Here is an 83,090-nt window from a genome sequence, read left to right as displayed (position 1 = left end):
GGTGCGTTGTTTTTCTTTGTTTTTTTTCTATTTTATATTTTTTTTTTTTTCATGTTCGTGGCCTCCGGCCTGCGCCCGGGGCGCGGCGGCCCCCCCCCCCCCCCCCCACGGCCGAGGCCGACGCGCTGACCGAGCCGGACGCGCTGCAGGAGGCACAACTGACCGAGGTCCGCATCGACGCGGTGCGGGGTCGGGCGGGCCTCCTGTTCGATCTGCGCGGCGCCCTGCAGATCCAGGCCGCGAACGCTGCTCTGGTGATCGTGGCCGGGCTGAGCTCCGTCAGCTGGTCCGGGATACCCCGCGGGGACCGGACGGCCTGGAGCGTGGTCGATTGGCGTCCGGAGTCCGCCCGCGAATCCTGGCAGGCGGTCGTCGGCTTCGTGCCGGACGCCGAGCTGACGGTACTCGGCACCGGTGCGGCGTTCTACGTCGGCAACATCCCCGGCGGTGATGCTCCGCCACCGGACTACCTGACCGCTTCCGACGACGAGCTCCGCGCGGGTTCGCCGTTGTGGTCGTCCACGGTCGATCTGGTGGCGGCGATGTTCACTGAGCAAGACCTGGCCGGCAACGGTTAGCGCTCGCTACCGCTCGCGGCGGTGCCGGTCAGACGGACCAGTGGCAAGAGCGAGGACATCGACCGCTTATCCGGAAATGACATGTTCAGGACTCCCGCGGCGCTACGGATTCACTTGAGCCTGACTTCGGTCATCCTTGCCGCATTCGAAACGATGCACGGTGTTGAACTGCGAGGATGCATTTTCGGGCAGCTGAACTGAGGCACTAATGGAGTCGGAACAGCCTGTTGAACCAGTAGTCGGGATCCAGGGTGGGCGGGGCGAACCTGCCGCACTCACCAACCCGCTCCTGACCGCTCCTGGCCGCTCGCACTGAGCGTGAACCCAGCAGCCCACCCAGAGTTGGTGAGTGCCGGGGGTCCGCCCCCACTCCCCGGGGCCCTCATTCGGCACGGTGGCTTCGCTCGCCGGCCAGAGCTGGGGTCGAGGGGCCAGGTGGCAGGCTGAGTCACGCAGCCCGTTGACCTCCTGATCGTCCGCATGTTGCGGGAATGTGGCTCGAACTGCTGTCACCGACTGGCCGGCTCGAGCTCTAGCCCAAATGACCGAAGTCAGGCGTGACAGGTTGAGGACATTGTGGCTTCGGGGCGGTGGAGGGCTGGTACAAAGAAAGCCTTCCGCCGCCCCGGAGGTGTTCTGTGCTACGGATTCACTTCAGCTTTGCTGATCTCACCAAGGTGACTGTGTCGCGCGGCGCCTCGGCTGTTTGGGAGGTGCTGCTCAGTCTTCATATGTTGCAGCAGGGGGATGGGCGGGCGATTTTTGGTGACTGGCGGCGGCGGACGCAGGGGGCGGTTCGGCCTGAGGTGCTGGATCGGTTGCGGCGGTTGGCGCCGCCTCGGGGGTATTCGGCTGACTTCTTGACGCCTAGTGGTGAGGACGAGGACTTCAACACCGGGCTGGAGCGGATCCTCAGTACGCCGACGCGGCAGTTCGATGCGCAGTTGGCGATGGTGGCGAAGTACCGCCCGCCCAGTGCCTGGACGACGGCGCTCGGGTCGGGACATCCGCGAGTGGTCGAGCAGTTGGGCGAGGCATTGCGGGAATACCATGCCGCTGCGATCGCGCCGTACTGGCAGGCGATCAATGCTCGGGTTGCCGGGGGCAACGGACGGGTCGGGGACGAGATCGGGCGGATCGGGCTCGACCAGGTCTTGTCCACCTTGGGTCCCGGCATCCGCTGGAAGTCACCGACTCTGGAGATCGACTCCATGATCGGGCCCGACGTGCACCTGGAGGGGCGCGGGCTCCGCCTTCAGTACTCGGCGTTCTGCTGGCGAGCCCCGACCAAACTGCTGGAGCCCGACGCGACGCCGATCCTCGTCCTCCCGCTCCCGGCTCACGCCGGTCCGTTCATCGGGCAGGCCACACCACGACCAGGGCAGGACCCGGTGAGCGCATTGATCGGCGGCACGCGATCCGCCGTACTGGAAGCCACCGTCAACGCCTGTACGACGACCGTGGTGGCGCGCGTCTGTGCCGTTTCGCTGGGAACCGCGAGCTACCAGCTCAGCATCCTGCGCGAAGGCGGCCTGGTCCGCAGCGACCGCCGCGGCCCCTCCGTCGAACACCGCATCACACCCCTCGGCCAGCGCATCCTCTCCGCCACCGGCGAATACAGCACCCCCACCCTCACCGCCTAGCCGCAAGTCGGGTTGAGCACGCACGAAGCTCTGCTTGCCTCCCCACATCCCCAGCCCCAAGCGACCTGGGGTGCGTGAGGCTCGAGGTCTGCGCTATCCGATGGATTTTGGGTGCTCGGTGACGAAAACCCATCGGATAACGCGCGGGACAGCCCCGGCTGGCCTTGCGACCGACCCCGGGAGGCGCGGCATGGTGATCTGGATCAGCGGGCCAGGCGGTAGGCGCGGATGATCGTTGTCTCGAATTCGTTGCCAGAGGCATCGGTCAGTCGGGACCTGAGCGAGACGGATGTGGCACCGTCCGGTGTGCCGATGGTGGCGATGTAGCGGTTGTCGCCGTCGGCGCGGACCGGGGCCGGCCGCCAGGACTTGCCGTCGTCGGTGGAGGTCTCGAGCTGTGGTACGCCGGTGATCAGTGCGTCGACCACCAAGGGCAGCTCATGGATCGCTCCGGCTCGAAGTACAGCCTCTCGCGTTGCGCCAAACCGCATTCGACCAGTATCGAAAGGTCAACGTTGGTGGGGAGCTGTTCGTCCTGTGGCGCATGGACTTTCACAGTGACGGAGCAATGCGATGAGGGTACGACGAGGAGTGGTCGCCGCCCTGGTGGGGCTCGGGCTGCTGGGGCTCGGGCTGCAGGGCAGGCCGGCGGATGCCGCGCAGACGCAGGCGGTCGGGCCGGAGCAGGTGGTGACGTTGGTGACCGGGGACAAGGTGACGGTCCGGGCGGATGGCAAGACCTGGCAGGTGCGGGTCGAGCCACGGGCGGGGCGGCGGACCGGGTTCTTGCAGAACGTCGGGCCGAAGGGTGTGACGGTGATTCCCGCCGATGTGGCGCCACTGGTCCGCGACGGCAAGCTGGATCGGGCTCTCTTCGATGTGACCGGGCTGATCGCGCAGGGCCTGGCTGACGGGAAGAGTGCGTCACTTCCGTTGCTGGTGCAGACCGACGGGCGCCGGTCGGCCGGGACGCTCGGGCGGCTGACCCGGCAGCTGGCGAAGGGAAACCTCGCGGCCGTTTCAGCACCGAAGGGGACGGCACTCGATCAGTTGCCGGCCGGGATCAAGCGGGTCTGGCTGAACGGACGCGCCAAGCCCACACTGGATGTCAGTGTTCCGCAGGTCGGCGTACCGGCCGCGTGGCAGGCCGGGCACACCGGCCAGGGCGCCAAGATCGCCGTACTGGACACCGGGTACGACGCCGAGCACCCAGACCTGAAGGTTGCTGCAAGCAAGGACTTCACCGGTGAGGGAATTCAGGACGAGGTCGGCCACGGGACGCATGTCGCGTCGATCGCGGCCGGACGCGGTACGGCGTCGAAGGGCAAGTTCACCGGGGTCGCGAAGGACGCCGGGCTGCTGATCGGCAAGGTCTGCACCTGGGAGGGCTGCTCCTGGGACGCGATCATCGCCGGCATGCAGTGGGCCGCCGACAGCGGCGCCAAGGTGGTCAACCTGAGCCTCGGCGGCGATGCCTCCGACGGAACCGACCTGCTCTCCCAGGAACTCAACCGGATCTCGGCCGCTTCCGGCGTCCTGTTCGTGGTCGCTGCCGGCAACGCAGGTCCCGGCGGTCTGGTCTCGAGTCCAGCCGCCGCCGACCGCGCGCTTGCGGTGGGCAGTGTCACCAAACAGGACGAGCTGAGTGAGTTCTCATCGGTCGGACCGCGCCTCGGCGACTACGGACTCAAGCCGGATCTCACGGCGCCGGGATCGGACATCGTCGCGGCTCGGGCCAAGGGCACGCTGGGCGATGAGGCCGTCAACGAGCACTACGCACAGCTGTCCGGTACGTCGATGGCCGCACCGCACGTCGCCGGAGCGGCCGCGATCCTCGCCGCCCAGCACGCTGACTGGACGGGAGACCGTCTCAAGGCAGTGCTGATGAGCAGCGCCCAACCGCGCGACGGCATCTCGGCATTCGCCCAAGGGGCCGGTCGGCTCGACGTCGCCCGCGCCGACCGCCAGCAGGTCAGCACCGAGCCGGCCGCGCTGCAGTTCGGCCGCCTCGTCTGGCCGCACTCGGATCGTCAACCGATCGACCGCAAGGTGACCTTCCGGAACACCGGTACGGCGGCCGTCACGCTGACCACCAAGCTCGACGTACTGGACGCGACCGGTCGGCCCGCACCCGCCGGGTTCGCCCAGGTCGATGCCGCGACCTTGACGGTGCCGGCCGGCGGTCACGCCGTGGCGACCGTGACCGTGGACCCGAAGCTGGGGCCGCTGGGCACTTTCCAAGGCCGGCTGGTCGCGCGTTCGGCCGATGGTGGCGTGGTCGTCCAGACGCCGTTCGGTGTGCACAAGGAGGAAGAGTCCTTCGACTTCCAGCTGAAGGCCGTCGACCGGAACGGCGCGGTGCTGCCGACTGCCGGCTCAGACGCCCTGGCACGCATCGTCAACCTGGACCGCCCGGACATCGACTTGTTCCCGGTCGAGCCCGGTGCGAAGCTGCGCCTGCCCAAGGGGCGCTACCAGGTCACCGCCTACATCTACACCGCGAACGCCGGCTATGCGATCCCATCAGTGACCGCATACGCCCAACCGGACTTCGTCCTCGCCAAGGATCACGAGCTCTCCATCGACGCCCGGGCAGGCGTGCCGGTACGTCATCGCGTCGACCGTCCTGGCCGGACGGCAGGCACCTTCGCGATGGTCGCCGAGACCGCCGCCGGGCGGAGTTCCTACTCGTCCTGGTTCGCCGACCGCAGTTTCGCCGTACCGACGTCCGGATCGACGGCGTCCTTCGGCTTCCTGGACGGATCGTCGATCGAGGCCGACGAGGCGCTGCTCACCGACCGGCGGGGCAAGGCGATCCCGGTGGACTGGGCGGGGAACAGCGCCCGGTTCACCGGCAGCCGCAGGCTCCGGACGGTGAACGTCGGTCATGCCACCGACGCCGACCTGGCCGCGGCCGATGTCAAAGGCAAGCTCGCCATGTTCACGCTGGATTCGAGTGAGGTCGGTGACTATGCGGCCCGGGTCCAACGGCTGGCCGACCTCGGCGCGGCAGCCACGCTCAACTACCTCACCGATCTGAACGCCTGGCCGGGTGACGAGCCGATCCTGCCCAGTGTCGTCGCCGACGGTCCGGAGGTACGCAAACTCGTGGCGGACGCCGGGTCGTGGACAACGCTCACCGGACGCCCGCAGAGCCCTTATCGGTACGACGTCCTGTTCGGTCACCGGGGCGGGATCCCAGCGGCGCTCGATCGGCGGATCCGCGATCGCGATCTGATCACCGAGCAGACGGCCTATCACGGCGCTTCGGGTCAGACCGCGGCCCTGCTACCCGTCGGCTCCACGGGCGACCTGGGGCGGCTCGGAATCGTTTGGGCCGAGCACATCACCCTTCCGTTGCAGCGCACCGTGCTGAGGTCAGCGGCCCCAACGACCTGGGCGGACGAGCTGATCACCGACAGCGGCCACTACCGGAGCAATCCGCTGAACCGAGGGCCGGGCCGGATCAAGACCCACTGGCTCGCTCCCGTCACCGGCCCCGCACCGGCCGACGCGGCGACCCGCGACGGTGACGGGTTGTCGATCCGGCTGCCGCTCGTGTCCGACGGCGCCGGTCACGCGGCCTTCGCCACCAACGACGGATACGAAGGATCAACCACCCTCTGGCGAGGCGACCAGCGGCTCGCCCATTCCGACAAACCTGGGGACCCTTTGACGATCGACGTCCCGGCGGACGAGGCGACGTACCGGCTGACCGCTACCGCCCAGAGATCCGGTACGCCGACGAAGGTCAGCGCCGAGTGGACCTTCCGCTCCGGCCGTACGGCGGATGCCCAGCCACTGCCGCTGGTCACGGTCGGTCTGCAACCGCCCGTCCGCCTCGACAACACCGCACCGGGCGGAGTCCCCTTCCGGATCCCCGTCGCAGCACGACCCAGTCCGGGCGGACCGCCGGTCACGGTCCAATCGGTCGAGTACTCGACCGACAACGGCAAGACCTGGACCGGCGCCACACTCGCGAACGGCGTGGCCACCGTCAACCACCCGTCCACCGGCTGGATCTCGTTGCAGGTCACCGCCAAAGATGCCAACGGCAACAAAGTGCTCCAGACAACCCTCAGCGCCTACCAGCTGAGGTAGCACCAGTGCCCCGGACCCCTTCACGGGTCCGGGGCACTGGTACGGGTGAGGTACGGGCAGCGGGATGAAAGGCGGGGCGTCGAGGATTGGGCTCTGTCGTTTGCCTGATCTCGTGATGGAGGAACCTCCCCGATGCGTAAAACCTTCCTGGCCGCCGCCGCGGCGGCGCTCGCTGTGGCCGCGACCGGAGCCGTCGTGGTGGCCCGGCCGTCGGTGGCCGCGCTCAGCGACGTACCGAAGGACTGCCAGGTCTCGACCGCGGCGTACCGGTCCGACCTTCAGCGGTTGACCTACACGTACAACGGCGGGCTGGTCGGGACCAAGGCGTACGCCGGGGACAAGCTCGGCTGGGTGCCGTCGGCTCACCAGCAGATCGGCGCCTCGGGTGACGACACGGTGTTCCGCAGCACTGAGTTCGCCGTTCATCCGATCGACGGCTACCTCTACAAGGTGAGCCGCCGGGGCGAACTGGTCGACGGCGGGTGGAAGGTTCCCGAGGTCACCGCCACCCGGCTCAAGTCAGGCTTCGGCGGGACCCGGATCCTGGCCTACGGCTACCCGTACCTGTACCGGGTCACGGGTAGCGCGCTCTACCGCTACACGGTCGACTCGGCGACCGGCGTACCGTCCGCCGGCGTGCGACTGGCCACCACCGGGTGGAGCGCGGTCAACACGCTCGTCTACGAGCGCAACGGCGGAACGGGTGCCGGCGCGGTGGACGTGCTGATCGGCACCAACTCCGCCGGGCAGCTCAAGGAATGGAAGATCAACCGCGCTACGCCCACCCAGATCACCTCGAAGGTACTGCGATCAAGTGGCTGGGCGCCGTTCACGAGCCTCAGCACCGGCTTCTGCGCCGACCACCCGGCCGGTCGCCCGCTGCTCGCGATCACCGCGACCGGTAGGGCCTCGGTGCACTTCGACGCCAACAAGACCGACGGTCTCGGCACCGACATCAAGGGCGGTTCCCTGGGTGAGCTCGGCTGGACCGCGAAGGCCTACGGCCAATAAACCTCTTGGGAGAGAAACCTTTCATGCGTAGAAACATCCTGGCCGCCGGCATCGCCGTGGCCGTGGTCGCGACCGGACTGGTCGCGACCGGAGTCGCCGTCACCGCGCGGTCCGCGAGCGCTGCGCTCAGTGACGTTCCGGCCGACTGCAAGACGGTCACTGCCGCGTATCGCAGCGACGGACAAGCTCTTGCCTACAGGTACGCCGACAAGAAGACCCGCACGGAGGCCATGCCGGGCGACATGCTCGGCTGGGTGCCCACCGGAATTGTGACGTTCCTGGAGTCCGGCAGCGACGCCGGGGGGATGAACCACAGCCTGGCCACGCACCCGACCGACGGAAACATCTATCACATCAAACGCATCACCGACACGATCGACGGCGTCGAAAAGGTCACCACGCACACCGTTACCCGAGTCAAGACGGGCTTCGGCGGCACCCGATTCATCACGATGGCCTGGCCGTTCGTCTACCGGGCAGCCGGTACGTCGCTCTACCGGTACAAGTTCTCTTTCGTCGACGGCAAGCCCACCCTCTCGGGCCGAACGACGATCAGCAGCCACGCGTGGGACACGGTCAAGACGCTGGACCACCAACGCACGATCGGGACGGGTACCAAGGCCGTCGACGTACTGTTCGGCATCAAGTCGAACGGTCAGCTGAAGGAGTGGCGCATCAATCACGCCACCCCGGTGGCGGTCAGCTCGAAGGTGCTCAAGGAAACAGGCTGGGGAAACTTCACCAGTCTCGGCCGCGGCCACTGCACCTCCCGTCCGAACGGCCGGGCGCTGATGGGCATCACCGCCGAGGGCAGAGCCTCGGTCTACTTCGACGCCAACGAGACCGACGGCCTCGGCACCGACATCAAGGGCGGATCCCTCGGCCTGGTCGGCTGGACCGAAAAAGCCTACTGACAGTAGATCGTTCCCCCTTCTACTCCTCTCGGGAGAGCTCCTTCATGCGTAGAAACATCCTGGCCGCCGGCATCGCCGTGGCCGTGGTCGCGACCGGACTTGCCGCGACCGTCACCGCGCGGCCCGCGAGTGCGGCGCTCAGCGACGTACCGGCCGACTGCTTTGCCCTCGCGAGCGCGTATCGCTCCGACGGACAACGGCTCACCTATCGGTACGACGCCAAGAAGACGAGCACGGAGGCCCTGCCGGGCGACAAGCTCGGCTGGGTGCCCACCGGCCTTGTGACGTTCGCCGGGTCCGGCAGCGATGCCTCGTGGTCGGACCAGACCCTGGTCACCCACCCGACCGACGGAAACATCTACCTGATCAGGCGCGTCGCCGAGAATTTCGACGGCATCTGGAAGGTCACCAGGCACACCGTCACGAAGGTTGCGGCGGGCTTCGGCGGGACCCGATTCCTCATCATGGGAGACAAGCACGTCTACCGGGCTGAAGGCACCTCGCTCTACCGGTACGACTGGGCCTGGATCGACGGCAAGCCCACGCTCTCCGGCCGCAAGGCACTCAGCGGCGGCGATTGGGAAACGGTCAGGACGCTGCACTTCCGGCGCACGGTCGGGACAGGCGCCACGGCGGGCGACGTACTGATCGGCACCAAGTCGAACGGGCAACTGAAGGAGTGGCGCATCAGCCACGCCGCCCCGGCCGTGGTCACCTCGAAGGTGCTCAAGGCAAGCGGCTGGGGGAACTTCGTCACTCTCGGCAGCGGGTTCTGCGGCAACCACGCGACCGGCCGGCCCCTGCTCGGAATCACGCCCAAGGGCGTGGCAGCGATCTACTTCGATGCCAACGCGAAGGACGGCCTCGGCACCGACATCAAAGGCGGATCCCTCGGCCCGGTCGGCTGGACCGAAGAGTCCTACTGACCAAGGGTTTCGATGGTGGCGGAAACGCTTACCGCTGCGGAACTGTCGTGTGATCGTTGAGAGCCTGCCCAGCTCTCGAGGAGACAGTGATGATCCGTGCTTCCCGATCAACGTGGCGCCGCGCCGTGTCCGGGCTGCTCGCAGCAGCCCTGGGTACGGCGCTCGCCGTGGTGGCCGCGCCGACGGCCGAAGCCGCGACCGTCACGATCTCGGCCGACTACCGCAGCGATGCCGGCCCCTTCGACAAGGCGAAGATCCTGAACGCCAACGAGGGCGGCTATCTGACGCACAACAGCCTGAACTGGCTGCCCGAGGCGTATGACCCGTTCAAGGAAGCCGGGCTCCAGCTCGTCACGATCACCCACCTGCTCAACGAGAACTTCTACAACATCGTCTCGGGCACCGGCCCGAACTTCAGCTACGACTACACCAAGCTCGACCGGGTGATCCAGCCACTGCTGGACAAAGGGCTGACCCCGATGATGGGCCTGGCCTTCACCCCGGAGGTTCTCGGTGGCGCGACCAAGGCCCAGGGATTCAGCAACGCCATACCGAACAACAACGAGTACTGGAAGCTGATCGTCCAGAACCTCGTTCAGCACTACAAGGACAAGGGCCACACCGGCTGGTACTGGGAAGTGTGGAACGAACCCAACCTGGGCACCTCTTTCTGGAACGGCACCCAGGCTCAGTACAACGCGCTGTACAAGGCGACGGCCGAAGGCGTCAGAGCCGCTGATCCGAGCGCGAAGATCGGCGGACCGGCCACAGCCCAGCCCACAGGGGCCTTCATCCGGGACTTCACGAATTACCTCGGGCAGAACCCTTCGGTGCCCCTCGACTACCTCAGCTTTCACGAGTACGGCGAGTCCTTCGACCTGACCCAGGCTGAGGCGGACCTGGCCCGCAACGGGCGCGCCGGCACCCCGATCTTCATCACCGAGTGGCACGCGTCGCCGAACATGACTCAGGGACCGGGCGCGATGTCCGACACCAACGTGATGGCCACCTACGCCGCCTGGAAGATGTCGCACGCGCTGACGAAACCAGGACTGAGCAAGATCTTCCATTTCGCCCCGAAGGAAGGGCTCACCCCGACCAAGCTGTTCAACGGTGACCTTGGGCTCCTGACCGTCGACAACCACCGCAAGGCCGTCTTCAACACGTACAAACTGTTCAACAGCCTCGGTCCCACCCGGTTGTCCACGAACCTGTCAGGTGCCGGAACCGCCACCGGGCAGGTCGGCGCCATCACCACGAAGGACCCCGGCAGCAAGTCCGTCGCGCTGCTGATGTGGAACCACCAGAACACCTCCACCGACGTCTCGGTCAACCTCAGCAACCTGCCGTACGCGGCCGACGGGAAGAACATCCGGGTGACGCAGTACGTCATCGACGCGCACCACGGCAACTACTACGCCGACTTCGCCGCGGGCATCCGAGGCTGGGACGTCGGTCCGAGCGAAAACCTGCGCCCGCAGGAGAGCAAAGTCGTGCCAGGTTCGTCGACCTTCGCCCGCACCTTCGTCCCCGCCCCGAACGCCCTGGTCGCCTACGTGCTCGAACCCACCTCGGATGCCGTCACCGACGCAGCACAGGTCGGCCCGACCCCGATCGCGGTCGGCTCGCGCAACCTGGCGCAGGGCAGGCCGGTGAGCACCAGCTCCTCCATCGAGGCCTGGTCATGGTCGAAGGCTGCACTGACCGACGGACTGAACCACAGCTTCTCGAAGGTCGACGCCGCACCCGCTGCCAGCGGCTGGTCCAGCGACCCCCACACCACCTCGGCTGCGACAGAGTCGGCGTACGTCGACTTGGGCTCCTCCCTCGATGTCGACCGAGTGGTGCTCTGGCCCCGTGACGACAAGGAGTGCGAGGGCTACGGATTCCCCAAGGACTTCGCCCTCCAGGGCACCGACAATCCTGCAGGGACGTGGACCGACTTGGCCGCCCCGGTGGCGAACTACAACAACGGCCAGCCGCTCCCACCTGGAGCCGGCGCCCAAACCTTCGCCGTGACCGGGAAGTACCGCTACGTCCGGGTCATCGCGACGAGCCTGCAGCCCGCCTGTGCCGGCGACGGAGTCCCCAAGCACTTCCAGCTGGCCGAACTCCAGGTGTACGGCGGCGCGAACATGGCCGCCGGCGCCACCGTGACCGCATCCAGCGCACTGGAGGACTGGGGCTGGTCGACGCGGCATCTCACCGACGGCCAGGAGACCAGTGATGGACCTGCGTACGGCTACTCGAGCGCGTGGGGCCGCACCGACGACCCGGATGTGACGGTGCGGCTGACACTCCCCTCGACCAAGACCATCAGCAGGATCGACCTCTTCCCCCGAACCGACGCCGGCAACGAGGGCAAGGGATTCCCGATCGACTTCTCCGTCCGGGTCGCCAACGACGCCAACTGCACGACCTGGTCCACAGTCGTCGCCCGCGGCAACTACTGGAACCCCGGCCGCTTCACCCAGACCTTCGGCTTCGCTCCCCGCGCCACCCGCTGCGTCGAAATCGAGGCCACCCGCTTGTACCGCTTCACCGATTCCGGCTTCCACCTCTTCCAGCTCGGCGAGGTCAAGCTCTACAACTAGTCGTCAAGTCCGGTTTCGTCGGCGACGTCGTCCCAACTGACGAACTTGAAGTTCGTGTTGGCCCGCGGCTCGCCGTCGTCACCGATCACGTCCGGGGTGTTGGCGCCGTCCTGTACGACGAGGAGTCCGTCCGGGTACGCACTTCCGAAGGAGGCACTCGACACCATGGCACCGTCACATTCCTCGGAACCGTCGATCGTGGTCTTGGCCGCGATCCTGAAGTTGGTCACGAAGCGATTGGACCCCTCACGGTCGTAGGCGACGAAGGTGTTGTCGCCTTGGCTGGAGGCGAGCAGGTAGCCCTCACCGGCACCGTCGTCGAAGATCGTCAGGCCCTCGACGTCCGCGCTGACGTGAGTGCCGCCGTACCCAGGATCTGCCCCGGCAACGCACTCGTCGGTCTCCGAGTCATAGCTGCCGGGGATACCGAACTCGCGGACCTTGTCCACCAACGCCGACGTCCCGGTGAGGTTGGCGTTCAGCTTCCAGATGCCGACATCCTCCTGCCCCGCGTAGAGCTTGCCGGTGTGCGGGTCGACGACCATGCCTTCGACCTGAGGCGTCGACCCCGGCTCGTCGCAGGGCGCCCACCGTGTCCCGTTGGGCAGTGTGAAAGTGGCGGGCAAGCTATAGCTCCGCACGGCCGTATAGGTGATGGCCGTACCGACCACCTTCAGTTCGACAAGCTTGAGGGTGGTGTTGTTCCGACGGCTGGCGATGGCGTAGTGCTTGCCGGTCGCCCTGTCGGTGTAAGCGGCCAGGCCGTAAGCCGTGTTCTGGTCCTCGACCTCAGCCTCGGTCGCCGAGAAGACACGGGGCACCGACTGCGCCGTGATGTCAGTCAGGGGCGCTGCAGCATTCTTCGGATTGATGCGGTACGTCCGGATCCGGTCGCGTCCCCGGTCGGACACGACCGCAACATCAGCCCTGCCATCGGCGAACTGCACACCGGACAGCAGGTCGACGTTATTGAACCGGCCGCTCTCGAGCCCCGGCGCCGGCGGAGCAGGCACCGGCAAGGCCTGAACCTGGACACCGGCCAGGTTGTAGACCTTCAGACCGCCCTCTTTGGCCGTGGTGATCACCAGACTCTTCGACGGGTGCGCAGCGTTGCGCCAGATCGCCGGGTCATCCGCGTCGGCGTTCCCACCCGCGTCGTCGTCGAACTGAGCCGGTGTCTCGGTGACGGCGTGGACCGATGCGATGGTCGTCTTCGCACCGGCCGGAAGACCGATCGCCGCGGTGGCGACCAGACCGAGGCCGGCACCGAGAACCACCGGCAGCCGCAAGGAGCGTCGGGACATTGGCACGGGTACCTCCAGAGCTAGGCAGTGCAGATGAATGCGCGCTGGACCCTAGACCTCCAAAGCAGACAACAGGAGTCCTACTCTCGTCGAGGTGGTGTCAGAGGCTGCGGGCGCTGATGTCGCCGTGCGCGGTGGTCGCGTGGATGGTGAGCTCCGGCGTACCGTCGGTGTTCTTGAGCGAGTTCTCGATCCGGCCGTAGGTGGTGCCGGCGTCGAGGCTGGCAGAGACACCGTGCGCGGCCTGCACCGACAGATCCCCGGACTGCGTCTGTACGACGACGTGGCCGCGGACCGCCTCGCCGATCCGGATGTCACCCTTGCTGGTCGTGATCTCCGCGGCACCGTTGAGGCGGCCGACCGAGATGTCACCGGCGAGCGCCGTCAAGCGCACCCCGGCGGCCTCGTCGACGACGACCTCGCCGTACGCGCCGTCGAAGGTGATGTCGCCGAGGCGTCCGTCGGTCCGGAACCCGGCAGCAGCCGCCTTCGCCTCGACCGTCGAATCAACCGGAAGCTGAACGGTGACCTCGATGGACCCCGAACTGCCGAAGATCCGGTTCTTCGCGACGGCCTCGATCCGCAGTACGCCGTCGGCGTACTCGACCGTGGTCTGCTCGGCGACCTCGACATCGCGCCCCTTGGAAGCGTTCGCGGGCCGAACGTCGACGACCGTGTCGGTCCGCTCCGTGGCAACGAACCGGACCTGACCGGCCGGGATGTCAACGACGGCGGTGATCGGAGCGGAGGTGTCGAACTGGTACATGCTGGTCTCCTGAAGGTTCTTGTGCTGATGGATGCGATCGGCAACCGATCACAAGAACCACGATGACCGGGCGTACTGACACCGCGCGGACACCGACCTGACACGGCTTCCCTCGATAGCTGTCAGGGGCCCGGCGATCCTCTGATCCATAACCGGTGTGAGCAGGTACTGTCCGGCCGGTGACTCGCCGCCTGCTCGCCGTCCTGTGCCTTGCCCCCGCCGTACTGACGGGATGCACCTTCCCCTTGGCCGGGGCCGATCCGGGCCCGACGACCAGTCCGTCGCGGCCATCCGCGCCGACATCGAGCACTTCGCCGGGGACGGGCAAAGCGATCGCGGCCGCGCTGCGCCAGGTGCGCGTGCTCGGGCAGCGTCCCGAGGTGCCCGGCTATCGACGCGATCAGTTCGGCCGTGCGTGGACCGACGATCACTCCGGGCTCGGCGGACACAACGGCTGCGACACCCGCAACGACGTCCTGGCAGCACAGCTGCAGGAACCCAAGTACCGCGGCAAGTCCCGCTGCGTCGTGATCGCCGGCACCCTGCTCGCCGACCCGTACACCGGCAAACGCCTCGCGTTCCGCAAGGCGAAGGCCTCCGAGATTCAGATCGACCACATCTACCCACTGTCACGCGCCTGGGACATGGGCGCCTCCAGCTGGCCGGCGCAACGCCGCGTCGACTTCGCCAACGACGAAGCCACGAACCTGATCGCCGTCGACGGCCCAGCCAACGCATCCAAGGGCGACTCCGGCCCCGGCGAATGGCTCCCGATCAACCGCAACTACCGCTGCACCTATGCCCTGCGCTACCTACAGGTCGCCCACAAGTGGTCCCTCCCCATCACCACCGCCGACCGCAACTCCGTCAAATCCATCACCCACCTCTGCCCCTAGCACAGCCGGATCATGCAGGAACTCAGCAACCTTGGCGATGTCGGCCGGCTGCGTTGCGTCGTTAGGTTGCGGCCATGTTCAGACTCAGCGCCGTCATCGCCCTGGCGACCACCCTGCTGACCGCCTCGCTCGCAGTACCGACGCAGGCGGCCGCCGCGCCCATCCCGGTGCAGGTCCTCAGCCTCACCGACCTGCACGGCTACCTGTCCGAGACCGAGAACCTGACCATCGCCGGCCCCGCGGGTACCCTTCCCGTCGGCGGAGCGGCGTACCTGAAGGCGCATCTCGACAAGCTGCGGGCCGGGAAACCGAACAGCTTCCTGATCGGGTCCGGCGACCAGTTCAGCGGGTGGCCCGACTACACCCAGGGGTTCGCGAACGAGCCGACGATCGAGGTACTGAACGAGTTCGGGCTCGACTTCGACGTGGCCGGCAATCACGAGTTCGACCGCGAACTGCCGTTCCTGCAGCGGATGATGTCGGGAGCCTGTTACGGCAAGGCGGGCTTCGACACCTGCTTCACCGACTCCCGGGGCCGGGCGTTCCACGGCACCGACTACTCGTACCACGCGGCAAACGTCGTCGCCGCCAAAACACAGCGGCCGGTGCTCCCGCCGTACTGGATTGCGCAGGCGGGCACGGCGCGCGTCGGGTTCATCGGACTCGGGTTCCCCGGTACGCCGACCGAGACGTTGTCGATCGAGCAGTCGGGGCTGGAGTTCCAGGGGCTGGTCGACGCGGCGAACCGGGCGGCGGCCGAGCTCAAGGCACAGGGTGTGAACGCGATCGTGGTCAGCATGCACGAGGGCGGCCAGCAGGGCGGACTGTTCAACGACTGCAAGAACCCGGTCGGCCCGATCTTCGACGCCGCCCGGACGATGTCCCCCGAGATCGACGTGATCCTCGGCGGGCACTGGCACACGGCGTTCAACTGCATGGTTCCTGACCCGTACGGCGTTCCGCGGCCGGTGCTCGAGGCCTCCAATCACGGGCGGGTCCTCGGCGAGATCAAGCTGGCGCTCGATCCCGCGAGCGGCGAGGTGATCCGCTCGGCGACGACGGCCACGAATCACGCCGTCACCAAGGACGTCGTACCCGACCCTGCAGTCCAGAAGATCGTGAAGTACTGGATGGACAAGTGGGCGGTCCGGCAGCGGCAGCCGCTGGCCGAGCTCGATCGCGACCTCGACTTCTCCAGGACCGCCGAGAGTCGGACCGGCAACCTGGTCGCGGATCTCTACCGATCGGAGGCTGCTCACCCGGCGGACGGCGGCGCCGACTTCGCCTTGGTACCGGCCGATCTGGGGGTCGATGTGATCGCGGCCGGTCTCAAGGCCGGGACGGTCTCCTTCGGTGCCGCCTGGCCGGTGGCCGGGATCTCGCCGATCACGACGCTCGCACTCAAGGGATCGGTCGTGGAGCAGATCCTCGAACAGCAATGGATTCCACCGGCGTACGGATGCTCGCGGTTGTCGTCGCTCGCGGTCTCCGATCAGGTCCGCTACACCTACGATCTCGGCAAGCCGGTGGGTGATCGGGTCGATCCGGCGAAGGTGCTGATCCGCGGCAAGCGGCTGAAACTCGACAAGACCTACCGGGTGGCGACCAGTGCGGCGATGCCGTTGCACGGTGCGCAGTACGGATATCCGGGGTTCCAGCAGTTCACAGAGCTGAACCGGGCACCGCGCATGGGCCAGGAGGTCTTCCTGAACCATTTGCGGAGAAGGCAGTCGATCACAGCGCCTGCACTCGGCCGGGTGACAGCGATCCCGGGTACGCCGCCGCCCGTGGACGGGCCGTTCGGGCCGCTAAAGCTGCTGCCCCAGCAGGAGATGAAGGCAACGGCGACCAGTCAGGGGTCGGCCACCAACAATCCCGCGGCGGCACTCGACGGCAGTTGTACGACGATGTGGCACTCGAACTGGAGCCCGCACGCACCGCTACCGCAGTACATCACTCTCGATCTCGGCCGGAGCCGTTCGCTCGAGGCGCTCGTCTACACTCCGCGTCAGGACGCCTCACCGAACGGCCGGATCTTCCGGTACGACGTCCAGGTGAGTGCCGACGGCATCGACTACCAATCGGTTGCCACCGGCAACTGGGACGACACCAAGCCGGCGAAGATCGCCCGCTTCCCCGCCGGTACGACGGGTCGCTACGTCCGGCTGATCGGCCTCGAAGGTGGCGCGGACTATGCGGCGGCAACCGAGCTCAATATTGCTCTAGCTCCGGGCTCCTGACCTTGTCACGGTACTTCGTCGGCGGCAGACCGAAACGCTGACCGAACTGCCGGCTGAAGTAGTGCGGTGACTCGAACCCCACCGCACGAGCGATCTGTACGACGGACATGTCGGTCGCGCCGAGCAGTTCGGAGGCACGCTGGAGCCGGAGCCCGACGACGACGTTCATGATCGAGTCGCCCACCTGTTCCTTGAACAGGTGGGCAAGCCTCGAGACCGACACCTGCGCGAGGCCGGCGAGGCTGGTCAGCGTGTACGGGCGGGCGGGGTCGGAGGTGACCGCGTCCAGCACCAGTTGCACTCGTGGGTCGAGGTGGCGAGTGTCTCTGCGGAGGCTGCTGGTGGCGACCAGCAACACCTCCTCGATGCCGTTCATCGTCAACTGGACGGCGAGATTTTTCTCCAGCAGGTGCAGCTCGGTGTCGCCGGTGGGTGACAGGCCGGCGAGCTGGGCGTCGCGATGGAGGCGGGCGAAGGCGGACACCAGCCGGTCGGTTTCCGACGGCCGGGTCAGCCGGACGTAGGACAGGCCAGGCATTGCCTGCGGCAACGACCACCAGGCGTGCCACTCGCGGCGCGGCTGGAAATGCGCCCACCAGGTCTCCCAGTAGGTGCCGACGGTCCCGTAGTCGTGCTCGGTGCCGGGGCTGACCAGAACAAGGTCGCCGTGCCGGAGCGTCAGCTTGTCGCCGGCGATCTGGAAATGACCGGTGCCACCGGCGGTGTAGAGCAGATACCAACTGCCGACGCCGTCCGGCCGGAGCACGCGATAGTCACCGCCACTGTGGAAGTGGCCGGTCACCAGCTTGCTCGGCGGCGGGATCTCGCTGTAGAGCTCGATCAGCACCTGGGTAGCAAGATCGTGCTCTAAATCAGCAGGCTCTGTCATGGTGCTCCCTTCCTGCGGCTCCCTAGATTACTCACACAGCAGCAAGATCCTGTATCCCCAGTGAAGCGAGGATCCCCCGTGGGTTTCATCCCCGTCACCGAGCTCACCCGCGACGCCACTACCCGTGTTTTCGAACACGGCTGGCAGTCCTGGAGCCCCAGCGGCTGGTACCCGCTGGACGCGCGACCACCGCGCCCGACCGCACCCAATCACCACGTGATGGCCTACCGGCCCGGAGTGACCGCGCAGAGTTTCCAGGGCGAGGGTCTGCTGGCTGTTGCTACTGGCAACGAGGTGACTGTGTTCAGCGCCTACTCGCCGGATCAGGTGCCGTCGATCCGCTGTGAGGTGCGGGGAGATGTCGTGGCGGTGTCTGCTGACGGTGAGGTGCAGGTCAGCTCCGGCACGTACGAGAATGCGAATCAGGCTTTGGCCGACTGGGCCGACGGATTCGCTCGCGGGTCCGCACAGCACGCCGTACGGGTGTTCGGGCCGTCGTGGTGCAGTTGGTACGCGTACTGGGGCAAGGTCACCGAGCGCGATGTGATGTCCGAGGTGCGGCAGTTCGACAAGCAGGATCTCAGTGTCGACCTGGTGCTGCTCGACGAGGGCTACCAAGTGGAGATCGGCGACTGGCTGACCCCGCGTGAGGACTTCGGCTCGACCGTCCGGCTGGCCGCCGACATCCGCTCCGGCGGTCGACGAGCCGGCATCTGGGTCGCTCCGTTCCTCGTCGGCAGCAAGAGCGAGACCGCCCGCCGGCATCCCGAGTGGCTCGTCCCGGGCATCACCGCCGGTACCAATTGGGGCCAAGAGCAACTAGTGCTCGACGTCACCCACCCGGGCGCGGCCCGGCACCTGCAGGACGTGTTCACCGAACTCTGCCGCCAGGGCTACGACCACTTCAAACTCGACTTCCTGTACGCCGGTGCCATCGAAGGCGACCGTCATGAGCAGCTCGACGGCATCGCCGCCTACCGCCACGGCCTGCGTCTCCTCCGGGAAGCGGTCGGCCCCAACCGCATCCTGCACGGCTGCGGCGCCCCGATCCTGCCCAGCCTCGGTCTGGTGGACTGCATGCGAATCTCCCCTGACACCGACCCGCTGGTCGACCCGCCGTCCGGTGACATCTCCCAACCCGGCCAGCGCGGCGCCCGCTCCACCTCGATCGCCCGCGAGTTCCTGCACGGCCGGTGGTGGGCCAACGATTCCGACTGCCTGATCGTGCGACCCGACGTACAGGCTCGTGAGGAGTGGGCCGCGCACATCGAGAACGCCCCCGGGTTGCGGATGTCCAGCGACCCGATCGGCGACCTCGACCAGTGGGGCCTCGCTCGGACCCGGGAGTTGCTCACCCCGAGCTCGCCCCGGCCGCACCCGCTGCGGAATCCCGATGCTTAGGCCTGCACCCCGGCGTACCCGCCGCGTCCAGCGACAGCGGCAGACCCTGGCCGGCTATGCGTTGCTCGCGCCGAGCATGATCGGCGTCCTCGGCTTCCTGCTCGCGCCGGTACTGATCGTGATCGTGCTCAGTCTCTTCGACTGGAAGTTGCTCTCCACCCCCGAGTTCATCGGCCTCGCCAACTACCGCGAGCTGCTCAGCGATGACGACGTCTGGCACTCGTTCCTTGTCACCCTGTACTACGTCCTGATCTGCGTGCCCGGCACCACGATCCTGTCGCTGCTGCTCGCACTGCTGGTCAACCGCAAACTCCGCGGCATGAAGTACTTCCGCGCCCTCCTGGTGATCCCGTGGATGGCAACACCGGTGGCGATGGGCCTGGTCTGGACCTGGATCTTCGACCCGGGCCGCGGTGCGCTGAACCAGTTCCTCGGTCTCTTCGGAGTCGACGGCCCGGCCTGGCTGTCGTCTCCGCTGCTGGCGATGCCGAGCGTCGCGGCCGTGCACATCTGGCAGTTCGCCGGCTACAACATGCTGTTCTTCCTGGCCGGGCTGCAGAACATCCCGGCCTCGTTGCGGGAGGCATCGTCCCTGGACGGCGCGTCTCCCGTCGCGCACTTCTTCGCCGTCACCCTGCCGCTGCTCCGGCCGACCATGCTGTTCGTGCTGATCACCAACGTGATCGGCTCCTTCCAGGCCTTCGACACGATCTTCGTGATGACCGAGGGCGGCCCCGGCGACAGCACCGAGGTGGCGACGTACCTGATCTACGACGAGGCGTTCCGCAAGTTCGACTTCGGCTACGCCTCGACGATCTCCGTTCTGCTGTTCGCGGTGATCCTGGTCGTCACGATCTCCCAGTTCGTCTACTTCGAGCGTCGCACGACGTACGACTTCTCCTGAGGTGGTGCCGATGTCGAGATACCGGATCCTGCCGTACGGCGTACTGGTGGCCGGCTGTCTGTTCGCGATCTTTCCCTACTACCTGACGTTGCTGACCGCATTCAAGGGCCCTGGGCAACTATTCGGTACGGCGCCCTGGGAGCCAGGGGTGCCACCCAGTACGGCGGCCTTCGACCGGTTGTTCGCCTCGGGGTTCGGTGGGTATCTGGTCAACACCGTCGCGGTCACCGTGGGCATCACGGTCGGGCAGCTGGTGTTCGCCGTACTGGCTGCTTATGCCTTCGCCCGCTTGTCGTTCCCGGGCCGGGACGTCCTGTTCTGGGTCTACCTGTCGACTTTGATGGTGCCGCCGGTGGTGACGATGATCCCGCTCTACCTGATGATGCAGAAGCTCGGGCTGGTGGACACCTGGGCCGGGCTGATCCTGCCGACCGTGCTCGGAACGCCGTACGCGATCTTCCTGTTACGCCAGTTCTTCCGGACCATCCCGGCCGATCTGGAGGACGCCGCCCGGATCGACGGCGCGGGACGGGTACGGACCTTGCTCTCGATCGTGCTGCCGTTGTCCAAGCCGATCCTGGTCACCGTCACCACGCTGGCGGTGGTCGCCAACTGGAACAGCTTCCTCTGGCCGCTCATCATCACCAGCAGCGAGGACAAACGGCTGCTCTCGGTCGGGATCGCCTTGTTCAAGAGCGAGATCGGCGTCGACTACAACGCGGTGATGGCCGGCAGCCTGATCGCGCTGGCGCCGCTGCTGGTGCTGTTCATCTTCTTCCAGCGCTTCATCGTCCGCTCGGTCGCCGTCACCGGGCTCAAGTAGGAGGTTCCACCATGCCCAATCCTTTGTCCCGACGGACTCTTCTGCTGGGCGCTGCCGGTCTCGCCGGTCTGACCGCTTGCGGCTCATCCACCGACAAGGCAAGCAGCGGCGGCGGCAAAACCGAGCTCGTCTATCGCCTCTGGGACGAGCAGCAGGAGGTCGGCTACAAAGCGGTCTTCGCTGCCTTCACCGCCGAGAATCCGGACATCACCGTCCGGATGGAGGTGCTGCCCTGGGACCAGTACTGGACCAAGCTCACCACTGAACTGGCCGGCGGCAAGGCGCCCGACGTCTTCTGGCTGACGGTCGAGAACTTCCCCGATCTGGCCGGCAAGGGTGTGCTCGCACCACTCGACGACGTGATCGCCAAGGCCGGGCTCAAGCTCGACTCGTACCACCCGAATGTCGTCCAGTCGTACAAGTTCGAGGACAAGCAGCTCGGTCTGCCGAAGGACCTCGGGGTGGTGGGCCTGCTCTACAACAAGACGCTGGTGGCCAAGGCCGGGATCACCATGCCCGATCAGCTCACCTGGGCCCCCGACGGCTCGGGCAACTTCCTGGAGATCGCCCGCAAGCTGACCGTCGGCGACAAGCAGTGGGGCTTCTGTTCCTGGAACCACAGCCAGACCCAGTGGCTGAACTGGATCGCGTCCAACGGCGGCAAGGCGATGGACAAGCCGTACGGCACCTTCGACTTCGCCGGACCGAAGTCGGTCGAGGCCCTGCAATGGGCCCGCGACCTGATCTTCAAGTGGCGGGTCTCCCCCGACGGCACCCGGACCAACCCACCGACCGGGCAGGCCACCGAGATGTTCTACCGCGGCGAGGTGGCGATGTTCCCGGCCAACAACGCGCTGCTGCCGTTCGCGTTGCCCGAGGTGAAGTTCCCGATCGGCGTCGCTGCACTGCCGGCCGGCCCGTCCGGGCGCACAGTGGTGATCAACGGGCTGGCCGAGGTGATGTTCGCCAGAACCAAGCACCCCGAGGAGGCCGGGAAGCTGATCGCGTTCCTCGGTTCGGAGAAGGCGCAGAAGCTGATGGGCGACGCGGGGTACGTCATCCCGGCGCTCAACGACGCGGGCGCGGGCTACGCGGCGTACTGGAAGCAGAAAGGCATCGACGTGCAGCCGTTCATCGACTCCGCGGCCGGCAACACGGTGAACATGCCGATCGCCGAAGGCTGGACCGCGAAGGTTGCCGAGATCAACAAAGCGATGAACGACGTCTACCTGGACAAGGCTGCCGTGGCCGGCATCGCCACCACCCTGGACAAGATCGGAAACGAGAAATGAAAGAGCTGCTCGACTCGACTCCCGCCGCCGACGATCCTTCGGTACTGCGCGAGCGCCTGGCCGGCGACGGCTACCTGTTCTTCCGCGGTCTGTTGCCGGCCGCGGTGATCGATGACGTCCGTCGGCAGATCGCCCAGATCCTTGCTGATAGCCATTGGTTGGCTCCCGGGTCCGCGCCCGACGAACTGCGCGCTTCGGGTCGTGCGGTGGAGGAGGGGTCGGCGGGCTTCTTCGGCGCTTACACCGCGATCCAGAGCACGGAGGCGTTTCATGCGTTGGCCGTGCGGCCGGAGTTGCTGGCGCTGGCAGAGCGGTTGCTCGGGGAGCCCGCGTTTGCGCACCCAGCACACATCTGCCGCATCGCACCGCCGTCGCCCGGGGCCAATCCGACGCCGATCCATCAGGACTACCGCTTCATCCAGGGTTGCATCGACACGTTGACAACCTGGCTACCGCTGAGCGCCGCGCCACCGGAGATCGGTGGGCTCCGGGTGTTCGCGGGGTCGCCACGGCTCGGCGTACTGCCGGTGAAGGCATCCGACGGGCCGGGGATGATGCGGGCCGAGGCCGATGAGGATCACCCCGAGTGGCGGACGACGTCGTACCAGCCAGGTGACGTGCTGCTGTTCAGCAGCCTGACCGTGCACGGCGCGATGCCGAACAAGACCGACCAGCTGCGACTGTCGGCCGACTTCAGATACCAGGCAGTCAGCTCGCCGATGGCAGTAGACGCGCTCGGCACGGGCAAGCCGCACTACCACCCGGACGTCCCGGACTTCCCAACCCTGACCCGCGGCTGGACCTCAACCGCGAGCATCGAGATCCCCGCCGGCGTCACCTACGTAGACCGCTTCGATCCGCGCCTGGACGCCGTACCAACGCCCCCTTCGCGCTTCGCCTACTAGACAAGACGGCCGCGCATGGGTCCACGTCTCACCAGCAACCGTCAGGGCTGCTTGTTGCGCTCCTCGTTGATCCGGAGGGCTTCGGCCAGCTGGTCTTCCAGGATGATGATCCGGCAGGCCGCGTCCAGCGCCATCCCTTGGTCGACCAGTTCGCGGGCGCGGGCGGCCAGGCGCAACTGGTAGCGCGAGTAGCGGCGGTGACCGCCCTCGGAGCGTTGCGGCGTGATCAGCTTCGCTTCGTCGAGACTGCGCAGGAACCCCGGCGTGGTGCCCAGCATCTCCGCGGCCCGGCCCATCGTGAAGGCGGGGTAGTCATCGTCGTCGAAATGGGCCTGTCCGGCCGTCGGGTGTGAACTCAACAAAGTCTCCGTGTGCATGTCTGGGGTCATCGAACCTCCGTGCCGAAGGGCCCCGGTGCCGAAGCACCGGGGCCCAAGGGGTAGTTGGATTGTCACCATCTACCGGCCGTGAGGCCGGCCTTGCATGTCCACAGCGCGCCACGTGAAGGCCGTCGCTGCAGGGATCGCTGAATGCGTAACCGAAGACCACCTTCCCATCCGATGGAACTGCGGCACCCGCCCGGCGAAGTACTGGCACTGGCGGGCGATCCGACGGTGTAATCCCTTCCCTTCTCTCTCGAACTACAACTTCCAACTGCAACTACGAGTACGGAACTGCAACTACCTACTGCAACTACAGAACTGCTCACTGCAACTTCTTACTGCAACTTCAACTTCTCACTACGAACTGCTACTTCAACTACGAACTGCTACTTCGTTGCGTCAAGCCTGGAACCCCGATCGACCACCGGCTCCACAGACTCTGACCTTGGCGCGAATCCCGAGCCCTTCCACTGATCGGCCCGGCGGAGTCCGCCGTCGTACCTACTACACAATCGCACTCTTGGACAGAACGTTAGCTGTCCACCTCAGCTTCGCTGTTCTTCTCTGTCAACGAGAAGAACACTACACACCCCAGCCACGAATGTCTAATCCCGCCACCACAGATATTCACCCCGGGCCGATGGAGAGATATACCTAGACGATGGAGCGGGAGACCGTCGACACCGGGTTGGTCGTCGTGATCGTGCTACTCGGTCTGCTGGTGCTGGGATCGCTCGCCCTGCTGCCCAAGCTGTGGCGATCGCAGGCCGACATCCAGCGCGCGGAGGCGACCAGGGCGTGGCCGTTCAGCGAAGCGTTCCGGGCCGGGTTCCTGCGCTCGATCCCGGCCGCGGTGCTGGCCCTGCTGATGCTCGAACTCGGACTGATCGCGGGGTTCTTCGCCCAGTACCTCACCGGCGACGGGAGCCGATTGGCTGACCGGCTCACGGTCTACTTCGGTACGGCGTTCGTCGTGATGCTGCTGGTCGACCTGAGCGTGACGCTGTTCAACCGGCCCAAGTTCATCGTGCCACCGGATGCGCGCAGCGAGCCCGGCGCGGTGCGGCTGTGGTGGTCGAGCCGGAAGCGCCGCCGGGCCAGGTAACCGTGGGTTGTCTGTATACCCCGCGGCGACTAGGTGATGACCCTGATCGGTACCGCAGTGGGGGTACAGCGGGTGCAGCCGCTGAGGCGACGCGGTGGGCGGGTGGTCACGGGCAGGCTGATGCTCACACCACAGCGACAGGAGAAACCACCATGAGCATCTCGCTCGACACCCGTCTGGTTCGTAGCGCGAACAGCACCCTCGGCTGGCTGAGCCGGCACAACGTCGACATCCTGCGGGTCAGCCTCGGGCTGATCTTCTTCGGCTTCGGCCTCCTCAAGTTCTTCCCCGGTGCGAGCCCGGCGGAGGCGCTGGTCACGCGAACCGTCGGCGCTCTCACCTTCGGCATGGTCGACGGACGCAACGCCGTACTGATGACGGCCGGGCTGGAGTGCTTCATCGGCCTCACCCTGATCACGGGCCTGCTGCTCCGTTCCGGCCTGCTCGTCCTCGCGGTGTCGCTCGGCGGCATCATGGCGCCGCTCGTGCTCTTCTTCAACGACCTGTTCCCCGGCGGAACGCCCACGATCGAGGGCCAGTACGTCCTCAAGGACATCGTGCTCGCAGCCGCCGCCTTGGTCATCGCCGCCCGCGCCTTCGGCCTGGACGGATCCCAGTACAAGCAGCCGTCCCGATCCGACCTGATCAAAGCCGCCTGACCCGCATGCGAGCCGGACCGAGCCCGGCGACCCACACAGCCGTGGGGTCGCCGGGCCTTGGGCGTTCAGCTGAGCTGGCCCGTCGGCATGACGGTGAGCTGTTGCAGGTTCACCCGTGCCGGGAGCGACGCGATAAACCCAACAGTCACAGCGATGTCGCCCGGGGTCAGCCACTCGAGTTGGGTCTTGGCGCCCTCCAGCCACTCGGAGATGCCGGGGTCGGTGACGTGACTCTGGAGTTCGGTGGTGGTGAAGCCGGGTTCGATCGCCGCCACGCGGACGTTCTTCGGGCCCAGGTCGGCGCGCATCTGCTTGGAGAGCTGGGTGACGTACGCCTTGCTGGCGCAGTACACGGCGAAGTTGGGATAGGGGTTCTGAGCGCCGATCGACGAGGTGTTGATCAGGTCGGCCACGCCGCGCTCGGCGCCGGCGCGAACCAACTGCGGGACGAAGGCGCCGATGACGTTCATCAAGCCGGCGATGTTGGTGTCGATCATCTGCTGCCACTGGCCGCTGGCGACTTCGTCGATCGGTGCCGGCAGCATCACTCCCGCGTTGTTGAAGAGCAGGTCAGCACCACCGAACTCGGCAGCCACCTGATCGGCGGCGGCCCGCACCGCGGCACCATCGGCCACGTCAGCGGCGATGGCGAGCGCCGTACCGCCGCCTTTCTCGATGCGGGCAACCAGATCAGTCAATCGATCGGCACGACGGGCCAGTACGGCGACGCGCGCGCCGAGGCCGGCCAGGTGTTCGGCTGTGGCTTCGCCGATACCGCTGGAGGCGCCGGTGATGACTGCGACGCGGCCGGTGAGGGGCTTGGACATGGAAACACCTTTCGGAGCTGGTAGTTGCGGCGTTCCTGCCGCCTTTCCAGAACACCAGGCCTGAGCGCTGTTTCGAGGCCCCGAACAAGGCCTGTCCAGGCAGGTACCAGCAGGGCCACCCAGGGCGCCGTACAGGTCGATCCGATGACCGACACTGGATTCCATGGACCGCAGTGCTGAGCTCTCCGACTTCCTGCGCTCCCGTCGCGCCCGGGTCACCCCTGACCAGGCGGGGATCGCCGACGACGGCCGCGTCCGCCGGGTGCCCGGCCTGCGTCGTGACGAGGTCAGCCGCCTGGCTGGCGTGAGTACGGAGTACTACACCCGGCTGGAGCAAGGGCGGGCCGGATCACCGTCACCGGAGGTCGTCGAGGCGCTCTGCCAGGCGCTCCGCCTCGACCTGGCAGAGCGAGAGCACCTCCGCGACCTGCTGGCCAGGCCGAGACCAGTTCGCCGTACGGCGATCTCCCCGCAGCGCGTGCGCCCGGGCCTGCACCTGCTGCTCCAGACACTGGACCAGGTCCCCGCATTCATCATCGGCCGGCGTACCGACGTACTGGCGTCCAACCGCCTCGCCCGAGCGGTCGTCACCGACTGGGAGGCGCTCCCGGTCCCACAGCGCAACCTGGCTCGGTACTACCTGCTGAACCCGGAGGCCCGTGAGCGCGTCGGCGACTGGGAACAGATCGCAGCCGAAACCGTCGCCATGCTCCGGCTGGACGCCGGTCGCTACCCGAACGACCGCAGACTGTCCGACCTGCTCGGCGAGCTGACGCTGCGGTCGCCCGAGTTCCCAGGGTGGTGGAACGAGCACCACGTCCTGATGCGCACCCACGGCACCAAGCGCTACCAGCACCCAGAGGTCGGCGAGCTCCACTTCTCCTACGAAGCACTCCACCTGCCCGACGACCCGGACCAGATGCTGTGCGTCTACAACGTCGAGCCCGGCTCCGCGACGGCCGACTCCCTGCGTCTACTGAGCAGCTGGAGCCTGACCAGCCAGTGAGGGCGGCGTGAAGGCGGACAGTGCGGTGGCGGCGATGTAGTCAGCGGCAACGTCGGGAGTCAACCGACCGGCGCTGATCTCATCGGCAGCGCTGTGCATGATGCTGTGCAGTACGCCGACGAGCCAGGTGGTCGGCAGGTCCGTCCGGAAGACACCTTCGGCGCGGCCGCGTTCGACCAGGCCCTCCACCCGCTCGACCGGGCCGGCGTGCAGCTCGCGGATCTTGCCGGGAGACAGGACGTCCTGAGCCGCGATCAGGAGTGACCTCGACTGGCTCACCAATTGCCAACTGGAGTCGATGAGCCGGGCGAGAGCTTCGCGGGGGTCGCCGGACAGATCGACTGCCTCGAGGCCGGCATGTCCGTCGGCGATGGCGCGGGTCATCGCTGCCTCGACGAGGTCGGCCCGGTTGGGGAAGTGGCCGTAAACGGTGACGCGTCCGACGCCGGCGGTCTTGGCGATCTCGCTGACGCTGGCCTCCGGATTCCGGCTCAGGGAGCGGATGGCCGCATCGAGGATCGCTTCGATACTGCGCTGCGCGTCGGCTCGTTTCGCCGTCATCGATTCCCCCTCTTGTCGTACACAGGTGTACGAGTTACGGTAACAGAACTAACTCATACACCACTGTACGAATTGGAGTTACCGCCATGACTACTGGCGAGACCGTGGCCGCGGACCCTCGGCGCTGGCGCCTGCTGGCGTTGCTGGGTGTCGCGCAGTTCATGCTGATCCTCGACGTGACCGTGGTCGCGATCGCGCTGCCGCACATCGGCACCGATCTGGGTCTGGCGCGCGACACCCTGACCTGGGTGGTCAGCGCCTACACCCTGATGTTCGGCGGACTGATGCTGCTGGGCGGCCGGGCAGCAGACCTGCTGGGCGCGCGCCGCGTCGTACTGACCGGACTGCTCGTCTTCACCGTTGCTTCCCTGGTCACCGGCCTGGCCGACAGCGCCGCGTTGGTGATCGGTGGCCGCGTGGCGCAGGGCATCGGAGCGGCAATGCTGTCACCGGCTGCCTTGTCGGTAGTGACCAAGACCTTCCATGGCGACGAACGCAACAAGGCGCTGGGCATCTGGTCGGCGCTGGGCGGCGGCGGCTCGGCGATCGGCGTACTGCTCGGTGGCCTACTGACCGCTGGCCCGGGCTGGCAATGGGTGTTCTACATCAACGTGCCGATCGGCATCATCGTGTTCGCCCTGCTGAGCCGCACGCTGCCACGCGACCTGCCGACCGGACCGCGGACTCGCCTCGATGTCCCCGGCGCGCTGCTGATCACCGCAGGAACCGGTACGGCGATCTACGCGCTGATCAACGCCGGCGACGCGGGCTGGCTGAGCGGCCGGACCCTGGGCACACTGGCGGCGGCAATCGTGCTGTACACGGTGTTCGCCGTCGTACAGCGCACTGTGAAGTCTCCGCTGATGGACCTGCGGATCCTGGCCCGCCGACCAGTTGCCGCAGGCACCTTTCTGATCCTGGTGGCGACCGCGTTGATGATCGCGGTGTTCTTCCTCGGATCGTTCTACCTGCAACACCACCAGGGGTACGGCGCACTGCGCACCGGTCTGCTGTTCCTGCCGGTCGCGGTGGCCACGATCCTCGGCGCACAAGCCGCCGGCCAGGCAATCGGTCGCACGGGCGCACGCACGGTCGCTGTCGTCGGTCTGCTGATCGCAGCCGCTGGTACGGCGATCGCCGCGATCTGGGCGGACCCAGCGACCGTGGTGATCGGCATCAGCATCGGCGCGGCCGGCATCGGCGCAGCCTTCGTCGCCTCGTCGGTCACCGCCCTCAGCCAGGTCGCGCACCACGAAGCCGGTACGGCGTCCGGGCTGCTGAGCACCTTCCACGAATTCGGAGCCGCCCTCGGCGTCGCCGTGGTGTCCAGCATCGCCGCAGCCAGCATCGCAGGCACCACCGGTGCCGGCTTCACCAACGGCTTCACCTTCGCCGCCATCACCGCCGCGGCAGCCGCATTGCTCGCACTACTGGTCGTTCCGGTAAGAAGCCTCAGGAACTGATCGTCGCCGGCGCGCATCTATCTATGCAACGGCGAGGAGACGACCATGGCAAAGACAGCGGACAATCTGACCAGCCAGGTGCTCCGCAGCTTGGGGGCGTGGCTTGGGACCGTCGCTGCGCTGGTCGGTGTGGTGACCTGGATCAGTGGCTGGCGCGGCGGCCACAGCCTGGTCACGCTCGGTCTACTCGTCGTCTTGGTCTTCGCCTCCGACTGGAAGGTTTCCCCCCATCTGGGGTTGGCGCTCGGGTACGTGCTGGTGGCCAATTGGAGCTTCGCGAGGTCCGATCTCGAGGAGGCCGGGAAGTACTACGCCAAGGCCGCGCGTCGCCTCCGGAAGGTCGTGCGGTACCGCGACAACGAGCTCTGGCGGCTGGCGACCGCGCACGATCAGCGGTGGCGTCTGCTCACCGTGCTCGACAGGCACGAAGATGCTCTGCCGGCCGCCCGCGAGGCCGCCGACGCCTGGCGGGCAGCGGTCGCGCACGACACAGCCCGAACGCCACAGCTGGCCGAGGCCCTCAACCGACTCGCCGTGACCCTCGGGCAACTCGACCGCGAAGCCGATGCAATCCCCATCACCGAAGAAGCGATCACCGTCAACCGGCAACAGGTCACGCTGCACGAGGGCCACCTCGCCCGCAACCTGGCCAACCTGGTGATCTCACTGAGCGACGGCGAGCACTGGGAACGCGCACTCCCACCCGCCGAGGAAGTCTGGACGATCCGCCGCCGCTTGGCCGTCTCCGATCCGAACCTACGTGACGAGGTCACCGACGACGCAGACCGCTTGAGGAGGGTCCTCTACCATCTGGACCGCCCCGCTGAGATCCTGCACGTCTCCGAATCCCTGGTCGACCACGAGCGTGCACTGGTCGCCGACGACCCGGACCGGCTACCGGCGTACGCGGAAGCTGTCCGCTGGCTCGGCACCAGCCTGGTGGACGTGGACCGCGTCCCAGAAGCCAAGACACGTTGGTACGAAGCGCTTGAACTGCTGCGGAGTTTCAGCGATAGCAACCCAGCCGCCCGACCCAGCTACGCGACAATGTGCGAACGGGTCGGTCACACCCTCGGTCCGCTCGGCGCCACCGACGAGACACTCGCCGTCATCCGCACCGGCCTCGCGATCCGCCGTACCCTCGCGGACGAGGACGACCAACACCACCAGGAACTGGTCCGAGCCCTGGCCGGCGCTGCTCTCAGACTCAGCTTCTGCGGCCAACCCGACCTAGCCCGACAGTTCGCAGCCGAAGGCCTTGCGCTCTATCGCCAGAACCCCGAGACCAGCGGCCCTCCGCAGGTACTGCAGGTGCTCGAGGAACATGCCGGAGAAGAGAGTGATGGCTAGCCGAGTGCAGAGAGCAGAATCATCAGCACAACGAAGGCGACGATCCCTCCCATCAGGCCCAGGAAGAAGCCGAGTCCGTTGCGCTTCACCTTGCTGTGGCCGATGCTCCCGGCATTGGCGAACTGGTGGTACGGCGCCGCATAGAACACCGGCACCGCCTGATTCGGCTGCACGGTGCAGTCGAGTCCGGCCATGCCGAAGCGGCGCATCCACTGGCAATGAACGTCGATGTGCAGCGGCCCGGCGAAGACCGGAATGTCGTTCCGGCCGTACTTCACCCGCACCGGGTGTCCGTTCAGATGCACAGTCGGCGGGATGAAGCTGCTCGTCATGACGCTGCCCTGGATGGTCAGATGCAGCATCCCCATCGGAGCCTGCGGCTGATACTGCTGCGGGGCCTGCGGCTGGAACTGCTGCGGCTGGAACTGCTGCGGAGCCTGCGGCTGGAACGGCGGCGGCTGCTGCGGGTAGCTCATGCCGCCTAACGATAGAGCGTCACCGCCATCACCCGCCGAGGTGATACCTCAGGCCTGGACTTTCGGGGTCCCGAGGCTGTTGAGCGCGTGCTCGAGAGCGGCCTCGGCCTGGCATTCGACGTCCGGGATCACACCGACCTGCTCCCAGTTGGTGCCAGTAACGGTGTTCACCGAACGGGCGATCGGCACGGTCAGCTCCAAGGTATCGGTCACCTCGAAGATCTCGCACGGATGTGCACCGCCGCCGGTTCGCTCGCCGATCACCGTCGCGCGGCCGTGGACCTGGAGGTTGTAGGCCAGCTCCTCGCATCCGGAGAAGGTGTTAGCGCTGGTCAGCACGCAGATGGGAACCGACAACGGCAGCCGTCCGGCGGCGGGGTTCGTCCAGAACTGCCGGACGCTGCCGTCGCGCGCGACGAGGTCCTGCAGGTGCACGGGCTCGTCGCCGAGGAGATAGCCGCAGATGAAAGCCACCGTCTCCGGGACGCCGCCACGACCGGCGCGCAGGTCGATGATCAACCGGTCGACGCCGGCCAGCAGTTCGAAGGCGGCGACGACGTACCGCTCGGCCATATGTACCGGCGACGTGTACGGCGCGATGGCCAGCAGGCCAGTGTTTTCGGCCAACCGCTCCACCCGGCTGATGCCGCCGGCATTGCGGACCGCCTCGGCCGCGTAATGCCGCTCCCAGTCGTCGGGACGGGACAGAGCGCCGTACTGGCGGTATCGCGCGCGGAGATGCCGGTCCTGGTTGACCGCCTGCAGACGCTCGGTCAGCCGGGCGGCGGTCTCGACCGGATCGGTGTCGACGGAGCCCGTGTCGACGTCGGCCAGCCCGGCCACGATGGCCTCGGCAACCTCGGGGAAGACGTAGTTCTCGCTGACCAGGGCGGCGATTCGTTCGTTCAAGTGCGGGGTAATCGTCATGTCCCCAGTCCAGCAGCGGCCTTGACAAAGCGACAACTGCTCTTGACGCTTGATTCGTGAATCCGCCAGAGCTCTTCGACGCCACCAGCGCAGCCCATGCCCGTGCCCTGTCCCATCCGACCCGGCACCGCTTGCTGCTAGAGCTCGGGGAGGGCGCGGCGACCGTCAGCCAGCTGACCAATCGCCTGATGATCAACAAGGGAAACGTCGCGCACCACCTGGCAGTGCTCGTCGAGGCCGGCCTCGTACACAAGGGATCCACGCGCACTGTGCGCGGCGGCACCGAGCAGTACTACGTTCGCCCGGCCAAGGCCATCAAGTTCGAGGGCGGACCGGACAATGCCGCGCTGTTCGCGATGATGAGCAACCTGGCCAACGAGATCGCCGGCGACAAGCAGGCACTGCTGAATCACCGGACCCTACGCCTGACCGAACACCAGGCCGCCGCACTGACCACACACCTCGACAAGCTCGTCCACGACCTCAAGCCGGCCAGCCCACCCGAGCAGCGCTTCGGCGTAGTGGTCAGCGTGTACCGCCACGGGCGCGCGGCGGTCAGTCAGTCGGTGTGACGCTCTTTGCTGCGGACGACGGCAGCGTGCCACAGCAGCACGACCGGCACGACAACCAACTCCAGCACCAGCGCGGCGCGGAACGCCGGGTGCGGCTTACCCACGCGGCGCGTCGAAATGATCCGCGGCACCCCACCCAAGGCAGCAGTCCCCAGCACGACCCGGGTCGCCGTCGCCCGTTCCTCCGGCCGCCGAATCGACCACCACAACACCAGCCCGGCCATGGTCCAAAACGTGTTCACAAACCGATACTCGTTGTCGACACTCGCCGTGGTCGCCCCACCGCCCGGCGCCCCTTTCGGACCCCCAAGGATGCCACTGAGCCCGCTAGCCACCGGAACCGCACCCAGCACACCCAACGTCGCCAACAACGCCTTACGCGACTTCGCCTCTGCCATACCCCCGAGCCTAGATCAGCGCACCAGGCCAGCCACGAAACTAGTCAGAAGCCGCTGACCAACAGGCCAGTCCTCGAGCTTGCTCGCGGAGTTGATGTGCCCCTGCGCACCCGCACTGACCAGGGGAACCTGCCATTCCCCGGCAATCCGACCGGCGGCCTCGAGCGCGCAGTACGGATCGTTCTCGCTCGCAACCAGCAGCGCGGGAACGCCGACCACAACCGGCTCCATAAAACTGGAGAGCAGCTCGGCGGGAAAGCTCTCGGCACGCTCGTCAGGCGGCGCAACGAGGAAGGCACCACGCACCCGCCGATCACCCCCAGACTCCAACCACTGAGCCACGGCAAAGCACCCAAGACTATGCGCCACCAGCACCACGTCACCCTCGCCCGCCCGAACGCACCGGTCGATGGCATCCACCCAGTCATCACGATCAGGATGCGACCACGACGCCGGTACGATACGTGTTGCCCCGGGCAACCAGTCCGCCTCCCAAACCGACTGCCGTGGTCGGCGTCCGACCCGTTCCAGCCCGGCACCATGACGTAACGCATACGCGGCCCCTCCTCGATCAGTGGAGCTGCCATCGTGACGGAATCCCTCGGCCGCACCCCGCGTTCTCGATGATTCCAAAGCAGTCGGCATCAGAAAGGACGATTCCATTGGACGCCACCGACCGCGAGATCCTCGCCATCCTCCAACAGGACGGCCGCCTCAGCGGCGCCGACATCGGCCGCCGAGTAAACCTCTCCCAGCCCGCCGTCTCCGCCAGAATCCAGCGACTAGAACGCCAGGGAGTAATCAAGGGCTACACAGCAATCGTCGACCCAGCCCAACTCGGCCTCAACATCCACGCCATCGTCAGACTCCGCACCACCCACGCCAGAATCCCCGAGGCCCTCAACCTCTTCACCGAACTGCCAGAAATAACAGCCGCCTACCGCCTAACCGGCGAAGACTGCTTCCTCCTCGACATCCACACCCCCAACGCCAGCACACTAACCCGCCTAGTCGACACCATCGGCCGCCTAGGCCCAGCCACCACCTCCCTAGTCCTAGACGAATACCAAAGGAAGCCCCTGCCCTAGCCCACCGGAAAGACCATCCCCGCGTGCTACGCACCACTCCTCCGTCGCGCCAGCTACGCGCGCACCCGCCCACCCTCAGTTCTCCTCCGGGCTACCGCCCGGAACCCGCGGGCTACCGCCCGCCACCGACTACCCGTGGCCAGCGCCGTCTGCCCACAACCGTCCTGACGCGGCTCGCCACCCGCGGGCATGCGACGAGCACGCCCTTCGTGCCTGCGATCCGATTGGAACGCCGTACCTGAGCAAGGCAACGCAGCTGGCAGTGCAGCCCGCCGACCAAACCGTAACCAACATGGGAACCACCGACCGCGCTGTGCCTTCGCCCGGAGCAAATACCGCGACAACTAGCCTCGACCTAGTGAACAGCCACCCGACCGATCAGACCGCCGCCGACCGCCTGCGCCACGCAGTCAGAGCTCTCATACCAGCGTGAAGTGTCTCCCAACGCCGACGGGATCATCTCTGCGTTGAAGCCTATGCGGTTGACCGGCTTAGGAGCGGCCAACCGCTGACAGGCGACACGGTGCTCGGCCGGGCCACCCGCTTAGGTATCCGTCTGCCGATCGACCGCGGCTTCGTAGAAGGCGTCCGCAAGCGCGACGATGACAGCGTTGATGCCAGGTCCGTCGCTGAAGAAGTAGTCGGCCATAGTGTTGTGGGCTGCCTGGTTCTCGACGACCGCTTCAGAGACCGCTGCCTGGAAGTCCCGAGATTCCATGAACTGCTTCTTCGAGTTCACCTTGGTCTGGTTGACCAAGTCCGGGTAGGCGAGCAGCCGCTCCACCAGAGACTGCACGAACTCGCGAACCTGAGACGCGGCGAATGACTCGGCGCCGAAGAGGTCGTTCATCTTGTCGATGACAACCTGCAATGCAACGTACTTCGGTTCCTTCCGGGTGCCGGTGCCTGCCCCTGTGATGCCCTTGAGCGCCCCGTCGCCGGTCAGCGAAATGTCGACCGCGATGCCCTTGTTGTGCTTAACCCCGACAAGTACCACGTCGGAGAGGTCGACCTCCGCGGTCCAGGATGACTCTGCGATGACCTTCTCCAGAAGCCGCAAGAAGATCGACAGCATCTCCAGTTCCGGGTCACCGTAGTCGACGATCTGGCTCATGAAGTCGTAGAGCCGGACGTAGGTAGACACGTCCTTGCGGAAGAGGTCGAGGGTGTTGAGCGTGACCTTGTCGTCGGCCTCGATCGCGGCCGCATAGCGGCGGGCGAAATCGTGCTTGGGCGGGCCGATTGCGGCCGAGAGCGCATTGTTGCCCTTCCGGGTGACCCACAGCTCAGCGACCTCGCGCACCTGCTCCTGCGTGTAGATCCCCGCCTGGGCCAGCTTGGTGGCGAGGTGGACGACAACGTACGGGTCGGTCTCGGTCTCCAGGGTGGCATTGGTGAAGTACGGTTCAAACGCAGCCCGGATGTCTTCGGGCTTGTTCACGAAGTCGATGACGAACGTCTTGCGCTTCTGCTCTCCGCCCGCGGTGCGATGCGTGCGGTTGAGCCGGGAGAGCGTCTGTACGGCAGTGAGCCCGGGAAGCTTCTTGTCGACGTACATTGCCGTGAGCAGCGGTTGGTCGAACCCTGTCTGGAACTTGTTGGCAACCAGCATAATTTTGTAAGTCGCGCCTTTGAAGGCAGCGGCTAGGTCTGAGCCGGCACCGGGGTTCATATTGGCCTCGGTGAACTCGTCATCCTTGCTTGGCTGCGGCCCCCACTCCCAGGCCCACTCCTCGTCCTCATCCATCGTCTTCGATCCAGAGAAGGCGACCAGAGTGCGGTAGCTGTACGAGGCGTCTTCGGCTGCCCGCTTGGCGATGTAGGCATCAATCGCCTTCTTGTACTTGACCGCAGCTTTGCGTGAGTCCGTCACCACCATCGCTTTCGCTTTGCCCTCCAGCAGATGAGCGACGTTGGAATGGAAGTGCTCGACGATGATCTGCACCTTCTGGCTGATGTTGGTCGGGTGCAGCTTCACCCACCGCATCAGTCCCTTACGCGCCGTGGCCTCCTCCACCTCACCGCCATCACCACTCTCAGCCCTACCCGCGATCTTCAGCGCAGTGTCGTAAGACTGGTAACCCTTAAGGACATCGAGGATGTAGCCCTCCTCGATCGCCTGCCGCATCGAGTAGAGATGGAACTCGGCTGGCTTCCCGTCAGGACCTTTTCGACCGAAGAGCTCGAGAGTCTTGTTCTTCGGTGTCGCCGTGAACGCGAAGTAGGAGATGTTCTCGGAGTCGGCCCGTTCAGTCATCTCCGAGGCCAGGATCGCCTCAACGTCGACCTCCCCGCCGTCCTCAATCTCTTTGACCTCCTCAGCCGTCAGCACAGCCTTGAGCTTGGAGGAGATCTGGCCCGACTGCGAGGAGTGAGCCTCGTCCGCGATCACCGCAAACCGCCGCCCCATCAAGGATGAGTCGGCCCGGATCTCGTCGAGGGCGAACGGGAAGGTCTGCACGGTCACCGCGATGATCAGCTCCCGATTCTTCAGCGCGGTCGCCAGCAGCCCGGATTTTGACTTCGCCCCGGCCTTGCGGACGTCCTCCGGGCTGATCGTGGCCACGATCTTCCCGGACCCGTCGATCTGCCGGATGGCCTCCTGAAGCTGCCCATCGAGCACGGTGCGGTCCACGACCACGACCACCGTGTCGAAGACCTTTCTATCGTTTATGTGTAGGCGCGCCAGCCGGTGCGCGGTCCAGGCGATGGTGTTCGTCTTTCCCGACCCTGCCGAGTGCTCGATCAGATAGCGACGACCTACCCCCTCCTCAGCCACCGCGGCCACGATCTTCGTCACGGCCTCCCACTGGTGGAACCGAGGGAACAGCATGCTCGTGCGCCGCACAGACGTGCCTGTGGTGACGTCCCACTCTTCCTTGGTCTCCACGATCATCAGCCGGCCGATGATGTTCAACCAGGCATCTTTCTCCCAGACTCTCTCCCACAGATACGCTGTCGCCGACTGACCACCCTCACCCGGCGGGTTCCCCGCGCCATTCTCATCGCCGACATTGAACGGTAGGAAGTGCGTTTTCTCACCCTCGAGCCGGGTGGTCATCGCGGCCAGGTCGTTGGAGACTGCAAAATGCACCAATGCCCGGTGCCCAAACGACAACAGTGGTTCCGGCCTCCCGTTGGTCAACGGGTTTCGGTCCTTGCGGTACTGGTTGATCGCCTCCTCGAGGGACTGGGTGAACTCGGTCTTCAACTCCACAGTGGCAACCGGAAGCCCGTTGACGAAGAAGACGAGGTCGATGCTGCGCCGGTCGGCGGTGGAGAAGCGCACCTGCCGCATCACCCGCACCCGCATCGCCTCATACTGCTCGTTGGTAGTCGCGTTCAAGGTGGTCTCGGGCTGGAACTGCGCCATCTTCAACCGGCCACCACCGATGTACTGAACGCCGTTACGCAGGATATTGAGCGTCCCACCGCCATGTTCGAGAGGCCTGTCGAGCGCCGCAACCAGCACGTCGAGAAACTTCGCCCCCGATCCCGCCGCATTGAGAGCCTTCTCGTACGCCGCCCGTTGGGTCTCTTCCAGCCAGGCGAACAGGTCCGCGGGAAAGAGCGCCCGCTCCCGGTCATAGCCGGTATCGTTAGCCGAGTACAGCCATCCGTGGTCTTCAAGATACGCACAGATCTCAGCCTCGAAGACGATCTCGTTGTGATCGGCCATCACGTCATCTCCCGCACGTCGAGCTGTCCCGTCACGGCCGCCGCGATCAACGCCGCACGACGCTCACGAGCAAGCTCCACGAAGCGCTCTGCCTCAGTGATGAGCCTGTCGAGCTTGGTGATTTGCTCATCTAGATGGTCGGCGATTCGACGCTGCTCACTGACTGGCGGTACGACGACATGCAACCGAAGGAACGACTCGGGATACAGCCGTAGGCGTGACTCCCAGATGCCCCGCGAGTGGCGCGTCATCTCAATGATGTATGGGCGCGATCGGTAGAGGTAGTCGAAGAACCGGGGCTCCAATTCGACCTGAGCCAAGGGCCGATACACGCCGTACGCCGGGCTGACAATCCCTGAGATCTTCGATACGCCGAGTGCGCCCATCCATGCCCACATAGTGTTGATGACCAGATCCCCGGCTTCAACACACCTGTACCCCACCAGACTTTCAGCCTCAGTCATGTTGACGTTCTGCTTCTCCGAGCGTGGCGTGATGCCTGTCAAGTGCGAGACGGTCAGCAGCTCTTCTTCGCCGTTCACGGACAGCGCCGAGGACTCGAAGAAGAGGTTCTTGTTACGAACCCTCTGCCAGTGGGCGGGCGCAGATGGCGCCGGGTCGATGCCGGTTGCTTCGCGGGCAGCCTCCGGGTCAAGCCCATACCAGACTGTCGCGTCAACCACCGCGGTCCGACGCTCTCCGAGCATCTCGATTAGGCGCTGCTGCTCATCGATGAGTGTGTCGATGCGGGCGGTTTCGCGGTCGAGGTAGTCGGCGATGGCGCGCTGCTCTTCGGGATCCGGAGCGGTCATACGGATGCCACGTACTTGACTCGATGACAGATGCTTAACCGTTGTCGCGTAGGTGAGGTCGTTAATGACCTGGAGATGCGCTGGCAGCGCGTAGGCAAGGAATCTCATGTCTGCGCGCCCGTTCGCCCGAAGCAGGCAGAGACGCTGGTTCAAGGCTGCCGTGCCGCGTAACCAATGGACGACGTTGAAGTCGCCATCCATGCCGACCAGTACATCCCCGTTACGAATCATGGCCGACTCCGGAACGACGTCAGACGAGACGAAAGTCTCGAACGAGTCGCCGAGAATGTCGCGGATCCGCACGAGCGGCAGATCGGCATCATCCGAGAAGTCGGCAGAGTCGAACGGGAAACCATTAATCAGGTCCGCCATCTCCTGCACGCGGCGCTCGCTCCAAGTCACGACTCGACCTCTCGCAGCAGGTCGAGGATCTTGGCGACCTGTTTCTCCAGGTCGGCGTCAATCTCAGCGAGCGGCCGAGGCGGGACGTACTTGTAGAAGTGACGGGTGAATGGGATCTCGTAGCCGGTCTTTGTCTTGGCCCCGTCGATCCATGAGTCCGGTACGTGCGGCTTCACCTCGGCGTCGAAGTATGCCTGGACGACCTCGGCCTGTCCTGCCGACCCGGCCGTTGAGCCGCCATAGGTGAAAGGTACGTTCTCGGTGTCGCGCTTCTTGGAATCAGGCTTTGGCTTGCCTTTGCGATCCACAACGGGCTTGCCGTCCTCGCCGAGCAGGGGCCGCTCAACAGTGATGGTCCAGTAGCCGAACTGGTCGTTGCGTAGCACTTTGGCGTAGTCAGGGTCGGCGCCGTCGAAGTCGGCATACAGCTTGACGACGTGGGCGCGATCCTGGTCGCTGATCTCGCGTCCCTTGGAGCCCAGATTCTTGCGCATCTTGGTCCAGAACGAGGTGCCGTCAATGAGCTGGACGAGGCCCCGACGGTCGGGGTGCTTGACGTTGTCGAGGATCCAGATGTAAGTGGCAATGCCGGTGTTGAAGAACATGTTGGTAGGCAGCGCGACGATCGCCTCGACCAGGTCTGCCTCAAGCAACCATTTGCGGATGTTGGAAGGGCCGGAGTCGGCGGCGCCATTGAAGAGCGGCGAGCCGTTCATCACTATTCCGACCCGGCCACCCCCGTCCTCCGGCGCTCGCATCTTGTGTGCCAGGTGAAGCAGGAAGAGCATTTGTCCGTCTGAGGTCGACGGGAGGCCGGGAGCGAATCGACCGTATTCGCCAGCTGCGTCGCGCTCTTTCGTGACCGCCTTGACATACTGCTTCCAGTCGACGCCGTAGGGCGGGTTGGACATACAGAAGTCGAACTGACGGCCCTGGAACGCATCGTCGGTGAGCGTGTTACCGAAGGCGATGTTAGTCGCATCGTGGCCTTTGGCCAGCAGGTCGGACTTGCAGATCGCGTACGACTGCGGGTTGTACTCTTGGCCGTACAGGCTCAGCTTCGCGTCGGGGTTCTGCGCCAGCAGGTGCTCCTCGGCCAAGGAGAGCATGCCCCCGGTGCCCGCGGTGGGGTCGTACAGCGTGCGGACGATGCCGGCCTCGGTGAGGTCGGCGTCCTTCTCGGCGAAGAGCAGGTCAACCAGCAGCCGGATCGCGTCCCGGGGTGTGTAGTGGTCCCCGGACGTCTCGTTCGCGGCCTCATTGAACTTGCGGATAATGTACTCGAACGCGTCGCCCATGTCTGCGTTGGAAACCACATCTGGATGCAGGTCGACAGCCTTGAAAGACGTGATGACCTCGCGCAGGAGCCCTGCCTTCTCCAGGGCGAGGATCTCTTTCTTGAAGTCGAAGTACTCGAACACGTCGACATCGGGCGAGAACTGGTCAATGTAGTCGGCGAGGTTGTCCACCAGCCCGTCGGCGTCTGTGAGGAGATTGGCGAAGGAATAGTTCGAGGTGTTGTAGAACGGCCGACCAGTGGCCTTCTTGACCTCGGCCTTGAGCCGGTTGGGGTTCTCGTACTTGGTCGCCAGCTCTCGCACCGTCTCCCGGTCGGGCTCGAGGATGCAGTCGAGGCGACGCAGGATCGTGAGCGGGAGAACCACGTTGCCGTACTGGTTGGGACGGTAGGGACCCCGAAGCTGGTCGGCGATCGACCAGATGAAACTACCGAGGGTGCTCACAAGGCTCCTTACGAGGCTGGCTCTACGACGAACGTTCGACGTCCAGCAGGAGCCTGGGCGCGCCGTCGGAACAGGCGGCGCACAGTCGGCAGCTGCCGATGCGTCACAAGGAGCATCATTGCGCATCGTGACATCACGCGCGCACCCAAGGCTGCGGCGCAACCGGCTTCACCTAGTCAGTTTGGTGCGGTGACTGGCAGCGGCGGTGGATCCTCCGGGCGCCAGACACTACCGATGCCAAGAGCGTAGGCAGCCACTAGCCACTGCACGATCACCCCCACCGACCAGATAGTCATACATCACTCCTCGGCTGCGGCGCTCATGTCTCGCCGGGCTCGAGACCCGGTCCTATCCCCGGGAGTAAGACCCAATCGATAGGTGGACTCAATCCGCCAGCAGCCAGGCCTTCAAAGTCTCCCGCCAAAATGTCAGCCTTGCTAAGCGAAGGACGTGTTCGTCGGCGTAGGAGGTGCCTTTACCGCAAGGGTCGGCGGGGCGCCAGTTGATGCGCGTCGCACGGCCGAGGCGCGCGCCTTAGGGAGGCAGCGGTTTGTCCGGAGAAGAAATCCCTGTTTCGCTCCTCAGTCGGGTATTTATCTCGTACGCACACGATGACGCTGCGCACGAGGAGCGCGTCCGCAAGTTGTGGGTGTTCCTTCGCAAGCATGGCATCGACGCCCATATCGACTTGTCTGCAGCAGAGCAGCCGCAAGACTGGCCGAGTTGGATGCGGAGCCAACTGCGAGCTGCGCGGTTCGTTCTCCTCATCGCCTCACCTGCCTATCGGCAACGTGCGGAAGGCGACGCGTCGCCTGATGTTGGTAGGGGCGTGCGATGGGAAGCTGGCCTGATTCGAGACGAGTTCTACGCCGATCCCGACGCGGCCAGGCGTCGGTTCCTCCCGGTTGTTCTCCCGGGTGGTTCGGCCGACCATATTCCGGACTGGGTCGGACGCGCCTCTGGCACTCACTACAACGTCGCGAGCTACACGGTCAAGGGCAGCGAACGGCTCCTCCGACTGTTGACCGACCAACCGCACGAGGTCGAGCCCCCGCTCGGAGAGGTCCCGCTTCTCCCGAAACGTGGCGCCGGCGCCCCCGCGATCAGAGGGGACCTCCAGGTAGCTGGGCTGGTACGGCGCATGGCGAATCGCAGTCCCGACCGTGACGAAACGATGGTTCAGGCGGACGTCAGACAGCTACTGTTGATGGGCCACCTCGGCCTTGATGAGCACTCCCTTGGAGCCGAGGCAACAACACGCCCTGACGACCGCCGCCGCATCGTGGTCGAACGTGGGGCCACGATCATCGAGGTCCGTAGCGATCTGCGGAAACGCGGAGTCCTTCAAACCGCGGAGCGCGAACTGTCAGTGGCCGTCGAGGCTCGTACGCGCTTGACGGGTCACCGCTACGCGGCTCTGCTGACGGATGGCGCCGATTGGCGCCTCTACCACCACAACGGGGACGGCATCGACGCGGTAGCGGAACTGACGGTCGATACAGGCAGGAGCGACACCAGCCACCTGTTGTCGTGGATCGAAGCAGTTCTCGCCACCGGAAGCCAGATTGAGCCGTCGCCTGCCCAAATTTCCCGAAAGCTCGGAGCTGACAGCCCTGCTCATGCCTACGACGTAGCCGAGCTATCGGCCATCTATAACCGCTTCCGCCACCTGCCCACCGTTCAGGTCAAACGCTCACTCTGGGGTCGTCTACTCAAGACCGCCCAGGGCACAAACTTCACCGATGACGATGAGCTGTTCATCAATCACACCTTGCTGGTAATTATGGCTGAGGTGATCGGGCACGCCGTCCTTGGCATTGACCTGGACGAACCCGGGCTGGATGCAGCCGCGATCATGTCCGGAGTGCGGTTCTTCGATGCGCAGGTGCGTGGTGTAGTCGAGGCCGACTTCTTCGATTGGGTCGCTGAGGTGCCAGGCGGCGAGCAGTTCGTCATGAGTCTTGTAGGCCGGTTGACCCGTTTTGCATGGGATCGCGTCGAACACGACGTGATGAAGATCCTGTACGAATCCATCATCAGCAGGGAAAGTCGTCACCTACTCGGCGAGTACTACACTCCAGGCTGGCTGGCAGATGAGGTGATCGCTAGCACCATCGACGAACCGTTGTCGCAGCGCGTACTGGATGCCAGCTGCGGCAGCGGAACTTTCCTCTTCCACGCCATCCGACACTATCTTGCGGCGGCCGATGCCGCCGGACTCGATGGGCCACAATCGATTCGGGGCGTAGCCAGCCATGTCTTCGGAGTCGACGTGCATCCCGTCGCAGTGACGCTCGCTCGGGTGACCTATCTCTTGGCGATCGGCGAGGCTCGGCTTCGGGCTAGCGATCGTCCGCCACTGTCCGTGCCGGTCTACCTCGGGGACTCGTTGCAATGGGGCCAGGAATCGACCCTTCTTTCCTATGCCGGACTCGGGGTACCAATCGACAGCGACTTCGAGCTGTTCACGGATCGACTTGATGTTGCCGACCAACTTCGTTTTCCGGACAGCGTAATCGCTGACGCCGAGCAGTTTGATCTACTGGTCTCCGAACTAGCCCGAATGGCCACGCGACGAGCCCGTGGAGCGCGCATCCCGTCCCTTAGCCGCATCTTCCGCGGTTTCGCGATCAAGGATGAGGACCAGCCGACACTGAGAGAGACCTTCAAACGGATGTGCGAGCTCCATGATGCGGAAAAGAACCACATCTGGGGCTACTACGTTCGCAATCTAGCGCGTCCCGTTTGGTTCGCCCGTCAGGATAATCAGGTGGACATCCTGATCGGCAACCCGCCGTGGCTGTCCTACCGATTCATGACAGAGCCTCAGAAACGGACATTTCGAGCGATGAGCAAAGAGCGCGGCCAGTGGGCGGGCGCAGCCCTAGCGACCCATCAGGATCTCTCGGCACTCTTTGTCTCTCGCTGTATCGAATTATATCTGAAGCCTGGGGGGAGATTCAGCTACGTCATGCCCGGGGCGTTGCTCTCACGAGGTCAGTATGCAGGGTTCAGGTCAGGTCGTCTGGGCGGCCCGGAATTTGAAGTTAACGTCTCATTCGACAGAGCCTGGGATCTTCATCAGATCAAGCCCGCATTCTTCAAAGTACCTGCTTGCGTGGTCAGGGGCCAGCGGCGACGGGCGCGAAGGGTCCGTCTGCGTTAGACGCAACTGCAGAGATATGGATGGGCCGGTTCGACACCGACCACGCGACGAGAGCCGAGGCTGCGGAGCACACAACCCGCATCATCGGCGAGCCTCCGCCTAGGTCCACGACTCGCCGATCCGCATACTCAGACCGATTTGCCCAGGGAGCAACCGTGGTGCCGCGAGTTCTCTTCATGGTCGAACAAGATTCCGTCAGCCCATTAGGCACAGGCCAGGGCCGCTCTGCGGTTCGAAGTCGCAGAAGCGTTCTCGAGAAGCCGCCGTGGAAGCACCGTGAACCACTGCGGGGAATCGTCGAGAGCAGGTTTATCCACTCCATGTATCTCGGAGACTCTGTCCTGCCGCACAGGATCCTTGCCCCGCAGCAGGCGATCATCCCCAGGGAAGGTCGGCATCTATTGAGAGGCGATGATGATCTCATAGATGCCTACCCAGGCTTGGCCCAATGGTGGCGCGAGGCAGAGGCCGCCTGGCTTGAAGATCGCGCAAGCGACCGTCTTGATCTCATGGCACGGCTGGACTATCACAGCGGCCTCTCTCGGCAACTGGCAACCAGCGGTCATCGCGTTGCCTACACTAAGAGCGGAATGTATCTCGCCGCCGGCATCATTACCGACACATCGGCCATCATTGATCATAAACTATATTGGGCGGATGTCACGACGCTCGATGAAGCGCGTTTCCTAACCGCGATATTGAACTCCGCCGTGCTGACAATGGCGGTTCGACCGCTACAGGCCCGAGGTGAACACAACCCGCGAGACTTCGACAAGCACATCTTCCAGCTGCCGATTCCACTCTATGACGTAGCGAAAGCAGCACATCGGCAACTCGCCGAACTCGCAGAGGAGGCAGAGGTAGTAGCCGCCAATGTTGATCTACCCACGAGCCGGTTCGAGACTCAGCGTCGAAAGGTCCGGGAGGCACTTGATGCTTCCGGGATCGCTGCCGAGATTGATGCAAGAGTCAAAGCCCTACTGGCTCGCCAATCTTGATCATAGTCAGACTTACGATCCGTAGAATATGGAGTCCGAAGTGATTGGGTCGACATTAGAGAATTGCACCCGATCACTCTGAATTACCCGACTAACGGTGAGCCATTTCTCACCTACTAGATCCAGTAGTTCACCGCGCAACTGCGAGTCTTCGAGGACCCTATAGTCACCGAAAGACAATGCGAGCAGAACAAGCACCAATTCCTCCCGCTCCACCGAAGTGGTGGCATGGCGCCCAGTAACCATGATGTAGACCGCCGCCATCCTCTCCCACTCCCGCAACTCAGGCTCGGGATGGTCATCCTGGGCGAGAGCGGTCAGGAAGCCCATGAGATCTCCGACGATCCGCGGGTTGCCCGCGCCTAATGTGTTGACGACATTCAGAGCACGAACTGCGATATAGCTCTCGATCTCGATAGTCTCCGGAGGCGGCAGCACCGCGATTGTCTCCAACGGAACCTGTCGGATCTCTCCGTGCCCCTGAGCCTGAAGGTACCTCTTGAACGTCGCCAGTCTGTCGGCAAGATCCGGGCGGGTCGCACGAAGGATCTCCGTCACCAGATCGTCGAGTTCGCGGCCGGCTGTCGTCAGGGCGAACTTGTCCGCCAGCGTCGGCGAGAAGCGGAGTACGTCCTCGCGACCGACGCCGTGCCACAGAGGGATGATCACCTTGCCAGTACCGGAGATCTCCCGGGCGGTCAGACCACGCAGTTCATACTCCGGCCATGGCTTGCTCATGAAGTGCCGGCTCAGGACGACCAGCCCAAACTGGGTGACCGAGAGGCCCGCGTCAATCGACCGAGAGAGACTGTCGCCGGCGGTGAGCGTGTACTCGTCGTACCACACTGTCACACCTGTCCGGCGCAAGGCAGCGGCCAGCGGCCGCACCAGTTCATCCTTGTCCTCTGAAGCGTGGGAAATGAACAGCTCAACCTTGACGCGGGGATCACGCAATCGAGCTCAGTCGCTTTCTAGCCCGATGATGCGATGAAAGTTCTCGTAGCCGGCGAACTGTGCCAACGCGACCGCAATTGGCCGAAGCTGGTCTTGGAGCGCCTCGAGCTCGGCCCGGAACAACTCATTGTCTGGCCACTCGCTCTCAGAGGTGTGCTGGTTCGCAGATCGCCATTCCTCATACCGCCCATGCCAACGTGTCTGGAAGGGGCGCAGGTGAACGTTCAGCATGTTCATGGCAAGAGTATCGACATCTGGGCGCCCCGATGGCACGCGGGTTTCGGCGTCGCTCGAAAGCAACTCCTTGACGATGCGGAACAGTTGGTGGAGGGAGGCGATCACCTCATCAGCACGGCCTTCACCCGCCTGCAGCCGTTGGACTGCAACCCTGGACAACATCTCGATCAGAATTCTGCGAGCCAACACACGGTGGTCCTTCGTGACAGCGAAAGTAATCCGGCTGAACTGAGGAAGCATGACATCGATCTCGGAGACAACGGCAGACTTCATGAACCATCGCCAGGCGAGAGCTCCGAGGACCGCAGCCGCACCGCCGACACTGACGTAAACGCCGATCCCGGTCCACTGCAAGGCGTAGTACACCAAGGCCCCGCCAGCCATACCTGCCACGGCAGCAGACGCCACTACGACAACATGCCGCACGCGTCGTCTCCCGTGTGACAGGACAGTCACCGCCCCCAGTCCGTTCAAGGCCGGGCTCCGCTGACTGTCGGTGGCCGCGACCGCTCAACCTGCTCGGAAGACAGTAGCCGCATGGACTCGTCGTTGAACAGGCCCACTCCTCTGCAACTAGGTGGGCCGAGATCTTCGAATCCAAGTGTGATGTAGCCGCTTGAGACGGCGGCGTTGTGGCGGCAGCCTTATCCCACCGGTGTGGAGATACAACATCCAAGCGGACTGCGGTGTAACGGTTGGATCGCCACAGCGATCATCAACATGTGGTGGTACGCCGGGGGGCGGGACGACGATCGACATCTCGAGCCTGTTGGCTGATCTGGTCTAGAGCCAGGTGCTGTCGCAAAGCCGGGCTTGCCAGGGGCGGATGAGGCTGGGGGAAGGCTGTGGAGTCAGAGGGGGTGGGCTCGTCTGTGGCGGACGGGTCCTTGAATGACCGGGCCGCGCGGATCTTCGAGTTTTTGATCCAACTACAGCGGCTGCGGACGAGGGTCATCCGTTCGGTCGAGGCATATCGGTCGGTGATGTGGTTCGGTGATTTGCCCGCGGCTGATGGTCTGCAGTTCGGACAGGAAACCTCCGACCCGGGCGTGTGGCTAACGATCGATCGTGTTGAGCGGGATCCACCGCCGACGCCACCGAACATTCTGAGGCCGTGGATCACTGAACACTCATTGCGTGACTCCTCACGACCAGCCCCGATGCTGAGCCGGACTGCGGTCCGGGCCGTTGAGGTCGTGACACCTGAGGGCGATCTCGAAACCGTTACCGAAGAGCTTTTGCTGCAGGATCATCCCGAAGTCGCCGACGCATTGAGGGATTGGGCCACAGTCTGGCAGGCATGGGCGGCAGAGGATCAGCCGCGGGCCGCGGTGGGCGACGCCTACCACCGGGTCTATGCGATGTACCAAGATTCACGAGCTCTCGCCGAGACGTACGAGGTCGTTCTCGGGTTCGGATGCCTGGTCACCAAGTCTGGTGGACAGGATGTTCGGCGTCATCTTGTGACGATGGCCGCGACGATCGAGCTCGATCTGGACTCGGGAAGGCTGGCTGTAGTGCCGTCGCCCGATGCGCGACCTCCAGCGCTCGAAGAAGACATGCTGGATCCGCAGGACACAGCATCAGACGAGCTTCGCCAGGCGATCCGTACTGGCCTCGAGAGCCTTGAGGATCCCTGGGCCAGCGAGCCCGACGGTGTGGCCGTCCTCCTCCGCTCCTGGGTGAACGGCTCCGGCCCGGATGCCGCCTTCGTCCCTGATCTACCGCCGCCCGCTGGTCACAGCGGCGCAAACGCGCCCACCGTGACGTTCGCGCCTGCACTGATCCTGCGCGAGCGAACCCGGAGGTCGTTTGTCGCTGCTTGCGAGCAGATCGTCTCAATGCTGCGCGCCGGGCTGGAGGTGCCCTCAGGTGTGCGGCAGTTCGCCGAGATCACCGACGGCCGCGTCTTCGCCGCAGACCAGCGGACCTGGAAGCACGCCTACGCTGATGAAGAGGTGTACTTCCCGAAGCCGGCGAACGAAGAACAGCGCCAAGTCCGGGATCGGTTGGCCGACCATCAAACTGTGGTCGTTCAAGGCCCACCAGGGACAGGCAAGACACACACGATCGCAAACCTAGTCAGCGACCTCTTAGCCCACGGGCAACGGGTTCTCGTCACAAGCACGACAACACGCGCCCTGACTGTGCTCAAGGACAAGCTTCCAAGCGATGTCAGCGATCTGTGCGTCAGCGTTACCGACGATGCAGTGCGAGGGCAGGCCGATCTCGAGCGGTCCGTCACGACGATCCTAGACCAGGCGGACCGATGGAACGCTCCGGCCGCCGAGAGGGAGGCAGCAGAGCTTCGACGGCGTCTGGCTGACGCCCGGGAGCGGGAGCAGACAGCGCTGGCCGAGCTGCGCTCGATCCGAGAGCAAGAGACCTACGTCTATGCACCCGATATCGGCGACTATTCCGGCACATTGCAGGAGATTGCCGAACGTCTCGCACAGGAAGCGAACACGTTGGGATGGCTCGGTCATCCGATGACGGAGCGGCTAGACCTCAGCGCAGAAATTGTCACCGATTTCCTGGACCTGTCGCGTCGCGCAACGCCTGAGTTGCGGGCGCTGACCGGCAAGGTTCCACCAGTCAGCGAGCTCGTGCAGCCAGGCGAATTCGCGCAGCTTGCCGAGCGGCGTGCCGCGCTCGGCGCCCGTGAAGCGAGCCTGATCGAGGCTCGACGTACACAGGAGTTCATGGCTCTGGCGACCACCACAACGCCTGAGCGGGACGAAATTCGCCACTTACTCGGAGACCTAAGCCGACGGAAGCGGGAACTGGGCCGCCGCAAGGAGCTGTGGGTCGTGCAAGCGCTGCGCGATGTCATTGGCGGCCGGGATCACATGTGGCGGCAGCGGCAGGAAATGACCGCCGCCGGCATCGACAGCGGACAGAGTTGGCTGGCAGGTGTCGATGGACGAGTTGTCACGGGACTCGACACTATCGATCTCGGTGAGGCCGCCGGGCACGCCTCTGCGCTCTTCGATCTGTTGAGCCAGGGCGGCAAACTCAAGGGATTGCTCGGGCGGTCCAAGATTGCCAAGGCTGCTTCGCCGTTCCTCGATCAGATCCGTGTCGACGGCCGCGAGATTCAAGATTTGAATCAGCTACGGCCTGCTCACAGCCAAGTCATGGTCGAGAAGTTGCTAGCGCCTCTGGAAGAGATGTGGGGCTATGCACAGCCGCACCGGCTGCCCCTGGCGCAGCGAATCGCAGTACTTGCGGACGAGAACAAGGTTCTCGCTGATGTGCTGTCCTTTGCCAGCGCAGTCGTCACCGTCGAGAGCCGACTGCAGGCCGTTCCCGCGATGCCTGCCGTGGACCTGAGCATCGATGATGACTTCGGCCGGCTCCTGGGCGCACTCGATGCTCTGGATCTGGTCGACCTTCAGGACTCTGTTCGAGCTTCGGTCGATCGGACACGGCGGATGCTTGACGATCTGGCACCCGAGTCTGTCACGGCTGTCCGGTCAGCTGCGGACGCCCTTGGACGATGGGACCCCACCGAGTATCGAGCCGCGTTCCACGCTCTGGAAGCTGCCCGCGAGGCGAACTCGGTCCTGGAGCAGCTGCAGCAGCGTCGGCAGACGGTGGCAGCTGCCGCACCAGATCTCGTCGCGCGTATTGAGCAGACCAGCTTTGACCCGAGCTGGGACGAAAGGTTGCCCCGGCTACCCGAGGCCTGGGCCTGGTCTGTGTGGGATGACCGGTTGAGGGCTAAGACTGATTCATTGGCCGAACAGCACCTGCGGGCGTCGCTCGACGCCGCTGAGGTCGATGCCCGAGCAGCGCTGGAGCGGCTGGCAACCAACAGAGGCTGGGCGCATGCACTCAGGCGGCTCACTCCGCGGGAGTCCACTCATCTGAAAATGTATGCCCAAGCTGTGCGCAAGGCAGGCAAAGGCACCGGAAAGTACGCAAACAGGTACCGCGATGACGCTCGCAAGAGTCTCCAAGAATGCCAAAGCGCGGTTCCAGCGTGGATCATGCCGATGCACCAGGTCTTCGACACCGTGCCTGTCGATCGGCCGAATCTGTTCGACGTCGTGATCGTCGACGAGGCTAGTCAATCTGGGCTCGAAGGACTCCTGCTCTCCTGGTTGGCGCCACGGATGGTCGTTGTTGGAGACGACAAGCAGGTAAGCCCGTCGAACGTTGGACTGGACCACGAGGCAGTCTTCACGTTGCAGGACCGCTATCTGGCACCGCTGGAGCACAAGTCCTTGTTCGGGCCCCTCAACAGCTTCTTTGACCAAGCGGTCGGCATGGCGTCTCGCATCATGCTCCGCGAGCACTTTCGTTGCATGCCTGAGATCATCGGCTTCTCCAATGAGCTGTGCTATCACGGCGCGCTCATGCCACTGCGGCAGTACGGCGCCGATCGGCTACCACCATTGCGCACGACCTACGTCAAGGGCGCGGTGGTATCCGGCGGCCGGGACATCATCAACGAACCCGAAGCCGACGAGATCGTCGCTCAGATCGAGAAGTGCTGCGCTGATCCGGCTTACGACGGCAAATCAATGGGTGTGATCAGCCTCCTCGGACACTCCCAGGACAAGCACATCATGCAGCGCTTGGTCGATGCGCTTGGAGTCCGAGTCGTCGAAATGCGCAAGCTCCGTGCCGGAAACGCCGAGGCGTTCCAGGGTGACGAGCGAGATGTCGTCTTCATATCGATGGTCTCGAGTCTGCAGTCGACGCGCGGTCCGGCCCGGATCGGCACTCTCAGCAAGGAGTCAGACCAGCAGCGGCTGAACGTCGCTGCATCGCGCGCGAAGGACCAGATATGGCTTTTCCACAGCGTCCACCCGGGAGACCTGTCCAGCAAGGATCTGCGTCAGCGATATCTCCGCTATCTGATGAAGCCGCTGATACAGCAGGACACCCTCGACATCGGCGACATACTGCCTGATCGACGCCATCCAGCCTTCGACAGCCTCTTTGAACAACGCGTCTTCCTGGCGGTTCGTGAGCGTGGCTTCCGCGTGCGTCCGCAGGTGAAAGTCGGCGGATACCGGATCGACCTCGTCGTCGAAGGCGGGACTCAACGACTAGCCGTCGAGTGTGATGGCGATGCATTCCATGGTGGGGAAGCAGCGTCTGACGATGCAGCCAGGCAACGGGATCTGGAGCGAGTCGGGTGGACCTTCTGGCGCGTCCGGGGAAGCACCTTCTTCCGGGACCCGGAACAAGCCCTTGAATCACTGTGGGAGCTGCTGGATGAGTTGGAGATCCAGCCGGCCTGGAATCAGCCGACTACCCAGGATGAGATCGTTACACACGCCGAGGTTGAGGCATCAGCGGTCCCCGTCAGCGACATCGAGGATGAGTTGCTTGACGAGCAACCGACTGCGAACGGAACGGCCGCGACGATCGCCTCGTTGCCTACGAGGGCCGAAGCAGTGGAAGCGTTGTTCGAGCAGCCAACAACGCTTGATCACCGGGCGCCTCGGTTTAGCAACGGAAAGATGTTGCTGTCGTCGAGTGCACGGCACAGGGTGCAGGACGAGGCGGCAGCCATCGAGCGGTGGCTTGCGAATCCGCCTCCTGTCCATGCCGTCGACGGACGCTCACGCGACGTCGAGATCGCGAAAAGGGAGCAGCAACGCGACGATCTGGAAGCCCGACTGGACCATCTCGGACGGGTGATGTCGCAGTCAACCGTGGATCCGTCGCACAGTGGCGGCGCCTGGGTTACACCGGGCTGCGTCATCCATCTGCAGTACCCCGGCGAGGCTACACCTGACCGCATGTTTGTCACGATCATGCCGCACGCCGACGGCGTCCCCTCGGATACATCACCAGTGAGTCCACTCACTGACCTCGCCCAGGCCATTGAAGGCGCCAAAGCCGGAGACACGGTCCGCTTCGATACGCCACGCGGCATCCAGGAGGCTGTCGTTATCGAGGTGGAGGACTGAATCGAGGCGCCTCGATTCATGAATCGTGGAGTCCCGGCGCGCCGAGCAGGATCGGCAAACCTTGCTTATACCGGCACCATAAGGAGCGAGATGAAGGCGGATGCACTCAGCCCGCGACAGTTGTTCGACGGAAAGATGCACTACGAGATCCCCGCGTTTCAACGCCCGTACGTGTGGAACGAGGAAGATCAGTGGGCGCCACTGTGGGCCGACGTCGTCCGAGTCGCGGAGAGCCGAGTCACGGCCGACGGCCGCCAGCCGACGGTGCCCCACCACTTTCTGGGCGCAGTGGTCTACGAGTCAAAGCCGCCGGTCGTCGGCGACGTCACTCGGCACCTGGTCATCGACGGCCAACAGCGCACAACAACTCTGCAACTGATGATCGACGCTGCTCAGGCCATCATCAGAGAACGCGGGCACGACTTCTTGGCCGAGGATCTGGAGGAGTTGATCCTCAACAAGTCGTCAGCCTTCAGAGAGAAGCCTGAACGCTTCAAACTCTGGCCGTCGCGCAACGATCGCAGCGCGTTCGCACAGGCCATGGACCCCCAGGAAGGGTGGGTTGGCGAGCACCGAATATTGGCCGCTCATGAGTTCTTCAGTGCCGAAGCCCGTACCTGGCTGACCGGCAGACCTGATGCTGACGGCAACAAACCGCCGGGTACAGAAGCCGAACGGGCTGCGGCTCTCTCCGCGACACTGCAGGACGGACTATTCCTCGTTGCGATCAATCTGGCCGGCCACGACGACGCACAGCTGATCTTTGAGACTTTAAATGATCGCGGCACGCCCTTGCTGAAGGCTGACTTGATCAAGAACTGGGTCTTCCAACACGGCGAGAGGGTCGGAGCCGACGCTGAGCGCTGGCCTGAAACGCACTGGGTCGACTTCGACGACGACTGGTGGCGGGCCGAAATCAGCCAAGGCCGCCACTCTCGCTCGCGAATCGACATCTTCTTGCAGTACTGGCTCACAATGCGCCTGTCCGACGAGGTCAAGACTGAGCACGTCTTCCGCATGTTCACCGAGTATGCGGCGCCACTCATGACGGACTCCACTAGCACCGAGCAACTGCTTGGCGAACTACGTAAGGACGCTGACACTTACCGAGCCTTCGCCCAACTTGACGAAGGCACCGCTGAGGGAGACTTCCACAATCGAGTCGTCGAGACTATGGAACTTGCGGCGACGAGCCCGCTGCTCTTGTGGATGTTGTCCGAGAATCACAAGGTGCCACCCAACCAGCGCGCAGTCGGACTCAACGCGCTTGAAAGCTGGGTCATCCGGCGTACGTTGCTTCGACGCACCATGAAAGACATCAACCGGATGATGGTGGCGATCCTGAAGCTCCTGGACAGGAGCAAAGTCGCGACAGCGGGCGACACCGTTCGGAGCTTCCTTGCCTCGCAAACCGCGGACGCCCGAGCTTGGCCAACTGACGACGCGATGACGACTGAGTTGCCAACGGTTCGACTGTACGGAAACGTGCGGCAGGCTCGGCTGCGGACGGTGCTTGCAGCGGTTGAGCAGCAACTCCGCACCGAACAGCATGAGAACGTTTCGTTGCCGCCCAAGCTGGAAATCGAGCATGTGATGCCGCAACGGTGGCATGCCTACTGGAATCCTGAGCCAAAGCTCAACCCTGAGGACACGGCGGCTCGGGATCGGCGGATCAATACCATCGGCAATCTCACCTTGGTAACCAAGAACCTCAACGGCGCGCTATCGCACCGTCCCTGGACGGATCAGGATGCCGACGGCCTCAAAGCCGGCGGCGAGGCTGGTCTGGGAAAGCGCAGCCTGCTCGAGAAGTACAGTTTGCTCGTCCTGTCGAAGGACCTTGTACGTACACATCCCTACGCCTGGACCGATGCGGCCATAGATGCTCGATCCATTGTGCTCACGGGGCATATCTGCGAGGTCTGGCCAGGCCCGCCCGCTGGCGCCGAGCCGAGCCGATCGATCCTCACGCAGAAGATTGACGGACCGTGAACTCTGACGCGACGCCGCATGATGTCGGTATCAGTCGGCGAAGCGGCGTTGGAGTTCGGCTTGGTTGTTGGGGTCGTGGGTGCGTGGTGGGTTTGACTATTCGCGGCGGGCTTGGAGGAGGACGGCGGCTAGGAGTTTGGCTGCACTGGCGAGGCTGAGGGGGTTAGGTGCTCGTTGGACGCTAGTACGCCGATCAGGGTGGCTAGGAGGGGTTCGATGAGGGCTATGACGGCGACGCTGGATGCCCAGAGGCGCCGGGCACCCCAGGCGATTCCGGCCAAGGCGACGTACAGGAGACCACGGCCGAAGACGGCGTGACACGGTGGTGCATCGGACACTCCAGGGTGTTCGCACGAAGAGATCGGGGCGTCTGCGAACAGCCCAAAGGAGCCCGGCTCAGGTGAGCGAGCTTCTTGCTGCGGTCGGCCGGGCTCGGACTGGTTCTGCGAAGATGCCGTGAGCAGACCACTGAGGAATGGAGCATCGATGAGCACGGGCGGCGATCGCGGTTCGATTGAGGCGCTGCAGAAGCCCATACCCGTCGGGCAGGGCGACGCCGAGAAGCGGCGGGAGTTTCGGCTGATGGGCTTTGCCACGGCTCTTGCGCTCCTGGTGCTTCTTGCTATGCCGTGGCTGACGACCTGGGGTGCCCGGGAGGGTCGGCCGACACGGGTCTACAGCGGGATCAGGCTGATCAAGCTCTATCCCGACGCGGGTGGTCCGAGCGCCGAGATCTGGGGGGCCAGCTCGGCGCTGGAGAACTGGTTGTCCGTGTTGTTCATCGCTTATCTCTTGCTGGCGGTGATCTGCCTGGTATTTCCAGCTACGGCGAAGGCCCTGACCTGCAGCTGCCTCGGGTTCGTGGTGACGGTCGTGATCATCCTCGCCAAGCCCGACGCGTACTCACTCGGGCGGAGGGTTCTCTACAATGTCGATTGGACGGGCGCCTCCACTATGGCGGCCGGCATCTGGTTGGTATCCGTGATTGTTGCTTACGCCGGCTGGTCAGCACGCCGGCGATAGCAACTTTGGGCGGCAGAACTCGTCCTCGGCTCCAGGAGTTACTCGCGGCGAGTCTGGAGGACGACGGCGGCGAGGAGTACAACCGCACCGATGAGGCTGAGTGGCGTCAGATGTTCATCAAACGCGAGTACGCCGATCAACGCGGCCAGCAGGGGTTCGATCAGGACAACGATGGCCGCGGTCGACGCCCTGACCGCCCTGAGGCCCACGTAGAACGACGCGTAGGCAAACGCGGTCGGCACAAGACCGAAGTACGCGATGAGCGGCCAGCTGGATGGGGTTGGGGTGATTGTTGTTGTCGTTGCTAGGGGCAACAGGATTAGGGCGGCGGTGGTGAAGCCGAGCAGGGCGCTGGTTGTTGGGTCTTGCTGGTTGCGGTTGAGGAGGGTGGTTAGGGCGTAGCCGGCGCCTGAGATTAGCGAGAGGGCGATGCCTGAGGTTGAGGGGTTGCCGGAGGCTCCGTTGCCGATGACGAGGAGAGTTAGGCCGAGTATTGCTAGCAGTAGGGCGCTGGTTATGCGTTCGCGGGCGCCTAGGGCGATGAAGAGTGGGCCTACGCCGAGGGAGACGACGGTGGCTACGGCGATGCCTACGCGGGGGATGGCGGCGAAGTAGCCGAGTTGGCAGATGGCTAGGCCGAGGCCGCTGAGGAGGTAGCGCAGCGGGGTTGCTGCGAAGTGGTGGATTATTCGGCTGCGGCCGAGTAGGCGGCAGGCTGCGGTTAGCCAGATGGCGCCGGCTAGTAGGCGCCAGAAGGAGATTGCTGTTGAGTTCAGGCCGCTGTGCTGGGAGAGCAGGGCGCCGGTGGGGCCGCCGGTACCCCAGGCGATTCCGGCCAAGGCGACGTACAGGAGACCGCGCGCCGAGGACGGCGCGGGACGGTGGTGCATCAGACACTCCAGGGTGTTCGCACGAAGAGATCGGGGCGTCTGCGAACAGCCCAAAGAAGCCCAGGTCAGAACCCGGGCGCGCTGAGGTCGCCGTCCGCTAAGCGGCGGCCGGCGGAGTGATGATGCGATGCATGTCGGCGACCCTAGCAACCACCCGCCTTCGGTGCCGAACCGTTTTCGACTATGCGCGTCGTATCCAACCGAGCTGCTGGATCGCCTCGGAGCTAGTTCGAGCGCCAGGTGAGCATGGGGCGGTTGGAGCGTTGGAAGAGGCTCTCGGGGAGGAGGGTTGTGGCGGTGTTGCGGAGGGGGACGGTTAGGCGGCCGGATGCTTGGGCGAACGCTCCGAAGATGGCTGACCGGCGAGCGATGGCTTGGGTTCGAGGGCGTCGGGTGCGGTCGTAGAGGTGTAGGCCGTGGGGGATGTTGGTGGTTAGGGCGTCGGCTAGGTCTACTGCGTCTTCTAGGGCTGTGGCGGCGCCTTGGCCTAGGTCGGGGGTCATGGCGTGGGCGGCGTCGCCTAGTAGGGCTGCGCGGCCGTTCACGTAGGTGCGTAGGGCTGGGAGGCGGTAGATGTCGTGGTGGAGGATTTCGGAGTTGGCCACCGACTTGAGGATGGTGGGGATGGGGTGGTGCCAGTGGGTGAAGCGGCGGTGGAGTTCGGCGCGGTTGTCGGGGTGGGTCGTGGCTGGTGGGGTTTTGGCTGTTAGGTAGGTGTAGATGGCGTTGTCGGCCAGGCGGAAGATGCCTACTCGCTCGCCTCGGCCCCAGGATTCGGTGACGTCTGCGTCGAGGTTGAGGGGTGGGGCGATTAGGCGCCAGGTGGTGTAGCCGGCGTAGATGGGTGGTTTGGCGTTGGGCCAGAGGGAGGTGCGGACTGTGCTGTGGAGGCCGTCTGCGCCTACCAGGAGATCTGCGCTGTGCTGGACGCCGCCGGCAGTCACGGTCGCCTGGTTGGCGGTGGTTTCGACGTGGGTGACTGTGGTGTTCAGGGCGATGGCTTCAGCGGGGACGGCTGCGCGGAGGATGTCTAGGAGGGTGGGGCGGCGGAGCATGAGGGTTTCGCCGTAGGGGGTTTGTAGGTTGGAGCGGAACAGCCAGCGGCCGCGGTGGTCGCGGAAGCCGCCTGGGCCTTCCACTGCGCTGAATGCGCGGACCTGATCGCCGACACCGAGGAGGTCCAGGGCTCGGGTTGCGTTGGGCCAGAGGGAGATTCCGGCGCCTACTTCGCGGAGGGCTGGGGCGCGTTCTAGGACTTTGATGTTCCAGCCGTGGCGGTGCAGGGCGATGGCGGCGGCTAGGCCGCCGATGCCTGCTCCGACGATTACTGCGTTCCGGTCGGCCACGTCTGCTCTCACTCCACCCGTGTGCTCGGTGTCACCGGGTCGATCGTAGGCACGGCGACTGTCGCGTGCAGCTAGCCACGGTGACGTGGGGCAGGCCATCATTGTCGGGCACTGGTGGGCTACAGAGAGAGATCGATGGGTGACGGCGAAGTAGTTGACCAGACGGCGGCAGGGGCACCCGACGACCAGGACAGACAACCGAAGATCGAAGTCACGGTCGGGTGGCTGGTTGGGCTGGTTGCGTGCTCGGTCGGCTTCCTTCTGGCGATCGTGTCGGTGACGTTGCCTTGGACGTTCGTCTATCCGCGGCGCGGGCAGAGGATCGTGCCGGGTGGGCCTGAATACCCTTTTCTTACCAGGATCAGCAACTACGAACCCGCTTCGACGTTGACCGTTCTTCTGGTGATCGTGTTCGCCGTGATCGTCGCTGCGTGCTTCGGCACCGTCGGATGGATCAATACCGTACTGCGGCTTGCGACGCCGGCCCTCGGCCTCCTCACTGCGTGGTTCATCGCAGTCCAGTACCTCGTCGTACTCAGGACGGTCGACTACGGCTACACCAGTGAGGTCGGCGAGTCGGTCCGGTTCAATCGCGCCGTCTACGACACCGCGGCGAGTACCGGCCTTGCTCTGTGCTGTGCCGGTGTGCTGATGATGGCCCTCGGCTCAGGGATGGCCGTTCGGCCGGTCGCCATCTCGCGGCGCGCAACAGTGGCACGGGTGGAGTTGCGTCGGTTGGGATATGTGGCCGCGGGGGTCGCGTTGGTCATGCTGTTCGGGTCGTTCTTGGAGCCGTGGGTGCGGGAGACGGCGGATCCGCTGTCCATCGATCCTGTGTGGGGCGGTCCGCCGCAGCTCGAGTCCTGGTTGGTGGTGTTCCGGTTCACGACGATCGCCGCCCTGGTCTTCCTGACCGTACTGCTGGTGTCGAAGTCGGCGCGGGTCCGTAGCTGGATGGCGAAGGCCGGGATCGTCACATGTGCGGTGACGGTGGCGGTCCTGTTGACCGGGCGGATGATCGCTTGGGTCCCGGCGGTCATGGTCGACATTCGGCCCACCTACTACCTGGCGGTCGGCGCCGCCGTACTGCTGATGATCGCGTTCTTCGACGCAGCTCGGCTGAGGGAGTCATCATGATGTCGAGGAAGCCCAGCACCATCGGGGCGAGCCTCCGGCGCAAGGCGACGGCCAGGAACCGCACCGCTGCGGAGACTCCAGCGCGGCGCCTTCTGAGCGGCAAGAACTGGTTGCTGGTGACCCTGGTCGGCGCGATCATCAGCGTGGCGATCCCGTCCGTCTTCCCACGGACGATCGATTCGGTCCGGGATCTCTGGAGCGATGATCCGATCACCATCGAGACGGCCGATGTCAGCGCGACCATCTCCGGGGTGCCCATTGTGGCAACCCCGGGGAGCATGCCGAAGACCGGCGACATCCTCGCCATCGCCGACCTTGCCTACCAGGCCGGCGGTCAGCCGGCCGGTTTCTCCGGACAGCGCTTGACCTTCCGGAATCACCGCTCCAGCAAGGTTCTGGTGACCGGCATCAAACCGGTCATCGAGAACCGCGCGAAACCTCTCGACGGAACCTTGGTGAAGTACGCCAACCAGGGAGGCGACTCCAAGACCACGGTTGTCGATCTTGATCTCGATGCTCCGCAGCCGCAGCCGACCGGACAGACCGAATCCGGCGAGCGCACCGACGAGCCGTTCTTTGCCGGCCGCAACATCGTGCTCGATCCCGGCGAGACACATTTGATGCACTTCCGCACCGTCACGAAGCGCTGCGACTGCACCTGGCGGCTGCAGGTCACCTACCGGTACCACGATCAGGACCGCACCGTGACCGTCCCGGCCACCGACCACCCGCCGTTCCGGATGACGGCGTACGCCGTGCGCTACCGAACCGTCTATCACGTCGATCCGACCGGTATTCAGGAGCCCGACCCCAAGACCTACTGCGCAGATGCCGCGATCTGTCGTGCCACGGTCACGTCGTGCGGCAAGGTGCGCACAGCTTCCGGAACGGCGGTCGTGCGGGTCGAGAAGGGCACGACGCCGTGCAAGGAAGCGTTGCGGATCACCGACCGCTATTACAACGACGATTCGATCACTCGCCAAGGCAGCGGCGGCTTCGCCGAGGTGGACGGTTGGTCCTGCGGCTCAACGACAGCCGCCGAGGCGGAAACCACCGGACACCTCGGCTCCTGCACTCGGGGTCCGTCGAAAGTGAGCATGGACGCGACGTAACCCCGCGCTCGCGGCGGGTCCCAGCGGAGGTGGCGTCTTCACGACTTGCAACATTCTTCAATTCGCTACATGATGAACTGACTCTGAGCCGGTGTGAGGAAGAGGTTGTCGTGGAGAGCAGTCAGTTCGCCGGCGATCTGCGGCGCCGGGTGCGGGAGGCAAGGCAGGCGCTGGTCGACGCGCGGGCCGAGGGAGATTTCTACGCGGTGGATATCCGCACCGGCGAGCTCGACAGCCTGCTGCGGCTCGCGATGGAGAACGGTGTCCTTCTCGTGGACGAGTACGAGAACGCAGACCCGGGCGGCGAGCGATGACCGCGCCGGTTCCGCTCTACCAAGCCAAGGCCGAGTTCTTCCGGGTGCTGGGACACCCGGTCCGGATCCGGGTGCTGGAGCTGCTGCAGGACGGACCGCGGCCGGTGCGGGAGCTCCTGGCTGACATCGCGATCGAGCCGTCGGCTCTGTCCCAGCAACTCGCAGTACTGCGCAGGTACGGAATCGTGGTGTCGCGTCGCGAAGGGCCGAGTGTGGTCTATGAGCTCGCGGGTGGGGACATCGCCGAGTTGCTGCGGACCGCGCGCCGGATCCTGACCGAGCTGATCACCGGCCAGAACGAGCTGCTCGCCGAGCTGCGTGGAGCCGAGGCCGCAGCTCGATGAATGTCCTGGGCCGGTCCCGGGAGTTACTTCCGGCCCGAGGCGATCTCGCGGCGATGCTGCATCAGCCCCGCCGCGATCTGCTCGCAGGTCTGACCGTGGCGATCGTCGCGCTTCCCCTCGCGCTGGGGTTCGGGATCTCGTCGGGGCTCGGCGCGGCGGCCGGGCTCACCACCGCCGTGGTGGCAGGAGCTCTGGCTGCGGTATTCGGCGGGTCGAGCCTCCAGGTATCTGGGCCGACCGGCGCAATGACCGTCGTGCTGGTTCCGATCATGCACGCACACGGAGCCAGCGGCGTGCTGACCGTCGGGCTGCTGGCCGGACTGATCCTGATCGGCTTGGCCGTTGCCAAGGCCGGCCGTTATATGGCCTTTGTTCCCGCACCGGTGGTCGAAGGATTCACCCTCGGAATCGCCTGTGTCATCGGCCTCCAGCAACTACCCGCCGCACTCGGCGTCGCGATACCGGACGGCGACCAGGTGGTCGTCATCGCGGCCCGCGCCATCGCGTCGTTCGCACAGCATCCGCACTGGATTGCAGCAGCTCTCGCGGCGGTTGTCGCGGCGAGCATTCTGGCCGGGGCCCGGATCCGGCCGACCGTGCCATTCTCGATCCTCGCGGTCGTGACGAGCACGGTCGTCGTCGAGGTCGCCGGGCTCGACGTGGCGCGGATCGGCGAGCTACCCGCCGGCATCCCGGCGCCGTCGCTGTCGTTCCTCGACCTGTCGACAGTCTGGTCGCTGGCCGGACCGGCCTGCGCGGTCGCTGCCCTGGCCGCATTGGAATCATTGCTGTCGGCGGCTGTCGCCGACGGGATGGGAGTCAGTCACCGGCACGACCCGGACCGGGAGCTGTTCGGCCAAGGTCTGGCGAACCTGGTGACGCCCTTGTTCGGAGGCGTCCCTGCCACCGGCGCGATCGCCCGGACGGCCGTCAACGTCCGGTCCGGCGCAGGATCACGCCTGGCAGCGCTTGTCCACGCCGCGCTGCTCGCCGCGATCGTCTACACCGCCGCGCCCCTGGTCGAGCGGATCCCACTGGCCGCGCTGGCCGGCGTACTGCTGGCGACCGCCGTCCGGATGGTCGAGGTCGGGTCGGTCCGCGCCATGGCCGGCGCCACCCGATCGGATGCCATCGTGCTGGCCCTGACCGCCGCCGCGACCTTGGCGCTTGACCTGGTGAAAGCAGTCATTCTCGGTCTCGTGGTGGCCGGCGCACTGGCGTTGCGCGCTGTTGCCCGCAGCGCGCGGCTGCGGCAGATGCCACTGCACCCCGACCTTCCCGGCGACCACACCGCCGAGGAACGCGCGCTGCTGGACGAGCACATCGTTGCCTACCGCATCGACGGCCCACTGTTGTTCGCCGCGCACCGATTCCTGCTGGAGCTGTCCGAGGTCGCAGATGTCTCGGTAGTGATCCTGCGGATGTCGGCGGTCAGCGCGATCGATGCCAGCGGAGCCCTCGTCCTCAAGGACGCCATCGAGAAACTCCAGCACCGCGGTATGACGGTCCTCGTCTCCGGCATCCAGCCCGGCCACCACCGGACGCTGGATGCACTCGACGTCATCAAGCACCTCCACGCCGCAGGTCACGTGTTCCCGCACACACCCGAAGCCATCCAGGCCGCGCGATCCCACCTGCACCACACCGGCATCCTGTAACCCACTGCAGCACTTGATGCCCAAGGCAATCAGCGACGTGAGAAAACGGTAGGTATTTCCGTTTTCGCTTGACCTGGGTGCGTCACTCCCCCAAGGGTTGTCAACATCCGATCGACTGCGGAATCTCCGGCGGCGGTCGGCTATTTCCCCTTGCCCTGCTCGCGTTTCGACGCCCCCTGCGAACCGGAGTACACCTATGCGCATGACCGATATCCAGCGTTGTGAGGTCCGTGCTGGACGTCTTGTGGAGTGGACTGTTCACCCGTTGGCCATCGAGGCTGCAGCGGAACTGCCGGAGGATTTGCGTCCGCCGAGTTACGTTCAAGAGTCACACGTGCAAACTGCGCGGTCGGTGCGCGACGGCGGGTTGTTCGTACCGACCTGGCTGGGGACGGCGTTCGACATACCGGGTCAGGTGGACCTCGAAGTACTCGAAGAGGCGCTTCGCGTGTGGACGCTGCGGCACGAGACGATGCGCAGCGGCTTCCGGGCCGTCGACGGGCAGATGCAGCGCTTCACGCTGGAGGCCGATTCGCTGCTCCTGCAACGAAAAGACGCCGGCAACTTTCCCGATGCCGAAGTGCTGACGCAGTACTTGCAGGACAGGTTCGACGTCGCGGCGGACGCGCTGAGCTGGCCGAACTTCATCTACACCGCCGTCGTGAGGGACGACAGCACGAGCGTCTACCTCGCCTTCGACCACAGCAACGTCGACGCGTACTCGATCTACCGCATCCCAACCGAAATCCACGAGCTCTATGCGGCCGGACTCGAAGGGCGGACCGATGACACCGTGCCGGTTGCCAGCTACGTCGACTTCAGCGCCGCAGAACGCACGAAGGCCGATCAGATCGAGGTGACCGACCCGATCGTCGATCGCTGGCGTGAATTCGTGGCGAACTGCGACGGCAAGCTCCCGAACTTCCCCCTCGACCTCGGCCTCGACCCCGAAGGCCCACTGCCGACGCAGAAGTTCCTGACCGAAATGCTGGTGAACGACGCCGATGCCGCAGCGTTCGAGAAACACTGCCGACCGTACGGCGGGAGCCTGGTCGGTGTGCTCGCAGCCACTGCCCTGATTGTTCGCGACCTGACCGGCCAAGACGTCTACCGCACCGTCGCTCCGTTCCACACGAGGGTCAAGTCCGAGTTGTCCGAGTCGGTCGGTTGGTACGTCGGTGGTGCGCCGCTCGAGATTCCGGTGTCCGAGGCAACGGACTTCGACGGCGCGCTCGACTCGGTCCGCACCGAACTCCGCAAGAACCGGCCGATGTCGCGCGTACCGGTCGCCCGCGTGCTCCAACTCCTGGGCACCGACTTCCGCCCCACGTCCCCCGACCTGTACTCGATCGTCTCGTTCGCCGACGGACGCGCGGTCGAAGGATCGGAGCGGTGGCAGGAGCTGAAGGCCTACGGCCTGATCAGGGTCTCGTACGGCGACCAAGTGTGCGTGTGGATCAGCAGAGTGCACGAGGGCCTGCAGTTCGCCTGCCGCTACCCGGACACCGACGCCGCCTACAAGAGCATGCGCCTGTACGTCGAACGCCTCCGCGACGTCATGCTCACTGTAGGTCGGTGAGGGATTTGCGGACGGTCGCGGCTTCCGGGGAGCCGAAGGCCTCGAAGCGTCGGAGGGCCTCGACGAGGTGTTCGCGGTCGGCGTGGATTTCGCCGACTGTCTGGTGCGCACGGGCGATGCCGAGGGCGTAGCCGGTCTCCCGCAGGATGGACAGAGCCTCGGCGGCGTACTCGCTCGCGGCCTCGCGATCGCCGAGGGCCAGCTTGACGCGCGCTAGTACGACGATCGCATCGCCTTCCTGCATGCGGTCGGTACCGGTCGACAGTTCGACGGCATCTCGGGCGAGCGACTCGGCCGTTTCCAGGTCCGAGCCGGCCAGTGCGACGACGGCTAGTCCGCGAACGGCGTGGGCGCGGTACTCGCGCAGCAGGTCCGCGCTCGCCAGCTCGGCCGCCTCCTCGAACGCCTCGCGTGCTGCTGCGAGGTCACCGAGCAGGACGTAACAGAACCCGAGCTCGTTGCGAACCAGGGCACGAGGCCGAATGACGTCGAGCTCGTCGGCCAACTGGCGCGCTGCCAGCAGCATGTCCCTGCCTTCGCGCGGACGGCCCGTGTCGCGCAGCAGGCTCGCTTGCATATAGCTGATGACGCACTGCCGGGTGATGTCGTGCAGCTCCTCGACCAGTCGCCGGCCGCGCTCGAACAGCTCGTCGATCCCGTCCAGGCGACCGAGCGTGGTCCGGCCGTGGCAGGCGTAGAGCACCCCGGCGACGGCGATGCTCGGCGCATCGGGACCGGCCAGGTCGGCCGATCGTTCCCACGCGTCGACAGCGGGACCGAGGGCGCCCGACTGATAGCTGAGGAAGCCCAGCTGGAGGAGAGTCAGCGACTGGCCGACGGTGTCGTTCGCACGCTCCTGGACGTCGCTGGCGCGCTCGAGATACTCCTGCGCGGCCGGCCGATCGTTCCCGCGGACCGCAATCGTCCCGGCGGCGTACAGGCCGAAGCCCAGTACGGCGTCGTCTCCGGACTGCTCGGCCGCCGTGACCAGCTGGGAGAGGTGCTCGGGCTCCAACGGCCGACCGACGCCGGTACCGATGATGCCGAGCTCCCCGAGCGAGAGCGCGACTGCCTGCAGGTCGTTCGCAGCGCGGGCAGCCGTGACGACCGTGTCCAGCATGGACAGTACGTCGACCCGGCGGCCGTACCGCTCCATGTCCGTGACGACGCCGAGCGCCAGATGCCAGCACCAATGCACAGGCCCGTGGTCAGCGCAGTCCCGGATCGCAGCGTGGATGTTGTCGAATTCGTCCGTCAGCCAGGCCCGCGCCTCGGTCCTGGACGCGAACTTCACCACCGGTACGTCGGGCAGTGGTGGGCACGGTGGTTCGAGACGCCAGGCGATGAGCAGCCGAGCGGCGACCTCCCGGCCACGGTAGTACCAGGTGTAGAGGCGGTTCATCGCATCGGCGCGTTGTAGCTCCGTCTCCTCCGCCATGGCGCGGCTACGGGCGTAATCACGGAGCAAGTCGTGGAAGCGATACCGGCCGGCCGCATGCTCGTCGAGCAGATGCGCGCCGGTCAGTGTCCGCAGCGCGGCCCGCGCGTCGGCTATGGGCAACTCGCTCATGGCAGCGACTGCGGGAGCGGTGAAGTCCAGCCCCGGGACCAGACCGGCGAGCCGGAAGAGCCGACGTACTCCGGGCTCCAGACGCTGGTACGACAGGTCGAAGGCACCGGCGACGGCGGACTGCTCGTCGTCGGACAGGGCGAACGCGGCCAGGCCACGTTCCTGCAGTTCGAGGAGGTAGTCGGCGACCGTGCGATGTGGCTCGTCGGTCAGTTGGGCGGCCGCGATCCGCAACGCCAGCGGTAGACCGGCACAGGCCTCGATCAAGGCGGTGACCGAGTCCGGTTCGGCTTCGATGCGCTGGGCGCCGAGGAGCCGGTCCAGCAGGTCGCGAGCCACCGCCGTCTCCAGAGTGCCGAGCGCAAGCCGGTGCGCACCTTCGCGGGCGACCAGGCCGGTCATCCGGGTGCGGCTCGTGACCAGCGCCAGGCAGCTGGAACCGGCTGGCAGCAAGGGACGCACCTGCTCGGCCGACGCCGCGTTGTCCAGCAGGATCAGCATCTTGCGCCCAGCGACCAGTGACCGGTACTCGTTGGAGGCATCGGTGACCGACTCCGGAACCTGCTCCCTGCCCAGTCCGCGGAGCAGATGGCCCAAGGCATCCAGCGGCTCCAGCGCGGGCGCCGGTGAGTGTCCGCGCAGATCGACGTACAGCTGACCGTCGCCGTACCGGTCTGCGACGTGATGCGCGTAGTGCAGGGCCAGCGTGGTCTTCCCGACGCCAGCCATGCCGGACAGGACGATCGGCCCGTCGGCCACGGCATCCAGCGCGGCCAGCTCGGTTTCGCGACCCAGGAAGGCGCCGGGCGCAGGCGGCAGCTGGGCGGGCGCCGTACCGGTCCTGGCGGGTGGGCCGTCCAGCGCGGGGCTCTCGCTGCGGATCGATTCGAAGAGCTCACGCAGTGCGCGGCCTGGTTCGGCCCTCAGCTCTTGGGCCAGTCGTCGGCGCGTGGCCTGGTAGGTCGTCTCTGCCCGGGCCTGCCGGCCGGACCGGTACAGGGCGAGCATCAGCTGACCGACGATTCGCTCCCGCAACGGGTACGCCGCGACCAGCTCGGTCAGCTCGGGCACGATCTCGCGCGCCCGGCTCAGTGCGAGCTCGGCGTCGTACAGCTCCTCGTACGCGGTCAGTCTGGCTTCCGCGAGCCGGTTGGCCTCGGCCGCGACGATGCGTGGCTCAGTGACATCGCTGTACGGCGTCCCACGCCACAACCCGAGAGCCGAGCGGAACCGGGGTACCGCCCGCTCGAGATCCCCGGCCGCGACCGCGTTCCGGGCCGCAGTGTGCCGGTCGGCGAACTCGACGGCGTCGAACTCGTCCGGGCCGACCTCCAACTGATAACCGCCCGGAATGCCGCGGAGGCGCTCCGGTCGGTCGAGCACCTGACGCAAGCGGTGCACGTGGACCTGGAGACTGTTCGACGGACTGTTCGGTGGCTCGGTGCCCCAGAGAGCCTCGGCGAGAATCTCGACCGGTACTGCGCGATTCGCTCTGACCAGGAGAACAGCGAGCAGCCGGCGGCGGAGCTCCGAGATCGGGCCCACCACCTGCGCGTCGACGATCGCCTGGACAGTCCCCAGTACTTCGAATCGCACACGCGCCTCCCGAGCCGAACCCCCATCATCGGTGATGGTAGGGGCGTCGGCCCGGGATCAGCGCGTCAGTAGGCCTGCGTCCCGAGCGCCTTGCGGTACGACGCCGTACAGAACGCCTGGAAGTTGGCCGCGTTGGTGATCGTGCCGGAGGTCCGCCCGATCCGGCGCAGAACCTTGGTGGAGTTCGCCTCCGTGTTCGGGCCGTAGTCGCCGTCGATGACGGTGGAGATGCCCCAGGCGTGGTGGCACGCGGCCTGCACGATGTAGGTCTGGGACGAGGAGCTGGTGGTGAACTTGCAGTTGGCCAACTCGCCGTACAGATCGTTGTCCACGTGGATGTGGTTCCAGTGGTCCCGGTCGTCCATGTAGGTGAGGACGTGCCGGAAGCGGCGCATCAGGCCCGCGGCGGTGCCCCAGTAGCGGCGCTTCCAGTAGTCCGCGTTGGCGTAACCGCGCCAGACGTCGTACCGCATGCTGACCCACTGCCGGGTACCGCTGCTGTTCTCGAACATGATCCGGCCGATGTCGAAGGCCCGGCCGGCCCCGTGCATCCCCGGCTTGTCGGTGTAGGCACCGTAGGAGTAGATCCGGGTCGGCGCTCCCCACGAGGTCGGGGCGTTGGAGTCGAGGTAGGTCCGCCACGAGCTGAGCTGGTTGTAGAAGTTCGATTCGAACCTGAAGCTGTCGGCGTTGCCGCTCGGTTCGTAGTACAGATCGCAGCTGGTCACACCCAGGTAGTTCCTGGAGACCAGCGCTTCCATCGCTGCGTTGGCCTGGCCGGGAAGGATCAGTCCGGCAGCGCCGCCGAGCCCGGCCGCCCCCGCGATCTTCAGTAGTCGTCGACGCGACATTCCGTCGAATTCCGATGTCATCTCAACCATGGCGAGACGCTAACTGCGCCCGCCCACCCCGCGCAGTCCCCCGAAACGCCGCAGAAAGCGACCAGAAAGCGCCGTACCAACCCGTGGTCAGCCGGTGAGACGGAAGTCGCGGCGCGGGGTGCATGCCGGCTCTCCGTCGAGGGCGCTGTTGTCGAAGACCCAGGCGTAGAACTCGCCGGTGTTGGCGTCCTTGATGGCGGCAAACGAGCGAGCCCCGGCCATCGAGTTGTACGTGCGGACACAGAGCCTGTCGTCCGTCGTACCGTCAAGGTTGCGGTAATAGCTGCCCAGCGACTTCCACTTTCCGTCCAGCGTGGCGGCCGCGTCGATGTACCGCTCTGCAGCGGCCGCGGCCGGTCCGGTCGAGACAACAAGCAGGGCAAGGGCAATAGCGGCCTGCCACCCCGAAACCTCTCCCCCGTCAACAACAGCTCGCACATCGTCCAACGGGGCTCGCTGATGTGTCTACCTTGCGGGATGGACAGCCAGGCGCTCGGCGAGCGCGCTGCGGGCCTCTGTGGCGGCCGGACCTGCGAAGCCGGCGAGTGTGTCCAAGGCCTGACGCCAGGTACGACGGGCTTCGGCGTGCTCACCGGCGTCCTCTAGCGCGTCTCCGAGGTGGGTGAGGGTATCGGCGACGAAATGCTGGTCACCGGTCACTCGCCAACCAGCCAGCGCATGCCGGTAGGCATCGATGGCATGTGCATGGTCGCCGGAGTGGTGGTAGGCGTAGCCGAGGCTGTCCCAGGCCGCCGCCAGAGTCCGGCCCTTACCGATCTCAGCGGCGATCGCGATCGCCGCCTTGCAGGCGGACACCGCCGCTGCATACTCGCCAAGCAGGGCGCTGAACCAGCCGATCTGATTCAGTGAACTCGCGCGGCTGGGCTCGTCACCAAGACGGGTATGGAGCTCATGGGCTTGCTCGGCATGGTGCCGAGCCGCGGCGTAGTCACGCTGGCGTTCGTGAAGCGCGGCGATCGTTTGGTGGCAGCCGGCCATGCTCACCTGATCACCGCTACCACGGGCGATCTCCAGAGCAGCGTCGAGCTGCCGCGCCGCCTCCGGATAACTGCCCAGGCCGATATAGGCACGGCCGAGCCCCTTACGAGCCATCGTTGCCGCGGCCTGGTCGCCGAGCCGTTCGGCGGCCGCCAGCGCGAGGTTCTCCACGGTGATCCAGTCGTCGAACATTCTTTGGTGCCAGAGGAATGTCCCGAAGGTGTCGCTGAACTGGATCACCACCGCGTCGAGATCGGTGGCCGAGGTGAGGTTGAGCAGGACCAGTCGCTCCGCGCCGAACCAGGCCATCGCCGCCTCGAGGTCGGCCGGTTCGTCCGGCCTGACGCCAGGCTGGACGGGCGGCGGGACCAGAGCAGGCGGAGTTCGATGGGGAACCAGGAGCTGCTCGCTCGAATACGAACCCCACAGGTAGTGGTCCAGCAGGCGCCGCGTGGCGACTGTGCGCTCTGGATCGGACTCCGCGAGCTCTGCGGCGTAGACCCGGACGAGGTCGTGCATGCCGTATCGGCCGTCCTGCACAGTCACCAGGTGGGCCGCCTCGAGCTGCCGTAGGGCGGTGTGCACACAGGCGTTTCCGGTGAGGCTCGCGGCTGCGCTCGCAGAGATGTCCGGCCCCGGATGCAGCCCGAGCAGCCGGAACGTCCGCTGCGCTTCCGGTTCCAGTGCGTCGTACGACGAGTCGAACACTGCTCGGATCGTCGTCCTCGGATCGTCGGTGTCGAACGCGTCCAAGCGTCGAGGGCTCGCCAGTTCGCCGGCCAGCTCGGCCAGTGGTCGGGTGGGGTGCTGGGCAGCCCGGCCGGCGACCACGGCCAGTGCCAGGGGCAGGCCGCCGCAGGGCCGGAGCAGGTCGGCGACCGCGGCCGGTTCGGCTGCGAGTCGCTCTTCGGTCAGCCGGGCTTGCAGCAGCGCCCATGCGTCGGCAGCTGCGAACGGATCGAGACGGACCGGCTCGGCACCGCGTTCGGCGACCAGACCGGTCAATGCGTTGCGGCTGGTGACCACTACCAAGCAACCACCGGCGCCGGGCAACATCGGGCGGACCTGCTCGGCATCGCGCGCATTGTCCAACAGCACCAGCACTCGCCGGCCGGCAATCAGGCTCCGGAACAGAGCCGCCCGCGCCTCCAAACCGGCCGGAATCTCCTGTGTGGGTTGGCCGAGCGCCTCGAGGACTCCGCGGACGGCCTCGCTGGGCGGCATCGGCGTACCGAGTGGGTCGAAGCCGCGGAGATTCAGATAGAGCTGCCCTTCGGGAAAGCGTGCAGCCGCCTGATGTGCCCAGTGCACCGCCAGAGTCGTCTTGCCGATACCGCCGGGGCCCGTGATGGCGGCGACCACGGCTGCCCCATCATCGCCGGATCCCACCGTGTCGGCCAGCTCATCGAGCCGCTTCAAGTGCTCCGCCCGACCGACGAAAGGCCGCGCAACCGCAGGCAATTGACGCGGTACGGCGGGCGCCGCCTCGCGAGGTGGTGCCAGGGCGTCGGGAGCGTTGCGGAGCAAGGCTGTATGCAGTTCGCTGAGTTCATGGCCGGGCTCCACACCCAGCTCCTCCGCCAGCCGCTCCCGCAGGCCGGCGTAGTGGTCGAGAGCCTCGGCCCGGCGGCCGGCGAGCGCCAACGCGCTCAGCACATACCCGGCCAGCGGCTCGGACAACGGGTAGTCCTCGGTCAGCGCGAGCAGTTCCTCCGCGATCAGGTCAAGACTCCCGGCCCGTTCCCGATGCCGAGCGAGCCCCAGCCAACCGGCGAGCCGCTCCTGACTCAGCGTTGCCCGGAAGCTGTCCACCCAGTCCCCGGACAGATCAGCCAGCGGCTGCCCCCGCCACAACGCGAGCGCTTCGTCCAGCAACTCGATCGCGGCAAACTGGTCGGATTCCTTCGCAACCCGCACCCGCTCACGGAACCTCGCCACGTCCACGTCACCCGCCGCGACATCGCAGAGGTAACCGCCGGAACGCCGTACGATCTCGATGCCTGCCGGCTCAAGCACCCGGCGGAGCTTGCTCAGATACGGATACAGCGACGCCGTCGGGCGGCCGGGCAGCTCGTCTCCCCAGACCCGATCCATCAGCACCTCGACCGGCACCAGCGTCCCTGGCGACGCCGCCAGCACCGCAAGCACCAGCCTGGGCTTGGCGGAACCGATCTCCAGCCGCACATCACCGGCCCACACCTCGACCGGACCGAGCAGCCGAATCTCCAATGACGCCCCCAAGACAGTCAAAGGTCATGCCGAAGCCACAACTTACCGCAGACGTCGCCGTCATTGGCCCGGTCACACAATTCGCGGTGGATTCGTCAAGAGGACAGAGACGATTCGCTGAGGAGTGACGATGACGATTCTGGTGACCGGCGGCACAGGGACGCTTGGCAGGCTTGTGGTCCCGCAACTGACAGCTGCTGGGTACGACGTCCGTGTGCTGAGCCGCCGTGGCGGCGTGGACGCAGCCGGCGTGGAGCATGTGCGGGGCGATCTGCTGACAGCGGATGGTCTGGATCTCGCGGGGATCGACACCGTGGTTCATCTGGCTGGTGGGGCCAAGGGTGATGCGCTTGCAGCGAGGAATCTTGCGGCAGCGGCTGCGGCGGCCGGGGTGCGGCATCTCGTGCACATCTCGGTCATCGGGGCGGACACGATGCCGATCGGATACTTCCGCGAGAAGCTCGGCGCCGAGGAGGCAGTGCGTGCGTCCGGTGTGCCGTGGACCATCCTTCGCGCAGCTCAGTTCAACAGCCTCACGTACGCCGTCACCCAGAAGATGGGCAGACTGCCGGTGGTGCCGGTGCCGGGCGGGCTGCGCTTCCAGCCGGTCGACGAGCGTGACGTCGCTGACCGCATCGCCGAACTGGCCTTGGGCGAACCGGCCGGCGCCGTACCGGACCTGGCGGGCCCGACCGTCTACAGCATGCGCGAACTGGTTGACAGCTACCTGCACAACCAGGGCAAGCGTCGTCCCCACCTCCCGATTCGCTTGCCAGGCAAGGTCGGCCGCGCCTACCGCACCGCCGAGAACCTCACCCTGACCGGAGCCACCACTGGCAACCGCACCTGGGAGAACTACCTCACCGAGAACACCCCGCGCTAGTCAGCCGCAGAAGTCAGTACGGGCACGGCGGCTGCGGTTCGTCGTAGGATGGTTGTGGCCGCTCCAGAACGTGGGTTGCCGGAGATCGGTGGCACAGGAGCCCGGCATGCCCCACAATGACCCGTCCGCGGAGGCCTTCGGGAGACTGGCCACTGAACTGCAGGCCGCTGACGGTATCGAGCTGACAATCGAGAGCGTCGTCCAGTTCGCCCTGCATGCGGTCCGGTGCAGGTACGCCTCGGTCGTGCTGATCGGCCCGGGCCGGCGCCCGCAGGTGATGGCGATGACGGACCCTCGGCTGACCAAACTCGACGAGGCCGTGATCCTGGCCGACGACGGACCGTTGCTGACGGTGATCCGGGAGAACGTCGCGGTGCTCATCCCTGATATCGCGTCCGACCACCGGTGGCCCGGAGCCTGGTCCGGCGCGCTGGTCGCCGAGGGCATCCGTTCGGCCATCCATCTGCCGTTGCAGGTCGGTGGCCGGGCGCGCGCCGTACTGAGCCTGTACAGCGACGTACCGAACGGGTTCGGCCCCGATGAACTGGCGGTGGCGCACATCCTGGCCGACCACGCCACGGTCGCGATCGCCGGCGCCCGCCGTGAGGTCGACCTGTCCCATGCCGCGGACGCGCGGAACCTCGTCGGTCAGGCGATGGGCATCCTGATGGAGCGGTACAACCTCGACCAGGAGCGGGCGTTCGCAGTGCTCAAGCGGTACTCCCAGGACAACAACCGCAAGCTCCACGACGTCGCCCAGGAACTGATCGACACCCGCATCCTGCGGAAGCCCGACTGAGATCGTTTCAGTTCCCGTACATGGAACGGGGCATCGGGGGCACAGGCTTAACCAGGAGCGGTGGCGTCTCGAGACACCATTTGCTCTAGGTCTCGGCGTTCAACCAACAGCGTCGGGGCCGAGACAGTTGTACGGAGTGCACTCATCACATGAGAAGTGTTGAAGCGCAGGTGGTTGCGGCGGCCGAGGCACGGGCCGCCGCGCTGGCGGCTGGGGACGCGGAGGCGTTGGAGGCTTGGCTGCATCCGCGGTTCAGGTGGACGTCGCATATCGGCGAGAGTTTCGATCGGGATCGCTACATCGCGAACAACACTGGCGGATCGTTGCAGTGGTCCGCCCAGACCTTGGCCGACGTCGAGGTGACGGTTGTCGCGGACACCGCCGTACTGCGCTGTGTCGTCACCGATCGGGTGGACGACGAGGAGTTCCGGATGCCGATGACGCAGACCTGGGTTCGGGAGGGGCAGCGCTGGCAGTGCCTGGCCGGTCACGCCGGGCCCCGAATGACCTGATACCGGTCTACCGGGACCGCCTGATCGTGCATTTGTGCGGCATGGCGCTGGCCCTTCGGGGCAGCTGGGCGTCACGCTCGGTGTATGCATAGAACTCTTGCGGCCCTCCTCGTCGTACCGCTCCTGGGTCTGCCGGTGAGCACCGCGAAGGCTGCCCCGGCGCTGGAAGTCAGCTTGAGCCGAGGCGATGTCGCGGTCTCGTCGCTCAACACCGTGCCGGTCACGGTCACGGTCAAGGGGTCGTACGCCGAGCTCCCCCCGCACAACAACGTCTTCGTCCAGTTCAAGCGGATCGCCGGCACCGGCCCGCTGGCCGAGTTCTCCTCGATGGCGTTGCCCCTGGTCGAAGGTGACGGCACGCCTGGTGTGTGGAGGGGTGTCGTCAACGTTCCATCCACGGCCAACGGGGCGGTCGAGGCGGCCATGGTTGACGGGTACGAGTTCATCCCGGGCGAGCCGGCCAGTGCACCCGCGCCGGTTGCGGATCCGCCGCGGTTGACGGTGAACGGCGTACACATCCCTAAGGTCGTGTCGCTGCTGACGCCGAAGGTGGTGCCGTACGACAAGCCTTGGTCGGTCCGCTACACCGTCCTCGACACGCAGACCGGCAAGCCCTACGGCACCCGACTCAAGCTGCTGTTCGGCTACGAGGAAAGGTGTCTCGAGAACCGCCCCAGTGAGTCCGTCCTGACCGATACCAGCGGCAACTATGTCCGGTCGTTCGCGGCGAACAAGAACGGCGACTGGACCAGCTGCCTGGCGATCCCCGGTAAGCCGACCAAGATCGCCTACCTCGAAACCCCCGTCAAACGGCCCGCCGCCATCTCCGCAGCCCCGTCGAAGACCAGCGCCCCGGTCGGCACCATCGTCCCGGTGAACGGCACCGTCATCTCGGGAGCCGGCTGCGCAGTCGTCCTGCAGCGTCTGTACGGCGCCACCGCGTGGCGTGAGGTCGGCTCGGGGAAGGTCCGCGACAGCGAGCGCTTCACGCTCAACGCCCAGCCGCCGTACAAGGGCACCATCTACTACCGCGCCTACCTCCCGGCGTCCGCCTTCTGCAGCTCCGACAAGGTCCCCGGCCCGAGCAACACCTTCACGATCCGCGGTACCTGAGCCGCGGTGTAGACTTCCTTACCTTGGCAGCTCAAGGTAAGGAAGTCTGCGGTGATCCTCGACCGGGAAGACGCCCAACTGCACGGTACGGCGACCGGCGCCGGCCCGACCGTCCTGCTGCTCCATGCCGGTGGTGAGGACCGCCGCGTCTGGGTGCCGATCGCCGACATCCTCAACCAGCGCGGATTCCGGGCCGTCGCCTACGACCTGCGCGGTCACGGGACCAGCACGGGACAGGCAACCACGCTCGAGGTGATCGCGGACGACGTGACCGCGATGATCCAGCACGAACCGGCCCCGCTCGTCGTGGTCGGCGCCTCGCTCGGCGGTCTCGCCGCCATCGCCTCCCTCCCCCACACAGCAGGCCAGGTGGCGGGCCTGGTCCTCGTCGACGTCGTACCTCAGCCCGATTCAGCGCGAGTCCGCGCCTGGCTCGACGACCGCGGTCTGCGCGACGAACGCCCCGAGCTCGTCGACAACATCCTTGCCCACGGCACCGAACCCCCGGCGATCGCCGTACCGGTCCTGCTCGTCCGCGCCGGCCCGACCTCCCCCCTCACCGACGCCGACGTGGACCGCTTCCACACCGCCAACCCCACCCTCACAGTCGCCCACATCCCATCCGCCGGCCACCTCATCGCCCGCGAAGCCCCTGCCGAGCTGGCCCACCTCATCACCGACCACGCGACGTACTGGCTCTAGGCGCAGACGCGGGCTCCGTTGGTGTGGAAGTTGAGCGTGCCGAAGTCCGAGGATGCTGACACCTGGACGCAGGCCGTGCTCTGCGAGTTCGCGAGGCGGATGTACGGCGTCCACGCAGTGGCCCCGCCGCTACCGGGGTGCACGACGTTGTTCGCCCCCGCACGACGGCCCTCCGACTCGACCACCTGGTCCACGGTGACGGTGTCCGGGTAGTTTCCGCCGTACAGGACGACGCGCGCCCAGTTGCCGTGGCACGACCACGACCACCGGAGCTGCAGCTCACCGATCTTCTTGCCGATCAGGTGCCCGCGAGACCCGTAGATGCCAGCGGTGGCGACGGTGATCGGACTCGCACACGTGGACGGGTCGCCGTTCCCGCCCCAGTCCGTCGCGTGCGCCGGCAGCACGCTCACACCGCTGACCACGCCGCCGACCAGGATCGCCGTACCCAAGGCCCTGAGATTCATGATCTCTCCCTAAGAGATTCGAGCAGTTCAACCCCGCCAGCGTGAGCTCACATCAGCTCCACGCGGCGGTGTTGTGCACCACTCGATCTCTCATGCACAACGGGCCCTGTTGGCTAGCTCACTGTGATGGCGTCCAGGCGTTCTTTGATGAAGGCGGCTGAGGTGACCGGTTGCAGACCGGCTTCTTTGCCGATCGGCGGTTCCAGCGGGGTGACGATCGCGTCGTGGTTTGCCTCGTAGAAGTAGATCAGCGAGACCAGGTCTTCTTCGGGTGCTTGCGGTTGGGGCGGGAGGACGCGGTGCCGTCCGGAGGGCCAGCGGCGTCCGGTCCAGTGTTCGAGGAGGTCGCCGATGTTGACGGTCAGCGCACCCGGCTCCCAGGGAGCGTCCTCCCAACCGGTCGCGTCGGAGTAGACCTGCAGACCGCCCGCGCCAGGCTCTCGGTCCAGCACGGTGACGGTACCGAAGTCGGTATGCGCGCCGATGCGGAACTGTCCCGGCTCGGGCTCACCCACCACACTCACCGGCGGGTAGTGGTTGATGTTCATCGTCCAGGTGGGGTGATCGGCGAGGGTCGCGAACGGGTTGCTCGGCAGGCCCAAGGCGTGCGCAAACAGCGCCAGCAGATCATCGGACAGCCGACGCATCGCTGCGGTGTATTCGTTGACGAGCCCTTGCAGGGAAGGAACTTCGGTCGGCCAGACGTTCGGCGCGAACCACAGCCGATCCACCTCAGCATCGCCGGTCGCAGTCTCGGCGCCCAGGCTGTAGCTCTCCTTCAGATCCGGCGGGCTCTCGGTGCCCTCGACCAGCGCATTGGCTTCCGCACCAGGGCCGAGCCAGCCGTGCCCGCCCACCGGCACCGAATAGCACGCCTTCACTCCCTCGGGCAGTGCGAAGAACTCGCGACTGGCTGCCCGCACCCGCGCAGCCAGGCCGGTGTCGACGCCATGCCCGGTGACGAGGATGAACCCGGCACGCTGCAGTCCTTCGTCGACTTCCGCCGCAACCGCGTCAGCTTGGGCACCGCCGGCGTACCAGCGAGAGATGTCAATGGTCGCAATCGCGCTCATTCGGAAACCCCGATATCTTCGTTCCACAGTGCCGGATTCGCGGCAATGAACTCGGTCATCATCGTCACACAACGCGGATCGTCGAGCAGCGTCACCGTCACGCCGTGCTCGGCCAGCCAGTCCTGACCGCCGTCGAAGGTCCGGTTCTCACCGATCACCACTGCACCGATACCGAACTGCCGGATCAGCCCGCTGCAGTACCAGCACGGCGAGAGCGTCGTCACCATCACCGTCGACCGGTAGTCGCGCTGGCGGCCGGCGTTCCGGAACGCGTCCGTCTCACCGTGCACCGACGGGTCGTCGTTCTGCACGCGACGGTTGTGACCACTGCCCAGCAGTACGCCGTCCGCCGTGAACAGCGCCGCCCCGATCGGAATCCCACCCTCGGCCAAGCCCGCCCGGGCCTCCCCGATGGCGACGTCGAGCATCTCCTCCGGGGTCATACCGCGACCACCTCGTTGTTGATCCTGGACCGGCAGAACAGCAGGTAACCGCCGCCGGCAAGCAGGAATCCGACGAAGAAGGTGATGTCACCGAGCGCGGGAACGGCCTTCGTGATCAGGCCGGTGAACCTCTCCTGGTTGGAGAACAACAGCACCGACCCGACGAGACCGACGACGAACGACAGCAGACCGGGCCAGTTCGCGTACGACCGGTCGTAGAGGAATCCGGCGACTACCTGCCGTCGCCGCAGGTACTGATCCGCGAGCACCACACCGAGCCACGGCCCGACCCAGTACGCGATGATCAACAGGAAGGTCTCGTAACTGGCTGCGGCGTCGGCGAGCGCCCACCATGCGACCAGGAAACCCGCGACACCGAAGAACGCCGTGACCAGCGCGCGGGCGATGTGCCCAGGCAGCTTCACGCCGATCGTCACGAAGGCCATCGCACCCGAGTAGATGTTGATCGAGTTGGCGGCGATCGCCCCGATCGCGATCGCGAGCAGCGTGGCCTTGGCAATCGGCGAGGCCAGCTCGCCAGTGAATGCTTCCGTCGGGTTGTCGGAGAGGGCCGGCCCGATGGTCACCGACGCGGCGCCGATCATCTCCAGAACCACACACGACAGGAACAGGCCCGCTGCCGCGAACAATCCGGTACGACGGCCTGACACCGTCGATGGCAGATAGCGCGTGTAGTCGGCGGCGTACGGCGTCCATCCGGCGGCGTAGCCGAACGCCGTACCGACTGTCAGCAGGAAGCCACCCAGGGAACCGTTGCCGACAACGGGTTCCAGCGCAGGTGCACCGAGGTGCGACTTCGTCAGGATGGCGACCGAAGCCACGGCGAAGATCACCGCCAGGACCGGAAACGCGTACCGCTCGAACGCCTGGACCAGGTTGTGACCGGCGAACGCGAGCGCCGTCTGCACCAGCACGATGATGATCAGCCCCAGCAACGGACCGATCCCGAACAACGCGGCCAACGCATACGCGCCACTGACGCTGTTCGTCGCGAACCAGCCCACGCCTGCCGTGATCGACATCAGTACGGCGGGCAGCGCGTTGCCCTTGAAACCGAAAGCCAGCCGGCCCGACACCATCTGCGGAACCCCGAGCCGCGGGCCACGTGCCGACAGGAAGTAGTGGGCCACCGCACCCAGACCGGTACCGAGCGCTACCCCGGCGACCGCCTGCCAGAAGCTCATCCCGTAAACGGCTACGGACAGTACGCCGACGAAGATCGTCGCGAACTCGAGGTTCGGCGACGTCCAGGTCCAGAACAGCTGGCTGGGCCGGCCATGTCTGTCCTCGTCGGCGATCGCCTCGTTCCCGCCGGGCTCGACGGCGAAGGTGCGATCCCGGTAGGTGCCGTCGGTCGTCGGTTCAGCCGCTGTCATTCAAGGATTGTGGCCCGCGCAGATCGCCCCCGCAACGGATTCCTGGTCACGAGCTCCGGTAGCTGGTTCCAGTCCGGCCGCCGGCCCGCGGCAGTGCCCGAAGGGGCAAGCCGGTATGGGTTTTGATGTGCGCGGGGATCGGGTCGTGGCGGTCGCCGGTGGTGGGGATGCCGGCGGGTTCGATCACCACGATCGAGGCGCCGTCGTCGGAGAACGGACGGTGCTCGACCCCACGAGGCACAACGAAGACCGACCCGGCGGGCAGGGTGACGATCCGTTCGTCGGGATCGCGCAGGCCGATCCCGAGTTCGCCGTCGAGGACCAGGAAGAACTCGTCGGTGGTCTCGTGCAGGTGCCAGATGTAGGAGCCGGCCACCTTCGTCACCCGGACGTCGTAGTCGTTCACCTGGGCGGCGATCCGCGGGCTCCAGAGGTCGTCGAAGGTCTTCAGTACGGCGCGCAGGTCCACTGGCTGGTTCATGAACCCAGCCTCACGGGTACGCCTGAGGCGTCGTGAGTGCTAGAAATGGCACATGCCGAAAGAATCCTCGCACCGGGTCGTCGTGATCGTCGACGCGGGCTCGAACCCCTTCGAACTCGGCGTTGCGACCGAGCTGTTCGGCCTACGCCGCCCCGAGCTCGACGTGCCCTGGTACGACCTCGCGCTCTGCACGCCGGCACCCTCGGTCGAGATGCATCTCGGCTTCTTCACTCTCAGCGGCGTCGCCGACCTGACGGAGGTCGACACCGCCGACACCGTCATCGTCCCGAACCGCCCCGATCCCGAGGCGCCGGTCGCACCCGCCGTACTAGACGCCGTACGCCGGGCTGCCGCGCGCGAGGCTCGCCTGGTCAGCTTCTGCACGGGTGCGTTCACGCTCGCCGCTGCCGGCGTACTCGACGGGCGACGGGCAACCACGCACTGGCGGTGGGCTCGGTTGTTCGAGCAGATGTTCCCGTCCGTCGACCTGCAGCCCGACGTCCTTTTCGTTGCCGACGACAACGTCTACACCGCGGCCGGTAGCGCAGCCGCCCTAGACCTCGGCCTGCACCTCATCCGCACCGACCACGGCGCCGAGATCGCCAACGCAGTCAGCCGCCGCCTCGTCTTCACCGCCCACCGCGAAGGCGGCCAACGCCAGTTCATCGACCAGCCCGTCCCTACGATCCCCGACACCTCCCTGGCACCCCTCCTCGCCTGGGCCCGCTCCCAACTGGCCCACCCCCTGACCGTCACCGACCTCGCCGACCGAGCAGCCGTCAGCCCAGCCACCCTGCACCGCCGCTTCCAGTCCGAGCTAGGCACCACCCCCCTGGCCTGGCTAACCACCGAACGAGTAGCCCTAGCCTGCCGCCTCCTGGAACGCGGCACCCCCGGCCTCGACCGCATAGCCCGCCAGTCCGGCCTAGGCACAGCCACCAACCTAAGAATCCAGCTAAAACGCACCACCGGCCTAACCCCCACCACCTACCGCCGCCGCTTCGCCCTAACCACCCACTGAACGACCTGATATAGCGCTGGTCGGTAACTTTTGGTCGCTATACGCGAAAAAGTACCGACTAACGCACGAGCAAACCACGCACGCTGCCACCGCCCCCCAGCCTTTTCCCGGCCGACAAAACCAGAGGGTGAGCCGAGCAGATGGCTGGGCCGGACGGCGAGGCTGGCGACCGCGGTTTCGCGTCGTCTGGGGCTGACGGGCTGTGGCTGGGGTGCGTGAGGCTCGAGGTCTGCGCTATCCGATGGATTTTGGGTGCTCGGTGACGAAAATCCATCGGATAACGCGCGGGACAGCCTGCGAACCCGACATCGCAGGACCGCAGCCACCTTGAGACTCCACCAACCATCTGACACCCGCCCCGAACGGTTGAACCGTGCTCAACCGCGATCAGGGCAATCGGCGAGCTCGTCGATCGCGCCAGCGGCCGTCTTGCGTTGATGGGCCTAGGCGCCCGCGACCCGCAGTTGACGAGATGATGGCCGTATGGATGAGCGGCTGGCGGGTGGGTTCGACGGCGGGGCGTCGTTGGTTGGCGGAGTGGTACGGCGTACTGCGGGGAGCTGGACCTCGTCGGTTCATGCGCTGCTGACTCATCTGGAGGCGGCCGGATTCTCGGCGGCACCACGGGCGTTGGGGATCGACGCCGACGGGCGGGAGATGGTCAGCTTCCTGCCTGGGCAGACGGTCGGGAACGCGCGACCGTGGCCGTCGTGGACCCATAGTTCGTCGGCTCTGACGGACGTTGCTGAGTGGCTGCGGCGCTATCACGCGGCCGTTGCCGACTTCGTTCCGCCGGAGGACGCGTGCTGGCGCGAAGGCGATACCTGGCGGCCGGGCATGATCATCGCGCACAACGACGCAGCGCCGTACAACGCAGTGTGGAACGACGACGGCCTGGTCGGCTTCGTCGACTGGGACATGGCCGGGCCGGTACGCCCCGAGCTGGATGTCGCCTGGGTCGCCTTCTCCTGGACACCCCTGCACGCCCCGCACGTCGTGGCCGCCGAAGGCTTCACCGACCTCGACTCACGCCTACCCCGCCTGACCCACTTCCTCCGCGCCTACCACTGGCAAGGCACCACCAACGACATCCTCAACCTCGTCGCCGAGCGCCTCACCCTTCAACTCACCCTGATGACCCAAGCCGCCACCACCGACCCCACCTACCAACGAATGCTGACCGCCGGCCGCGACCAAGACCTCACAGTCGCCCTGAACCAACTAACCACCCTCCGCACCACCTAGAGGCGTCGGTTCGGTGTGACAGCGGCACTCGCCGGATGAGGCCGGCCACCGGTAGTTGGCGCGGACGATAGCCCGCGAGGCCGGGCGGTAGCCCGGAGGGAACTGAGGGTGGGCGGGTGCGCGCGTAGCTGGCGCGACGAAGGAGCGACTGCGTAGCACGCTGGGGAACTTCCCTTCCCTTCCCTTCTCGTTCCTACAGGGTGAGTTTGGGGTGGCGGTTTACGTCTTTGTAGAGGAGGTAGCGGAAGGGGGTGGGGCCGCCGGCGTAGCAGGCTTGGGGGCAGAAGGAGCGGAGCCAGAGGAAGTCGCCGGCCTGGACTTCTACCCAGTCCTTGTTGAGGAGGTAGACGGCTTTGCCTTCGAGGATGTAGAGGCCGTGCTCCATGACGTGGGTTTCGGGGAACGGGATGACGCCGCCGGGCTGGAAGGTGACGATGTTGACGTGCATGTCGTGGCGGAGGTCGTCGGGGTCTACGAAGCGTTGGGTTTGCCAGGCGCCTTCGGTGCCGGGCATGGGGATGCCTTCTACGTCGGCCTCGTTGGTGACAACAGGAGTTGGTACGTCGATGCCTTCGATCTGCTCGTAGGCCTTGCGGATCAGGTGGAAGGTGCAGGTGGCGTCGCTGACGTTGCGGATCGTCCAGTCGCCGCCGGGCGGTAGGTAGGCGTAGCCGCCTGGGGCCAACCCGTGTTCGGTACCGGAGACGGTCAGCGTGATGTTGCCGTCGACAACGAAGATGACGGCCTCGGCTGCCGGGTCGGTGTCGGGTTTGGTGCTGCCGCCGCCGGGTGCTACCTCGACGATGTACTGCGAGAAGGTTTCCGCGAAGCCGGAGAGCGGGCGGGCGATGACCCAGAGCCGGGTGTCGTCCCAGAACGGGAGGCGGCTGGTGACGATGTCGCGCATGGTGCCGCGGGGCAGGACGGCGTAGGCCTCGGTGAAGACTGCGCGGTCTGTGATGAGGTCGGTCTGGCCGGGCAGGCCGCCCTTGGGGGCGTAGTAGCTCATCGGGGTTCTCCTCGAGATAGCAGGCGGCCAACGGGGTCCGAGCCGCGAAGTAGCGTTCGGCGGACTACGCCGTGCAGGGTGCGGCCGTCGTACGGGGTGATGGCGTTTTTGTGTTCAAGCGCATGAGCATCAACGACGAAGGTTTGGTCGGGGGCGAAGATGCAGAGGTCGGCGTCGGCGCCTACCTCGATGCGCCCCTTCGCGCCAAGGCCGGTTTGGACGGCGGGGGCCAGCGACATCCAGCGGACGACGTCGGCGAGGGTGAACCCGCGCCGGCGGGCCTCGGTCCAGACGGCGGGGAGGCCTAGTTGGAGCGAGGCGATGCCGCCCCACGCCGTTCCGAAGTCGCCGGTGTCCAAATTCTTGAGCTCGATCGTCGACGGCGAGTGGTCGGAGACGACTAGGTCGATGGTGCCGTCGCGAAGGCCCTCCCAGAGGAGGTCGCGGTTCGCAGACTCGCGGATCGGCGGGCAGCACTTGTACTGCGTGGCGCCGTCCGGAATCTCCTCAGCGGCGAACGTCAGGTAGTGCGGGCAGGTCTCCGCCGTGATCCGGACGCCGTCGGCCTTCGCCGCCGCGATCAGTGGCAGGACCTCGGCGCTCGAGACATGCAGGATGTGGACGCGGCAGCCGGTCCGGCGGGCGAGATCGATGACCTGGGCAACGGCTTCGTTCTCGGCCGAGCGTGGTCGTGAAGCAAGGAAGTCCCGGTACGACGCGCCGCGCGGCGGCGGGGCGTGATCGATGCTGTGGGCATCTTCCGCATGCACGATCAGCAAACCGTCGAAGGAACTGAGCTCACGCATGACCGAAGCCAGCTGAGTCGAGTCGAGCGGCGGGAACTCATCGACCCCCGAATGCAGCAGGAAGCATTTGAACCCGAAGACACCGGCCTCGTGCAGCGGCCGCAGCTGCGCCAGATTCCCCGGAATCGCACCGCCCCAGAAGCCGACGTCGACAGCCACCTGAGGGCCGGCCGTCTCCCGTTTCAGCGCCAGCGCCGGTACGTCGCACGTCGGCGGGATGCTGTTCAGCGGCATGTCGATGATCGTGGTGACGCCACCGGCGGCCGCGGCTCGGGTTGCGGAGGTGAAGCCCTCCCACGCCGTCCGGCCGGGATCGTTCACGTGAACATGTGAATCGACGAGCCCCGGTAACAGCACCTCGTCATCCGCGAGCAGGACCTCCGTCGCGCCCGCCAGCTCCGCGTCGTACGGGGCGATGGCAACGATCCGGCCGTCGCGGATGCCGATCGCGCCCGCCTGCTCCCCCGTGGCCCGCACGATTCGCTGGGCCCGGATCACCAGATCAAATCCACTCACGCGCTGCCCTCCCCGGTTTCCGCCATCGTAA

Annotated in this window: 69 protein-coding genes (1 of these 69 cut by a window edge); 39 read left to right on the top strand and 30 right to left on the bottom strand. The window is 65.8% G+C overall.

Annotation, left to right across the window (positions count from 1 at the left end; translation table 11 throughout):
* Positions 1-182 precede the first annotated feature (182 nt).
* Together ACFCV3_RS10545 and ACFCV3_RS10540 are read left to right on the top strand one after the other, a co-directional pair.
* On the top strand, positions 183-578 hold the full coding sequence (locus ACFCV3_RS10545) for a hypothetical protein (RefSeq protein WP_376028462.1): 396 nt from the start codon (positions 183-185) through the stop codon (positions 576-578).
* 860 nt (positions 579-1,438) lie between these two features.
* Positions 1,439-2,221 (top strand): ArsR/SmtB family transcription factor, encoded by a 783-nt coding sequence (locus tag ACFCV3_RS10540; RefSeq protein WP_376028461.1) that lies wholly within the window; start codon positions 1,439-1,441, stop codon positions 2,219-2,221.
* A gap of 203 nt (positions 2,222-2,424) precedes the next feature.
* Here ACFCV3_RS10540 and ACFCV3_RS10535 read toward each other — a convergent pair whose 3' ends face one another.
* Positions 2,425-2,712, bottom strand: a complete 288-nt coding sequence (locus tag ACFCV3_RS10535; RefSeq protein ID WP_376028458.1) for a hypothetical protein — start codon at positions 2,710-2,712, stop codon at positions 2,425-2,427.
* A gap of 82 nt (positions 2,713-2,794) precedes the next feature.
* Between ACFCV3_RS10535 and ACFCV3_RS10530 the strand changes: the two genes are divergently transcribed.
* From ACFCV3_RS10530 to ACFCV3_RS10510, 5 genes are all read left to right on the top strand, one after another.
* Positions 2,795-6,322: a S8 family serine peptidase gene (locus ACFCV3_RS10530; protein ID WP_376028456.1), complete on the top strand. Its 3,528-nt coding sequence runs from the start codon at positions 2,795-2,797 to the stop codon at positions 6,320-6,322.
* Between the two features lie 132 nt (positions 6,323-6,454).
* Positions 6,455-7,333, top strand: coding sequence for a hypothetical protein (locus ACFCV3_RS10525; RefSeq protein ID WP_376028454.1), 879 nt, complete (start codon positions 6,455-6,457; stop codon positions 7,331-7,333).
* Positions 7,334-7,356: 23 nt separating this feature from the next.
* Complete coding sequence (locus ACFCV3_RS10520; protein WP_376028452.1) at positions 7,357-8,247, top strand: hypothetical protein; 891 nt, start codon at positions 7,357-7,359, stop codon at positions 8,245-8,247.
* Positions 8,248-8,291: 44 nt separating this feature from the next.
* A complete protein-coding gene (locus ACFCV3_RS10515; RefSeq protein WP_376028451.1) occupies positions 8,292-9,173 on the top strand; it encodes a hypothetical protein in 882 nt (293 codons plus the stop codon).
* A gap of 89 nt (positions 9,174-9,262) precedes the next feature.
* A complete protein-coding gene (locus ACFCV3_RS10510; RefSeq protein WP_376028448.1) occupies positions 9,263-11,767 on the top strand; it encodes a discoidin domain-containing protein in 2,505 nt (834 codons plus the stop codon).
* On the opposite strand, the gene ACFCV3_RS10505 is transcribed toward ACFCV3_RS10510, so the two are convergent.
* Both ACFCV3_RS10505 and ACFCV3_RS10500 read right to left on the bottom strand, forming a co-directional pair.
* The gene (locus ACFCV3_RS10505; RefSeq protein ID WP_376028445.1) at positions 11,764-13,071 is read right to left on the bottom strand and encodes a phytase; all 1,308 of its coding nucleotides are present in this window, start codon (positions 13,069-13,071) and stop codon (positions 11,764-11,766) included. The genes ACFCV3_RS10510 and ACFCV3_RS10505 overlap by 4 nt on opposite strands.
* A gap of 100 nt (positions 13,072-13,171) precedes the next feature.
* The gene (locus ACFCV3_RS10500; RefSeq protein ID WP_376028443.1) at positions 13,172-13,837 is read right to left on the bottom strand and encodes a DUF4097 family beta strand repeat-containing protein; all 666 of its coding nucleotides are present in this window, start codon (positions 13,835-13,837) and stop codon (positions 13,172-13,174) included.
* A gap of 179 nt (positions 13,838-14,016) precedes the next feature.
* Between ACFCV3_RS10500 and ACFCV3_RS10495 the strand changes: the two genes are divergently transcribed.
* Positions 14,017-14,733: an HNH endonuclease family protein gene (locus ACFCV3_RS10495; protein ID WP_376028440.1), complete on the top strand. Its 717-nt coding sequence runs from the start codon at positions 14,017-14,019 to the stop codon at positions 14,731-14,733.
* Between the two features lie 74 nt (positions 14,734-14,807).
* Positions 14,808-16,973 (top strand): discoidin domain-containing protein, encoded by a 2,166-nt coding sequence (locus tag ACFCV3_RS10490; RefSeq protein ID WP_376028437.1) that lies wholly within the window; start codon positions 14,808-14,810, stop codon positions 16,971-16,973.
* Here ACFCV3_RS10490 and ACFCV3_RS10485 read toward each other — a convergent pair.
* Entirely contained in the window at positions 16,945-17,862 is a 918-nt protein-coding gene (locus ACFCV3_RS10485; protein ID WP_376028435.1) for a helix-turn-helix domain-containing protein, read from the bottom strand. The genes ACFCV3_RS10490 and ACFCV3_RS10485 overlap by 29 nt on opposite strands.
* A 78-nt stretch (positions 17,863-17,940) precedes the next feature.
* Between ACFCV3_RS10485 and ACFCV3_RS10480 the strand changes: the two genes are divergently transcribed.
* From ACFCV3_RS10480 to ACFCV3_RS10460, 5 genes are read left to right on the top strand one after another with little or no spacing between them, the layout of a single operon-like run.
* The gene (locus tag ACFCV3_RS10480; protein WP_376028433.1) at positions 17,941-19,263 is read left to right on the top strand and encodes a glycoside hydrolase family 36 protein; all 1,323 of its coding nucleotides are present in this window, start codon (positions 17,941-17,943) and stop codon (positions 19,261-19,263) included.
* Positions 19,256-20,167, top strand: a complete 912-nt coding sequence (locus ACFCV3_RS10475; protein WP_376028430.1) for a carbohydrate ABC transporter permease — start codon at positions 19,256-19,258, stop codon at positions 20,165-20,167. The genes ACFCV3_RS10480 and ACFCV3_RS10475 overlap by 8 nt, the downstream gene beginning before the upstream one ends.
* 10 nt (positions 20,168-20,177) lie before the next feature.
* On the top strand, positions 20,178-20,990 hold the full coding sequence (locus tag ACFCV3_RS10470; protein WP_376028429.1) for a carbohydrate ABC transporter permease: 813 nt from the start codon (positions 20,178-20,180) through the stop codon (positions 20,988-20,990).
* Positions 20,991-21,001: 11 nt separating this feature from the next.
* A complete protein-coding gene (locus ACFCV3_RS10465) occupies positions 21,002-22,282 on the top strand; it encodes an ABC transporter substrate-binding protein (RefSeq protein ID WP_376028427.1) in 1,281 nt (426 codons plus the stop codon).
* On the top strand, positions 22,279-23,187 hold the full coding sequence (locus ACFCV3_RS10460; RefSeq protein ID WP_376028424.1) for a phytanoyl-CoA dioxygenase family protein: 909 nt from the start codon (positions 22,279-22,281) through the stop codon (positions 23,185-23,187). Before ACFCV3_RS10465 ends, ACFCV3_RS10460 begins: the two co-directional genes overlap by 4 nt.
* Positions 23,188-23,228: 41 nt before the next feature.
* On the opposite strand, the gene ACFCV3_RS10455 is transcribed toward ACFCV3_RS10460, so the two are convergent.
* Positions 23,229-23,576 (bottom strand): MerR family transcriptional regulator, encoded by a 348-nt coding sequence (locus ACFCV3_RS10455; protein ID WP_376028422.1) that lies wholly within the window; start codon positions 23,574-23,576, stop codon positions 23,229-23,231.
* Positions 23,577-24,231: 655 nt separating this feature from the next.
* Between ACFCV3_RS10455 and ACFCV3_RS10450 the strand changes: the two genes are divergently transcribed.
* Together ACFCV3_RS10450 and ACFCV3_RS10445 are read left to right on the top strand one after the other, a co-directional pair.
* On the top strand, positions 24,232-24,675 hold the full coding sequence (locus tag ACFCV3_RS10450) for a hypothetical protein (RefSeq protein WP_376028420.1): 444 nt from the start codon (positions 24,232-24,234) through the stop codon (positions 24,673-24,675).
* A 152-nt stretch (positions 24,676-24,827) separates the two neighbouring features.
* Positions 24,828-25,334: a DoxX family protein gene (locus tag ACFCV3_RS10445; RefSeq protein ID WP_376028418.1), complete on the top strand. Its 507-nt coding sequence runs from the start codon at positions 24,828-24,830 to the stop codon at positions 25,332-25,334.
* A gap of 65 nt (positions 25,335-25,399) precedes the next feature.
* Here the strand turns inward: ACFCV3_RS10445 and ACFCV3_RS10440 are convergent, their stop codons facing one another.
* Complete coding sequence (locus ACFCV3_RS10440; RefSeq protein WP_376028417.1) at positions 25,400-26,161, bottom strand: SDR family oxidoreductase; 762 nt, start codon at positions 26,159-26,161, stop codon at positions 25,400-25,402.
* A 163-nt stretch (positions 26,162-26,324) separates the two neighbouring features.
* Between ACFCV3_RS10440 and ACFCV3_RS10435 the strand changes: the two genes are divergently transcribed.
* Entirely contained in the window at positions 26,325-27,167 is an 843-nt protein-coding gene (locus tag ACFCV3_RS10435; protein ID WP_376028416.1) for a helix-turn-helix transcriptional regulator, read from the top strand.
* On the opposite strand, the gene ACFCV3_RS10430 is transcribed toward ACFCV3_RS10435, so the two are convergent.
* The gene (locus ACFCV3_RS10430; protein ID WP_376028414.1) at positions 27,135-27,728 is read right to left on the bottom strand and encodes a TetR/AcrR family transcriptional regulator; all 594 of its coding nucleotides are present in this window, start codon (positions 27,726-27,728) and stop codon (positions 27,135-27,137) included. The two genes, ACFCV3_RS10435 and ACFCV3_RS10430, sit on opposite strands and share 33 nt — an antisense overlap.
* An 86-nt stretch (positions 27,729-27,814) precedes the next feature.
* Here ACFCV3_RS10430 and ACFCV3_RS10425 point away from each other — a divergent pair, with 86 nt between their 5' ends.
* Positions 27,815-29,191 (top strand): MFS transporter, encoded by a 1,377-nt coding sequence (locus ACFCV3_RS10425; protein WP_376028411.1) that lies wholly within the window; start codon positions 27,815-27,817, stop codon positions 29,189-29,191.
* Between the two features lie 45 nt (positions 29,192-29,236).
* The gene (locus ACFCV3_RS10420) at positions 29,237-30,541 is read left to right on the top strand and encodes a hypothetical protein (protein WP_376028408.1); all 1,305 of its coding nucleotides are present in this window, start codon (positions 29,237-29,239) and stop codon (positions 30,539-30,541) included.
* Here the strand turns inward: ACFCV3_RS10420 and ACFCV3_RS10415 are convergent.
* Together ACFCV3_RS10415 and ACFCV3_RS10410 are read right to left on the bottom strand one after the other, a co-directional pair.
* Positions 30,538-31,017, bottom strand: a complete 480-nt coding sequence (locus ACFCV3_RS10415; protein ID WP_376028405.1) for a hypothetical protein — start codon at positions 31,015-31,017, stop codon at positions 30,538-30,540. The genes ACFCV3_RS10420 and ACFCV3_RS10415 overlap by 4 nt on opposite strands.
* 48 nt (positions 31,018-31,065) lie before the next feature.
* Positions 31,066-31,944: a S41 family peptidase gene (locus ACFCV3_RS10410; RefSeq protein WP_376028402.1), complete on the bottom strand. Its 879-nt coding sequence runs from the start codon at positions 31,942-31,944 to the stop codon at positions 31,066-31,068.
* Between the two features lie 56 nt (positions 31,945-32,000).
* Between ACFCV3_RS10410 and ACFCV3_RS10405 the strand changes: the two genes are divergently transcribed.
* A complete protein-coding gene (locus ACFCV3_RS10405) occupies positions 32,001-32,516 on the top strand; it encodes an ArsR/SmtB family transcription factor (RefSeq protein ID WP_376028400.1) in 516 nt (171 codons plus the stop codon).
* Here ACFCV3_RS10405 and ACFCV3_RS10400 read toward each other — a convergent pair.
* Positions 32,504-32,914: a DUF4345 domain-containing protein gene (locus ACFCV3_RS10400; RefSeq protein WP_376028398.1), complete on the bottom strand. Its 411-nt coding sequence runs from the start codon at positions 32,912-32,914 to the stop codon at positions 32,504-32,506. The two genes, ACFCV3_RS10405 and ACFCV3_RS10400, sit on opposite strands and share 13 nt — an antisense overlap.
* Before the next feature lie 15 nt (positions 32,915-32,929).
* On the bottom strand, positions 32,930-33,559 hold the full coding sequence (locus tag ACFCV3_RS10395; protein WP_376028396.1) for an RBBP9/YdeN family alpha/beta hydrolase: 630 nt from the start codon (positions 33,557-33,559) through the stop codon (positions 32,930-32,932).
* A 17-nt stretch (positions 33,560-33,576) separates the two neighbouring features.
* Here ACFCV3_RS10395 and ACFCV3_RS10390 point away from each other — a divergent pair, with 17 nt between their 5' ends.
* Positions 33,577-34,002: an Lrp/AsnC family transcriptional regulator gene (locus ACFCV3_RS10390; protein WP_376028394.1), complete on the top strand. Its 426-nt coding sequence runs from the start codon at positions 33,577-33,579 to the stop codon at positions 34,000-34,002.
* Positions 34,003-34,546: 544 nt separating this feature from the next.
* Here ACFCV3_RS10390 and ACFCV3_RS10385 read toward each other — a convergent pair.
* The 3 genes from ACFCV3_RS10385 to ACFCV3_RS10375 are packed head-to-tail and all read right to left on the bottom strand — an operon-like array spanning position 34,547 to position 40,637.
* On the bottom strand, positions 34,547-37,681 hold the full coding sequence (locus ACFCV3_RS10385) for a type I restriction endonuclease subunit R (protein ID WP_376028392.1): 3,135 nt from the start codon (positions 37,679-37,681) through the stop codon (positions 34,547-34,549).
* Positions 37,681-38,895: a restriction endonuclease subunit S gene (locus ACFCV3_RS10380; protein ID WP_376028389.1), complete on the bottom strand. Its 1,215-nt coding sequence runs from the start codon at positions 38,893-38,895 to the stop codon at positions 37,681-37,683. Before ACFCV3_RS10380 ends, ACFCV3_RS10385 begins: the two co-directional genes overlap by 1 nt.
* Positions 38,892-40,637, bottom strand: coding sequence for an N-6 DNA methylase (locus ACFCV3_RS10375; protein ID WP_376028736.1), 1,746 nt, complete (start codon positions 40,635-40,637; stop codon positions 38,892-38,894). Before ACFCV3_RS10375 ends, ACFCV3_RS10380 begins: the two co-directional genes overlap by 4 nt.
* A gap of 550 nt (positions 40,638-41,187) precedes the next feature.
* On the opposite strand from ACFCV3_RS10375, the gene ACFCV3_RS10370 reads away from it, so the two are divergent.
* Positions 41,188-43,803 carry an N-6 DNA methylase gene (locus tag ACFCV3_RS10370; RefSeq protein ID WP_376028388.1) on the top strand — a complete coding sequence of 872 codons (2,616 nt, stop codon included), beginning with the start codon at positions 41,188-41,190 and terminating at the stop codon, positions 43,801-43,803.
* Between the two features lie 320 nt (positions 43,804-44,123).
* Positions 44,124-44,801: a hypothetical protein gene (locus ACFCV3_RS10365; protein WP_376028386.1), complete on the top strand. Its 678-nt coding sequence runs from the start codon at positions 44,124-44,126 to the stop codon at positions 44,799-44,801.
* 12 nt (positions 44,802-44,813) lie between these two features.
* Here the strand turns inward: ACFCV3_RS10365 and ACFCV3_RS10360 are convergent, their stop codons facing one another.
* Both ACFCV3_RS10360 and ACFCV3_RS10355 read right to left on the bottom strand, forming a co-directional pair.
* Positions 44,814-45,755 (bottom strand): toll/interleukin-1 receptor domain-containing protein, encoded by a 942-nt coding sequence (locus tag ACFCV3_RS10360; RefSeq protein ID WP_376028384.1) that lies wholly within the window; start codon positions 45,753-45,755, stop codon positions 44,814-44,816.
* Positions 45,756-45,761: 6 nt separating this feature from the next.
* A complete protein-coding gene (locus tag ACFCV3_RS10355; protein ID WP_376028381.1) occupies positions 45,762-46,400 on the bottom strand; it encodes a hypothetical protein in 639 nt (212 codons plus the stop codon).
* Positions 46,401-46,879: 479 nt separating this feature from the next.
* On the opposite strand from ACFCV3_RS10355, the gene ACFCV3_RS10350 reads away from it, so the two are divergent.
* From ACFCV3_RS10350 to ACFCV3_RS10340, 3 genes are all read left to right on the top strand, one after another.
* Positions 46,880-51,922, top strand: a complete 5,043-nt coding sequence (locus tag ACFCV3_RS10350) for an AAA domain-containing protein (RefSeq protein WP_376028379.1) — start codon at positions 46,880-46,882, stop codon at positions 51,920-51,922.
* 90 nt (positions 51,923-52,012) lie between these two features.
* Positions 52,013-53,914: a DUF262 domain-containing protein gene (locus ACFCV3_RS10345; protein ID WP_376028376.1), complete on the top strand. Its 1,902-nt coding sequence runs from the start codon at positions 52,013-52,015 to the stop codon at positions 53,912-53,914.
* A 486-nt stretch (positions 53,915-54,400) separates the two neighbouring features.
* Complete coding sequence (locus ACFCV3_RS10340) at positions 54,401-54,937, top strand: hypothetical protein (protein ID WP_376028374.1); 537 nt, start codon at positions 54,401-54,403, stop codon at positions 54,935-54,937.
* Positions 54,938-54,975: 38 nt separating this feature from the next.
* On the opposite strand, the gene ACFCV3_RS10335 is transcribed toward ACFCV3_RS10340, so the two are convergent.
* Both ACFCV3_RS10335 and ACFCV3_RS10330 read right to left on the bottom strand, forming a co-directional pair.
* Entirely contained in the window at positions 54,976-55,827 is an 852-nt protein-coding gene (locus tag ACFCV3_RS10335; RefSeq protein ID WP_376028372.1) for a DMT family transporter, read from the bottom strand.
* A gap of 224 nt (positions 55,828-56,051) precedes the next feature.
* The gene (locus tag ACFCV3_RS10330; protein ID WP_376028370.1) at positions 56,052-57,185 is read right to left on the bottom strand and encodes an FAD-dependent monooxygenase; all 1,134 of its coding nucleotides are present in this window, start codon (positions 57,183-57,185) and stop codon (positions 56,052-56,054) included.
* Between the two features lie 123 nt (positions 57,186-57,308).
* Here ACFCV3_RS10330 and ACFCV3_RS10325 point away from each other — a divergent pair, with 123 nt between their 5' ends.
* The 6 genes from ACFCV3_RS10325 (at position 57,309) to ACFCV3_RS10300 (ending at position 63,317) form a co-directional block, all read left to right on the top strand.
* Positions 57,309-58,310, top strand: coding sequence for a hypothetical protein (locus ACFCV3_RS10325; protein ID WP_376028367.1), 1,002 nt, complete (start codon positions 57,309-57,311; stop codon positions 58,308-58,310).
* Positions 58,307-59,422 carry a hypothetical protein gene (locus tag ACFCV3_RS10320; protein ID WP_376028364.1) on the top strand — a complete coding sequence of 372 codons (1,116 nt, stop codon included), beginning with the start codon at positions 58,307-58,309 and terminating at the stop codon, positions 59,420-59,422. Before ACFCV3_RS10325 ends, ACFCV3_RS10320 begins: the two co-directional genes overlap by 4 nt.
* Positions 59,423-59,532: 110 nt before the next feature.
* Positions 59,533-59,736 carry a hypothetical protein gene (locus ACFCV3_RS10315; protein WP_376028362.1) on the top strand — a complete coding sequence of 68 codons (204 nt, stop codon included), beginning with the start codon at positions 59,533-59,535 and terminating at the stop codon, positions 59,734-59,736.
* Complete coding sequence (locus ACFCV3_RS10310; RefSeq protein ID WP_376028360.1) at positions 59,733-60,080, top strand: ArsR/SmtB family transcription factor; 348 nt, start codon at positions 59,733-59,735, stop codon at positions 60,078-60,080. Before ACFCV3_RS10315 ends, ACFCV3_RS10310 begins: the two co-directional genes overlap by 4 nt.
* A complete protein-coding gene (locus ACFCV3_RS10305; protein ID WP_376028357.1) occupies positions 60,077-61,738 on the top strand; it encodes a SulP family inorganic anion transporter in 1,662 nt (553 codons plus the stop codon). The genes ACFCV3_RS10310 and ACFCV3_RS10305 overlap by 4 nt, the downstream gene beginning before the upstream one ends.
* A 334-nt stretch (positions 61,739-62,072) precedes the next feature.
* Entirely contained in the window at positions 62,073-63,317 is a 1,245-nt protein-coding gene (locus ACFCV3_RS10300; protein WP_376028354.1) for a condensation domain-containing protein, read from the top strand.
* On the opposite strand, the gene ACFCV3_RS10295 is transcribed toward ACFCV3_RS10300, so the two are convergent.
* The 4 genes from ACFCV3_RS10295 to ACFCV3_RS10280 form a co-directional block, all read right to left on the bottom strand.
* A complete protein-coding gene (locus tag ACFCV3_RS10295) occupies positions 63,301-66,483 on the bottom strand; it encodes a BTAD domain-containing putative transcriptional regulator (RefSeq protein ID WP_376028352.1) in 3,183 nt (1,060 codons plus the stop codon). The genes ACFCV3_RS10300 and ACFCV3_RS10295 overlap by 17 nt on opposite strands.
* Positions 66,484-66,548: 65 nt before the next feature.
* Positions 66,549-67,364: a twin-arginine translocation signal domain-containing protein gene (locus ACFCV3_RS10290; protein WP_376028350.1), complete on the bottom strand. Its 816-nt coding sequence runs from the start codon at positions 67,362-67,364 to the stop codon at positions 66,549-66,551.
* An 87-nt stretch (positions 67,365-67,451) separates the two neighbouring features.
* Entirely contained in the window at positions 67,452-67,811 is a 360-nt protein-coding gene (locus ACFCV3_RS10285) for a hypothetical protein (protein ID WP_376028348.1), read from the bottom strand.
* Positions 67,812-67,829: 18 nt separating this feature from the next.
* Complete coding sequence (locus tag ACFCV3_RS10280) at positions 67,830-70,592, bottom strand: BTAD domain-containing putative transcriptional regulator (protein WP_376028347.1); 2,763 nt, start codon at positions 70,590-70,592, stop codon at positions 67,830-67,832.
* A gap of 130 nt (positions 70,593-70,722) precedes the next feature.
* Between ACFCV3_RS10280 and ACFCV3_RS10275 the strand changes: the two genes are divergently transcribed.
* From ACFCV3_RS10275 to ACFCV3_RS10255, 5 genes are all read left to right on the top strand, one after another.
* On the top strand, positions 70,723-71,475 hold the full coding sequence (locus tag ACFCV3_RS10275) for an SDR family oxidoreductase (protein ID WP_376028344.1): 753 nt from the start codon (positions 70,723-70,725) through the stop codon (positions 71,473-71,475).
* 106 nt (positions 71,476-71,581) lie between these two features.
* On the top strand, positions 71,582-72,274 hold the full coding sequence (locus tag ACFCV3_RS10270; protein WP_376028341.1) for a GAF and ANTAR domain-containing protein: 693 nt from the start codon (positions 71,582-71,584) through the stop codon (positions 72,272-72,274).
* A 149-nt stretch (positions 72,275-72,423) separates the two neighbouring features.
* The gene (locus ACFCV3_RS10265) at positions 72,424-72,786 is read left to right on the top strand and encodes a nuclear transport factor 2 family protein (protein ID WP_376028338.1); all 363 of its coding nucleotides are present in this window, start codon (positions 72,424-72,426) and stop codon (positions 72,784-72,786) included.
* A gap of 84 nt (positions 72,787-72,870) precedes the next feature.
* The gene (locus ACFCV3_RS10260) at positions 72,871-73,899 is read left to right on the top strand and encodes a hypothetical protein (protein WP_376028336.1); all 1,029 of its coding nucleotides are present in this window, start codon (positions 72,871-72,873) and stop codon (positions 73,897-73,899) included.
* 51 nt (positions 73,900-73,950) lie between these two features.
* Positions 73,951-74,601, top strand: a complete 651-nt coding sequence (locus ACFCV3_RS10255) for an alpha/beta fold hydrolase (RefSeq protein WP_376028334.1) — start codon at positions 73,951-73,953, stop codon at positions 74,599-74,601.
* On the opposite strand, the gene ACFCV3_RS10250 is transcribed toward ACFCV3_RS10255, so the two are convergent.
* The 5 genes from ACFCV3_RS10250 to ACFCV3_RS10230 form a co-directional block, all read right to left on the bottom strand.
* A complete protein-coding gene (locus ACFCV3_RS10250) occupies positions 74,598-75,068 on the bottom strand; it encodes a hypothetical protein (protein ID WP_376028332.1) in 471 nt (156 codons plus the stop codon). The two genes, ACFCV3_RS10255 and ACFCV3_RS10250, sit on opposite strands and share 4 nt — an antisense overlap.
* A 113-nt stretch (positions 75,069-75,181) precedes the next feature.
* Positions 75,182-76,141, bottom strand: coding sequence for an isopenicillin N synthase family dioxygenase (locus tag ACFCV3_RS10245; protein ID WP_376028330.1), 960 nt, complete (start codon positions 76,139-76,141; stop codon positions 75,182-75,184).
* On the bottom strand, positions 76,138-76,584 hold the full coding sequence (locus ACFCV3_RS10240; protein ID WP_376028328.1) for a nucleoside deaminase: 447 nt from the start codon (positions 76,582-76,584) through the stop codon (positions 76,138-76,140). Before ACFCV3_RS10240 ends, ACFCV3_RS10245 begins: the two co-directional genes overlap by 4 nt.
* Positions 76,581-77,981, bottom strand: coding sequence for a purine-cytosine permease family protein (locus ACFCV3_RS10235; RefSeq protein WP_376028325.1), 1,401 nt, complete (start codon positions 77,979-77,981; stop codon positions 76,581-76,583). The genes ACFCV3_RS10240 and ACFCV3_RS10235 overlap by 4 nt, the downstream gene beginning before the upstream one ends.
* A 46-nt stretch (positions 77,982-78,027) precedes the next feature.
* Entirely contained in the window at positions 78,028-78,462 is a 435-nt protein-coding gene (locus ACFCV3_RS10230) for a cupin domain-containing protein (protein ID WP_376028322.1), read from the bottom strand.
* Between the two features lie 52 nt (positions 78,463-78,514).
* On the opposite strand from ACFCV3_RS10230, the gene ACFCV3_RS10225 reads away from it, so the two are divergent.
* Positions 78,515-79,483: a GlxA family transcriptional regulator gene (locus ACFCV3_RS10225; protein WP_376028319.1), complete on the top strand. Its 969-nt coding sequence runs from the start codon at positions 78,515-78,517 to the stop codon at positions 79,481-79,483.
* 483 nt (positions 79,484-79,966) lie between these two features.
* Complete coding sequence (locus ACFCV3_RS10220; protein ID WP_376028318.1) at positions 79,967-80,728, top strand: phosphotransferase; 762 nt, start codon at positions 79,967-79,969, stop codon at positions 80,726-80,728.
* 193 nt (positions 80,729-80,921) lie between these two features.
* Here the strand turns inward: ACFCV3_RS10220 and ACFCV3_RS10215 are convergent, their stop codons facing one another.
* The 3 genes in view from ACFCV3_RS10215 to ACFCV3_RS10205 are tightly spaced (each overlapping or abutting the next) and all read right to left on the bottom strand, a layout consistent with a single transcriptional unit that may run on beyond the window.
* Positions 80,922-81,737 carry a bifunctional allantoicase/(S)-ureidoglycine aminohydrolase gene (locus tag ACFCV3_RS10215; protein WP_376028315.1) on the bottom strand — a complete coding sequence of 272 codons (816 nt, stop codon included), beginning with the start codon at positions 81,735-81,737 and terminating at the stop codon, positions 80,922-80,924.
* On the bottom strand, positions 81,734-83,059 hold the full coding sequence (gene allB / locus ACFCV3_RS10210; RefSeq protein WP_376028313.1) for an allantoinase AllB: 1,326 nt from the start codon (positions 83,057-83,059) through the stop codon (positions 81,734-81,736). The genes ACFCV3_RS10215 and allB overlap by 4 nt, the downstream gene beginning before the upstream one ends.
* Positions 83,056-83,090, bottom strand: the final stretch of a protein-coding gene (locus ACFCV3_RS10205; RefSeq protein ID WP_376028311.1) for a glycerate kinase. It continues 1,033 nt past the right edge of the window; the window shows 35 of its 1,068 coding nt (coding positions 1,034-1,068); its start codon lies beyond the right edge, outside the window — the gene reads right to left on this strand; the stop codon is at positions 83,056-83,058. Before ACFCV3_RS10205 ends, allB begins: the two co-directional genes overlap by 4 nt.

The sequence above is a fragment of the Kribbella sp. NPDC056345 genome, from assembly GCF_042262745.1.
Taxonomy (GTDB): Bacteria; Actinomycetota; Actinomycetes; order Propionibacteriales; family Kribbellaceae; genus Kribbella.
This window is presented reverse-complemented; position numbering and strand designations above follow the sequence as displayed.

Excerpts from the sequence above, each read along its gene's own strand:
- ACFCV3_RS10510 (WP_376028448.1), top strand. The coding sequence starts at position 9,263 with ATGATCCGTGCTTCCCGATCAACGTGGCGCCGCGCCGTGTCCGGGCTG.
- ACFCV3_RS10485 (WP_376028435.1), bottom strand. The coding sequence starts at position 17,862 with ATGACAGAGCCTGCTGATTTAGAGCACGATCTTGCTACCCAGGTGCTG.
- ACFCV3_RS10435 (WP_376028416.1), top strand. The coding sequence starts at position 26,325 with ATGGACCGCAGTGCTGAGCTCTCCGACTTCCTGCGCTCCCGTCGCGCC.
- ACFCV3_RS10260 (WP_376028336.1), top strand. The coding sequence starts at position 72,871 with ATGCATAGAACTCTTGCGGCCCTCCTCGTCGTACCGCTCCTGGGTCTG.
- ACFCV3_RS10320 (WP_376028364.1), top strand. The coding sequence starts at position 58,307 with ATGATGTCGAGGAAGCCCAGCACCATCGGGGCGAGCCTCCGGCGCAAG.
- ACFCV3_RS10520 (WP_376028452.1), top strand. The coding sequence starts at position 7,357 with ATGCGTAGAAACATCCTGGCCGCCGGCATCGCCGTGGCCGTGGTCGCG.
- ACFCV3_RS10335 (WP_376028372.1), bottom strand. The coding sequence starts at position 55,827 with ATGCACCACCGTCCCGCGCCGTCCTCGGCGCGCGGTCTCCTGTACGTC.
- ACFCV3_RS10445 (WP_376028418.1), top strand. The coding sequence starts at position 24,828 with ATGAGCATCTCGCTCGACACCCGTCTGGTTCGTAGCGCGAACAGCACC.
- ACFCV3_RS10305 (WP_376028357.1), top strand. The coding sequence starts at position 60,077 with ATGAATGTCCTGGGCCGGTCCCGGGAGTTACTTCCGGCCCGAGGCGAT.
- ACFCV3_RS10475 (WP_376028430.1), top strand. The coding sequence starts at position 19,256 with ATGCTTAGGCCTGCACCCCGGCGTACCCGCCGCGTCCAGCGACAGCGG.
- ACFCV3_RS10455 (WP_376028422.1), bottom strand. The coding sequence starts at position 23,576 with ATGACCCCAGACATGCACACGGAGACTTTGTTGAGTTCACACCCGACG.
- ACFCV3_RS10225 (WP_376028319.1), top strand. The coding sequence starts at position 78,515 with ATGCCGAAAGAATCCTCGCACCGGGTCGTCGTGATCGTCGACGCGGGC.
- ACFCV3_RS10230 (WP_376028322.1), bottom strand. The coding sequence starts at position 78,462 with ATGAACCAGCCAGTGGACCTGCGCGCCGTACTGAAGACCTTCGACGAC.
- ACFCV3_RS10465 (WP_376028427.1), top strand. The coding sequence starts at position 21,002 with ATGCCCAATCCTTTGTCCCGACGGACTCTTCTGCTGGGCGCTGCCGGT.
- ACFCV3_RS10470 (WP_376028429.1), top strand. The coding sequence starts at position 20,178 with ATGTCGAGATACCGGATCCTGCCGTACGGCGTACTGGTGGCCGGCTGT.
- ACFCV3_RS10525 (WP_376028454.1), top strand. The coding sequence starts at position 6,455 with ATGCGTAAAACCTTCCTGGCCGCCGCCGCGGCGGCGCTCGCTGTGGCC.
- ACFCV3_RS10440 (WP_376028417.1), bottom strand. The coding sequence starts at position 26,161 with ATGTCCAAGCCCCTCACCGGCCGCGTCGCAGTCATCACCGGCGCCTCC.
- ACFCV3_RS10235 (WP_376028325.1), bottom strand. The coding sequence starts at position 77,981 with ATGACAGCGGCTGAACCGACGACCGACGGCACCTACCGGGATCGCACC.
- ACFCV3_RS10410 (WP_376028402.1), bottom strand. The coding sequence starts at position 31,944 with ATGACGATTACCCCGCACTTGAACGAACGAATCGCCGCCCTGGTCAGC.
- ACFCV3_RS10425 (WP_376028411.1), top strand. The coding sequence starts at position 27,815 with ATGACTACTGGCGAGACCGTGGCCGCGGACCCTCGGCGCTGGCGCCTG.
- ACFCV3_RS10365 (WP_376028386.1), top strand. The coding sequence starts at position 44,124 with ATGTATCTCGGAGACTCTGTCCTGCCGCACAGGATCCTTGCCCCGCAG.
- ACFCV3_RS10220 (WP_376028318.1), top strand. The coding sequence starts at position 79,967 with ATGGATGAGCGGCTGGCGGGTGGGTTCGACGGCGGGGCGTCGTTGGTT.
- ACFCV3_RS10325 (WP_376028367.1), top strand. The coding sequence starts at position 57,309 with ATGGGTGACGGCGAAGTAGTTGACCAGACGGCGGCAGGGGCACCCGAC.
- ACFCV3_RS10270 (WP_376028341.1), top strand. The coding sequence starts at position 71,582 with ATGCCCCACAATGACCCGTCCGCGGAGGCCTTCGGGAGACTGGCCACT.
- ACFCV3_RS10530 (WP_376028456.1), top strand. The coding sequence starts at position 2,795 with ATGAGGGTACGACGAGGAGTGGTCGCCGCCCTGGTGGGGCTCGGGCTG.
- ACFCV3_RS10490 (WP_376028437.1), top strand. The coding sequence starts at position 14,808 with ATGTTCAGACTCAGCGCCGTCATCGCCCTGGCGACCACCCTGCTGACC.
- ACFCV3_RS10500 (WP_376028443.1), bottom strand. The coding sequence starts at position 13,837 with ATGTACCAGTTCGACACCTCCGCTCCGATCACCGCCGTCGTTGACATC.
- ACFCV3_RS10535 (WP_376028458.1), bottom strand. The coding sequence starts at position 2,712 with ATGCGGTTTGGCGCAACGCGAGAGGCTGTACTTCGAGCCGGAGCGATC.
- ACFCV3_RS10450 (WP_376028420.1), top strand. The coding sequence starts at position 24,232 with ATGGAGCGGGAGACCGTCGACACCGGGTTGGTCGTCGTGATCGTGCTA.
- ACFCV3_RS10345 (WP_376028376.1), top strand. The coding sequence starts at position 52,013 with ATGAAGGCGGATGCACTCAGCCCGCGACAGTTGTTCGACGGAAAGATG.
- ACFCV3_RS10250 (WP_376028332.1), bottom strand. The coding sequence starts at position 75,068 with ATGAATCTCAGGGCCTTGGGTACGGCGATCCTGGTCGGCGGCGTGGTC.
- ACFCV3_RS10240 (WP_376028328.1), bottom strand. The coding sequence starts at position 76,584 with ATGACCCCGGAGGAGATGCTCGACGTCGCCATCGGGGAGGCCCGGGCG.
- ACFCV3_RS10505 (WP_376028445.1), bottom strand. The coding sequence starts at position 13,071 with ATGTCCCGACGCTCCTTGCGGCTGCCGGTGGTTCTCGGTGCCGGCCTC.
- ACFCV3_RS10245 (WP_376028330.1), bottom strand. The coding sequence starts at position 76,141 with ATGAGCGCGATTGCGACCATTGACATCTCTCGCTGGTACGCCGGCGGT.
- ACFCV3_RS10215 (WP_376028315.1), bottom strand. The coding sequence starts at position 81,737 with ATGAGCTACTACGCCCCCAAGGGCGGCCTGCCCGGCCAGACCGACCTC.
- ACFCV3_RS10415 (WP_376028405.1), bottom strand. The coding sequence starts at position 31,017 with ATGAGCTACCCGCAGCAGCCGCCGCCGTTCCAGCCGCAGGCTCCGCAG.
- ACFCV3_RS10340 (WP_376028374.1), top strand. The coding sequence starts at position 54,401 with ATGAGCACGGGCGGCGATCGCGGTTCGATTGAGGCGCTGCAGAAGCCC.
- ACFCV3_RS10400 (WP_376028398.1), bottom strand. The coding sequence starts at position 32,914 with ATGGCAGAGGCGAAGTCGCGTAAGGCGTTGTTGGCGACGTTGGGTGTG.
- ACFCV3_RS10290 (WP_376028350.1), bottom strand. The coding sequence starts at position 67,364 with ATGGTTGAGATGACATCGGAATTCGACGGAATGTCGCGTCGACGACTA.
- ACFCV3_RS10275 (WP_376028344.1), top strand. The coding sequence starts at position 70,723 with ATGACGATTCTGGTGACCGGCGGCACAGGGACGCTTGGCAGGCTTGTG.
- ACFCV3_RS10265 (WP_376028338.1), top strand. The coding sequence starts at position 72,424 with ATGAGAAGTGTTGAAGCGCAGGTGGTTGCGGCGGCCGAGGCACGGGCC.
- ACFCV3_RS10515 (WP_376028451.1), top strand. The coding sequence starts at position 8,292 with ATGCGTAGAAACATCCTGGCCGCCGGCATCGCCGTGGCCGTGGTCGCG.
- ACFCV3_RS10385 (WP_376028392.1), bottom strand. The coding sequence starts at position 37,681 with ATGGCCGATCACAACGAGATCGTCTTCGAGGCTGAGATCTGTGCGTAT.
- ACFCV3_RS10430 (WP_376028414.1), bottom strand. The coding sequence starts at position 27,728 with ATGACGGCGAAACGAGCCGACGCGCAGCGCAGTATCGAAGCGATCCTC.
- ACFCV3_RS10395 (WP_376028396.1), bottom strand. The coding sequence starts at position 33,559 with ATGCCGACTGCTTTGGAATCATCGAGAACGCGGGGTGCGGCCGAGGGA.
- ACFCV3_RS10460 (WP_376028424.1), top strand. The coding sequence starts at position 22,279 with ATGAAAGAGCTGCTCGACTCGACTCCCGCCGCCGACGATCCTTCGGTA.
- ACFCV3_RS10310 (WP_376028360.1), top strand. The coding sequence starts at position 59,733 with ATGACCGCGCCGGTTCCGCTCTACCAAGCCAAGGCCGAGTTCTTCCGG.
- ACFCV3_RS10420 (WP_376028408.1), top strand. The coding sequence starts at position 29,237 with ATGGCAAAGACAGCGGACAATCTGACCAGCCAGGTGCTCCGCAGCTTG.